This window comes from Priestia sp. TGN 0903, from assembly GCF_050846855.1.
Taxonomy (GTDB): domain Bacteria; phylum Bacillota; class Bacilli; order Bacillales; family Bacillaceae_H; genus Priestia; species Priestia zanthoxyli.
In genome coordinates, this window is the sequence record NZ_JBOZGL010000005.1 from 57,672 (window position 1) to 173,014 (window position 115,343).

At 39.0% G+C, this 115,343-nt stretch carries 116 protein-coding genes, 1 other RNA gene and 3 other annotated features (2 of these 120 cut by a window edge); of the genes, 13 read left to right on the forward strand and 104 right to left on the reverse strand.

The window, feature by feature from the left end:
- The 5 genes in view from ACRPLY_RS17790 to ACRPLY_RS17810 are tightly spaced (at most 60 nt apart) and all read right to left on the reverse strand, a layout consistent with a single transcriptional unit that may run on beyond the window.
- On the reverse strand, positions 1–194 hold the beginning of the coding sequence (locus tag ACRPLY_RS17790; RefSeq protein ID WP_025750563.1) for a nicotinate-nucleotide adenylyltransferase. The gene continues 379 nt to the left of window position 1, outside the view; the window shows 194 of its 573 coding nt (coding positions 1–194); its start codon is at positions 192–194; its stop codon lies beyond the left edge, outside the window.
- Between the two features lie 60 nt (positions 195–254).
- A complete protein-coding gene (yhbY, locus tag ACRPLY_RS17795; RefSeq protein WP_013059260.1) occupies positions 255–554 on the reverse strand; it encodes a ribosome assembly RNA-binding protein YhbY in 300 nt (99 codons plus the stop codon).
- Positions 555–572: 18 nt separating this feature from the next.
- Complete coding sequence (gene aroE / locus ACRPLY_RS17800; protein WP_028411665.1) at positions 573–1,412, reverse strand: shikimate dehydrogenase; 840 nt, start codon at positions 1,410–1,412, stop codon at positions 573–575.
- A 19-nt stretch (positions 1,413–1,431) separates the two neighbouring features.
- Positions 1,432–2,538 (reverse strand): ribosome biogenesis GTPase YqeH, encoded by a 1,107-nt coding sequence (yqeH, locus tag ACRPLY_RS17805; protein ID WP_028411666.1) that lies wholly within the window; start codon positions 2,536–2,538, stop codon positions 1,432–1,434.
- A 3-nt stretch (positions 2,539–2,541) separates the two neighbouring features.
- Positions 2,542–3,054, reverse strand: a complete 513-nt coding sequence (locus tag ACRPLY_RS17810) for a YqeG family HAD IIIA-type phosphatase (protein ID WP_013059263.1) — start codon at positions 3,052–3,054, stop codon at positions 2,542–2,544.
- Positions 3,055–3,603: 549 nt separating this feature from the next.
- On the opposite strand from ACRPLY_RS17810, the gene ACRPLY_RS17815 reads away from it, so the two are divergent.
- Positions 3,604–3,744, forward strand: coding sequence for a sporulation histidine kinase inhibitor Sda (locus ACRPLY_RS17815; protein ID WP_013059264.1), 141 nt, complete (start codon positions 3,604–3,606; stop codon positions 3,742–3,744).
- Positions 3,745–3,817: 73 nt separating this feature from the next.
- On the opposite strand, the gene ACRPLY_RS17820 is transcribed toward ACRPLY_RS17815, so the two are convergent.
- Positions 3,818–4,600, reverse strand: a complete 783-nt coding sequence (locus tag ACRPLY_RS17820; protein ID WP_028411667.1) for a phosphatidylserine decarboxylase — start codon at positions 4,598–4,600, stop codon at positions 3,818–3,820.
- Positions 4,601–4,715: 115 nt separating this feature from the next.
- Between ACRPLY_RS17820 and pssA the strand changes: the two genes are divergently transcribed.
- Positions 4,716–5,255 carry a CDP-diacylglycerol--serine O-phosphatidyltransferase gene (gene pssA, locus ACRPLY_RS17825; RefSeq protein ID WP_013059266.1) on the forward strand — a complete coding sequence of 180 codons (540 nt, stop codon included), beginning with the start codon at positions 4,716–4,718 and terminating at the stop codon, positions 5,253–5,255.
- Between the two features lie 175 nt (positions 5,256–5,430).
- On the opposite strand, the gene ACRPLY_RS17830 is transcribed toward pssA, so the two are convergent.
- Positions 5,431–5,580, reverse strand: coding sequence for a hypothetical protein (locus ACRPLY_RS17830; RefSeq protein WP_014458166.1), 150 nt, complete (start codon positions 5,578–5,580; stop codon positions 5,431–5,433).
- 216 nt (positions 5,581–5,796) lie between these two features.
- On the opposite strand from ACRPLY_RS17830, the gene sigK reads away from it, so the two are divergent.
- A complete protein-coding gene (gene sigK, locus ACRPLY_RS17835) occupies positions 5,797–6,525 on the forward strand; it encodes an RNA polymerase sporulation sigma factor SigK (protein ID WP_013059268.1) in 729 nt (242 codons plus the stop codon).
- A 170-nt stretch (positions 6,526–6,695) separates the two neighbouring features.
- Here the strand turns inward: sigK and ACRPLY_RS17840 are convergent, their stop codons facing one another.
- The 6 genes from ACRPLY_RS17840 to ACRPLY_RS17865 all read right to left on the reverse strand — a co-directional run bounded on the left by ACRPLY_RS17840 (position 6,696) and on the right by ACRPLY_RS17865 (position 11,094).
- Positions 6,696–6,836 carry a YrzI family small protein gene (locus ACRPLY_RS17840; protein WP_014458165.1) on the reverse strand — a complete coding sequence of 47 codons (141 nt, stop codon included), beginning with the start codon at positions 6,834–6,836 and terminating at the stop codon, positions 6,696–6,698.
- Between the two features lie 389 nt (positions 6,837–7,225).
- Positions 7,226–7,456 carry a YrhC family protein gene (locus ACRPLY_RS17845; protein WP_028411668.1) on the reverse strand — a complete coding sequence of 77 codons (231 nt, stop codon included), beginning with the start codon at positions 7,454–7,456 and terminating at the stop codon, positions 7,226–7,228.
- Between the two features lie 81 nt (positions 7,457–7,537).
- Positions 7,538–8,671 carry a bifunctional cystathionine gamma-lyase/homocysteine desulfhydrase gene (locus ACRPLY_RS17850; protein WP_028411669.1) on the reverse strand — a complete coding sequence of 378 codons (1,134 nt, stop codon included), beginning with the start codon at positions 8,669–8,671 and terminating at the stop codon, positions 7,538–7,540.
- A 1-nt stretch (position 8,672) separates the two neighbouring features.
- Positions 8,673–9,596 (reverse strand): PLP-dependent cysteine synthase family protein, encoded by a 924-nt coding sequence (locus ACRPLY_RS17855; RefSeq protein ID WP_028411670.1) that lies wholly within the window; start codon positions 9,594–9,596, stop codon positions 8,673–8,675.
- 143 nt (positions 9,597–9,739) lie between these two features.
- Positions 9,740–10,435 carry a 5'-methylthioadenosine/S-adenosylhomocysteine nucleosidase gene (gene mtnN, locus ACRPLY_RS17860; protein WP_028411671.1) on the reverse strand — a complete coding sequence of 232 codons (696 nt, stop codon included), beginning with the start codon at positions 10,433–10,435 and terminating at the stop codon, positions 9,740–9,742.
- A gap of 17 nt (positions 10,436–10,452) precedes the next feature.
- The gene (locus tag ACRPLY_RS17865; protein WP_013059274.1) at positions 10,453–11,094 is read right to left on the reverse strand and encodes a class I SAM-dependent methyltransferase; all 642 of its coding nucleotides are present in this window, start codon (positions 11,092–11,094) and stop codon (positions 10,453–10,455) included.
- A 138-nt stretch (positions 11,095–11,232) separates the two neighbouring features.
- On the opposite strand from ACRPLY_RS17865, the gene ACRPLY_RS17870 reads away from it, so the two are divergent.
- On the forward strand, positions 11,233–11,448 hold the full coding sequence (locus tag ACRPLY_RS17870) for a YrzA family protein (RefSeq protein WP_050688532.1): 216 nt from the start codon (positions 11,233–11,235) through the stop codon (positions 11,446–11,448).
- A 13-nt stretch (positions 11,449–11,461) separates the two neighbouring features.
- On the opposite strand, the gene ACRPLY_RS17875 is transcribed toward ACRPLY_RS17870, so the two are convergent.
- The 21 genes from ACRPLY_RS17875 to cymR all read right to left on the reverse strand — a co-directional run bounded on the left by ACRPLY_RS17875 (position 11,462) and on the right by cymR (position 32,613).
- Positions 11,462–12,109 (reverse strand): YrrS family protein, encoded by a 648-nt coding sequence (locus tag ACRPLY_RS17875; protein WP_328170663.1) that lies wholly within the window; start codon positions 12,107–12,109, stop codon positions 11,462–11,464.
- Positions 12,110–12,226: 117 nt separating this feature from the next.
- Positions 12,227–13,993 carry a peptidoglycan D,D-transpeptidase FtsI family protein gene (locus ACRPLY_RS17880; RefSeq protein ID WP_432232077.1) on the reverse strand — a complete coding sequence of 589 codons (1,767 nt, stop codon included), beginning with the start codon at positions 13,991–13,993 and terminating at the stop codon, positions 12,227–12,229.
- A 119-nt stretch (positions 13,994–14,112) separates the two neighbouring features.
- Entirely contained in the window at positions 14,113–14,673 is a 561-nt protein-coding gene (locus tag ACRPLY_RS17885) for an isochorismatase family protein (protein ID WP_372456109.1), read from the reverse strand.
- Between the two features lie 119 nt (positions 14,674–14,792).
- A complete protein-coding gene (gene greA, locus ACRPLY_RS17890) occupies positions 14,793–15,269 on the reverse strand; it encodes a transcription elongation factor GreA (protein ID WP_013059279.1) in 477 nt (158 codons plus the stop codon).
- Between the two features lie 218 nt (positions 15,270–15,487).
- Complete coding sequence (udk, locus tag ACRPLY_RS17895; protein WP_028411675.1) at positions 15,488–16,123, reverse strand: uridine kinase; 636 nt, start codon at positions 16,121–16,123, stop codon at positions 15,488–15,490.
- A 7-nt stretch (positions 16,124–16,130) separates the two neighbouring features.
- Positions 16,131–17,393 (reverse strand): peptidase U32 family protein, encoded by a 1,263-nt coding sequence (locus ACRPLY_RS17900; protein WP_028411676.1) that lies wholly within the window; start codon positions 17,391–17,393, stop codon positions 16,131–16,133.
- Positions 17,394–17,432: 39 nt separating this feature from the next.
- The gene (locus ACRPLY_RS17905) at positions 17,433–18,362 is read right to left on the reverse strand and encodes a peptidase U32 family protein (RefSeq protein ID WP_028411677.1); all 930 of its coding nucleotides are present in this window, start codon (positions 18,360–18,362) and stop codon (positions 17,433–17,435) included.
- The gene (locus ACRPLY_RS17910) at positions 18,359–19,015 is read right to left on the reverse strand and encodes an O-methyltransferase (RefSeq protein WP_048019730.1); all 657 of its coding nucleotides are present in this window, start codon (positions 19,013–19,015) and stop codon (positions 18,359–18,361) included. The genes ACRPLY_RS17905 and ACRPLY_RS17910 overlap by 4 nt, the downstream gene beginning before the upstream one ends.
- Positions 19,016–19,196: 181 nt before the next feature.
- Positions 19,197–20,300, reverse strand: a complete 1,104-nt coding sequence (gene mltG / locus ACRPLY_RS17915) for an endolytic transglycosylase MltG (protein WP_028411679.1) — start codon at positions 20,298–20,300, stop codon at positions 19,197–19,199.
- 412 nt (positions 20,301–20,712) lie between these two features.
- Positions 20,713–20,997 (reverse strand): DUF1292 domain-containing protein, encoded by a 285-nt coding sequence (locus ACRPLY_RS17920; RefSeq protein WP_013059285.1) that lies wholly within the window; start codon positions 20,995–20,997, stop codon positions 20,713–20,715.
- 154 nt (positions 20,998–21,151) lie between these two features.
- Positions 21,152–21,568 carry a Holliday junction resolvase RuvX gene (gene ruvX, locus ACRPLY_RS17925; RefSeq protein WP_182028481.1) on the reverse strand — a complete coding sequence of 139 codons (417 nt, stop codon included), beginning with the start codon at positions 21,566–21,568 and terminating at the stop codon, positions 21,152–21,154.
- Entirely contained in the window at positions 21,569–21,838 is a 270-nt protein-coding gene (locus ACRPLY_RS17930; protein ID WP_013059287.1) for an IreB family regulatory phosphoprotein, read from the reverse strand.
- A gap of 84 nt (positions 21,839–21,922) precedes the next feature.
- A complete protein-coding gene (gene alaS / locus ACRPLY_RS17935) occupies positions 21,923–24,556 on the reverse strand; it encodes an alanine--tRNA ligase (RefSeq protein ID WP_154973091.1) in 2,634 nt (877 codons plus the stop codon).
- A 388-nt stretch (positions 24,557–24,944) separates the two neighbouring features.
- A complete protein-coding gene (locus ACRPLY_RS17940) occupies positions 24,945–26,006 on the reverse strand; it encodes an AI-2E family transporter (RefSeq protein ID WP_028411681.1) in 1,062 nt (353 codons plus the stop codon).
- Between the two features lie 113 nt (positions 26,007–26,119).
- Entirely contained in the window at positions 26,120–26,254 is a 135-nt protein-coding gene (locus ACRPLY_RS17945) for a YrzQ family protein (RefSeq protein WP_013059291.1), read from the reverse strand.
- Positions 26,255–26,279: 25 nt separating this feature from the next.
- Positions 26,280–26,471 carry a hypothetical protein gene (locus ACRPLY_RS17950; RefSeq protein ID WP_013059292.1) on the reverse strand — a complete coding sequence of 64 codons (192 nt, stop codon included), beginning with the start codon at positions 26,469–26,471 and terminating at the stop codon, positions 26,280–26,282.
- 141 nt (positions 26,472–26,612) lie between these two features.
- Positions 26,613–28,970: an SF1B family DNA helicase RecD2 gene (gene recD2, locus ACRPLY_RS17955; protein WP_047749816.1), complete on the reverse strand. Its 2,358-nt coding sequence runs from the start codon at positions 28,968–28,970 to the stop codon at positions 26,613–26,615.
- A gap of 24 nt (positions 28,971–28,994) precedes the next feature.
- On the reverse strand, positions 28,995–29,654 hold the full coding sequence (locus ACRPLY_RS17960; protein ID WP_013085089.1) for a tetratricopeptide repeat protein: 660 nt from the start codon (positions 29,652–29,654) through the stop codon (positions 28,995–28,997).
- A 157-nt stretch (positions 29,655–29,811) separates the two neighbouring features.
- Complete coding sequence (gene mnmA / locus ACRPLY_RS17965; protein ID WP_432232078.1) at positions 29,812–30,924, reverse strand: tRNA 2-thiouridine(34) synthase MnmA; 1,113 nt, start codon at positions 30,922–30,924, stop codon at positions 29,812–29,814.
- Positions 30,925–31,030: 106 nt separating this feature from the next.
- Positions 31,031–32,173, reverse strand: a complete 1,143-nt coding sequence (locus ACRPLY_RS17970; protein ID WP_025750574.1) for a cysteine desulfurase family protein — start codon at positions 32,171–32,173, stop codon at positions 31,031–31,033.
- A 23-nt stretch (positions 32,174–32,196) separates the two neighbouring features.
- Positions 32,197–32,613, reverse strand: coding sequence for a cysteine metabolism transcriptional regulator CymR (cymR, locus tag ACRPLY_RS17975; RefSeq protein ID WP_013059297.1), 417 nt, complete (start codon positions 32,611–32,613; stop codon positions 32,197–32,199).
- Between the two features lie 226 nt (positions 32,614–32,839).
- Between cymR and ACRPLY_RS17980 the strand changes: the two genes are divergently transcribed.
- Complete coding sequence (locus tag ACRPLY_RS17980; protein ID WP_028411685.1) at positions 32,840–34,117, forward strand: replication-associated recombination protein A; 1,278 nt, start codon at positions 32,840–32,842, stop codon at positions 34,115–34,117.
- Between the two features lie 46 nt (positions 34,118–34,163).
- On the opposite strand, the gene pstA is transcribed toward ACRPLY_RS17980, so the two are convergent.
- The 8 genes from pstA to ACRPLY_RS18020 all read right to left on the reverse strand — a co-directional run bounded on the left by pstA (position 34,164) and on the right by ACRPLY_RS18020 (position 42,260).
- On the reverse strand, positions 34,164–35,093 hold the full coding sequence (gene pstA, locus ACRPLY_RS17985; RefSeq protein WP_025750576.1) for a phosphate ABC transporter permease PstA: 930 nt from the start codon (positions 35,091–35,093) through the stop codon (positions 34,164–34,166).
- Positions 35,090–35,977, reverse strand: coding sequence for a phosphate ABC transporter permease subunit PstC (gene pstC / locus ACRPLY_RS17990; RefSeq protein ID WP_013059300.1), 888 nt, complete (start codon positions 35,975–35,977; stop codon positions 35,090–35,092). The genes pstA and pstC overlap by 4 nt, the downstream gene beginning before the upstream one ends.
- A gap of 124 nt (positions 35,978–36,101) precedes the next feature.
- Positions 36,102–36,986, reverse strand: coding sequence for a phosphate ABC transporter substrate-binding protein PstS family protein (locus tag ACRPLY_RS17995; RefSeq protein WP_028411686.1), 885 nt, complete (start codon positions 36,984–36,986; stop codon positions 36,102–36,104).
- A 422-nt stretch (positions 36,987–37,408) separates the two neighbouring features.
- The gene (locus ACRPLY_RS18000) at positions 37,409–38,173 is read right to left on the reverse strand and encodes a tRNA threonylcarbamoyladenosine dehydratase (RefSeq protein WP_028411687.1); all 765 of its coding nucleotides are present in this window, start codon (positions 38,171–38,173) and stop codon (positions 37,409–37,411) included.
- A gap of 162 nt (positions 38,174–38,335) precedes the next feature.
- A non-coding RNA gene (ssrS, locus tag ACRPLY_RS18005) (6S RNA) lies at positions 38,336–38,517 on the reverse strand.
- Between the two features lie 118 nt (positions 38,518–38,635).
- On the reverse strand, positions 38,636–40,414 hold the full coding sequence (gene aspS, locus ACRPLY_RS18010; protein WP_165635129.1) for an aspartate--tRNA ligase: 1,779 nt from the start codon (positions 40,412–40,414) through the stop codon (positions 38,636–38,638).
- A 12-nt stretch (positions 40,415–40,426) separates the two neighbouring features.
- Positions 40,427–41,695, reverse strand: a complete 1,269-nt coding sequence (hisS, locus tag ACRPLY_RS18015) for a histidine--tRNA ligase (protein WP_028410586.1) — start codon at positions 41,693–41,695, stop codon at positions 40,427–40,429.
- 68 nt (positions 41,696–41,763) lie between these two features.
- Positions 41,764–41,996, reverse strand: a binding site (T-box leader).
- Positions 41,997–42,083: 87 nt separating this feature from the next.
- Complete coding sequence (locus ACRPLY_RS18020; RefSeq protein WP_013059305.1) at positions 42,084–42,260, reverse strand: hypothetical protein; 177 nt, start codon at positions 42,258–42,260, stop codon at positions 42,084–42,086.
- Positions 42,261–42,426: 166 nt separating this feature from the next.
- On the opposite strand from ACRPLY_RS18020, the gene ACRPLY_RS18025 reads away from it, so the two are divergent.
- Positions 42,427–43,311 carry an N-acetylmuramoyl-L-alanine amidase gene (locus ACRPLY_RS18025; protein WP_223546263.1) on the forward strand — a complete coding sequence of 295 codons (885 nt, stop codon included), beginning with the start codon at positions 42,427–42,429 and terminating at the stop codon, positions 43,309–43,311.
- Here the strand turns inward: ACRPLY_RS18025 and dtd are convergent.
- The 6 genes from dtd to ACRPLY_RS18055 all read right to left on the reverse strand — a co-directional run bounded on the left by dtd (position 43,302) and on the right by ACRPLY_RS18055 (position 51,842).
- Positions 43,302–43,763, reverse strand: coding sequence for a D-aminoacyl-tRNA deacylase (gene dtd, locus ACRPLY_RS18030; RefSeq protein WP_028411689.1), 462 nt, complete (start codon positions 43,761–43,763; stop codon positions 43,302–43,304). The two genes, ACRPLY_RS18025 and dtd, sit on opposite strands and share 10 nt — an antisense overlap.
- Positions 43,764–43,778: 15 nt before the next feature.
- Positions 43,779–45,977 carry a RelA/SpoT family protein gene (locus ACRPLY_RS18035; protein WP_013059308.1) on the reverse strand — a complete coding sequence of 733 codons (2,199 nt, stop codon included), beginning with the start codon at positions 45,975–45,977 and terminating at the stop codon, positions 43,779–43,781.
- 185 nt (positions 45,978–46,162) lie between these two features.
- Complete coding sequence (locus ACRPLY_RS18040) at positions 46,163–46,675, reverse strand: adenine phosphoribosyltransferase (RefSeq protein WP_165635128.1); 513 nt, start codon at positions 46,673–46,675, stop codon at positions 46,163–46,165.
- Positions 46,676–46,690: 15 nt separating this feature from the next.
- A complete protein-coding gene (recJ, locus tag ACRPLY_RS18045) occupies positions 46,691–49,033 on the reverse strand; it encodes a single-stranded-DNA-specific exonuclease RecJ (RefSeq protein WP_028411690.1) in 2,343 nt (780 codons plus the stop codon).
- 140 nt (positions 49,034–49,173) lie between these two features.
- Positions 49,174–51,411: a protein translocase subunit SecDF gene (secDF, locus tag ACRPLY_RS18050; protein ID WP_328170660.1), complete on the reverse strand. Its 2,238-nt coding sequence runs from the start codon at positions 51,409–51,411 to the stop codon at positions 49,174–49,176.
- A gap of 137 nt (positions 51,412–51,548) precedes the next feature.
- Positions 51,549–51,842, reverse strand: a complete 294-nt coding sequence (locus ACRPLY_RS18055; protein ID WP_028411692.1) for a post-transcriptional regulator — start codon at positions 51,840–51,842, stop codon at positions 51,549–51,551.
- Positions 51,843–51,906: 64 nt separating this feature from the next.
- On the opposite strand from ACRPLY_RS18055, the gene spoVB reads away from it, so the two are divergent.
- A complete protein-coding gene (spoVB, locus tag ACRPLY_RS18060) occupies positions 51,907–53,517 on the forward strand; it encodes a stage V sporulation protein B (protein ID WP_028411693.1) in 1,611 nt (536 codons plus the stop codon).
- Between the two features lie 20 nt (positions 53,518–53,537).
- Here the strand turns inward: spoVB and ACRPLY_RS18065 are convergent, their stop codons facing one another.
- Entirely contained in the window at positions 53,538–54,191 is a 654-nt protein-coding gene (locus tag ACRPLY_RS18065) for a DUF421 domain-containing protein (RefSeq protein WP_028411694.1), read from the reverse strand.
- A gap of 146 nt (positions 54,192–54,337) precedes the next feature.
- Between ACRPLY_RS18065 and ACRPLY_RS18070 the strand changes: the two genes are divergently transcribed.
- Positions 54,338–54,721, forward strand: a complete 384-nt coding sequence (locus ACRPLY_RS18070) for a TIGR04086 family membrane protein (RefSeq protein ID WP_034265495.1) — start codon at positions 54,338–54,340, stop codon at positions 54,719–54,721.
- Positions 54,722–54,756: 35 nt separating this feature from the next.
- On the opposite strand, the gene yajC is transcribed toward ACRPLY_RS18070, so the two are convergent.
- From yajC to ACRPLY_RS18105, 7 genes are all read right to left on the reverse strand, one after another.
- Positions 54,757–55,020 (reverse strand): preprotein translocase subunit YajC, encoded by a 264-nt coding sequence (yajC, locus tag ACRPLY_RS18075; RefSeq protein ID WP_028411695.1) that lies wholly within the window; start codon positions 55,018–55,020, stop codon positions 54,757–54,759.
- A gap of 72 nt (positions 55,021–55,092) precedes the next feature.
- The gene (tgt, locus tag ACRPLY_RS18080; RefSeq protein ID WP_013059317.1) at positions 55,093–56,232 is read right to left on the reverse strand and encodes a tRNA guanosine(34) transglycosylase Tgt; all 1,140 of its coding nucleotides are present in this window, start codon (positions 56,230–56,232) and stop codon (positions 55,093–55,095) included.
- Between the two features lie 23 nt (positions 56,233–56,255).
- Positions 56,256–57,284 (reverse strand): tRNA preQ1(34) S-adenosylmethionine ribosyltransferase-isomerase QueA, encoded by a 1,029-nt coding sequence (gene queA, locus ACRPLY_RS18085; RefSeq protein WP_028411696.1) that lies wholly within the window; start codon positions 57,282–57,284, stop codon positions 56,256–56,258.
- Between the two features lie 23 nt (positions 57,285–57,307).
- A complete protein-coding gene (locus ACRPLY_RS18090) occupies positions 57,308–57,508 on the reverse strand; it encodes a DUF2905 domain-containing protein (protein WP_028411697.1) in 201 nt (66 codons plus the stop codon).
- The gene (gene ruvB / locus ACRPLY_RS18095; RefSeq protein WP_028411698.1) at positions 57,505–58,506 is read right to left on the reverse strand and encodes a Holliday junction branch migration DNA helicase RuvB; all 1,002 of its coding nucleotides are present in this window, start codon (positions 58,504–58,506) and stop codon (positions 57,505–57,507) included. Before ruvB ends, ACRPLY_RS18090 begins: the two co-directional genes overlap by 4 nt.
- 16 nt (positions 58,507–58,522) lie before the next feature.
- Positions 58,523–59,134, reverse strand: coding sequence for a Holliday junction branch migration protein RuvA (gene ruvA / locus ACRPLY_RS18100; RefSeq protein ID WP_028411699.1), 612 nt, complete (start codon positions 59,132–59,134; stop codon positions 58,523–58,525).
- Positions 59,135–59,430: 296 nt separating this feature from the next.
- The gene (locus tag ACRPLY_RS18105) at positions 59,431–59,967 is read right to left on the reverse strand and encodes a BofC C-terminal domain-containing protein (RefSeq protein WP_028411700.1); all 537 of its coding nucleotides are present in this window, start codon (positions 59,965–59,967) and stop codon (positions 59,431–59,433) included.
- A 291-nt stretch (positions 59,968–60,258) separates the two neighbouring features.
- On the opposite strand from ACRPLY_RS18105, the gene ACRPLY_RS18110 reads away from it, so the two are divergent.
- Positions 60,259–61,338, forward strand: a complete 1,080-nt coding sequence (locus tag ACRPLY_RS18110) for a YsnF/AvaK domain-containing protein (protein WP_165635126.1) — start codon at positions 60,259–60,261, stop codon at positions 61,336–61,338.
- A 103-nt stretch (positions 61,339–61,441) separates the two neighbouring features.
- Here ACRPLY_RS18110 and ACRPLY_RS18115 read toward each other — a convergent pair whose 3' ends face one another.
- From ACRPLY_RS18115 to nadB, 6 genes are all read right to left on the reverse strand, one after another.
- Entirely contained in the window at positions 61,442–62,101 is a 660-nt protein-coding gene (locus tag ACRPLY_RS18115; protein ID WP_033579658.1) for a YhcN/YlaJ family sporulation lipoprotein, read from the reverse strand.
- 94 nt (positions 62,102–62,195) lie between these two features.
- Positions 62,196–63,161 carry a phosphotransferase gene (locus ACRPLY_RS18120; protein WP_231099271.1) on the reverse strand — a complete coding sequence of 322 codons (966 nt, stop codon included), beginning with the start codon at positions 63,159–63,161 and terminating at the stop codon, positions 62,196–62,198.
- Positions 63,151–64,431 carry a SafA/ExsA family spore coat assembly protein gene (gene safA, locus ACRPLY_RS18125; RefSeq protein WP_165635125.1) on the reverse strand — a complete coding sequence of 427 codons (1,281 nt, stop codon included), beginning with the start codon at positions 64,429–64,431 and terminating at the stop codon, positions 63,151–63,153. The genes ACRPLY_RS18120 and safA overlap by 11 nt, the downstream gene beginning before the upstream one ends.
- 214 nt (positions 64,432–64,645) lie before the next feature.
- The gene (gene nadA, locus ACRPLY_RS18130; protein WP_034265535.1) at positions 64,646–65,746 is read right to left on the reverse strand and encodes a quinolinate synthase NadA; all 1,101 of its coding nucleotides are present in this window, start codon (positions 65,744–65,746) and stop codon (positions 64,646–64,648) included.
- A complete protein-coding gene (gene nadC, locus ACRPLY_RS18135; protein ID WP_028411706.1) occupies positions 65,703–66,596 on the reverse strand; it encodes a carboxylating nicotinate-nucleotide diphosphorylase in 894 nt (297 codons plus the stop codon). Before nadC ends, nadA begins: the two co-directional genes overlap by 44 nt.
- 35 nt (positions 66,597–66,631) lie before the next feature.
- Positions 66,632–68,176 (reverse strand): L-aspartate oxidase, encoded by a 1,545-nt coding sequence (gene nadB, locus ACRPLY_RS18140; RefSeq protein WP_432232079.1) that lies wholly within the window; start codon positions 68,174–68,176, stop codon positions 66,632–66,634.
- An 89-nt stretch (positions 68,177–68,265) separates the two neighbouring features.
- Here nadB and ACRPLY_RS18145 point away from each other — a divergent pair, with 89 nt between their 5' ends.
- Positions 68,266–69,402, forward strand: coding sequence for an IscS subfamily cysteine desulfurase (locus tag ACRPLY_RS18145; RefSeq protein ID WP_165635123.1), 1,137 nt, complete (start codon positions 68,266–68,268; stop codon positions 69,400–69,402).
- 15 nt (positions 69,403–69,417) lie between these two features.
- Positions 69,418–69,963: a transcription repressor NadR gene (locus tag ACRPLY_RS18150; protein WP_028411709.1), complete on the forward strand. Its 546-nt coding sequence runs from the start codon at positions 69,418–69,420 to the stop codon at positions 69,961–69,963.
- A gap of 29 nt (positions 69,964–69,992) precedes the next feature.
- Here the strand turns inward: ACRPLY_RS18150 and pheA are convergent, their stop codons facing one another.
- The 23 genes from pheA to ACRPLY_RS18265 all read right to left on the reverse strand — a co-directional run bounded on the left by pheA (position 69,993) and on the right by ACRPLY_RS18265 (position 90,608).
- Positions 69,993–70,865 (reverse strand): prephenate dehydratase, encoded by an 873-nt coding sequence (gene pheA, locus ACRPLY_RS18155; protein WP_028411710.1) that lies wholly within the window; start codon positions 70,863–70,865, stop codon positions 69,993–69,995.
- A gap of 28 nt (positions 70,866–70,893) precedes the next feature.
- Positions 70,894–71,343: an ACT domain-containing protein gene (locus ACRPLY_RS18160; RefSeq protein WP_028411711.1), complete on the reverse strand. Its 450-nt coding sequence runs from the start codon at positions 71,341–71,343 to the stop codon at positions 70,894–70,896.
- 33 nt (positions 71,344–71,376) lie between these two features.
- A complete protein-coding gene (gene obgE, locus ACRPLY_RS18165; protein ID WP_028411712.1) occupies positions 71,377–72,663 on the reverse strand; it encodes a GTPase ObgE in 1,287 nt (428 codons plus the stop codon).
- Between the two features lie 51 nt (positions 72,664–72,714).
- Positions 72,715–73,251 (reverse strand): Spo0B C-terminal domain-containing protein, encoded by a 537-nt coding sequence (locus tag ACRPLY_RS18170; protein WP_013085118.1) that lies wholly within the window; start codon positions 73,249–73,251, stop codon positions 72,715–72,717.
- A gap of 171 nt (positions 73,252–73,422) precedes the next feature.
- On the reverse strand, positions 73,423–73,716 hold the full coding sequence (rpmA, locus tag ACRPLY_RS18175; protein ID WP_013059335.1) for a 50S ribosomal protein L27: 294 nt from the start codon (positions 73,714–73,716) through the stop codon (positions 73,423–73,425).
- A 16-nt stretch (positions 73,717–73,732) separates the two neighbouring features.
- Positions 73,733–74,065: a ribosomal-processing cysteine protease Prp gene (locus ACRPLY_RS18180; RefSeq protein ID WP_013059336.1), complete on the reverse strand. Its 333-nt coding sequence runs from the start codon at positions 74,063–74,065 to the stop codon at positions 73,733–73,735.
- A 9-nt stretch (positions 74,066–74,074) separates the two neighbouring features.
- Positions 74,075–74,383 carry a 50S ribosomal protein L21 gene (gene rplU / locus ACRPLY_RS18185; protein ID WP_013059337.1) on the reverse strand — a complete coding sequence of 103 codons (309 nt, stop codon included), beginning with the start codon at positions 74,381–74,383 and terminating at the stop codon, positions 74,075–74,077.
- Positions 74,384–74,397: 14 nt separating this feature from the next.
- Positions 74,398–74,469: a sequence feature (ribosomal protein L21 leader region), on the reverse strand.
- A 78-nt stretch (positions 74,470–74,547) separates the two neighbouring features.
- Positions 74,548–76,017 carry an Rne/Rng family ribonuclease gene (locus ACRPLY_RS18190; protein WP_099000509.1) on the reverse strand — a complete coding sequence of 490 codons (1,470 nt, stop codon included), beginning with the start codon at positions 76,015–76,017 and terminating at the stop codon, positions 74,548–74,550.
- 83 nt (positions 76,018–76,100) lie between these two features.
- A complete protein-coding gene (locus tag ACRPLY_RS18195) occupies positions 76,101–76,967 on the reverse strand; it encodes a M50 family metallopeptidase (protein WP_033579652.1) in 867 nt (288 codons plus the stop codon).
- The gene (locus ACRPLY_RS18200) at positions 76,960–77,742 is read right to left on the reverse strand and encodes a M23 family metallopeptidase (protein ID WP_028411716.1); all 783 of its coding nucleotides are present in this window, start codon (positions 77,740–77,742) and stop codon (positions 76,960–76,962) included. The genes ACRPLY_RS18195 and ACRPLY_RS18200 overlap by 8 nt, the downstream gene beginning before the upstream one ends.
- A gap of 120 nt (positions 77,743–77,862) precedes the next feature.
- Positions 77,863–78,663, reverse strand: coding sequence for a septum site-determining protein MinD (gene minD / locus ACRPLY_RS18205; protein WP_013059341.1), 801 nt, complete (start codon positions 78,661–78,663; stop codon positions 77,863–77,865).
- A gap of 2 nt (positions 78,664–78,665) precedes the next feature.
- A complete protein-coding gene (minC, locus tag ACRPLY_RS18210) occupies positions 78,666–79,349 on the reverse strand; it encodes a septum site-determining protein MinC (RefSeq protein WP_028411717.1) in 684 nt (227 codons plus the stop codon).
- Positions 79,350–79,465: 116 nt separating this feature from the next.
- A complete protein-coding gene (gene mreD / locus ACRPLY_RS18215) occupies positions 79,466–79,984 on the reverse strand; it encodes a rod shape-determining protein MreD (protein WP_014458115.1) in 519 nt (172 codons plus the stop codon).
- Complete coding sequence (gene mreC / locus ACRPLY_RS18220) at positions 79,984–80,865, reverse strand: rod shape-determining protein MreC (RefSeq protein ID WP_013059344.1); 882 nt, start codon at positions 80,863–80,865, stop codon at positions 79,984–79,986. The genes mreD and mreC overlap by 1 nt, the downstream gene beginning before the upstream one ends.
- A 19-nt stretch (positions 80,866–80,884) precedes the next feature.
- Positions 80,885–81,910 carry a rod shape-determining protein gene (locus ACRPLY_RS18225; protein WP_013059345.1) on the reverse strand — a complete coding sequence of 342 codons (1,026 nt, stop codon included), beginning with the start codon at positions 81,908–81,910 and terminating at the stop codon, positions 80,885–80,887.
- A gap of 229 nt (positions 81,911–82,139) precedes the next feature.
- Entirely contained in the window at positions 82,140–82,826 is a 687-nt protein-coding gene (gene radC / locus ACRPLY_RS18230) for a RadC family protein (RefSeq protein WP_028411718.1), read from the reverse strand.
- 15 nt (positions 82,827–82,841) lie between these two features.
- Positions 82,842–83,411 (reverse strand): Maf family protein, encoded by a 570-nt coding sequence (locus ACRPLY_RS18235; protein ID WP_033579650.1) that lies wholly within the window; start codon positions 83,409–83,411, stop codon positions 82,842–82,844.
- A 111-nt stretch (positions 83,412–83,522) separates the two neighbouring features.
- A complete protein-coding gene (locus ACRPLY_RS18240) occupies positions 83,523–84,605 on the reverse strand; it encodes an SPOR domain-containing protein (RefSeq protein WP_033579649.1) in 1,083 nt (360 codons plus the stop codon).
- A gap of 118 nt (positions 84,606–84,723) precedes the next feature.
- Positions 84,724–85,479 (reverse strand): prepilin peptidase, encoded by a 756-nt coding sequence (locus tag ACRPLY_RS18245; protein ID WP_034265545.1) that lies wholly within the window; start codon positions 85,477–85,479, stop codon positions 84,724–84,726.
- Positions 85,476–85,670, reverse strand: a complete 195-nt coding sequence (locus tag ACRPLY_RS18250) for a hypothetical protein (RefSeq protein ID WP_033579647.1) — start codon at positions 85,668–85,670, stop codon at positions 85,476–85,478. Before ACRPLY_RS18250 ends, ACRPLY_RS18245 begins: the two co-directional genes overlap by 4 nt.
- 186 nt (positions 85,671–85,856) lie before the next feature.
- The gene (locus ACRPLY_RS18255) at positions 85,857–86,414 is read right to left on the reverse strand and encodes a DUF420 domain-containing protein (protein ID WP_028411723.1); all 558 of its coding nucleotides are present in this window, start codon (positions 86,412–86,414) and stop codon (positions 85,857–85,859) included.
- 156 nt (positions 86,415–86,570) lie between these two features.
- Entirely contained in the window at positions 86,571–87,869 is a 1,299-nt protein-coding gene (locus tag ACRPLY_RS18260; protein ID WP_432232080.1) for a bifunctional folylpolyglutamate synthase/dihydrofolate synthase, read from the reverse strand.
- A 96-nt stretch (positions 87,870–87,965) separates the two neighbouring features.
- Positions 87,966–90,608, reverse strand: coding sequence for a valine--tRNA ligase (locus ACRPLY_RS18265; RefSeq protein WP_034265552.1), 2,643 nt, complete (start codon positions 90,606–90,608; stop codon positions 87,966–87,968).
- 82 nt (positions 90,609–90,690) lie between these two features.
- Positions 90,691–90,935: a binding site (T-box leader), on the reverse strand.
- 230 nt (positions 90,936–91,165) lie between these two features.
- Between ACRPLY_RS18265 and ACRPLY_RS18270 the strand changes: the two genes are divergently transcribed.
- A complete protein-coding gene (locus tag ACRPLY_RS18270) occupies positions 91,166–91,363 on the forward strand; it encodes a hypothetical protein (RefSeq protein WP_013059354.1) in 198 nt (65 codons plus the stop codon).
- Between the two features lie 11 nt (positions 91,364–91,374).
- On the opposite strand, the gene ysxE is transcribed toward ACRPLY_RS18270, so the two are convergent.
- The 8 genes from ysxE to hemA form a co-directional block, all read right to left on the reverse strand.
- Complete coding sequence (gene ysxE / locus ACRPLY_RS18275; protein ID WP_013085128.1) at positions 91,375–92,424, reverse strand: spore coat protein YsxE; 1,050 nt, start codon at positions 92,422–92,424, stop codon at positions 91,375–91,377.
- A gap of 77 nt (positions 92,425–92,501) precedes the next feature.
- Complete coding sequence (spoVID, locus tag ACRPLY_RS18280; protein ID WP_028411727.1) at positions 92,502–93,641, reverse strand: stage VI sporulation protein D; 1,140 nt, start codon at positions 93,639–93,641, stop codon at positions 92,502–92,504.
- Between the two features lie 147 nt (positions 93,642–93,788).
- A complete protein-coding gene (gene hemL / locus ACRPLY_RS18285) occupies positions 93,789–95,078 on the reverse strand; it encodes a glutamate-1-semialdehyde 2,1-aminomutase (protein ID WP_013059357.1) in 1,290 nt (429 codons plus the stop codon).
- Positions 95,079–95,094: 16 nt separating this feature from the next.
- Positions 95,095–96,075: a porphobilinogen synthase gene (hemB, locus tag ACRPLY_RS18290; protein WP_014458109.1), complete on the reverse strand. Its 981-nt coding sequence runs from the start codon at positions 96,073–96,075 to the stop codon at positions 95,095–95,097.
- A gap of 17 nt (positions 96,076–96,092) precedes the next feature.
- Complete coding sequence (locus tag ACRPLY_RS18295; RefSeq protein ID WP_257042153.1) at positions 96,093–96,866, reverse strand: uroporphyrinogen-III synthase; 774 nt, start codon at positions 96,864–96,866, stop codon at positions 96,093–96,095.
- Positions 96,866–97,798 (reverse strand): hydroxymethylbilane synthase, encoded by a 933-nt coding sequence (gene hemC / locus ACRPLY_RS18300; protein WP_367076843.1) that lies wholly within the window; start codon positions 97,796–97,798, stop codon positions 96,866–96,868. Before hemC ends, ACRPLY_RS18295 begins: the two co-directional genes overlap by 1 nt.
- Before the next feature lie 13 nt (positions 97,799–97,811).
- Positions 97,812–98,645 (reverse strand): cytochrome C assembly family protein, encoded by an 834-nt coding sequence (locus ACRPLY_RS18305; protein ID WP_013059361.1) that lies wholly within the window; start codon positions 98,643–98,645, stop codon positions 97,812–97,814.
- Between the two features lie 14 nt (positions 98,646–98,659).
- Positions 98,660–100,000: a glutamyl-tRNA reductase gene (gene hemA, locus ACRPLY_RS18310; RefSeq protein ID WP_033579644.1), complete on the reverse strand. Its 1,341-nt coding sequence runs from the start codon at positions 99,998–100,000 to the stop codon at positions 98,660–98,662.
- Positions 100,001–100,329: 329 nt separating this feature from the next.
- On the opposite strand from hemA, the gene ACRPLY_RS18315 reads away from it, so the two are divergent.
- Positions 100,330–100,815, forward strand: a complete 486-nt coding sequence (locus ACRPLY_RS18315) for a LiaF transmembrane domain-containing protein (protein ID WP_013059363.1) — start codon at positions 100,330–100,332, stop codon at positions 100,813–100,815.
- Positions 100,816–100,908: 93 nt separating this feature from the next.
- Here the strand turns inward: ACRPLY_RS18315 and yihA are convergent, their stop codons facing one another.
- The 11 genes from yihA to ilvC all read right to left on the reverse strand — a co-directional run.
- Positions 100,909–101,496 carry a ribosome biogenesis GTP-binding protein YihA/YsxC gene (gene yihA / locus ACRPLY_RS18320; RefSeq protein ID WP_013059364.1) on the reverse strand — a complete coding sequence of 196 codons (588 nt, stop codon included), beginning with the start codon at positions 101,494–101,496 and terminating at the stop codon, positions 100,909–100,911.
- Positions 101,493–103,817: an endopeptidase La gene (lon, locus tag ACRPLY_RS18325; protein ID WP_033579643.1), complete on the reverse strand. Its 2,325-nt coding sequence runs from the start codon at positions 103,815–103,817 to the stop codon at positions 101,493–101,495. Before lon ends, yihA begins: the two co-directional genes overlap by 4 nt.
- 260 nt (positions 103,818–104,077) lie before the next feature.
- Positions 104,078–105,745 (reverse strand): ATP-dependent protease LonB, encoded by a 1,668-nt coding sequence (gene lonB / locus ACRPLY_RS18330; RefSeq protein ID WP_028411731.1) that lies wholly within the window; start codon positions 105,743–105,745, stop codon positions 104,078–104,080.
- A gap of 152 nt (positions 105,746–105,897) precedes the next feature.
- Positions 105,898–107,163, reverse strand: coding sequence for an ATP-dependent protease ATP-binding subunit ClpX (gene clpX / locus ACRPLY_RS18335; RefSeq protein WP_013059367.1), 1,266 nt, complete (start codon positions 107,161–107,163; stop codon positions 105,898–105,900).
- A gap of 384 nt (positions 107,164–107,547) precedes the next feature.
- Positions 107,548–108,834, reverse strand: a complete 1,287-nt coding sequence (gene tig, locus ACRPLY_RS18340) for a trigger factor (RefSeq protein ID WP_028411732.1) — start codon at positions 108,832–108,834, stop codon at positions 107,548–107,550.
- Positions 108,835–109,055: 221 nt separating this feature from the next.
- Positions 109,056–110,057, reverse strand: a complete 1,002-nt coding sequence (locus ACRPLY_RS18345; protein ID WP_033579642.1) for a tetratricopeptide repeat protein — start codon at positions 110,055–110,057, stop codon at positions 109,056–109,058.
- Between the two features lie 101 nt (positions 110,058–110,158).
- Positions 110,159–110,749 (reverse strand): 3-isopropylmalate dehydratase small subunit, encoded by a 591-nt coding sequence (gene leuD / locus ACRPLY_RS18350; protein ID WP_048019708.1) that lies wholly within the window; start codon positions 110,747–110,749, stop codon positions 110,159–110,161.
- Between the two features lie 14 nt (positions 110,750–110,763).
- On the reverse strand, positions 110,764–112,179 hold the full coding sequence (gene leuC / locus ACRPLY_RS18355; RefSeq protein WP_028411735.1) for a 3-isopropylmalate dehydratase large subunit: 1,416 nt from the start codon (positions 112,177–112,179) through the stop codon (positions 110,764–110,766).
- Between the two features lie 58 nt (positions 112,180–112,237).
- The gene (leuB, locus tag ACRPLY_RS18360; protein ID WP_028411736.1) at positions 112,238–113,347 is read right to left on the reverse strand and encodes a 3-isopropylmalate dehydrogenase; all 1,110 of its coding nucleotides are present in this window, start codon (positions 113,345–113,347) and stop codon (positions 112,238–112,240) included.
- Positions 113,348–113,366: 19 nt separating this feature from the next.
- Positions 113,367–114,902 carry a 2-isopropylmalate synthase gene (locus tag ACRPLY_RS18365; RefSeq protein WP_025750618.1) on the reverse strand — a complete coding sequence of 512 codons (1,536 nt, stop codon included), beginning with the start codon at positions 114,900–114,902 and terminating at the stop codon, positions 113,367–113,369.
- Positions 114,889–115,343, reverse strand: partial view of a ketol-acid reductoisomerase gene (ilvC, locus tag ACRPLY_RS18370; RefSeq protein WP_028411737.1) — the end only. Its footprint extends 571 nt past the window's final position; the window shows 455 of its 1,026 coding nt (coding positions 572–1,026); its start codon lies beyond the right edge, outside the window; it ends in the stop codon at positions 114,889–114,891. Before ilvC ends, ACRPLY_RS18365 begins: the two co-directional genes overlap by 14 nt.

Genomic DNA, 115,343 nt, shown 5'->3' on the forward strand with positions numbered 1-115,343 from the left:
TCAATAGCTAGCTTTAGCATTTGTAAACGATGATATGGCTCAATAGGCTCTTTGATTGTTTTATGAGGTGGAATATATGACGGCATGAACCATATCTCATCTAATTTCAAGGCATGCAAAACCTCATTTGCCATCATTAAATGCCCCAAATGAGGCGGATTGAACGTTCCACCTAAAATTCCAATACTCTTCAACAATCCCCGACTCCTTTAATTTACTTCATTTTTAAATAGAGCGGGTTTCCCCGCTCTATTTCATTTCACTTTTGGAAGCATTAACTGCTTATTTTCACGTGATTCTTTATATAACACAATTGTATTTCCAATCACTTGTACAAGCTCTGCTTTTGTTCCTTTTGTTAATCGAGCAGCAACCGTGTCACGATCTTCATCACAGTTTTGCAGAATGCTTACTTTTAATAATTCTCTTGCTTCTAATGCATCAGCAATTTGACCAATCATATTTTCATTGACTCCACCTTTTCCTACTTGGAAAATTGGATTTAAATGATGTGCTTTTGAACGTAAAAAACGTTTTTGTTTACCTGTTAACATAAAAACCTCCGTTGTATCTTATCTCTTAGTTAGTGTTGAAAGAACAATGTGTTCCATTGCCTCTTCGTCAGGACGGACCTTCGTCCATTTTTCAAATGCAAGTGCACCTTGCAGTACAAACATACCGACACCGTTATGAGTGCCTGCCCCTTTTGCTTCAGCCTCTTTCAAAAGCTTTGTTTTTAAAGGGTTGTAAATAATATCGCTGACTACCGCTTCTTTTTGCAATAAAGTAAGTGCTAAAGGCAGCTCATCAACGTTAGGATACATCCCCACCGAAGTGGTATTAATAATAATATCGAATGTATCTAGTTGTTTTTCCGCATCAGAAATAGACATCGCCGCCGTTTTCGTCGAAAAAGGCAGCTCGTTAGCTAGTAAAGCTGCTTTTTCGACGGTACGATTGCATATCGCAATTACATCGGGAGCGTGCTGAGCTGCAATTGTATAAAAAATAGCTTTTGCAGCTCCTCCAGCTCCAATAATTAAAATTCTTTTTTGGGATAAGCCGCCTTCTACTGCTTTGAGTAAAGAAGTCACATACCCCTCTCCGTCGGTATTGTATCCAATATAACGGCCATCTTGATTAACAACTGTATTTACAGCGCCAATTGCCTTTGCTAATGAATCGACTTCATCCAAATGATTCATAATATCAACTTTATACGGAATCGTGACATTAAATCCTTGAATGTTTTTATCTTTTAGCTCTCCAATAGCTGACTCAAAATGAACAGGTTCAATTGGAAAAGCCTCATAATGCGCATCCATGTTCAGACGTTTAAAGGCATCATTTTGCATCAATGGCGATAGTGAATGCCCAAGCGGATAACCAACTAGCCCATATAATGTACTCAAGATTTTTTCCCCTTTTTGTTTAAATTAAAGAATCGCGCACAAATACGCCGACTCCTTTTGGTGCATGCGCCACAACTTTTGAACCTGACTCATTAACCGTCACCCAGCCAAGCCCTGAAAAAACAATATCCGTCTTTTCATTTTTGATTGTAAATTCATGTGCAACAAGTTCAGGAAACTCACTCATTTGCTCTGGGCGCGGCGGCTGAAGCAGTTCACCTGCTTGCTTTTCATACAACTCATCTGCTTTTTCAAGCTTTGTACGATGGATATGCAAATCATTCGATACATAACATGTTAACGACTTGCGGCCTCCCTGTACATAATCTAAGCGCGCCAGTCCTCCAAAGTATAACGTTTGCCCTTCGTTTAGCTGATAAACCTTCGGCTTTATTTCTTTTTTAGGAGAAATTAACTTTAAGTCTCGTTTATCTACATAGTGAGCCATTTGATGATGATTAATAATGCCAGGCGTATCATATAAAGACGCGCCGTTATCAAGCGGGATATCAATCATATCAAGCGTTGTGCCCGGATATTGAGACGTAGTAATAATATCTTTTTCTCCCGTTACTTCTTTAATAATGGCATTAATAAATGTCGATTTACCAACGTTTGTACATCCAACAACATATACATCTTTACCTTCGCGATAATGTTCAATGGCTTCGGCAATTTCTCGAATTCCTTGTCCTTTTTGCGCGCTCATGAGGAACACATCCACTGATTTTAGGCCAAGCTCTTTCGCTTCTCGCTTCATCCAATGAATTAGTTTATTTTTCTTTATAGACTTCGGCAGTAAATCTGCTTTATTTCCCACTAAAAGAACCTTATTATTTCCAACAAATCGATGCAAACCAGGTAACCAGCTGCCGTTAAAGTCAAAGATATCTACAACTTTTACAACCAAACCGTCCGTTTGACCAATTCCATTTAAGATTTTTAAAAAATCATCGTCTGTTAAGGAAACATCTTGTACTTCATTATAATGCTTCAAGCGAAAGCATCGCTGGCAAATAATAGCTTCTTTTTCTAATGCTGATTTTGGAGCGTAGCCAAGTTCATTCGGTCGTTCTGTTTGAATCTCCACTCCGCATCCTACGCACTGTATTTTTTCTTCACTCACGTTTTAATCCTCCCAGTTAATCATACCTTTTCGTTTCATCCAACCTAAAATTCTTCGTTCCATTTTACGGTTAAATTTCGTTACAAATCCATCTGTTTGCGCAACTGGTACAACCAAAACCGTATATACGCCTAGGCGATTTCCTCCTAATACATCCGTTAAAAGCTGGTCGCCAATGACCACAACCTCATCTTTTTGCAGCTCCATATCACGAAGAGCTCTTCTAAATGCTTTACGCATCGGTTTGCGTGCTTTATATACAAATGGAAGTCCAACTGGATCTGAAAACAGCTTGACTCGTTTCTCCACATTATTCGATACAATCGTAATTTTAATTCCACTATCTTTCATTAACTGAAACCACTCAATTAATTCCGGAGTGGCATCAGGGCGATCCCATTCCACCAACGTGTTATCTAAGTCGGTAATAATTCCTTTTATCCCGCGCTCTTTCAAATCGTCTGGCTTAATTTGAAACACGTTTTTCACATGTTCATTTGGTAAAAAAAGTTTCAACACGTATCATGCACCTCGAATATATAGTTACATACTAAAATTAACGCCGTCTATCATTATAACGACTTCTTGTTATTTTCCAACCTAAAATTTTATTCTCTTCAAAAACAGGTCTTTTCTTAGTATAAAGGATATGCCTTGTGAATGCTTTAACTTTATACAGAAAGTTATTGACAAAAGGCAGTAAACCTCCATTTGTTCGTGAGCTTACGATATATTTACCCACTGCAAACTTAAAATAAAAAATAGTGCAGAAAACGTTTATTACTTATCAAATAGGGTAAGTGGTAAACAAATTCTGTTAAAAGTTTTCGACAAAAAATGATAACCCCAACTATGTGGATAAGGTTATACACATTATCCTCTGTTATAGTTCAGCAATTAATGGTAATTATAAACAACATACCCACATTTTATCCACCGAAAGCTGTGGATAACAGAACGATTGTTCCTTTATTTGATTCATGTTAGATTATAAATAAGGAATTTATTAGCATTTAAATATAACTTTTTAGGATATTTATTTTAGTAGGAGGTGGCGGCAATCTTATGAGAAAATTATCAGATGAGCTGCTTATTGAGTCATACAGCAAAGCAACCGAACTGCAATTAAGCCCTGATTTTATAAAATTAATTGAAGAGGAAATTGAAAGAAGATCATTAAAGATTAGCATACAAATTCCTTCTTAACGAATAAAAGAGCCTTCTTAATAAAAGAAAGCTGCATCTTCATTTATCTATCTACTCTTTTATTATATAGGCTCTATTTTTTCAAATGAGCAATTGGTTCTCCACATTTTACGTAAGAACCTGAGTGGACGTTAGAATCAAAAGTGATTGAGTTCTTCTCAAATAATAAAATGACAGTCGAGCCAAACGTGAAGTAAGCCATTTCTTCCCCTTTTTCGACTACTTCTTTTTTAGAAACCGCTTCAATGCTGTTTATAAACATGGCTCCTACTTTTACCATCAGCATGTGACCATTTTCAAATGTTAACTCCGTGAGCTTCCGGAAATTTTTCACAAGCGGTTCTTTCCCATACTTGATTCCTAATGAATTTACTGGATAAGACTTTTGTCCAACGGTCCACGTATTCCCTACTTGTGCTTTAAGAGGACTGTGAATGCGATGATAGTCTTTTGGACTAAGATAGAGGATGATAAACTGTCCTTCTATATATTTTTCAAGAATGAGATCATTTGAAACCATTTCCTGTATAGAATAAGGTTTGTTTTTTACAATCATTTCTTTTTGAGGCGTAATGACTCCATATGCTTCTATCTTTGCATCTACAGGACTGACAACGCTGTCTTTCTGCTGATCGACCGGACGGGCAGAAGGCTTCAAACGACGAATAAATAGCTCGTGTAAGTTTTGATAATGATGCAGAGGCTTGTCCATTTCTTCTTTATTTACTTTAAAAACTTTTGTATAGGAGGGTATAATAAACCGACTCCATTTAGAGAAAGTGAATTTTCGAATGAGCTTCGATGATCCCTGGTGATTCGTAAGCTCAATAAACGTTCGATACAGGTGCTGCAACAATAATTTTACCTCCACATACTGAATAGTTCTTTACTAGAATAAGGTTTGCGTCTACAATGAAATTACCATTATTTTTTACCTTTAGTTCATTCCATCCTTTAAAGGAGTGAGGAAATTGTTTTTATTAGACTATCTAGATCATACAATTAAAAAGCTGAGATCCCAAGCGGCAAACTCCTTAACGATTGTTAATTTAAGTTTAGGAAGCTTTGCTATTTTATTTGTCATGAAAAATGAATTGAACTTAAGTTTATTACTAATTTTTTTAGCAGCGTTAGCAGACCGATTCGACGGCATGGTAGCCAGAAAGCTGCAAATTGAATCTGAACTTGGAAAACAACTGGACTCCATGTGCGATATTATATCATTTGGCATCGCTCCAGCTCTACTACTTTATCAAAGTATTTTATCTCACTTTGGTGCTGCAGGTTCAATTGTTACCATCTGTTACATTGCTTGCGGAGCACTTCGTCTTGCCCGCTTTAACATCACAGAAAATACTGGGTATTTTACAGGGCTCCCTATTACCGCAGCAGGTTGTTTATTAACTCTTAGCTACTTGGGCGTCCCTTATTTGCCTTCACACTTTTATATGTTTTTAATTATCGTACTCGCTTGCTTGATGATTAGTACGTTCAAGCTAAAAAAAGTATAGAGCTCCATTTACTTTTACAAAGGAATATTATCATCTTGCTTCTTTTCTTAATTATAGAATAAATCATCTTCTTTAAGAAACAAAGCGAAAATTCCTTAAGAATTCTTAAAAATGAATGGTTCTATTCGGTAGGATATGTCATCTAAAAAAACTCATGCACATGCATGAGTTTTTTTTAACACCAGCAGCTAAAAAACCAATAGAAGCTTCCGAAAATTAATAACAGAACAAATAGAACAATCAACAATCCAAGTCCCCAGCCGAACCCTCCTCCGCATGGGTAAGCTGGATAATTAGGATAACAGCAGCCTCCGTAACCGTACATGCTCTCCCTCCTTACACTATGAACTACTACTAGCGTATGTACATACTTTTTCTCTGTATAGGCTAGTAACTATCTCTAAAGAAAAATCTGTGGACTTTTTCAAACTCTCTTGTCCCTGGGGGGAATTTTAAACGTACAGGCAAAGACATCCTTCTTTTTACATATAGTGTAATGTTAGTCTCTCACAGGTTGATATCCCCTTATGGAGGTGAAGAGATGTCTGCATTATTTACCGCACTAGGCTATTTCTTTAAAGAATTGGTTTTCCTTGTTTCCTACGTAAAAAACAATGCGTTTCCTCAACCCTTGTCTGCTGCTGAAGAAAAGAGATATTTATCTTTAATGGAACAAGGAGATCAAGAAGCGCGAAACCTTCTTATTGAACACAATCTCCGACTCGTTGCGCATATTGTTAAAAAGTTTGAAAACACGGGAGAGGATGCGGAAGATTTAATTTCAATTGGGACAATCGGTTTAATTAAAGCAATCGAAAGTTATTCGCAAGGAAAAGGAACAAAATTAGCTACTTATGCCGCACGCTGTATTGAAAATGAAATATTGATGCACTTGCGAGCGCTCAAAAAAACAAAAAAAGATGTGTCGCTGCATGATCCAATTGGCCAGGATAAAGAAGGAAATGAAATCAGTTTGATTGATGTATTAAAATCAGAATCAGACGATGTAATTGATATGATTCAACTAAATATGGAATTAGAAAAAATAAAAGAATATATCGATATCCTCGATGATCGAGAAAAAGAAGTAATTGTTGGCCGCTTCGGTTTGGATTTGCAGGATGAAAAAACCCAGCGAGAAATTGCAAAGGAATTAAATATTTCAAGAAGTTATGTTTCGCGAATTGAAAAGCGAGCGCTGATGAAAATGTTTCACGAATTTTACAGAGCCGAAAAAGAGAAAAAAAAGAGCGGAAAGAAGGAGAATTAATCCTTCTTTCCGCTCTTTTTTTAAAATAATTTCCAAATGATAATCCGCAGCAAACACATCATTACTCCCCCTACTAGTCATTTAGGTGGAATCTTTCTCCACAAGCAGCCATACAACGATATATCCTTTTTGATTAATCATCATTCATCCACTCCTTTCCACTATTCAAATTAGAAATGACGATAAAATTCATACTTGCGGTCTTTTATTTCTTCTTCTAATTGTCTTACATACTGTTCATGCTTAATTTCTTCCTCTGAGTATTGACGGGACTTTATGGTAATAGTTAAAAAGAAAATATTCAGTGTCATTCCAATCACCTCCTTATACAAAAAAAACCACAGTTATGCATAAGCATCCTGTGGCTGAAAAACAATAAAAACCACAGGGCTACTATTCGCACCTGTGGTGAATTAACGTGTTTTAACGATCAAGGTAAGAAAGTTACTTGATACAGGAACACGGCCGAATAGTATACATATATAGACGATTTTTGAACATAGCCCAAACTGAATGATCCATACCTGATAAACGTCTTAACATATGACTCGACCTCCTTTTAATAAAGTATTTTCCTTACAATGGTAATTATATCCACGAACTTATAAAAAGTAAACTGTTTTTTTGAAAAATAGGGAATTTTTTTATTTTTTTAACCCTCATAAAAAAAAGACGATGGATCATCGCCTTTTTGTATCTATTATTCTTTTTCTTTCATTAATTCTTTTTTTAGTTTTTTAGTTTGATAACTAAAATAAAAAGCAAGGGCGGTAAAAAGAATAACGATCGCTTCCATTATTCCAAGCTGCATATCACTTTTTTCACCTTGGCCAATCATAACACCAATATACAAGAATGTACTTACGGCTAGAAGGACGTAAATAAAGCGGCTGTAATCTTCAATTTTTGCTTTGATGTGTTGAGCTTTCATACAATCACCTTCTCAGTAGAATGTTATAACTCTACTCTATCATAGATCTATAGGTCTATAAAAATCCTATTTTTACCACCTTTATTCCAATGCTCTTTCTAAGTCTTCAATTAAATCTTCTACATCTTCAAGACCTACAGAAATACGAATTAATCCATCTGTAATTCCTAGCTCTTTACGTCGGTCGCTCGGTATAGAAGCATGAGTCATTTTAGAAGGAATGGAAATGAGGCTTTCGATGGCTCCTAAACTTTCTGCTAATGTAAAATACTTCACTTTGCTCAGTACTTCTTCCGCTTTCTCTTCGCTTCCCACATCAAACGAAACCATTCCCCCAAAACCTCTTGCTTGCTTTTTAGCAATGAGGTGGTTTGGGTGGGTTTTTAATCCTGGATAATATACTTTTGCCACAGCAGGATGGGCAAGTAAAAATTCTACTATTTTCCCCGTGTTGAATTCGTGTTCTTCCATTCGTATTCCTAATGTTTTAATCCCTCTCATTAAAAGCCAAGAATCCTGAGGTCCTAAAATGCCTCCAGTCGCATTTTGGATAAAATGAAGGTCTTCAGCTAATTTAGGCGAATTCACCACTGCTAGCCCTGCTACAACGTCACTGTGTCCCCCTAAATACTTAGTTGCACTGTGCAGAACAATATCTGCGCCTTTTTCGATAGGATTTTGCCAATACGGCGTACTGAATGTGTTGTCAACGATGGTAAGTAAATGGTGTTGTTTAGCTACTGAAGAAGCATGCTGCAAGTCAGTAATTTTTAGAAGAGGATTCGTTGGAGTTTCAATAAAAATGGCTTTTGTGTTAGGGCGAATTTCTTTCTCGATATTTTGGATATCGCTTGTATCAATAAAAGTAGCCTCAATGCCGATACGGCTTAGTACCTTTGTGATCACTCGATACGTTCCTCCGTATACGTCATCTGTAATTAACACATGATCTCCGCTGTTAAACAGCATGAACACGGCAGTAGTAGCGGCCATACCAGATCCAAACGCAAACCCAGCATATCCTCCTTCAATTTCTTTGATAAGTTCTTCTAGGGCATGACGTGTAGGGTTACCGGTTCTCGAATACTCATATCCCGTATGTTTTCCCGCTCCCTCTTGTTTATAAGTACTCACTTGATAAATAGGAACAGAGACAGCACCCGTCTGTTCATCGCCAACAATTCCACCATGAATCAACTGTGTTTTACGTTTCATCTTATCTTCCTCCACTGTAAATATTTTTACTTAAGTACCGTTCACTGCTATCCGGAAAAATCGTGACGATATGAGCCCCTTTTTCTGCATTTTTTGCTTCGATCAGGGCTGCTTCAAAGGCTGCTCCTGAAGAGCTACCTACTAGTAACCCCTCTTTTAAAGCCAGCTCTTTCACTCTTTGAAAAGCATAAACATCTTCAACAGTATGAATAGCATTAAAATAAGATCGCTCCATATAATCAGGGATGAACTCCATTCCAATTCCTTCAGTTAAGTGAGGACCGGATTTCCCCCCGTTTAAAATTGAACCTTCTGGCTCCACGATGACTGTTTTTAGAGAAGGATTTTTTTCTTTCAAAAATTTCGCTGTACCCATAAATGTCCCCCCTGTACCTGCTCCAGCTACAAACACGTCAACTTTTCCATCAAGCTGTTCATATATTTCTGGCCCTAAGGTTTTATAATAAGTCATAGGGTTGGCCGGATTAGCAAACTGTTGAGGACAATAAGAACCAGGGATTTCACGCAGCAGCTCTTGAGCTTTGTTTATAGCACCTTTCATACCAGCTTCAGTAGGCGTTTGAACCACCGTTGCCCCCAAAGCCTTCATAAGCTGCTGTTTTTCAATACTGAATTTTTCTGGAACACATAGTATGACGTTTATTTCGTACTGAAGAGCAGCTAAAGCCAGCCCGATCCCCGTATTCCCAGCAGTAGGCTCAACCAGCGTTCCGCCTCGCTTCAGTCTTCCAGAGCCAAGAGCTTCTTGCAGCAGTTCTTTTCCTAAACGATCTTTTACACTTCCTCCTGGATTAACATATTCCAGCTTGGCAAATATCCTGATTTCCCTAGGTAAATCAAATTGTGTAATCTCAATCATAGGTGTGTTTCCAATCAATTCATGAACGTTTTTGACTACCTTCATAATCTTGAACACCTCGCTATCGAAATAATATAACTTAACCTATAAATAAAGTCGGAATTAAGATAAAAATATAGTCTACACCCCATGTTATGACAAACGATGCAGAGTGTAGACGAAAACAAACTCTATATTTTATGAACAGCTTATTTTAATTTTGTAATAAAATTCAATACTAATTTCGTTGAATTAACAGCTGCTTTTTCTAAAAATTGCTCAAAAGAAACATTTGATTCTTTGCCGGCGATGTCAGAAAGAGCACGAAGAATAACAAACGGTACGCCAAATTGATAGCATACTTGAGCAACAGCCGCTGCTTCCATTTCAGCTGCATAAAGGTCTGGAAACTTAGAGCGAACAAACTCTACGCGCACAGGATCGTTCATGAACGAATCTCCTGTAGCAATTAATCCTTTTACAATTTTCATATCCGTTACTTCAAGAGCGCTTTCTTCAGCAAGGCGAACTAGTTTTTCATCTGCTTTAAAAGCTGCAGGCAAGTTTGGCACTTGACCGTATTCATAGTTGAATACCGTTACATCTACATCATGATGACGAACTTCTGTTGAAATAACCGCGTCCCCTACGTTTAACTCTGGATGGAAACCGCCTGCTGATCCTGTGTTAATAACGTAATCAGGTTTGAACTTCTCTAGTAAGATGGCTGTAGATAACGCCGCATTTACTTTTCCAATACCTGATTTTAATAATACAACCTCCACGCCGCTGATTGTTCCTGTTGAGTATTCACATCCTGCGATTACTGTTTCTTGACGATTCTCAATTTTATCGCGTAAAATCGTCACTTCTTCTTCCATTGCTCCAATGATTGCTACTTTCATTTTAAAACCTCTTTCTACTATTGTTTCGTTGCCTCCAATACCCACACAAAGTGATTAAATTGTGTAAAGGTTATGTGAAAACCATTGCTTTCAAAGATTTGCTTTAAGACAGGGATCGTTGTATAGTATTCCCTCTCTAGATCTTCTGCTAGTTGCGTATACCCTTTTTGTTTTGCCTGAACAATGGTATCAGCAAATGAATCCGCTGTTTCAAACATTGTATCGGCAAACACTATTTTACCACCGGTTTGAAGTAACTTTCCATAGTTTATCACAGCTTCTTCTTTTTCTTTATCTGTTAAATGATGAAATGCATACGTACTAACTAAGCTCTCTGCTGGAAACAACGATGTATCAAACTGTAAAAAGTCTCCCGGTGTGACTAAAACATCTGCTCCTAATTTCTGGTGTGCCAATTGTCTCATTGGCACTGACGGCTCAATTCCTACTACCGTAAGTTCTTTTTCTAAAAGTTTTTTTGTTAAGTTTCCAGTGCCTGTTCCAAATTCTATCACATGCCCTATTGAACGGTCTGCTACATATTCTAAGATTTCATTATAATTGCGAAACACTTCTCTATACTGTTCATCTTTCCCGCTTACCGATGCATCATACTCATTCGCCCACTTTTCAAAGATATCTAAAAACTCTAGCCCCATAAAAAACGCCTCCTCATAACTAATAATTCTTATGGATATAGTATGTTTTTAGTCATCGTTTGTTCTTCATTTACAAATATTTTAAGCTTTTAACTTTCTATTTGCTATACTATAGTAATGAGGTAAGGAGGCCGTAAGATGAATTTTGAATTTGAAATGATTGAAGATAAAATAGAATTTTTTGAAGCGCCTGATGTTAAAATACTTGAAAAACAAATTGCTGAAAAAATTGATCAAAATAAGGCGATTTTACTTGAGGTACATAGCGTATCTCATCAAATGTCTGTGGACTATGAACAAGGTAAAAAACTGTACTCTGCAGTTGTTCATTTCAAAATAAAAAAGCAGCGCTAGCGCGCTGCTTTTTTTATTGAAGCTTATCCACTACTGCGGGCTTCCAGCCTTCTCCATCTACCCATTCAATTTGAACGCGGTATTTTGTTGATGAGTTGCCTTTAGGACTAACCGTAGCTACAGCTTTACCTACGCCACCGTTATTACCTAGACGCCATACGGTCATATTGCTTGGGCTAATGCCTGACCCTTCGCCTACAGCTTTTAGCATTTCGTTCCAATCCGTTGATCCTTTTTTATATGTTGCTGCAGGAGCATCTTGTGATGTACCTACTGAATCCCATGAAGGATCTACCTTGCGTTCTGCCACGCCAGGCTCTGGATTTTTCTCTACTTCAGCCTGTGAATCTGAGTCGTTTGATTCTTCATCTGTTGCTTGATCATCTTCAGAGCTTTGATCGTCCGTTGCTTGATCCTCTGTTGCTTGATCATCTTTCGAAGAATCATCGTCTTTTTTAGCCGTCTTGTCCGTTTTTTGGTCATTTGTTTGCGGATTGTTTTGAGTTGTTTCCGCCTGGTTATCCGATTTATCCTTGTTTCCAAGAATCATCGTACCACCGACAAATACAATTAAAACCGCTACGACAGCAATTAACAGATTATATAATCGGTTTACTTTTTTTTCTTTGTTTTCGTGTCTTGAAGAACGATTGTTATTCATTGCTACAATTTCCTCCAACTTTTATAATGCTTTATTCTAACATGTGTTTTCTTATACATGAAGCATCAAAATTTATTTGAAGTATATTTGTAATATTTTTTACAAATTCTTCTTGTTTTAACGTGTATTTAAGTCATACATCCCTTTAACAATATCATAAAATACGCTGTTTGTGGGAGGTATCGCACTTTTTGTATTTAAATCCACTACTACCATTGCGTATTTTGGATCATCTGCCGGAAAGTAACCCGCAAACCATTTATTGACGATATCGGCCTTCACATTGATTTCAGCAGTTCCTGACTTTCCTGCCACTTCATAAGGAAGCGTTTGAAATCTTCTTCCTGTTCCTTTTTCGCTCTGTACGACGCCTTTTAAAAGCTGCTGCATAGAAGCAGCTGTGGCTTCATTAATCGTATCTCCTTTTAGCTCATGCTCTTTAAACGTATACAGTGACGTATTGTTTTTATAGTCCAGCGCATCTACCGCTTTTACCTGCTTCTTTTCTCCTCCCCGTGCAATTGTCGCCATCATATTTGCTACTGCAAGCGGAGTCACTTTTACATCAAGCTGTCCAATTGCTGTTTGCGCTACAGCATTTGGTACTTTTTTTTCTCTATCATTTGTCCAAACTCTTCCCGATTTTTCTCCTAAAAACTGCTTAAAATGTTCAAAGTGAAACACATCACCCGTCCATCCTACAGGCTGAAGAAGCCCTAACTTATCAGCATATTGTTCAATGATATCCGGATTAGATATTATCATTTCTTTTGCTAGCTGGGCAAACGTTGCATTACAACTTTGCGCAAAGCTTTCTTCAAACGTCAGCTGCCCTTTTTGATGATCTTCTTCTACATTATTGCCATAAATACTTTTATCGCAGTTATAGGTAAAAGAAGGCTGAATTTTATTTTGTTCAAGCGCTGCAGCTGCTGTTACGGTTTTAAATATAGATCCAGGAGTTTGCGGCGTCAGCAAACGATTTTCTACGCTGTCTGAACCGTTTTGCTTTTTAAATGGATCTTTCTTATTAATTGAAGGCCTGCTGGCCATCGCAATTACTTTATTGTTTTTTATATCAATTAAGACGGCTCCTCCGTCTTTTAACTTATAATGATTCAATGTATTCTCCACTAGCTCCTGAGCAGACAAATCAAGCGTCGTACGCACACTGACTGGATAATAAGGGTTAGCTGTGCCCGTATATTTTACATCGATGCCAAACATAGGCCCACCTAGTCGATCAACATGATAAAGGAGCTTAGACTCTTGTTCAGGCAGCAAAAACTCGTCAAAAGCCCTCTGCATCCCTGAGATACCTACAGGCGTAGTTGATTTAATAGCTCCATTTTTCAATTTATCACTGTACTTCTCTTCAATTATTTGTTTGCTTTGTGCTTCTAGTCCGATTAAATGTTCAGCAAGAGGAACTGGACGCTCATCTTTTAGAGGAATTCCAAACACGCCAGGTACCTTTAATGCATTTATTTTTTCGACTTGTGCATGGGATAATTCTTTTGTAATAACAACCGGTGTTTTAGCATTCGCTAGTCTGTTCGTTAATTCCTGTGGTTGCATTCCCACAATTTCGCTTACTTGCTGAACGGGCCACTTCATTTTTTCTAAAAACGGAAATAGGACTAAGCGATTATGCGTGATAGATGTTAAAGACTGTCCATTTTTATCTTCGAATTTCCCTCGCCCGTCGTCTACCACCATTTCCTGCGTACGCTGTTTTACGCTTCCTTCAATTAAGTTAATATTTTTATCAGTAAAAGATTCCGTGCTGACAAGCTGGAGTTGAACAAGCCGTGCTCCCAGTCCACTAATTAATAATAAAATAAAAATAAGAGTAATATAAATTCGCTTGTGAATTATTTTCATGACTACACCTCACTCTTTACAAGTGTCGACGTTGCCATTACTTTTAAAACCATTATCTTAAGAAATATTCATTCTTTTTTTCATTCCATAAAAAAACTTGCTGATTCAGCAAGTTTTTATTATTCATTTTCCGTTAAAAATTGTTGAGTTGTTCGTAGCTTTCCTATTTTCGGAAAGATGTAAGAAAGAGTGGCTTCATGCTCTTCTTTTGTAAATGTCGCCATGGCATCCGTGATAAAAATTTGGTTATATCCATACTGAAATGCTTCACGAGCTGTGCTTTCCACACCAATATTTGTTGCAATTCCGCAAAGGACAATTGTATCAATTCCTCTTCGGCGAAGCTGAAGGTCTAAATCTGTCCCAAAAAAGGCTCCCCACTGACGTTTTGTCACAATGTAATCAGTCTCTTGAACATTAAGTCTTGGATCGAATTCTGCCCAGTCTGCAGGTCTTTCTTGAGGAGCAGATGGCTTTTGATCCGTTTCTGGCGTCAACGCATCTTTTCCATCTTGAAAATCTACTCGTACAAAGCTAATAAATCCATTTTGTTCGCGGAAACGATTCACAAGCTGAACAGATTTTTCTACGATTTCGTCTCCTCCAATTGGAACAATCCCTTTTTGTAAATCAATTAAAACAAGCGCTGTTTTAGTAAAATCGATATCTTTCATCTTCATCTTTCCTTTCCTACATATCTTTTCTATTCTCTCCGTTTTTTTAAATCATATAAAAAAAGCTGACGCGTGTCAGCTTTTTTACTTACGAGCATTCAGTAGAACGCTTCCAACCATATGTTTTACTTAACAGATACAATTTTCACTGACATATCTCCACCAGGAGTTTGAACAGTTACTTGATCTCCAATTTGTTTGCCCATTAGACTTTTAGCAATTGGCGAATCATTTGAAATTTTCCCTTCAAATGGATCTGCTTCTGCACTACCTACAATTGTATACGTTTCTTCGTCACCATCTGGCAACTCTACAAATGTTACAGATTTACCTAATGATACGATAGAAGAATTTTCTACATCTTCTTCAATAATTTTCGCATTGCGAATCATATTCTCAAGCGTCGTAATACGTCCTTCCACGAAAGCCTGCTCGTCTTTTGCAGAATCGTACTCAGAGTTCTCCGATAAATCTCCAAAACTGCGGGCGATCTTGATACGCTCTACAACTTCTTTACGTTTTACTGTTTTTAAATATTCTAGCTCTTGCTCTAGCTTTAGCTTTCCTTCTTCTGTCATTGGAAATACTTTTTCTTGTGCCATAATCCCTTCACTCCTTCTTGAACTCAAAATCTCTAGTGTATACAGTCGATTTCTGTATGTACAAAAAATTTTCCACTCTGTGGAAAAATCAGTTAATAGAGAAATGACAGCTTCAAAATAGAAGCTGCTCGTTTCTCTATTCTTTATAATGTTTGTGTTTAGTTAGCAGAATATGTCTGCATTGTCTTCAAAAAAATTCCTGCATCTATGCTATGTTATTATAAAATGGCATTTTGTTCAAGAATTGTTTGAATTTTAGTGACCATCAAGTCAATCGCTACGTGGTTTTGACCGCCTTCAGGAATGATAATATCTGCATAGCGTTTTGTTGGTTCAACAAACTGATTATGCATCGGGCGAACGACAGATACGTATTGATCAACAACTGACTCAAGCGTACGCTCTCGTTCTTTAATATCACGAAGCATACGACGAATGATACGAAGATCCGCATCTGTATCTACGTATAGCTTGATATCCATTAAATTACGCAAGCGCTGATCTTCTAGTACAAGAATACCTTCTAAGATAATAACATCTTTTGGTTCTTCTTTAATTACCTTCTCAGAGCGCGTATGAATTGCGTAATCATATACCGGTTTGTCAATGCTCTCATAATTTAATAAGTTTTGCAAGTGTTCAATCAGCAAATCATTATCAAATGCTAGAGGATGATCGTAATTTGTTTGCAAACGCTGTTCAAACGGTACATCGCTTTGATCTTTATAATAATAGTCTTGCTCAAGAAGCATAATAGAATGCCCTTTAAAATACTCATAAATAGCTTTGGTTACAGTTGTTTTACCAGAACCGGATCCACCAGCGATACCGATTACAACGGGCTTTTTCCCCATTTTATATTTAAATCCCCTTTCGCATCATGTTATATGAAAATAGAGGTTGGTCCACTTTAAATTTCACAATTTGCAGCGGATGACGCGCAGCATCTAGTTCATTGCCATCTTCGTCCCAAATTTTATCTATTTTTTGCGTAAAGTTTTTAATTTCCGGACCAAAAAATTCCACTTCTTCTCCCGGTTTAAAATAGTTACGCTGTTGCAATGTCACGATGCTTGTTTCTTCATCATAATTCAATACTAAACCAGCAAAATCAAATTTTGTTTTCTTGCCGTGTACGCCAAACATTTGTTCATCCACTCCAGGAACCCCTTCAAAAAAGGCGGGAGCCGTATCGCGGTTCGCACATTTGTCTAGCTCATCAAGCCATTCTTTTTGAATCACAAAATTCTCAGGATCTGCACAGTATGCGTCAATCACTTTGCGATATACGCTCACCACTGTTGCAATATAGTGGATCGACTTCATACGTCCTTCAATTTTCAAGCTATCAATACCCAGCTCAATCATTTGAGGGATAGATTGAATTAAATTTAAATCTTTTGGACTCATTGCAAACGGATCGTCTTGCTCATCAAATAAAGGCGTTTCCGTTTTACCGTCTTCTACTTTAAATAAATCATAGTCCCAACGGCATGATTGACAGCAGCCTCCACGGTTTGAATCACGCGCTGTCATGTGGTTACTTAGCACGCAGCGGCCTGAATAAGCAATACACATCGCTCCGTGAATAAAAGCTTCAATTTCAATATCCACTTTTTCTTTCATTTCGCGCATTTCTTCAGCACCCGTTTCACGAGCAAGTACAACACGTTCTAATCCTTCTTCTTTCCAGAATTGAACGGCTTTCCAGTTTGAAAGTGATTGCTGCGTACTTAAGTGTACTTCAAGCTTAGGTGCAACGCGTCGACAGGTTTCGATAATTAACGGATCAGCTACGATGATTCCAGAAACGCCAGCGCGCTCTAATCCCATTAAATAATCTTCAAGTCCGTCCATATTTTCATTGTGAGCAAAAATGTTTGTTGTAACATAAATACGTGCGCCGTATTTGTTTGCAAACTGAACACCTTCTGCCATTTCTTCAAATGTAAAGTTATCTGCATTTGAACGAAGGCCAAACTCTTTTCCTCCGATAAACACAGCATCTGCTCCATAGTGTACGGCAACTTTTAATTTTTCAAGGTTACCGGCTGGAGCTAACAACTCAGGCTTTTTCGTAATAACTCGTTTACCTTCTACTACAGTATCGATTTGAACAGCCATCGTTTGTACCTCCTTTGTTTATCTTTCTTTGCATGCTTTTTAATATACCGTTTCTTTAAAGAAAAACCCTGTGTCTAACGGGCGGTTAATTGGCTGCAAGCTTTCAATTTCTTCTAACAAATCGTCTTTAACGTTTTCGTATTCTTCACGGTCATCTACACATAAATCAATCGCTTGACGATATTTTTTTGTTACTTCTAAAATATATTGGGGTGACTTTAATACGCCGTCAATTTTAAATACATCTACTTCAGCGTCAATCATTTCGGAAAGCTCATCGATAATGCACATATCATTTGGACTCATAATGTGCGTTCCATTTTCATCTTCGAAAATTGGATACTTATTGTTTCGCTCATTATCAAGTAAAAACATATCTTTTTCTACTTTACGATTTTCAATTTCCATGACTTTTCCTTGATACTCAAAGTAGTTGCCAAGAAGTGAACGTTTCGATTGGAACATACACGTCATGCCATGCACCTGAACTTCAATTTCTACTTCGGCTTTTTCTTTGATATCAATGATGCTATCCATGCTTAGCTCACGAGCAAGAACTGCACGCTTAGCTCCTTTGCGGCCCCAGTAGTTACATGAATACCAGTTTGTTCCCGTTGTTTCAGTACTCCAGTGCATCTTCATTTCTGGAGCTGTTTCACGCACTGCCATTAATACAGCCGGATCTCCAAATACAATCGCATCCACGCTTGCTTCTTTTAAGAATAAAATATATTCATTTAATTCGGCGATTTTATCATTGTGAAATAATCCGTTCATCGCTACGTAGACTTTTGCATCATGCTGATGAGCAATATTTACAGCTTCTACGATATCTTCACGTTTGAATTCACCTGCTAAACGCAAACCGTAGCGCTGTTCACCAACCATAATAGCTGTTGCTCCAGCTTGTAGTAATGATTCGATTTCCGAAACTGCAGTTGGTGTCACTAATAGTTCTGGTTTTTTCATTCTTGGTCACCTCTTTTAATACTAATCGCGATTCCGTCTCCAATAGGAAGAATAGTTGTATAATAATCGGGATGATTCATCAGCCACGTATTGTATGCCTGAATTTTTTTAATTAAGCTACGGCGTCGACGTGTTTCTACTTCCGCCAAATCGGTCGCTACGTGACCTTTAAATAGTACGTTATCCGAAATAATCATTCCTTTAGAAGATAGCATCGGCTCATAATGTTCGAAAAAACGCTGATACTGACCTTTAGCTGCATCGATAAAGACTGCATCATAAGGACCATGACGTTCAATTTCATCTCTAAGCTCAAGTGCATCTCCAAACAACGACACAATTTTATCTTGTTTTCCCGCCCGTTCAATAAACTCTTGCGCTTTTTGGTAACGCTCTTCATTTCGTTCTACCGTAACCACTCGTGCCTCTGGAAGCGTATGGGTGATTCGAATAGACGAATATGCAATCGCTGTTCCAATTTCTAATATATGTTTTGGCTGATGAAGACGAAGAATTTGCAATAGCGTTTCAACACCAATCAATTCCATAATCGGAACGTGATGTTCTTCTGCATAAGCTTCCATTTCTTCAATAAGCTCCTGGCGCTTAGGAATAAGCTTTTCCACATACTGCTCTACGTTTTGTAAAAGCAAAACACTTCCTCCGTTCTCAGAAGTACATTTTACATTATGTTTTCATAACGTTTCATTACTGCAAAATAGTAAGACAACTAGTCTATTATAAGTTTTTTTCGTTTTTACGTAAACCCGATATATTTTAACATAAAAGATGGGGAATGCGAAGTATCGCGATTCCCCAATTTTAAATTTCCAATTATTTTTCGGTATTTTGCTTTTCTTTACCTGTAATATGCTTGGCTTTTTCTTTGTTATGTTCTTCTAACGTTTTGGTAAAAATAACTTTTCCTTCAGGTGTAGCCAAGAAGTATAAATAATCTGTATTGGCTGGATGTAACGCAGCTTTGATTGACATCAATCCAGAGCTGGCAATTGGTCCTGGAGGCAACCCCTTTACTTTATACGTATTGTAAGGAGAGTCCACTTCTAAATGCTTATAGAACACCCGGTCTTTATGCTCTCCTAAGGCATATAATACGGTTGGATCCGTTTGAAGAGGCATGTTTTTTTCAAGGCGATTATAAAAGACGCTGGCAATTTTTTCTCGGTCGACTTTCGCAGTCGCTTCCTCTTCAATTAGAGAAGACATGGTTAACAATTTATGTGCACTGAATTTTTTCTTTTCCATTTGCCCACTGTACTGACCTAATACATTATTTGTTTTCCCTACCATTTTATCCAATATTTCATCTAACGACACATTTTTATCATAAAAATCATACGTAACGGGATATAAATAACCTTCTAGCGGATGTTTAATATCTTTTTGCATCACTTCATCCGTTACTAAATCTGGATACTTTTCTTTCATTTTATTGATGAATGCCTTATCGTCTAGCTTTTTCATGACTTCGTCTTTTGTAAACTTTGTATTTTTAGCAATGATATCAGCAATTTCGACAAGCTGGCGTCCTTCTGGAATGGTGACACGAATATCAGGTTGTTTTGAAACCTCGCCTTTTTCCATTTTTTCAACCATTTCCCCTAAGCTCATGGAAGGAGAAAATAAATACGTTCCAGCTTGAAATCCAGATACATGGGTTAATTTTACGTAATAGCGAAAGGCACTTTTACTTTTAATTAAATCTTCTTTTTTCAATACCGTACCAATCGATTGAACGGAAGAACCTTGTGGAATGGTCACATTTACTTTTTTATTGCTGTTTCGATCCACGGGTGTTAAGCGGGATTGAGCATAGAAAAATGCACCGCCAACAAGTAAAAGAAGTACGATAATTGTAATAAAAATAACTCGTTTTTTCCTTGAACGATTAGGTGGTAAAAATGTTTGTTGCGACAAGCAGCTTCCTGGTTAAATCTACTTCTGTAAAAGAAGATACAACCAGTTTCACCTCTTTTCTTCTTGATTTTTTGTAAGTATGAACAGAGAGGATACATGAGATTGCGATTCATTCGTATCTCCTATAGGTGTGAGATGGTATCGCTTCCTTAAACTATCGCCTCTCCTAAATTTTTTCCATGATTTATGTTATTGTCTGCCCAAAGTCTAGTTTCATCCGTTCAAACAATGAATTCTTTTATTAAAATGCACTCTCACACGCAGGAATTATTATACTACAATTTATCTCATTTTTCGTCATTATCATACAATCTCCCCTAAGAATGCAAGGAAAAACCTTTTTATATCTAAAAAGAACGGCCGCTATGTAAAAAAAAGCTGATAACGATTGTCATCAGCTTTTTCACTATAATTATTCGCCTTCTTCGTCAAGGAATGTGTTAACCATTTCCTCAACCATGTCCCACTCTTCTTCTGTTTCAATCGGTTGAAGCTCGCCGTCTTGACCGTCTTCACTTGGTGTGAAAGCAGATGCATGAATTTCAATTTCTTCTTCATCATCTTGGTCTGCTCCGATTGGATAGTAAATTACATATGATTTGTTATATTGATCAGAATCAAATGTGAATAAAATTTCGCATAGCTGCTCATTTCCATTCTCATCGACGATTGTAATTTTATTTTCTTCTACGCTCATGTTTGCACCTCATTTTATATTGTAAGCTCTTAGCTTAACTTTTTCTTCAGCGAAAAGCAAGCTGTTCAGTTATTTCACTTCCCTTTTACGTACAAAAGAATATGTAAAAGGGAAAGTCATAACTTGCCAGCTTAAGCAAAGCCTGCTGCTTTTCTTATTGCTTGCTGTCTAAGTATCCTTGAAGAATCATAACAGCTGCCATTTTATCGATTACTTTTTTGCGTTTCTTGCGGCTTACGTCGGCAGACAGCAGTACTCGCTCTGCTGCCATCGTTGACAAGCGCTCGTCCCACATCATCGTTTCAATGTTAAGTTTTTCTTTGACGCTGTCAGCAAACTCGATGCACGCTTCGCCTCGAGGGCCAATCGTACCATTCATATTTTTAGGAAGACCCACTACGATTTTCTCTACGGAATATTCGTCAATTAACTGCTGTAAACGAGGATATGATTGCTCCATCTGCTCATCTGCAATTTTAATTGTTTCAATTCCTTGCGCTGTCCATCCCATTTCATCACTAACTGCCACACCAATTGTTTTGGTTCCTACATCTAATCCTAATACGCGCATTTATGAATCCTTTCGATGCTGTTGTAAATAAGATTTAACAAGTTCTTCAATGAGCTCGTCTCGCTCTAACTGGCGAATTGTGTTTCTCGCATCGTTATGACGAGGAATGTAAGCAGGGTCTCCTGATAACAAATACCCAACGATTTGGTTAATCGGGTTGTAGCCTTTTTCTTGCAGTGCGTCATAAACCGTAAACAATACTTCATGTACGTTTGTTTCAGCTGGCTCATCTTGAAAATTAAATTGCATGGTTTTATCAAATGAACTCACGGTCCCACCTCACTCTCTTAATTTGTGAACACATTGTGCACTATGCTAAGTCTTATTTATATTGTACACCAAGAAAGAGGAGAATTAAACGGATTTAACCCATTCTTCTACAGTGCCAAGTGCTTTTTCAATTTGGCTAGCGTCTTTTCCTCCAGCTTGCGCCATGTCAGGGCGTCCGCCTCCGCCTCCGCCGCAAATCGTTGCTACTTCTTTAACAAGTTTGCCAGCATGATGGCCTTTAGCAATTAAATCTTTTGTTACACCTGCAATAATATTTACCTTTTCACCTTGTGGAGAAGCTAATACGATCACAGCAGATTCTAATTTTTGTTTTAAATCATCAACCATTGCACGAAGGTTATTCATATCCGTTGCATTCACTTTTGCTGCTAGGACATTTACACCATTAATGTTTTGTACGCGGTCAACAAGATTGCCAGCTTCAATATTGCCAAGCTTTGTAGATAGTGAATCATTTTCACGCTGAAGATTACGAATTTCTTCTAGTAATCCTTCAACGCGCCCTACTAAATCGCGCGGGTTGGATTTTACTTTTGCCGCAGCTTCTTTTAGTAAACCTACTTGATCATTCATTAACTGATAGGCAGCTTTTCCAGTTACAGCTTCAATACGTCGAGTACCTGCACCGATTCCAGATTCTGATACAATTTTAAATAAACCGATAACAGATGTATTTGGTACGTGACATCCACCACATAATTCTAAGCTGTAGTCGCCTACTTGTACTACGCGCACGATATCTCCGTATTTCTCACCAAATAGTGCCATTGCACCCATCGCTTTTGCTTCGTCAATTGCTTTGTTTTCAATTTGTACAGAGATGCTGTCCCAAATCTTTTCATTAACGATTTGTTCAATTTTCTCAATCTCTTCTTGTGTCACTTGACCAAAGTGAGAGAAGTCAAAGCGCAAGCGATCCGCTGTTACTAAAGAACCCGCTTGATTAACATGCGTTCCTAACGTATCTTTTAATGCTTGATGCAATAAATGCGTTGCCGTATGGTTTTTCACAATCGCACTGCGGTTTTCTTCATCAAGCGTTGCCATGTATGTTTCACCTTTTACAAGCTCACCGCTTGTTACAGATACCGTTTGGACATTTTGACCATTTGGCGCTTTTTGAACGTCTTTTACTTCCGCTTTTCCTGAAGCACTTTGGATCGTACCTTGGTCCGCAATTTGACCGCCGCTTTCTGCGTAGAATGGCGTGTGGCTTAAGATGACTTGCGCTTCTGTTCCAGCTTCAGCACGGTCAACAAGCTCACCGTCTACAATAATTGCTTCAACAACTGTTTCTACTTCATTTTTATCATAGCCCACAAACTCACTTGCAACCGTTACTTCACCAAGTACGCCGCCTTGAACTTGCATAGAACTAGAATCTTGACGAGCAGCACGCGCACGCTCACGCTGTGCTTCCATTTCACGTTCAAAACCTGCATGATCGATTTTCATGTTCTCATCTTCTGCGTATTCTTCCGTTAATTCAACAGGGAAGCCATACGTATCATATAGACGGAAAACATCTTCGCCTTGTACCGTATCACTGTTTTGCGCTTTTTCTTTTTTAATAACAGTTGCCAAGATAGCTAGTCCGTCATTTAACGTTTCGTGAAAACGCTCTTCTTCATTTTTGACTACGCGCTGGATAAAATCCGTTTTTTCCTTTACTTCCGGATAGAAATCAACCATGATTTCACCTACTACCGGCACTAGGTCGTACATGAACGGACGATTAATGTTTAACTTTTTAGCATAGCGAACTGCTCGGCGTAACAAACGACGCAGCACATACCCGCGGCCTTCATTTGAAGGAAGAGCACCATCACCTACAGCAAATGTTACCGTACGAATGTGGTCAGCAATGACTTTAAATGCCGTATCTTGCTCATCATTTGTACAATATTTAGCGCCTGAAATATTTTCTGTTGCTTCAATAATTGGCATAAACAAATCTGTATCAAAGTTTGTTTGCACATCTTGAATAACAGAAACCATACGCTCTAAGCCCATTCCTGTATCAATATTTTTCTTTGGAAGCGGCGTGTACGTATTATCAGGATTATGATTAAACTGAGAAAATACAAGGTTCCAAATTTCTAAATAACGCTCATTTTCTCCACCTGGATATAATTCGGGATCAGTTAGGTCATTTCCATATGCTTCTCCGCGATCATAAAAGATCTCTGTATTTGGACCACTCGGACCTTCTCCAATATCCCAAAAGTTACCTTCTAAACGAATGATACGCTCTTTAGGCACGCCCATTTTTTCATTCCAGATCTTAAATGCTTCTTCATCTTCAGGGTGAACTGTTACAGATAGCTTATCTGCGTCGAATCCAATCCATTTATCGCTCGTTAAGAATTCCCATGCCCATTGGATTGCTTCTTCTTTGAAATAATCACCGATAGAGAAGTTACCAAGCATTTCAAAAAACGTATGATGGCGAGCCGTTTTACCTACGTTTTCGATATCGTTTGTACGAATAGATTTTTGTGCGTTACAAATACGCGGATTTTGAGGAATAACACGACCATCAAAATATTTTTTTAATGTAGCTACTCCACTGTTAATCCATAATAAAGATGGATCTTCATGCGGAACTAAAGATGCGCTTGGTTCTACATCATGGCCTTTTTCTTTAAAGAAATCTAAATACATTTGACGAACTTGTGCTGACGTCAGTTTTTTCATGATTGGTCCTCCTTTAATACTCTTCTTATTTATAGACAAAAAAATGATGACATAAAAGCATCTATTTTCCCTGTGTCCAAAAGTAATTGCTAGTTATTTGCACACAAAAAAACTCTCATCCCTGTAGCAGGGACGAGAGTTGAACTCGCGGTACCACCCTGATTATAAATGCCAAAAGCATTTATCACCTTCATAGCGTTAACGTTGCTGACACGGCAGGTTTTAGCCTGCACTCTGGACTAGCGTTCAGCTGCTCTTTGTTTAGCGCTTCTTTCAGCCAAGGAAGCCCTTCTCTAAAAACCAGTGTGCAACGTACTCGATCCATCATTGTGTTCAAAATATGTAGCGTTTTCTTATGGCGATATTATGACAAATTAACCGCTCTTTGTCAATGTTTGAGCGTATAAGAGCGAATATGCAAAATAGATATTTTAACGACTGCTAAAATTGGCACAGCCAAAATGAGACCCAATACTCCTCCAAACTCTCCTCCTAAAAGGAGCGCAAGCATGATAAACAAAGGATGAATATGAAGGCTCTTTCCTACGATAAGCGGAGACAGCACATTTCCTTCTAGAAACTGCAGCACAAAGATAATAATGACAATGGTAATAACCAACTTTATCGAGATAGTTGCTGCAATAATAGCTGCTGGAACCGCACCAATAATCGGGCCAAAATACGGAATGATATTTGTTACGCCAATAATAAAGCCTAAAAGAAGTGCATAAGGTACATGAAAGAACCAAAGTGCTGCTGTGGCAATCACACCAATAATGAGACAAACAAAAAATTGTCCTCTAATATAATTGCCAAGCGATTCATTCACATCCGATAAAAAACGTTCGCCTGGTTTGTGCCACTTTTTAGGTGTAACATAAGCTGTTGCTTTCTTAATAGAGGAAAAATCCTTCAGCATATAAAAAACAATAAATGGAATAATGATTAAAATCAAAAAAGAGGTAATCAATGATTTTAATCCTTCCGCCACTTTTGTAAGCCACACGTTGAGCGTAGCCTCTACATCATCAATGCTGCCTTCAATTTTCTCATGTACACCGTTTGGAAGTGAAGTTGTACGATCATGAATCGATTCTACCCAATGTCTATATGTATTCGTAAAATGAGGCAGCTGTTCATTTAAATCTTTTACTTGTTCCACAAAAATAGGATACGACTTATAGGCTCCGAACCCGATTCCTCCAAAAAAGATAATGTAGATCAGTAAAATAGCTAGAGGACGAGGCACGCCTTTATCATGCGTTTTTTCAATAAGCGGATGAAGTAAATATGTAATGAATGCTGCAATAAAAAAAGGCAGCAGTGCTTTTAAAAACATGTAAATAACAGGCAGCCATAAAAACTGGACTTTAAAAAAGACTAATACGCACAGCAGTGCTAATAACAGCAGTCCGAATCTATAGAACCATTTGAATGAACTATCTTTCAACGTAAACTCCTCCTCCCTTCTATTTTTTGATAAAGAAAGGAGTTTATACATGCAGTTGTATCTTCTGCCTGCAAAAAAGCACTATTGCAGCTCAGTGCAATAGTGCTTTTTTATTAGTGAATAGCTTTCATCATACGTTTACGCATTTTTTTCATATTTCTTTTTGTAAACATCTCTCGATCATCTGCCATTTTAAATGCATAAGCTCCAAGACCGAAAGCGACTACTGACGGAATAATTCTGCCCATTGCTCTTCCTCCCGGTAAAAAAGAATTAGAAATTGATTGTGCGCTCGTCATCTGAGAACAAATCATCAAGCGAGCTCAATGTTCCATCTTCTTCTACTTGGTGAGTATTAATTTGTCCTTTTGAAATAGTCATTTCAATAAAACAATTCCAGCAGTAATACTGATTTACACCAATTTTGCCAACGTCAATACTTTTACAGTTTGGACATTTAAACAAAGTCGACACCTCTTTATACGTTCTACTTATATAAACGCATTATGTCCACTTTTTTTCACGCCCATACTTTATTTTCTGACAATTAGCAAAGAAGGATGGCAACAAAGGAGTTTATTTAACTCTTTGTTAGCATGCGAAAGGTTACATGAAATCATACGGCGTAACGTTTTCCATCCCAATATTTGCATCTTTCATAAATGGAATTTCGGGATCTTCTATGTCGTTATCCAAGCTTTCTCGAAGCAGGGGCTGTAAATTCGTTTGTCGAACGCTGTCTTCATTCCGGCTGACTCCAAGCTGAAACGCTTCGTCTTCGCCGCATAAAATTAAAAACTGTTTACTTCGCGTAACGGCGGTATAAAGTAAATTGCGTCGCAGCATCCGGTAATAGCTTTTGACAATTGGAAGCACAACAATGGGAAATTCACTTCCCTGCGATTTATGAATGGAACAGCAGTATGCATGAGTTATTTGATTAAAGTCTTGCTTTGTATAAGTTACTTCGTTTCCTTCATATGAAATAACCAGCATATCCTGTTTTTCCGTATTTTCTTTGGCAAAGAAAACTGAGACGATTTCTCCCATATCTCCGTTAAATACGTTGCTATCCGGCTGATTTACAAGCTGCAGCACTTTATCTCCGACTCGGTACGTAATATCTCCGTGCTTAAGCTCTCTTCTTTGCTCAGAAGCCGGGTTAAATAATTCCTGAAGAACTTCATTCAGTTTATCAATCCCTGCAGGACCTTTATACATAGGAGCTAGAACTTGAATATCTTTAGCCGTATAGCCTTTTTTTAACGCATTCCCGCAAACTTGTTGCACGACATTCGTGATGTGCTGTCCGTGACAGCGAATAAAGGAACGATCTCCTTGCTGCCTCGATAAGTCTTCCGGAAGCTTTCCTTTTTTTATTTCATGAGCCAAATCAATAATCGATGACCCTTCCGCTTGCCGGTATACATCTGTCAGACGGACGGTAGGAACTACTTCTGAACTCAGTAAATCTTTTAACACCTGTCCCGGACCTACTGAAGGAAGCTGGTCTTCGTCTCCAACTAAAATAACCTGTAAATTAGCAGGAAGAGACTTAAACAGCTGATGAGCAAGCCACAAATCTACCATCGATACTTCATCCACAATCAATAATTTTCCGTCAATTGGATTCTCCTCATTATGGTCAAATCCTTCTTGTCCGTTCCATTTTAATAATCTGTGAATCGTAACTGCCGGAAGTCCGGTCGCTTCGCTCATTCGTTTAGCAGCGCGTCCAGTAGGTGCCACAAGTAAAACAGGAAAAGCTTCATCTTTTTTATAATCCCCTGGATTTAACGAACATCCGTGAAGTTCTGCATAGAGTTCGACTATTCCTTTAATAACCGTTGTTTTCCCTGTACCTGGTCCACCTGTTAAAAGAAGCATTGGAGACATTAAAGCAGTTTGTATGCCCTTGCGCTGAGACGGTGCATATTGCACGTCTAATCGCTCTTCTAGTTCACCTAAAGCTAGTAAAAATTCTGATTCTGGAAACTGCTCTTCGTATTGCGTTTGGGCCATAATTTTTTGAATAGCTTTAACCAGCCCTTTTTCAGCATAGAAAAGGGGAGGAAAATAAATTTTTTCGTCTTGAATGATAAGCTTTTTGTCTGCTTTTAATGCGTCCACTTCTCTTGTAAGATCCATTTCAGACAGATTCTCATGCCTGCTTTTTCGAAGAAGCTCTGCTGTTTTTCCATACAGCTGATCTGCCGTGACGTATACATGTCCCATTTGATTACATTCTTGCTCAATGACGTATAAAATACCTGCACGCAAACGATCAGGATGGTTGGTTGCCATACCAAGCCTCTTTCCAAGTTCATCGGCCCTGCTAAAACCAATACCTTGAATATCTTCTACGAGCTGATAAGGATTATTTTGAACAATTTCAAGCGCTTCTTGTTTGTACGCTTGGAAAATCTTCATCGAAAGCTGCGGTCCAAACCCGAGGTCTGTCAGCTTTACCATTACTTCTTCTAACCCTTGATGTTCACGAAGCTGCGTTACTAAAGCCTCTGCCTTGTCGGCTGAAAGCCTCGGAACCTCTTTTAGCACGGACTCATTTTGCAAAATACGAAAAATAGCGCGTTCTCCTAGGGCGTCCACAATATTTTCAGCGGTTTTTTTACCGATTCCGTGAAATAAATCGCTTGATAGGTACTGAACAACCCCTTGCCTTGATTGCGGAAGTTCTTTTTTAAACTGCTCAACATGAAATTGCAGACCAAACTTTGGATGCTCTTTGAAGTCCCCGTAAAATGTGTATACTTCATCTTCATTAAGCTTAGGAAAATAGCCTGTAACGACCGTTTCTTTATCTTCAATCTCTAAATTTGTTTTTTTGATCCGTATCCGCGTAACATTATATAAGTTTTCTTCGTTATGAAAAACCGTTACAATTGACGTGCCGCTTATATAATGACGTTCTGGCTGTGAAGGGTTCACTAGTTCTTCGTTCATGTTATCCTTCCTTTACCCGCTTTCTTAATGTTCTAATGTAGACAGAACTTGTTTAGCATTTGCTGCCATTACGTGATCTGGCTGCACGTTTAAAGCTTCATCTAACATCTCAATTGCTTTGTCCTTATCATCTTTCATGGCATACGCTACGCCCAAATTATAGAAAGCATCGGCATGTTCTGGCTCTTGATTTACTACCTTAAGAAATTCAGCAATCGCTTCATCTACCATTTCGAGCTGTGCTAAACAAAGACCGTACTGAAATTTTGCTTCTACATCATGTTCGTTTAGTTCTACCGCTCGCTGCAGATAAGGCATCGCAAAACGAATTTCTTCCATATGAAACAGCGTTAAACCAAGCATAAAGTAGGCATCGGATGAATCTAAGCCTTTTTTGATTGCTAAATCAAAGTAGTGCTTTGCCTGCTCAAGCTGCTCTGCATTAAAATAAATATTTCCTGCTCCGTAATACGCTGTTGCCGTTTCTTCATCTAATTCAATCGCACGTTCATAAAATTTCAAAGCACGATCCATCTCACTAACAGCCGCTAACAAATTGCCAAAATTCACATACACAATTGGATCTTTTGGATTATCTTCAATTGCTTCTGAAAATGTTTTAGCAGCCTCTTCAAATTTCCCTTCCTGCATATACTGAATTCCTAGCTGATTTTTATCTGTCATTTTTTCGTTCACTCCACTGTTTTAGTTATGATTTAAAAGATTTTCACATCATGAAAATCTAGAATATGTAAGTTATTAGTTTACCCAATAAGTAAAGTATATCATAGAAAAACCTCAGCTATATACAGCTGAGGTTTTTCGTTCTTGCTTATATAAATTATACGTACCAAATTTGCTCTTCTTCTTGAAATACTTTGTCAATAGTTGCTCCGCCAAGACATTCGTCATCTTTGTAAAACACAACTGCTTGACCTGGCGTAATTGCCCGCACGGGTTCAGCAAAAATAACTTTAATTGTATCATCATCGACTTTCTCAACGGTTACTGCTGAATCGGTTTGACGATAGCGGAATTTTGCTGTGCACGTCATTGGTGACGACCAGTCACGGTCGCTTACCCAGCTGACATTTGTTGCTGTAAGAGATGTAGAATAAAGCAGCTCATTGTGAAAGCCTTGATCGACGTATAAAACGTTTTTTTCTAAATCTTTTCCAACTACAAACCAAGGTTCGCCGCTGCCTCCGATACCCAAACCATGGCGTTGACCAATCGTGTAGTACATAAGGCCGTCATGCTTGCCTTTCACTTCGCCGTCAAGCGTTTGCATCACACCTGGCTGAGCAGGAAGATACTGACTTAAAAATTCCTTGAAGTTGCGTTCGCCAATAAAGCAAATACCTGTGCTGTCTTTTTTCGTTGCTGTAGCAAGGCCTGCTTCTTTTGCAATTTCACGCACTTGTGATTTCTCAATTTCTCCAATTGGGAACATTACTTTTGAAAGCTGATCTTGTCCTAATTGATTTAAGAAATACGTTTGATCTTTATTTCCATCTACGCCTCGAAGCATTTTATACTCCCCGTCACGATACGCAACGCGTGCATAATGTCCTGTCGCTAGATAGTCTGCTCCTAGCGTCATTGCATGCTCCAAAAAGGCTTTGAATTTAATTTCTTTATTACACATTACATCAGGATTCGGTGTACGACCTGCTTTATATTCATCTAAAAAGTAGGTAAATACTTTATCCCAATATTGTTTCTCAAAGTTGACTGCATAGTAGGGAATACCAATTTGATTACATACGCGAATAACATCGTTATAATCTTCAGTCGCAGTACAAACGCCGTTTTCATCCGTATCGTCCCAGTTTTTCATAAAGATTCCGATCACATCGTATCCTTGTTGTTTTAATAAAAGAGCTGCTACAGATGAATCAACGCCTCCGCTCATTCCGACTACTACACGTGTATCTTTAGGTGATTTTGTCAACTTCGCCACCTCCGTTTTCTTCATTTTAATTAAATTGTTCGCTAAAAAGCGAAAGAAACGACACAAACCATCAGTGAGGGATGAAGACCCTACTGATGGCTGCTATTTACATCGTTAGTCGCTTAACGATGTTTGCTGTTTGACGTGCGGTTTTTTCAATTTGCTCAGCAGAGTTTCCTAGGCCAAAGCTAAATCGAATAGAAGTTGTTAAACGCTCAGACCCTTTTCCAAACATAGCAACAAGCACATGAGAAGGATCGATTGCTCCCGCTGTGCAAGCTGAACCGCTCGATGCCGCAATTCCTGCTAAGTCTAAATTTACGAGCATCGATTCAACATTTGTTTTTGGAAATGATAAATTTAACACATGTGGCAGAGAATTTTCAAGATGTCCGTTAATTTCAAATGAAATACCTTCTTCTTTCAACACAGCTACCATTATTTCTTTGTATCTTCTATATTCATCTGCACGTGTTTGCAGCGTTTGTTGCGAAATTTTCACAGCTTCTTCAAACCCGACGATACTTGTCATGTTCTCAGTTCCAGCTCGTCGTTTGCGCTCTTGTTCTCCTCCAAATAGCAAAGGAGACAGTGAAACGTGAGCAGCTGCATATAAAAAGCCCATCCCTTTTGGTCCGTTAATTTTATGAGCCGAAACGGATAAAAGATCGACACCTAATTGTTGCACATTTAACGGAATTAATCCATAAGCTTGCACTGCATCCGTGTGGAAATATGCTCCATGCTCTTTTAATAGAACTCCAATTTCTCCAATTGGCTGAATAGCACCTACTTCATTATTTCCAAACATCACCGACACAAGAATTGTTTGATCCGTTAGGGCTGATTTTATTTCATCCACAGATACTTGTCCGTACTCATTAACTGGTAGGTAAGTCACTTCAAAGCCCTGTGTTTCTAAATATTCACACGTATGAAGCACAGCGTGGTGTTCAATTTGCGTGGTAATAATATGATTTCCTTTATGGCGGTTTGCAAGAGCGACTCCGATCAGTGCCATATTATCTGCTTCTGTCCCGCCACTTGTAAAAATCAGTTCATTTTCGTGTGCTCCAATACTTGCTGCAATCGTTTGGCGAGCTTCGTCTAAATAGCGTCGACTTTCCCGCCCGTAGTGATGAATACTAGACGGATTTCCAAAGTACTCATGCATAAAAGTCGTCATTTTCTCAACGACTGCTGGATGTATTGGAGACGTTGCTGCATGATCAACATAAATACGTTCCAAAATAAACGCCTCCTAGCTCATTATTAAATATAAAACATATAAGACGCTTGATCATCATCAGAATGATTTGCTAAATCTTCAAGCGTTGTACTATCTAGCACTTCTTTAACTGCATCTCGAATACGAATCCACAGCTCGCGTTTTGCAGGCTCTTCATCTTCAATTCCTTCTACAGGACTAATAGGACCTTCTAAAACGGAAATAATATCGCCAGAAGTAATGTTAGCAGGTTCATGTGCCAAGATGTAACCTCCATAAGCTCCGCGCACGCTTTTTACAAGCCCAGCGTTACGCAGCGGTGAAATAAGTTGTTCTAAATAATGTTCAGATAAATCATGCGTTTGAGCAATAGTTTTAAGCGAGATAGGACCTTCTCCAAAGCGCTTCGCAAGCTCAATCATAATCGTTAAACCGTAGCGTCCTTTTGTTGAAATTTTCATACGATACACTCCTTCAATACACTTTTTTTATTTATGAAAAAAATAAGACCCTCACGTTGTCACTGAATGCTGTGATGAGTCGTTTTTTACTAAGCTATATGAACTTCTCTATACGCGTTTCTTGCAAATGTAACTGTTGATATTATAACATACTATGCCTATAAGATAAATTTCCACCACCTATTCACCTCTTGTGATACAGTGAAAGAAAAGAAAGGAGAAAAACATGTCTACAAAACCTCTCGCATTTCGAATGCGTCCAACTCATTTAGATGACGTTATCGGGCAGCAGCATTTAGTTGGCAAAGATAAAATGATTTATCGAATGGTAAAAGCAAATCACTTAAGCTCGATGATTTTATATGGGCCTCCAGGCGTCGGGAAAACAACAATTGCGACAGCTATCGCAAAAACAACCAACACGGCGTTTCGTCAGTTAAATGCCGTTGTAAACAATAAAAAAGATATGGAAATTGTCGCCGAAGAGGCCAAAATGTCAGGCAAAGTAATTCTTCTGCTAGATGAAGTTCATCGCCTTGACAAAGCCAAGCAAGACTTTTTGCTTCCTTATTTAGAAAACGGCATGATCATTCTAATCGGAGCGACAACAAGCAATCCTTATCACGCGATTAATCCTGCTATTCGAAGCAGATGCCAAATCTTCGAATTAAAATCTCTTACGCCAGATGATATCAAAATGGCGCTAACAAGAGCACTCAACGACTCATCCAACGGATTTGGGGATAGAAAAATTGCCGTAGAAGATGACGCCATGAACCACTTTGCCAACAGCTGTAACGGTGACGTGCGCTCGGCTTTGAATGCTCTGGAACTAGCTGTTTTATCAACAAGTGAAAGCGATGGTAAAATCGTTATTACCTTACAAACGGCAGAAGAATGTCTGCAGCAAAAGTATTTTTCACATGATAAAAATGGTGACGCTCACTATGATGTATTATCGGCTTTTCAAAAATCGATTCGCGGCAGCGACGTAAATGCCGCTCTTCATTATTTGGGACGGCTAATTGAAGCAGGAGACTTGATCAGCATCAATCGTCGCCTTTTAGTCATTGCCTATGAAGACATTGGACTAGCTGATCCGGATGCCGGCATGAGGACACTAGCAGCTATTCAAGCAACTGAGCGATTAGGACTTCCAGAAGCACGCATCCCGCTTGCAAACGCCGTTATTGAGCTTTGCCTATCACCGAAGTCCAACGCTGCTTACAAAGCATTAGATGAAGCGATAAGTGATATTAAAAAAGGGTTGTCCGGCGACGTTCCCATTCATTTGAAGGATGCTCATTACAAAGGAGCAGAGAACCTTGGACGAGGCGTTGAATATCAATACCCGCATGATTTTGATAACGGATGGGTCCTTCAACAGTATTTACCGGATCGCATCAAAAACAAACAATATTTTCATCCTAAACAAAATGGACAAGAAAAATACTTTTCAAAAGTTTTCAATCGTTTAGAGACATTAAAAAAAGAAAATGGCTGAAACTGTTGCTCAGTTTCAAAGCCATTTTCTTTTTTGTCTTTATCTATTAAGCTGCACTTTTAACGTCTTTTCGTTTTTTCGTTTTTGTTGAACCTTTAAAGTAGCTGTCTAAAAGTTTTGCTACTAAACGAGCGATGATATTAAACAACAGAACCATAATGATTAGAATAGCAGCTGACTTTGTTGCAATCAATCTCGCATCAGGTACAATTCCTTCAGAGTTTAATTTCCAAATGTGGACGGCAAGCGTCTCCGCTGGTCGAAAAATATTAAACGGGTTTACAGGACTCGTTAAGTCGGCATTTGAATTTAACATCGGCGTCGTTAAGCCAGCTGTATAAATCAGCGCAGCTGCCTCTCCAAAGATTCGTCCCGCTGTTAAAATAACGCCCGTGATAATTTGTTGAATCGCTGATGGAATCACTACTTTAACAATTGTTTGCCATTTAGTCGCACCCAAGCCTAAACTCGCTTCTTTTACACTCGCAGGAACAGATGCAATCGCACTTTCACATACGCGCGTTAAACCTGGTAAATTTAAAATTGTAATCACAAGTGCTCCGCCGATAAGCGTATAGCCCCAGCCTGAAAATGTGACGAAAATTAATAATCCAAATAAACCAACTACAATGGACGGTAATGACGCCATTGTCTCAATACATAAGCGGACGAAATTTAGGAAACGACCTTGCTTCGCGTACTCCGCTAAGTAAATTCCGGCTCCTAAACCAAGAGGAATAGAAATGATCAGCGTTAAAACAAGCATGTAAAACGAGTTAAACAGCTGCGGTCCAATACCACCACCTGCCATCGTATTGCTTGGCTTTCCAAATAAAAAGTTCGGATCCCAAAATCCCCAGCCCTTGGCGATAATTTCAACAACTAAATACACTAATAGCGCCACAACTAGAGCGGCAATGCCATAAAAAATACCTGTCCATATATTATTTACTGTGCGTGCATTTTTGTTTCTCATTGATGAGCACCTCGTTTCCCAATTGCTCGGATAATTAAAATGAACACGAAAGAAATAAGCAGTAAAATCATGGCTAACGTCCACAATGCGTTATTCCATGCCGTTCCGTTTAACGTATTAGACATATCCATTGTTAAAATACCTGTTAATGTTGCCGTTGGGCTGTATAAGCTTTCAGGAAGCTTAACCGTATTTCCGATAACCATTTGCACAGCTAGCGCTTCTCCGAATGCACGGGCAAGCCCTAACACGATACCTGTTAAAATACCTGTTTTAGCAGATGGAATAATAACTCGGCTAATTGCCTGCCATCTTGTTGAACCTAGTCCATAAGAAGCTTCTAAATATTCAGGTGCTACGCTTCGAATTGCATCGTCAGCAATACTTGCAATTGTCGGAAGAATCATGACGCTTAAGACAATAATTCCGGCAATCAAACTAAAGCCCACTCCGCCGAAGTTATCGCGAAGAAGCGGCACTAAAATGGTAACCCCTAAAAGACCGTATACCACTGAAGGAACTCCGACTAAAAGTTCTAAAACCGGTCGTAAAACCGTTGAACCAAATTTAGGCGAAATATAGTTGTTAAAAATGGCAATAGCAATTCCAATTGGAGCACTTATAATAACGGCTCCGATTGATACAAGCATGGAACCTAGTATAAATACAAGTGCCCCGTATTCTTTATTGTTTGGGCTCCATTTTGTTGAAGTCAACATTTCACCGATTGATATATTGCTTTGTAAAAATGACTGTATGCCTTTTTCACAAATAAACACGATAATAGCTAACGTAACAAGTACAATTAAAATACCGCAAAATGTAGAAAGCGTACGGCCAATGTATTCGCTTTTTACATAATTAATGGATTTTTTCCCCTTCATCGCTCTGTCTCCTTACATATTCAGTATATATTCGCTTTTCTTTTTATTTGCTATATACTTTATTAACATTCAAATAGAATAAGACTGACTGTGTTAGTCAGCCCTATTCTTTTTAAAAACACTTTTATTTTTTGAATTCAGTCATTGGGATATAGCCCATATCTTCTACTTGCTTAGCAAAGTCTTTACCAGATACATAATCAATGTACTCTTTTGCACCATCTTTTGGCTCACCGTTTGTAATCATGTACTCATAAGCCCAGAACGGATATTTTTCAGAAACAATATTTTCTGTTGTTGGCTCTACACCATCAATATTAAGCATTTTTAAACTTTCTTTTTTATCGCCAATTAAATACGACATAGCAAGGTAACTCACTGCTCCTGGCGTTGAGTTTACTGATTGCTCAACCGCTCCGTTTGAATCTTGAGCTGTACCAACGCTGTCATTTACTTTCGCGTCACCCATTAATGTTTTCTCGAATGTAGCACGTGTACCAGAAGATGCTGGACGGTTGATTACGTTGATTTTTTCGTCGTTTCCGCCAACTTCTTTCCAGTTTTTAATTTCGCCAGAGAAAATCTTTTGAATTTGCTCTTTTGTTAACGATTCTACTTTTACATCTTTATTTACAACAAGTGCGAACCCGATGCCCGCTACTTTCGTATCGACAAGTTTATCTGCTTTTGATTTATCTTCGATTTTATCGGCTGCTGGAACGTCAGAGTTTCCAATGTCAACTGCTCCTGATGCTACTTGGTTAACACCAGTTCCACTACCTCCACCTTGTACCGTTACTGAAAGGTTTGGATATTTTTCCGTAATTCCATTCGCTGCTTCTTCTGCAAGTGGTTGTAAAGCTGTAGATCCCGCCGCTGTTAACGTACCTGACACTTCTTCTTTGCTGCCCGAACCACTGTCGTTGCTTGCTCCGTCTTTACCACATGCTGCTAGTGCTCCTACCATTAAAAAAGCTGCTAATGTTACTTTAAAACCCTTTGTTTTCATTACATTACCCTCCAATAAATATATGTGTAATTAGTACTAGTCCTTTGTACTCGAACAACAGGTACAAGACACATTATACGAGTAGATTGTTGTCTTTATATGAAGTGAATTTTAAGTTACTGTAAACTTACTTATTTGGGGTTTATTTTTTCTTATTTCTATCCAAACCCTTGATATATAAGACTTTCTGAATATTACTGTAGAAGATACAACAGAAAGAAAGCCAAAACGTAAATTTTATGTAAATAAAGCGTTAAATAAATTTACATAAATCTCTTTTTTTACTACAGTGTAAATTCACCATCAAGCCATATTTTTCAATTTATTAGTACTTTTTATACATATCAAACAGAAGATTCCATCCAAAGCATAAATAGAACAGATATTTCCATAAAAAAAAGAAGGCTGCGATAGCCTTCTTTTTATTGATCACCTACGCGGCGAATCTTAATATTACTTAATAATTCATTGATAACATGACCGCCCATAATTAATCCCGCTACAGATGGAACAAAAGCATTAGAAGATGGGGGCATTTTCGCTTTTCGAATTTGCGCTTGATCGTTTCCTACTTCTTTGCGAACTTCTTCGCGAATAACGATTGGACGTTCATCAGAAAAAACGACGTTAATTCCTTTGCGAATTCCTTCTTTACGCAGACGAGTACGAACCACTTTTGCAATCGGATCTGTATGCGTCTTTGAAATGTCTGCAATTTTAAAACGTGTTGGATCCATTTTATTCGCAGCACCCATACTTGAAATAATCGGAATATCACGTTTTAAACATTCTTTCATTAAATGAATTTTATACGAAATCGTATCGGATGCATCCACTACAAAGTCCGGTTTGTAACTAAAGAACTCTTCATACGTTTCTTCCGTATAAAACATTTGAAGAGAAACGACGTCACAGTCTGGGTTAATATCCAAAATACGCTGTTTCATTAATTCTGTCTTGGGCTGACCTACCGTCGAAAGCAGCGCATGAATTTGACGATTTACGTTTGTAATATCAACATCGTCTTTATCTACAAGAATTAAACGACCTACTCCTGATCGAGCCAAAGCCTCAGCAGAAAACGACCCTACTCCTCCTATCCCTAAAATAGCAACCGTGCTGCCTTTTAAAGTAGCTAACCCTTCTTTTCCTATCGCCAGTTCATTACGCGAAAACTGATGCAACATGTTAAAACACTCCTCTATTAAATACACCAACGTGTATGATTAATTCAAATAAACAACGAAATTGACTATACCATATTTTTAGCAAAACGAACATGAGCATTCGATATTTCTCCATAAAAAAACTCTATGCAAATCATTACATAGAGGATTTCTTATATGTATGCTAGTCCCGATCGTGCCGTCTCGAGTGCCTTCGTTTTGAACCCGCTCTCGGCAGGTGGGTGCTCTGCTTTAACCATTGTAAGTCCTCGAGATGAGGCATGTACGCTCGTTAAAAACTCCGAGCTCCCAAGCAAAAAATTGTTCGGTCAAAACTGGATTAAGGACGAACACATCAGGACTATTTAGTTCTTGAAAGTATCTTATCACAGAAAAAATCACTTTGCAATTAATAAGTAAAACAAAAAAATCGAGCCTGTCGTGCTCCAGTGACAGGCTCGATTTAACAGATGGTTTAATCGATTACGCTTCTGTTTTTTGCCTTTTTACCTGCAAATGCAGCTCATCTAATTGCGCTTCACTTACTTCACCAGGTGCGTTTGTTAATAGACAGCTTGCACTTGCTGTTTTAGGGAAGGCAATTGTATCGCGCAAGTTTGTGCGTCCTGCTAAAAGCATAACCAAACGGTCAAGACCTAACGCAATTCCGCCGTGAGGAGGAGTACCGTATTCAAATGCTTCAAGTAAGAAACCGAACTGCTCATATGCTTCTTCTAATGTAAATCCAAGCGTTTTAAACATTTTTTCTTGAATATCACGCTCATAAATACGTAAAGATCCTCCGCCAAGTTCGTAACCATTCAACACTAAGTCATATGCTTGTGCACGGACTTGTCCAGGATCGCTTTCTAACATTGGTAAATCTTCACGAACTGGCATTGTGAATGGATGATGAGCCGCGTAGTAACGGTTGTCTTCTTCGTCATGCTCAAGAAGAGGCCAATCTGTTACCCATAGGAAGTTAAATTTCGTTTCATCAATAATCCCTTGTTCTTTTGCAAGCTTTAGACGAAGAGCGCCAAGTGCATCTGCTACAACTGACTTTTTATCAGCTACAAATAAAAGTAAATCTCCTTCTTCCGTTTGAAGAGCTTCAGCAAATTGCTTTTGCTCATCTTCGTTGAAGAATTTTGCAATCGGTCCTTTTAAGCCGTCTGCTTCAACTTTCAGCCATGCTAACCCTTTAGCACCGTAAATTTTCACGAACTCTGTTAAAGCATCGATATCTTTACGTGAATAGCTAGAAGCGGCACCTTTTACGTTAATCGCTTTTACTTCTCCGCCGTTTTCAACTGCTGCGCTAAATACTTTAAACCCGCAGTCTTTCACAAGCTCTGATAAGTTGACTAGCTCCATTTCAAAACGTGTATCCGGCTTATCTGAACCGTAGCGGCTCATCGCTTCATCATATGACATGCGCGGGAAAGGCGTCGTTACATCTAAATCTTTTACGTGCTTCATTACTTTAGACATCATTTCTTCCGTCATTGTCATGATGTCCTCTTGAGATAAAAATGATGTTTCAATATCGATTTGAGTAAATTCAGGCTGACGATCTGCACGCAAGTCCTCATCGCGGAAGCAGCGAGCAATTTGATAATAACGCTCAACTCCGCTTACCATTAACAGCTGCTTAAAGATTTGCGGTGATTGAGGAAGAGCATAAAACTCACCTTCGTGTACGCGGCTCGGCACAAGATAATCACGTGCACCTTCTGGCGTGCTTTTTGTTAAAATAGGTGTTTCAACATCTAAAAAGTCATTTTGATCTAAGAAGTCGCGAATTGTTTTTGTAATGTCATTGCGCATTTTAAGCGTGTTAAACATTTCAGAACGTCGAAGATCTAAATAACGATATTTTAATCGAACATCTTCTGATACTTCGGTTTGATCCGCAATGGCAAAAGGAGGTGTTTTGGCTTTATTCAACACCGTAATTTGCTCAGCGTGAACTTCAATTTTACCTGTTTTTAAGTTCGGGTTAACAGTTCCCTCTTCACGAGCTACAACAGTTCCCTGCACTTCCAGTACGAATTCATTACGTACATCTTCAGCAATTTTTAGCGCTTCAGCAGATTTTTCAGGATTAAATACAACTTGCACAACTCCGCCGCGGTCGCGTAAATCAATAAAAATTAATCCGCCTAAATCACGGCGCTTTTGAACCCATCCTTTTAATAGAACTGTTTCGCCAGTTGCTTGTTCTGTTACATCTCCACAGTAGTATGAACGTTTTGTCATCATGGTTCCCCCTTATACTTGTTCCTGCAAATAGCTAACCAATTGATCAATTGATACTTCTTGCTGTTCGCCAGATTCCATATTCTTTACGTTTACAACTTGTTTTGCTAGCTCATCTTCACCTAGAACAACAACAAATTTTGCTTGTACACGATCAGCTGCTTTGAACTGAGCTTTCATTTTTTTATCTTGATAATCTTTATCTGCTACAAAACCTGCACGTCGAAGCGTATTTACAATTGAAACAGATTTTTCTTTCGCCTCATCGCCCATTGTCACTACATAGCAATCTACGCCAGTTTCTACCGGAAGCTCAATTCCTTCTGCTTCCAATGCAGATAATAAGCGTTCAATGCTTAAAGCGAATCCGATACCTGGTGTTTCAGGTCCGCCGATTTCTTGAATCAGCCCATTATAACGGCCTCCGCCGCAAAGAGTTGTAATGGCGCCAAATCCTTCTGCTTCACTCATTAGTTCAAATGCTGTGTGATTATAATAATCTAACCCGCGTACTAGCGTCGGATCTACAACATAGTCAATGTCTAAATCGGTTAAGTACTGCTGTACTTTTTCAAAATATTCTTTTGAATAGTCGTTTAAATAATCAAGAATAGACGGCGCTGTAGCCATCAGTTCGTGGTCACGATCTTTTTTACAATCTAAAATACGAAGAGGATTTTTCTCCAATCGGCTTTGACAGTCGCTGCAAAACTCTCCGATGCGAGGTGCAAAGTGATCGATAAGTGCTTGACGGTGAGCTTGACGACTTTCTGTATCTCCTAAACTGTTAACAACCAGCTTTAATTTTTTTAATCCAAGCGATTGGTAAAAGCTCATTAACAGGGCAAGAACTTCAGCGTCGATAGCTGGATCATTTACCCCTAATGCTTCTACGCCAAACTGAACGAATTGACGGAAACGTCCCGCTTGAGGTCGTTCATAACGAAACATAGGACCGATATAAAACAGCTTTGTTGGCTGCGTTGGATTTCCAAACATTTTATTTGAAACAAATGATCGTCCAACTGCAGCTGTTCCTTCTGGACGAAGTGTTAAGCTGCGGTCGCCTCGATCCTTAAATGTGTACATTTCTTTTTGCACGATATCCGTTGTTTCTCCCACTCCGCGCAAAAATAATTCAGTGTGTTCAAACATTGGTGTACGAATTTCTTGGTAGTTGAACGCACGGCAGATTTCTCTTGCTCGCTGTTCAACAAACTGCCAATACTCTACTTTGCCCGGTAAAATATCTTGTGTGCCTCTAGGTATTTGAACTGACATAACGTGATATGCCTCCTATATTTAAAATTTACAATACAAAAAAACTCTCGCCTCTACTATTTTTCCATAGTAGGGACGAGAGTTAATCTCACGTGGTACCACCCTAATTGAAACATATGACATGTTTCCACTCATTTCGTTAACGCACGAACACGTTCATCTCCTACTAAGTTTCCCTTTTCAGAGTGAAGCCTCCTGAGTGTTCTTTCATAAAGTCATCATGTAGAAATGCTTTCAGCCTAAGACATTTCCTCTCTAGCCATGTGTCATCTTTACTACTTTTCTCGATCTTTGGCTTATCAATATAAAAATGTTATACATTCATTTTAATTTAGCAATTGCTTTCTATATTACGAATGAAATGAGCAGTTGTCAAGCACCTTTCATGTTAAGAGCGGTCTAATTGTTTTCTTAGTTTCTGAATATCTCGAAGCGTTAAACCAAATTCAGAAGCCAATTCAAGGGATGAAGCTTCACTTTCTCTATCAATAAAATCATGAAAATGAATGCCAAATACCGGATTTACCTGCTGAAATGATTGTTCACCTTTTTCACTAAACTTCATCGTTTCTTCCTCCCTGCCTACACTTACTTATCCTTTTATTAGCATTGCCCAAAAAAGATGTTTTTACATAAGAGAAAGGATTTTTTTTCTTTTCATCGAATACTCTATTTTGTTATAAAAAGGAGGTCTATCTATTCGCCATCTTAACATGAAGTCTGTATCTGTTTTGGCTGCAAGTATCCTTTTGTTACTGTGCTCTTCCTCATTTGAGCGCCCAAATGTACCGGTGCATCAACCCATTGTTGTAACAGCTGACTCTCTTCATGTACGCAGCGGTCCAGGACGTTCATTTTCAATTACAAATAAATTGACGAAGAATACAAGACTATCCGTTTCAGACCGTCAAGGAGATTGGTATTATGTAGAAAGCTCGGGTATTCAAGGCTGGGTGTTTAAAAAATTCACGAAAACCGTAGCGCTCCGTAGCGTTCAGCCCAGCATGCAGGTAGCGCAGCGCCAGCCTGTTTATACGCTGAGTAAAAGCTTGCAGCACCTAAAGGGCAAAACCATTATTATTGATGCAGGCCATGGAGGAAAAGACAAAGGAGCCATCGGCACACAGGGCACATATGAAAAAGATCTCACTCTCCGAACAGCGCTGATTTTACAAAACAAACTTCAAAAAGAAGGCGCACACGTCATTTTAACCCGCACCCGTGATGAGTACGTTCTACTTTCACAGCGCACGCTGCAATCGACTAAAGCAGATGCTTTTATAAGCGTTCACTACAACAGTACGAACAGCTCACAGCTAACTGGCCTTATGACGTATTATTATCATCAGCATCAGGACAGTCCACTCACACATTCTATTCATCAGTCACTCATTGAACATGCAAAATTGAAAGACAAAGGAGAACGATTTGGAAACTATTATGTTCTTCGCGAAAATACACGTCCGAGTACATTAATTGAACTGGGCTTTTTAAGCAACGAACGGGAAGAAACGTATATTAATTCCATCAGTTATCAGCAAATGATTACATCCGCTATCGCTGAAGGATTAAATCACTACTTTCAAAACAAAGAAAAAACGCAGACTCATCTGTGAGCCTGCGTTTTTTCTTTGCTTTCTACAATAAGTGTGACCGGTCCGTCATTCGTAAATGATACGTCCATCATTTCGCCAAATGCGCCGGTTTCTACTCGAATATTTTTCCCTGATAATACTTTATTAAAATAGTTGTAAATCGTTACAGCATGATCTGGCCTAGCAGCTTCCATAAAGTTTGGTCTTCTGCCTTTTCGGCAATCTCCGTAAAGCGTAAATTGAGATACCGATAAAATTTCTCCTTCTACATCTAGAAGCGACAAATTCATTTTGCCAGACTCATCTTCAAACACTCGCAAATTTACAATTTTGTCTGCTACATACTCTGCATCGGCTTCAGTATCCTCGTGGGTAATACCGACTAAAAGCATATATCCGTGCTCAATCTCGCCGACCGTCTCGCCTGCAACAGTTACTTTTGCATTCTTTGCTCTTTGTACGACTACTCTCATGTATAACGACCTTTCTTAATGCATAATTCGGCGAACTGAATAAATGTCTCGAAGCTGCTTAATGCGCTCGACCACTTTATGAAGATGACTGATGTTATGAATAGAAATTGACATATGAATCGTAGCCATTTTGTTTCGGTCCGATTTTCCTGAAACGGCTGAAATATTCGTTTTAGTCTCGTTTACAACCTGCAGAACTTCATTTAGTAAGCCTCGACGGTCGTAGCCCGAAATTTCAATTTCCACATTAAACTCTTTGCCCTCTTTAATATGTGTTTCCCACTCTACAGGAATAAGACGGCTTTCAGCATCATCTGTGTGAACGTTTAAACAATCTGCTCTATGAACAGATACTCCCCGCCCCTTTGTAATAAAACCAACAATCTCATCTCCGGGAACTGGATTACAGCATTTAGACAAGCGAATCAGCATGTTCTCTACACCCGGTACGATAACACCGGAATCTTTTCGTTTATGCTGGCGAACACGTTTAGCCGCAGTGTCGCGTGCAATGTCATCAATTTGGATCTCTTGTTCTTGATCGCGCTGCTTTCTCCACTTCTCGGTTAAACGATTAGCTACTTGAGCCGCAGTTAATCCGTTATATCCAATAGCTGCATACATATCATCTTCATTTGAGAAATTAAACTTCTCCGCTACTCGTTTGATATTATCAGCTGTTAATACTTCTTTTAAGTCAAACTCCATTTGACGAATTTCTTTTTCAACCAGCTCTTTGCCTTTTTCAATATTTTCATCGCGGCTTTGCTTTTTAAAGAATTGGCGAATTTTATTTTTGGCTTGAGACGTTTGAGCAAGCTTTAACCAGTCCTTGCTTGGACCATATGAATGCTTAGACGTCAAAATTTCGATAATGTCCCCCGTTTTCAAACGGTAATCAAGCGTAACCATCTTGCCGTTGACTTTTGCTCCAATGGTTTTATTTCCGATTTCAGAATGAATACGATAGGAAAAATCAATTGGAACAGAACCCGAAGGAAGCTCAATGACGTCGCCTTTTGGCGTAAAAATATAAACCATGTCAGAAAACAAATCAACTTTTAGAGATTCCATAAACTCTTCTGCATCGTTTGCATCATTTTGAAATTCTAAAATTTCTCTAAACCACGTTAACTTTTCTTCAAATGAAGCATGCTCAGCTGTTTTTCCCTCTTTGTAAGCCCAGTGAGCAGCAATTCCATACTCAGCAATTTGGTGCATGTCAAATGTTCGAATTTGAACTTCTAACGGATCACCTTTTGGTCCGATAACCGTCGTATGAAGAGACTGGTACATATTTTGTTTTGGCATCGCAATATAATCTTTGAAACGTCCTGGCATTGGTTTCCAGCACGTGTGAATAATCCCTAACACCGCATAGCAGTCTTTAATGCTATTTACAATAATGCGCACAGCTAGTAAATCGTAAATTTCATTAAACTGCTTGTTTTGCAGTGCCATTTTACGATAAATGGAATAAATATGTTTTGGACGTCCTGAAATTTCAACTTTAATCGACACTTCATCTACTTGCTCACGAACTTCATCAATAACTTCAGCCAAATATTGCTCGCGTTCCGCACGCTTTTTCTTCATCAAATTGACAATGCGATAATATTGCTGAGGATTTAAGTAACGTAAAGCTGTATCTTCAAGCTCCCACTTAATTTTTGAAATACCAAGACGATGAGCAAGAGGAGCAAAAATTTCAAGCGTTTCATTTGAAATGCGTCGCTGCTTTTCCTGCGGTAAATGCTTCAGCGTACGCATGTTATGAAGACGATCCGCAAGTTTGATCAGTATGACTCGAATATCTTGAGCCATTGCCACAAACATCTTGCGGTGATTTTCAGCCTGCTGCTCTTCTTTAGACTTATATTTAATTTTTCCAAGTTTCGTTACGCCGTCTACTAGCATTGCTACTTCTTCGTTAAAAGCTTTTTCTAAATCCTTTAGTGTTATCTCTGTATCTTCGACCACATCATGTAGAAATCCAGCTGCAATTGTTGCTGGATCCATATCTAGATCAACTAAAATTCCTGCGACTTGAATCGGGTGGATAATATATGGTTCACCCGACTTGCGATATTGTTCTTTGTGAGCTTCTTTTGCAAAATCATATGCTTTTTGTACAAAAGCCACGTCTTCTTCATTTAAATATCGCTTCGTATTGTCAATGACCTGTTCCGCTGTTAGGACTTGCTCATTTGCCATGAAATCACCTTTTATCAACTAGCATTTTTAATTCATATTGTAACTATTATCTTGAAAAAATCCAAGGATGTAAAGCCTTTGCGTCTAATTTATGAAATTTACATCATTTCCATTTTACGTATTCACGTTTTTTAACGAAAAAAGAGCACCTGTATCAGGTACTCTTTTTTATGTGATCGTTCTTCTTAATACGTCATTAATGTGAATACATCGTAACCTTCTAGTTTGTCACGGCCGTCAAGGTAAGAAAGTTCAATTAAGAACGCAGCTCCAACAACAATTCCGCCTAATTCTTCAACAAGCTTAATTGTCGCTTCAATTGTACCGCCTGTTGCTAATAAATCATCTGTAATCAACACGCGCTGACCTGGCTTAATTGCATCTTTGTGAATCGTTAATACGTCTTTACCGTATTCTAAACCGTAATCTACTTTAATTACTTCACGCGGTAATTTTCCTTCTTTACGAACAGGTGCAAAGCCGATACCTAACGCATATGCTACCGGACAACCAACGATAAATCCGCGAGCTTCCGGTCCTACGATAATATCAACTTGTTTATCATTGGCATATTTTACAATCTCATCCGTTGCGGCACGGTATGCGTCACCGTTATCCATTAATGTTGAGATATCTTTAAATGTAATACCTGGTTTTGGCCAGTCAGGTACAATTGTAATATAATCTTTAAAATTCATTCTAATGTTGCCTCCTCATTCAATCGAACGCTTAAAAATATCTTGAAATTGATTTTTAAGCTGTACATATGACGTATAAATAAAGTTTTTTTCTATTTCAATCTGCTGCTGCTTTTGGCGATAAGTCGCAGATTCTATTAAATCACGTTTCGTAGAATTTTTCACTAACGAAATTAAGCCATTGTTTATTGTAACAAATTCTAACTCAAAAAACACCTTTGCCATAAAATCAATCGTTTCTTTCGACCAGCCCTTATGAATTGCTAAATCTTCTTTGTAGCGTTTTAAATCAAAAGGACCCTTTTTCGCTAAAAAGCCGTAGAACCACTTAAAGTGATCGCGAGTTGGGATTGTATCAAAATAATGGTCTTCTTCCGTTAAGAAAATAGCGTATATCCTAGAAGGAATACCTTGGACAAACAAAGCTTCAAGCCACTTCTGTGACGGAGGCAAATCTAATAAAACGATCTGTTCTCCTGCAAACATGCATGCTTTTGCCTGTTCTTCATTTTGAATAAGAACAACATGTTCCATCGGCAGCATCGACTTGTATTTATCAATTGTTGAATCGTGAAAAGCAACAACTTTCATTTGATCTGTGAATACCTGTTCAAAGAAACGTTTGACATCAACCGCGCTGCGATAATCAAACATCTGCCACTCATCTACAGAGATATCTTCTACCATCAGCTGCGGTTTGCGCATATTGTTCCACTCATTAATGGATAGTTCACCTACTAATGATACCTTAGCTATAGGAGATACTTCATCTAATATATAGCCTAACCCAAATCCTACTGCATCAACCGATACACCGCTGTCTTCAAATACGAGTTTTAAATGATTTTTATTCGCACCAATTTTCCGCATAGATGTTGTATGAACATCTTTAATGAGAACTTTTGGCTTCGGATTATGCATACCAAATGGAGCAAGCGCACTCATTTGTTCAATGTTTTCCAGCGTAATTTCCTCTGTTTTGCATACTGTATCAACTGATGTAATTGGAATAAAGTCCTGTTGAGTTAACACGTTGCTTGCTTGTTCATTAAGGCGTCTGCGCAGTTCTTCTACATCCTCGCTGTTTAACGTCATGCCGGCTGCCATTGGATGCCCTCCAAAATGCGGCAAAATGTCACGGCATTTAGATAAGTTCGCGAATAAGTCAAAGCCTTGGATACTTCTTGCTGAACCTTTAGCAATACGGTTTTCAGAGTCAACACTTAATACAATTGTTGGTCTGTAGAACTTTTCTACGAGCCTAGAAGCAACAATTCCAACAACGCCTGCATTCCATCCTTCTCCCTCTACAATAAGAACGCTATTTTCATCCGGAGGATACATACTTTCAACAAATTCAACGGCTTCTTCCGTAATATCGTTTACGATTTGCTGCCTTTCCTTGTTTAACGCATCAATTTCTTTAGCTAAACCTTTTGCTTCTTCAGCATTTGTTGTCATAAGCAAATGAACAGCTGGATCAGCATCTTGAAGACGTCCTACTGCATTAATGCGAGGAGCCATGGCAAATCCAATTGTATCCTCAGTAATTTCTTCGCGTTTTACTCCACATACGCTCAGCAGCGCTTCAATTCCAGTACGCTTCGTGAGCTTGAGATAGTCAAGACCTTTGCGAGCAATTAAGCGGTTTTCGTCGACTAAAGGAACTAAGTCAGCAATCGTCCCAATCACTGCTAGTTCTAACAAATGTTCCGGAAGCTCCCCTAACAGCGCATGAGCAAGTTTAAAAGCAACTCCTACACCTGCCAGTTCTTTAAATGGATATGTACTGCCCGGCAGCTTTGGATGAATAATTGCATAGGCATCGGGTAAAACCGGACCCGGCTCGTGGTGATCAGTAATAATTAAATCAAAATCTAATTCACGTGCATACGCCGTTTCTTCGACTGCCGAAATACCTGTGTCTACCGTAATCACCAGCTGATAGCCGCCTGCGTTTATTTTATCAAATGCTGCCTTATTCGGCCCATAACCTTCTGTAAAGCGATTAGGAATATAAAAATCAGTATCAGCGCCGAGCTGCTGTAAAGCAGATAACATAACTGAAGTACTGCTGACGCCGTCCGCATCGTAATCTCCATAGATCATAATTTTTTCATTATGATCAATTGCTTGCTGAATACGAGCTACTGCTTTGTCCATATCGTGCAATAAAAACGGATCGTGGAACGTTTGTGCATCAACGTGTAAAAACTCACGTGCCGCTTCTACTGTTGTCATGCCTCTATTAAGTAATAACGAAGCTACTAGAGGTGTAATATTGAGGTTTTCTACAAATTCATTAACAAGTTGTTCATCACATTCTTGAACATTCCAACGTTTTTTTGACTGTAACATGTCTCTTCACCCCTTAACCCACATTATTATACTAGAGTGGATGAAATGGAGCAACGAAAGAAAATAAGCATATTTTTCTGACAGTGCGCCTTAAATTTTCACGTACAAAAAAACGTGCGAACACTTCGCACGTTTTTGAATTACTTGCTTTCTACTTCTTTTTGTTCCTCACGCTTCAACTGTTTACCTTTCCACACAAGCCATAGCTGCGCAGCAATAAACACAGATGAATATGCACCAAGAATTAAACCTACTAACAGGGCAATTGAGAAGTTTTGAATGGACTCACTTCCGAATACAAGAAGTGCTACAACTGCAATCACAACTGTTAACACGGTATTCATCGAACGAGTAAACGTTTCGCGTAAACTTAGATTTACGATAAATGCTAAATCGTCAAACGTTTTGGATTTAAATTTCTGCATATTTTCACGAATGCGGTCAAACGTAACGATTGTATCGTTAATTGAGTAACCAACAATCGTCAAGACAGCGGCGATAAACGTTAAATCTACTTCTAACTTTGTTAAGCTAAAGACCGTAACGATAAAGAACGCATCATGCAGCAGAGCAAGCACGGCTGCAAGCGCCATGTAAAACTCGAATCGAATCGTTACATAGATGATAATTCCAATTGAAGCAATCACGATCGCCATCATTGCATTTTTCGCCAGTTCTTTTCCAACTGTCGGCGAAACGGTGCTTACGTTTGGTTCAGAACCGTATTTGTCTTTAAAGTGGTCTTTTAAATTAGCAATTTCTTTTTTATTCAAGACCCCAACTACACGTACGACACCCGTATCATTACTTTTTCCTGTAATAACTATGTCATCCGTTTTGATATCAAGAGACTTCATTTCACGCTGTATCTCAGCCTGCGTAACGGTATGATTTGCGGGAATCTCTATGCGAGTTCCGCTCGTAAAGTCAATACCGAGGTTCAGCCTAAACACAGCAACCGAGATAATACCGATAATCACGAGCACGCTTGAGAATGTGAAGAACGCTTTACGGTATTTAACAAAGTCAATTTTATCCCACGCTGTAGGTAAAACGGTTGTGCCGTCATCTTTGCTTAAATCGTGAATTTGCTCTTTCTTCACGCCAAAGTAGCCTGGTTTTTTATCAAACCAGCGGCTGTTTACTAAAAGGCTCATTAATAAACGCGTACCGTATACGGCCGTAATAAAACTTAGCACAATCCCAATCATTAATGTTGTTGCAAATCCCTTTACTGAACTTTGACCATAAAAGAACAGTACAAGAGCCGCTAACATTGTTGTAATATTGGCATCAAAAATGGTCGCAAGTGAGCGACGATTTCCTGCCCGGTAAGCCGATATAACAGACCTTCCTGTTTTCAGTTCATCTTTAATCCGCTCGTAGGTAATAATATTCGCATCTACTGCCATACCTACGCCGAGAATAAGAGCCGCAATCCCTGGAAGCGTCATAACCACGTGCATCCAGTCAAATACAACTAAGTTTAAGTAGATATAAAAACTGAGTGTAATAATGGCAACAAGCCCCGGTAAACGGTAGAAAAACAGCATGTAAAGGAAGATAATTCCGATGCCGATAATACCCGCTAATATAGTCGTATGAAGAGCTTCTTCTCCAAACTGAGCTCCAACGGATGTAGAGTATAGCTCATCTAATTTAACTGGCAGCGACCCGGCATTTAACAATTCCGCCAGCTGCGTTGCACTTTTCACTGTGAAGTTTCCACCTGAAATTTCAACATCTGGCTGTGTTAACACGCTGCTAACAGAAGCTGCAGACAGGTACTTCGGATTTTGTTTTGCTGATTCTTTTTGGTACGAGTCTTTTCCTTCTTCATAATCCAGCCAAATGACAATTAAATTGTTAGGTGCTGGTTTTTGAGAAAGCTCTCGCGTAATCTTTTCAAATTTTTTCGCATTTTTTAACTTTAGTGAGACGCTAGGCTGATTGCTTTGGTCAAACGATTGCTTTGCTCCGCCTTGCGCTAAGTCTGTACCATCCATCAGCACCTTATCGTTCACGTCACGGAACGTTAAGTTTGCTTGAGTTGATAACAGATCCCTGGCTTGCTTTTGATTCGTGACACCAGCTAGCTGAACACGGATGCGGTCGTTTCCTTCAATTTGAATGCTGGGCTCACTAACTCCCAGTACATCGACACGTTGACGCAGCGCTTCAACCGTGCTGTTAAGTGCCTTTTTGTCAATGACATCGCCTTTTTTAGCTGGACTGACTTTATATAAAATTTCAAATCCACCTTGAAGGTCGAGGCCAAGTTTAATATCTTTTGTAATTCCAGTCATCGTTGTTCCGATTGTACTAAACACAAGCAGTACTAAGAGGAAAAAGGCAACGATACGTCCTCTTTTAACCATCGACAGAAAATCCTCCTTCTTATGTAAAAAACATGAAATGATAACAATAGATAAATGACCAATCTAATTATCATTCATAACCTAATGTCTGTCAAATAAAGACCTTATCAAATTTTAATACATGTATTTTACAAACTCTACTTTAATAATTCTTTCCAGTCTTCTCCATTATTAACACTTGAGAACATATCAGATTTATAAGATTCAATGGTTACATAGCTCATCACCTGCGTGATCTTAACAGATAAAATATCATTTACAACTTGATGGAGAGATAGCTCCTTTTCTTTTTTCCATTTTTTCATTTCCAAATAACTCAATAAATCGTTCTCCGTTACTTCTTCATATCCGAGCATATGAAATTCTTCCATTTTGCTGGATACGACAGGCTGTATAAGTTCTTTCGAAGCTGAAATAAATGGATGTGTCATATTGATCCTCCTTTCCGTTTGACATTTTGCGTAAAATTTCTTTCTCGTATGAGGAATACTTGTCATGCTTGGACACCGACGGCGCATATATTCACTGTATAAACCTCAAGAAAGCAGTGAGTATATGTCTAAATTTTTACAGGGAACTATTATTTTAATAATTGCTGGCTTAATTACACGTGTACTCGGGTTTGTCAATCGAATTGTGGTGGCTCGAATGATTGGAGACGAAGGTGTGGGACTTTATATGATGGCGGTCCCCACGCTGGTATTAGTAATCACCTTAACACAGCTTGGGCTACCGGTTGCCATTTCAAAGTTAGTGGCAGAAGCAGAAGCTTTAGGTGACAGGCATAAAATAAAAAAAATACTTGTCGTCTCTTTAAGTATTACGTGTACGCTGAGCGTTTTATTTACGCTCGGACTAATATTATTCGCTCCCGTTGTAGCAAAAACCTTCTTTACAGATTCACGTACGATCTATCCGCTGCTTGCGATTATTCCTGTTATTCCGATCATCGCCGTGTCGTCTGTCATTCGCGGATATTTTCAAGGAAAGCAGCAAATGAAGCCCGCTGCTTATTCTCAAATTATTGAACAAGTGGTGCGAATTACGTTAATTGCTGTCTGTACAAAAGCATTTTTACCTTATGGAATTGAGTACGCCGCGGCTGGCGCTATGCTCTCTTCGGTATTTGGAGAGCTCGCTTCCCTGTTTTACATGGTGTTTATGTTCAAGCGAAAGAAGAAAATAACGGTAAGACGAAAATTTTTTGCTTCTTTACATGCGGGCAAAGATACGTTCCTTGACTTAATGCGAATCGCTCTTCCCACGACAGGAAGCCGCATGATTGGGTCAATTTCTTGGTTTTTAGAACCTATTGTAGTAGCTCAAAGTTTAGCAATTGCAGGAGTAGCGACAGCGGTAGCAACGAAGCAGTACGGAGAATTAACAGGCTTTGCACTCCCTCTCCTGATGCTGCCTTCTTTTGTAACGGTGTCTCTATCCACTTCTTTGGTTCCCGCAATCAGTGAATCTCTTGCACAGAATCAAATGAAACAAATCGAATATCGGCTTCATCAAGCTCTCCGCTTGTCGTTTGTAACAGGCGGACTGGCCGTTGTTGTTCTTTATGTATTTGCTAATCCGGTAATGGAATTGATGTATGGTTCTGACAAAGCTGCTATTTTTGTCAAAGTCATGGCGCCTTTTTTTATCTTTTATTACTTTCAAGGGCCGCTTCAAGCTGTTCTGCAGGCGCTAGACCTTGCAAAAGCCGCCATGATTAACAGTTTTATAGGAGCAGCGGTCAAAACGTCTCTTATCTTCTTACTCGCAACTCAGCCCAATCTAGGCATTATGGGAGCTGGCCTTGCAATTGTTGTGGGAATGATGCTTGTCACTCTTTTACATCTGTCTACGGTCATGAAAAAAATCACGTATAAGCTTCATGTGTTTGAGTATCTTCGCAGCTTTGCTGTAATGGGCATATCAGGCTTTATTGGACACTTTGCTTATATGAACCTTTTCACTTCCATCCCGTTAAGCTTACGAACCATTTTATCAATTGCACTGACAAGCTTTGTATATGTACTGTTTTTGCTGCTTTTTAGACTGATAACAAAAGAAGAATTAAATCGCTTTTCTGTTTTACGTTATTTTAAACGAAAATAAAACGCGGAGCACTCCGCGTTTTATTGTTTCACATCTATTAAATCTATAAAAAATTTTCCGTTGTCGTAGCTGCAATATGAAATCTTGTCTAAGTTTGAATGCCCCAGTTTCTCTAACTCCTGCCTTAACCATTCCGTTGTTTTATGTTCATGCAACAGATGCTCTTCTTGAATAACGCCGTCAATGATAAAAGGCAAATTCAAATTGCCTTTTTTACCTGATTGCTGATCTTTTTCAAACACGGATAGCCTTCCTGAAGATTCTAAAATAGCAAATTCAACATCAGCTACATTTTTTATATTTTTATCTCGTAGCTGCACAAGCAAATCATTGAAGTTATATCGCTGCCTTTTCATTTCATGTTCATTTATTTTTCCATTTTCAATGATAATACTAGGTTTACCATCAATAAAATTTCGCATTCGATTGCTTTTAAGAGACCATATAGCTAAACCAATTTGAATAATAAGAAGCGTTAACATCGGAAGAATTGAATACAGCAAAGGATCTTTTGGGTTTTCAATAGCCATTACTGCCATTTCAGCAATCATAATAAAGACAACTAAATCCAAAATGCTCAGCTCTCCTATTTCCCTTTTGCCCATAACGCGAAAAATAATTAAAACTACTACATACAAAAGCACGGTTCGCGCAACCATGATTAATAGTTCCACTGCAAAGACCTCCTTTATGTATTCCCTTGTAGTTTGTACCATTTATTTTAAAATAGCCTTACTTTTATGCGTCTATTTTGAAGTCATCCCGAATATGCTCGTACTAAGGGTTCACCTATCTTTTTATTTCATGAGGGGGAAACAAGTTGGGTGCAAAACGAATGAGCAACGCTGTATTTGCAGGGGTAGCAACAATCTTAGTGATGGCTTTAGCGATTAGCATTATCTTTTCGCTTATTTTAAAATTCACATCGCTTGAAGAACAGTCCGTACGTTTATTTTTACTTATTCTCTCATTTATTACACTGTTTATCGGAGGATTTATCGCGGGAGGACGAAACGGTTCAAAGGGACTGCTTGTTGGAGGAGCCACTGGTATTTCTTATTCTTTTTTAATGTTTTTGCTGCAATTCCTCGGCTATAGTCACCTGTTTTCTGCACAGCAGCTTTTATTTCACGCTGGGTTTATTGGAGTCGCTATTCTCGGGGGAATTGTTGGCGTAAACATTTCCGGTTCACGAGAAGCATAAAAAAACGTCACGTACATGTACGTGACGTTTTTTTATTAATCTACGCTTCTTACTTCACGAATAGCATTGCGGTCAAATGTTAATTTTGAACCGTCAGTGCTGCGAACCACAACTTGTGACTCATCGATTGCTTCTACCAAACCGTGCATACCGCCAATTGTAACAATCTTATCACCTTTTTTAAGTGCTGATTGCATTTGCTGTACGTTTTTTTGACGTTTTTGCTGTGGACGGATTAACAAGAAATAGAAAATGACAAACATTAAAAGTAATGGCCAAATATTTTGTAAAACACCCATGAAAACTCCTCCTTTTATTTATATTATCAACAGGTACTCATTCATAAATTTGATGAAAATTCCTGTAGTGACCTAGAAATTCTTTGCGTCTGGGCCGTTAAACCCATATTTTTCAAAGAACTCATCGCGGAAATCGCCAAGTCGGTCTTCGCGAATGGCTTCACGGACTTGCTCCATTAAGTTTAGCAGAAAATATAAGTTATGGTAAGATGTTAAACGAATTCCAAACGTTTCATTACAGCGAATTAAGTGGCGAATATACGCTCTTGAATAATTTTGACATGTGTAGCAGTCACAGTTTGGATCAATCGGACCGAAGTCTTCTGCATATTTGGCATTTTTAACAACAAGACGACCTTCACTTGTCATAAGCGTTCCGTTACGTGCAATACGCGTTGGTAATACGCAGTCAAACATGTCAATCCCGCGAATTGCCCCATCAATTAACGAGTCAGGTGATCCTACTCCCATTAAATAACGAGGTTTGTCAGTTGGCAAGTATGGCGTCGTAAACTCTAGCACACGATTCATCACATCTTTTGGCTCTCCAACTGACAGGCCTCCCACAGCATAACCTGGGAAGTCCATTGATACTAAATCAGCTGCACTTTGACGGCGTAAATCTTCAAACTCTCCGCCTTGAACAATTCCAAAAAGACCTTGGTCTTGAGGGCGGCTGTGAGCCTCAAGGCATCGCTCTGCCCATCGGCTAGTACGCTCTACTGAACGTTTTAAGTAGTCATACTCTGCTGGATAAGGAGGGCATTCATCAAATGCCATCATAATATCAGACCCAAGCGCATTTTGAATGTCCATCGCTTTTTCTGGAGATAGGAAAAGCTTGTCTCCATTCAAATGGTTGCGGAAATGAACGCCTTCTTCTTCAATACGGCGCAAATCGCTTAAACTAAAAACTTGGAAGCCGCCTGAATCTGTTAAGATAGGACGATCCCAGTTCATAAATTTATGCAGACCACCTGCTTTTTTAACAATTTCATGACCTGGACGAAGCCATAAATGGTACGTATTACTTAAAATAATGCCTGCCCCCATTGCTTTTAAATCTTCCGGAGACATTGTTTTTACTGTAGCTAATGTGCCTACTGGCATAAAAATAGGCGTTTCAAATGAACCATGAGGCGTGTGGACAATACCTAAACGCGCTCCTGTTTGTTTACAAGTTTTTATATGTTCGTAACGAATTGCTGTCATTGATGTATTCCTTTCATGTTAAATTACACGATTAGCATCGCGTCGCCGAAGCTGAAAAAGCGATACTTCTCTGCTACAGCTTGTTCATAGGCAGAAATGACGTTTTCTCTTCCTGCTAAGGCACTTACAAGCATAATGAGCGTAGATTTTGGAAGATGGAAGTTTGTAATCATTCCATCAATTGCTTTAAATTCATACCCTGGGAAAATAAAAATATTGGTCCAGCCTGAAGAAGCAACAAATTTTCCGTTATGCTCAGTTGCAATTGTTTCAAGAGTACGGGTAGAAGTTGTACCTACTGAAATAATGCGTCCGCCTTTTTCGCGTACGCTGTTTAGTAAAGCCGCGGTTCCTTCACTCACTTGATAAAACTCTGCGTGCATATCGTGCTCTTCTAAGTCGTCAACGCTGACTGGACGGAACGTACCTAATCCGACATGAAGCGTTAAAAATGCAATATGCACACCTTTTGTTTTTAACTGTTCAAGCATCTCTTCTGTAAAGTGAAGACCTGCTGTTGGCGCTGCTGCAGAACCTTGCTCACGGGCAAAAACCGTTTGATAGCGCTCTTGATCATCCAAACGTTCTTTAATATAAGGCGGCAGCGGCATTTCTCCTAACTGTTCAAGCACCTCATAAAAGATGCCTTCATAGTTGAATTCTAGCAAACGTCCGCCTTGATCGCTCGTTTCTTTGCATACAGCAGTCAGACGTCCGTCACCAAACGAAATAACCGTTCCTTCTTTTACTCTCTTAGCCGGTTTTACAAGCGTCTCCCACGTATCGCCTTGTGTTTGTTTTAAAAGCAATACTTCAATATTAGCACCTGTATCTTCTTTTGTGCCAAATAAACGTGCAGGAAGAACACGCGTATCGTTTAACACTAAACAATCTCCTTCTTGCACATAATCAAGAAGGTCATGAAACATATGATGTTTCACATTTCCTGTTTCTTTGTTTAATACCATGAGTCTTGATGCATCTCGCTGCTCAAGTGGTGTTTGCGCAATCAATTCTTCTGGTAAATGAAAATCAAATAAATCTACTTTCAAAATGTTCACCTGTTTCTACTTAATTATTTAAACCTGCCAATTACATAAAAAATAAGTGATAACACAACGCTTACTAGGATACATGTCACAATTGGGAAATAAAAGGTTGTATTTCCTTTTTTAATAAAAATATCGCCAGGAAGCTTGCCAACGAACTGCCATAACAGCCCAATGACTACTAAAATGCCTCCTAATGTGATCAGCATCTTAGGCATATCATTCACTGATCAGGCACCTCCAGCTGAAAATGATCATAAACCAAAGGAGTCACAATTCGTCCTCGAGGCGTTCGCTGCAAAAAGCCAATTTGTAGTAAATAAGGCTCGTATACATCTTCAATCGTGTGAGATTCTTCACCAATAGTAGCTGATATTGTATCTAAGCCTACAGGCCCGCCTCTAAATTTTTCAATAATCCCTCTTAATAATTTATGGTCAATATGGTCAAGACCTAAACGGTCCACCTGTAACATTTCTAATGCTTCAGTAGCAAGGGTTTCAGTTATAGCTCCGTCTCCTTTTACCTGGGCAAAATCTCTGACTCTTCGAAGCAAGCGGTTCGCAATACGTGGAGTTCCTCTAGCACGCCTAGCCATCTCAAACGTCGCTTTCTGATCAATCTCTACATCTAAAATAGCTGCTGTTCTTTCTACTATCGAAGCAAGATCTTCTTCTTGATAGTATTCCAAACGGCTTAAAACGCCGAAGCGATCACGTAAAGGAGAAGATAAAAGCCCTGCTCTTGTTGTTGCACCTACTAGCGTAAACGGAGGCAAATCAAGACGGACAGAACGTGCACTCGGCCCTTTTCCAATCACAATGTCCAAACAGAAGTCTTCCATTGCTGGGTACAGTACTTCTTCAACAGAACGATTTAATCGATGAATTTCATCAATAAAAAGCACATCTCCAGGCTCTAAGCTGGTTAAAACCGCGGCTAAGTCGCCTGGACGCTCAATGGCTGGCCCTGAGGTCGTTCGGATTTGCACGCCCATTTCATTAGCGATAATAGTGGCAAGGGTTGTTTTACCTAATCCTGGAGGACCATATAAGAGCACGTGATCTAACGTTTCGCTTCGCATTTTGGCAGCTTTAATAAAAATGTCAAGATGGGATTTTACTTTATGCTGACCAATATACTGCTGTAAGGTTTGCGGCCGCAAACTTTGCTCGATGATTTCTTCTTCACCAAGAACATCTCCCGTTACAATACGATCGTCCATTTTACTCCTCCCTTACTTATTGTTTCAATAATCGTTTTAGCGCTTCTTTAATATACTGATCTGTTGTCATCGTTTCCTTCATTAAAGCTGGAACAATTTTTTTGATTTCTCTTTCTGCGTAACCTAATACTTTAAGTGCTTCAATCGCTTCATCGAGTGCTTCTGAACTTTGAGATTTGACTTCTTGTGCGTCCAAATCTGCAAATAAAGAAGGAACGGCATCTGGTACAATATCATGCAGCTTTCCTTTTAAATCTAGAATCATCTGTCGAGCTGTTTTTTTACCTACTCCTGGAAACTTAACTAAAAACTTCTCGTCTTCCTCCTCCACAGCTTGGACAACCTGCGCTGGATTACCTGACGCTAAAATAGCTAAACCGCCTTTTGGGCCGATTCCTGACACGCTAATTAACTTCATAAATAAATCCTTTTGTTCTCGCGAAGCAAACCCGTAAAGTGCAATTACGTCTTCTCTTACATATTGATAGGTGTAAACCGTTTTTGGTTGTTCATCAATTGAAAACACGTATGGATTCGGCGTAAAGACCTGATAGCCTATTCCGTTGTTTTCAATTACTATATACTCAGGATTTATATATGTAACCGTGCCTTTGATATAATCAAACAATAAGCTCTCTCCTTACTCACGTACGCGCGGGCAGTGACCTTCCATCTTACCTATGAAGAGTCCTGCCCGCATCGTTCTCTATTTTCCTTTACAGTTCCTTTTAAAAAGACGTTCAAGAGAACGTTCGCCTCTTTTCATCTTTCTCAACCCACTTTCACAATAGCTGTAAAAAATAGAACCGCCCACTTTTATTGATGAATGACCTTTTAAGTTATATACAATACTAGACTGCTGAATACCATTTTAACATATCGCCAAAAGCAAATAGAAGCAATTTAGAATGTTGAATTCAATAATTATTTTACCATACTAAAAAACGGCTGCTTGATCGAAAGCGGCCGCTGCTGGAGCTGATAGATTTTATAGAAATTAATGAGGGAAAGATATTCATCTTTTGATTGAACGCGAATACCTTTCTTTAATTGTTCATGCTGATAGCTTTCAAGCCTTTTGATGTCAATTTGAAAAAACGACTGTATAATGTGCTGCGACGAAGCTGGCTTGCCTTCAAATGCTGAGAGAATACCGTTAACAGAAAGCCCTACGTAGCCGTTGTCTTTTAAAATAGGTGAAATATCGTCTATGCTTGTTCTAAAAACTAGCTCTCGATCGGTTTCTTTAAGCAGTCGCCAATTTTTATATTTTTTCATTAATTGTTTTTTTGTCATAGAAGGGCTTTTAATCATCTCTTGACTTACGACTCCATCCACATACACGCGCTCAAGAAATAATGTCATCGGCTCCTTTTCATTCGCATCTGCACGGTATGGCATTATACAAAGCACAATACTTACTAGCATTAAAAAAGCTGCTTGATGAATGACTTTCTTCACTCACCTTCACCTCACACGTTAATCATACTCTTTTTAGTATTATCTAAAAAGGTTTTGTGAAAATCTACACTAATAGTTTGACCTACTTATTTTCTTTTATCCTCTTATTTTATGAAACGAATCCTTTTCACGATATTATGTTAAGAAAACATGGAGTATTTGTTACATTTGCACACTATTTGTAAAATTTTCTCTTAAACGTTTTAATTAAATTTTCGCAGGGTATGTACATAGTGGAAGTAATTGTAAGGACTTCTATTATCTATTTTCATAAAAAAGGGAGCTGAAGTAATGAGAATGAATAAACGTGTAGTCGGAACTTTTTTTTCAGAAAAAGAAGCTTTAGATGTTATCCATAATTTAAAACGTCAAGGTTATCGAGAAACAGACATCATGGTCATTTCTAATAGTAAAAGCAATACATTTCAAATAGGTCATGATACAAATGTAATTATTGAAGCTGGTTCGCCTGCCGTAAGTTCATTAGCTGGCGTCATGATGGATAACTTTTTTACCATGATGACAGGCGGCATGGGGCTCAAACAAGGAAGCGGCTTGAAATCAAAATTAATCCGCATGGGCATCCCAGACATCTCAGCCGTGCAGTGCGAGACAGATGTAGCTGCTGGTAAAATTCTAATTTTGATAGATGCCGTAAGCTCTGAACAAACTCCAGCGTACGGAACCTATACGGAACACAACGAGCATAGAGCTGTCCAACTGCGTGAAGAAAAATTAGATGTCTTAAAAGAACGCGTTCAAGTAGGTGAAGTAAAACTCCACAAAAAAGTAATAGAGGAAGAAAGAACTGTACACGTTCCTGTTACAAGAGAAGAGTTTTATATTGAACGCCGCCCTGTAATTGACGGAGACTATAACGCTGGCCCACTTACAGAAGATGAAATTATTCGTGTTCCAATCATGGAAGAACGAGTAGAAATAACCAAAAGACCAGTTATTGTTGAAGAAGTAATTATAGGAAAAAAACTTATTCAAGAAACAAAAGAATGGACTGAAACGATTAAGAAAGAAGAAGCAAGCGTAGAACCTGATGGACTCGCGAGCGCTGAAGTATACGAAAATATGATGAACTATACAGACCATACTTACGCTCAAGTTTCTGCAGCTCTAGCAAGCGACGTGGAAGCTGAATACGAAAATAGTCAGACAACTAACAACGAGAAGCCAAACACACAAGCTAATAAGACAAGCTCTTCTGCAAAAAATGTTAAAAATACAAAAAGTGTCGCTACGGCACCAGCAGATACGAAAAAAAGAGAAGGTCGCCTCAAACAAAACGAAACTAACGCTCAAAATGAAGAAGCGGAATCTAAAACAACAAACAAATCTGCTTCTAACAAGAAAAATTAATAGTTACATGTTCGAGGAATAGCTGCCTGGCTTCAATGGCAGCTTTTTTATATGTATTCTCATCAAAAAAACAGCCGCCCTTCACAGACAGCTGCTTCTTCATTTAACGATGTTTATGATTGACATTCTCATCGACTGATTCAAATAGACCATTGAAATTAGTTTGAATCGTATTTCGGTCTTTTCCATTTCGAATATCGTCATCAAGAGAACGAGCATTCATAAATACATCGTGATCTACTTTTACTTGAACATTGTAGTCCTTCGCAATAGGCTTTACTTTATCGAGCACATTTTGTCTTAAACGGCCGTTATTTATGTCTTTGGCAGGATCCACAGCAACTAATAGCTGATCTCCACGGACAACGGCGCGACTATTTTCTACACCTTTAACGCTTGCAGCTCGATCAGCCACTTTTTCCGTAAAGTCTCTTGGATAATCTTCACCATAATACATATTAGCAACGCCATTTGTACGATCATTTGTATTATTGATGTTTCCATAAGGGTTTGTCGGATTGTCAAAACGTCCATCACTTACGTTTAACGGATAATTAGGTGTTCCATTCCCATCTAAAACTTCGGTCATTGGACCTTTCGGATTATCTACGCGATGTTCATTCGCTTTTTCATTTGTATGATACCCAACAGGCTGTGTCGTATCTGTATAGCGTTGTTCCATACCTTGGTCTTTGTTATTGCAAGCGCCAAGTCCCATCATACATGCAAAAGCTAAAGAAGTTGCTACATACCTATTCAACATAATCGCCCCCTAATTTAAGCTCTATTTACTCTGAGCTTACTATTAGGATTAAAAGACAAGCCGTTTCTTATTCGATGAAGTGTTTATAAACTCTTTACATGTCATGTAGGTTTTGTAAGTGCTGGTAAATCACTCGATAAAACCGCGTACGCTGTGACCATTCTTCAACTGATTGCTGCATTAACCTTTGACGGTTTGCCCATGATAAAGCAGAGGGGTTTATATTCCAGTTTCTCATCAGCATCGATGGAAATAGCAAAGAAGCAAGAAAAAAACGCTGCTTGCTTAATTCTTTTATTTTCGAGTGTTGAAGTAGTTCTTTCATCGACCACTGGACGTAAGGCAAAAAGCGCTGGGCCAGCTGAACATAGTCATAAAGAGCAGGAGCTTTAGCCGCTAAGTCAAAATCAATCATAACAATACCCAAGTGGTTTGTTTTCAAGAAATTATGTGAAGCAACATCACCATGAATAATAGAATAGTTCAACCCTCTATCTTTGAAGCGCTCCATTAAGACTAAAGCTTTTTCTCCCCAAGTCACAATATCTTTATATACATGAAATTGATTAAATTCTCTAAATATGTGTGATGCTTCTCGAAAAGAGGAAAGCCGCTTTTTCCATTTTAAAATAAGATCATACTCAGAAAGCTTTGTATACGCGGCTATTTTCTTTTTATGAACTTCTCCATGATAGCGGCTCAATGCTTGTAATACTTCTTCTCGATCCTGAAAACTTTCATACGTTACCTCTTTTACTTGCTTAACAAAGGGCATCATCGCCCAATACAAATGACGGTCCTTTATATAAAGTTCACCTTGTGGGTAAGCTTCGAAATTAACAGCGTACCCTTGTTGAATCTGAGATAAAAAATGATAAACATGTTCAATTTTACCTTTATCTCTGTAAGCTTTTATTACTTTTTTTCCTTTATTCGTATCCGCTATGATGACATGAGGCTTTTTCATACGGTAGGTCTCAACTTGAATATCTCTTTTTTTCAAATAGAGAAAGAGACGATTTAAATTAAAATCGTCTCGTGTATAATAATCAATCCTCATCTTCGTCGTACTCATCATATTCTGGAATACTAAATGCATTTGGGTCAAACGCAGGATACGGAGGTACACCAATCATGCCATATGGGGCTGGATAGGGTGCCCTTGGGTCCTGAAAGCCATAAGGTACCTGCTGCTGGTACTGTGGATAAGGCTGCTGTGGTGCATAGTCTTCAGGTCGTGGTTCACCGCAGCCGCAGTCTCCTTGCTGCTGTGGCGCATAGTGCTGCCCATAATGGTAAGGCGCGTTTCCAAAACCTTCGGAAGAACTTTCATAATGGCCACCTGTCATAGCTCCTTGCACTTGTGGATACATCGGTGCTTGATGATAGGCCGGATAAACGGGCTGCTGATATCCCCATGGAGGCGGACAAGGAGAACATTGTACTGGTCCATAGCAGCTGTGTGGCATCATTGGATACATTGGCATCGGTGCCATGTGAGCGCCCATTGCATGTTCTTCAAACGATTCGTTTTCATAACCGTGATGATACATTGGAGCCTGTTGATACATTGGCATTGGATATGGCTGCGGTGCATACATTGGCGGATGACACGGCATATAATTAAATCCGCAGCCTGGCATCACAGGCGATATTGGCATGATTGGGTAACATGGCATTTGAGGAGGCATTTCTATACTCTCCATCTCAGGACTTTCTGGCGATTCATGCTTGGGTAGTTCTTTTGGTGCTTCTTTTTTTGGAGCCTGCATCGCCATATTAACTGTGTAATAATTGTTAATATCAATCTCAGGTGCAATTGGCTTTAATTTAGGAAGCTTTGGCGCAACTGGCATTTCTTTTTTAGGCTGAACAATTGGTGCTTCTTTTTTAGGCTGGGCGACCGGCGCTTCTTTCTTTGGCTGCGCAATCGGCGCTTCCTTTTTCGGTTGAGCAATCGGTGCTTCTTTTTTAGGCTGGGCAATTGGTGCTTCTTTTATCGGTTGCATAAACGGTGTCTGAGCAGGCTGATTAGCTGACTTTTTCTCATCTGGACTTTCATCAATTTCCGTTACTGGATAAGCTTTTGTGGATTGGTCACTATAAGGGTGTTGAACTTTAGGCATTTCTTTTATCCCAGGTGAAGGAGCTCCTTCTTTTTGAACAGGCACTCCGCTTGTCGGCACTTTAATTTTCATTCCAGGCATGATCATATCTGGATTGCTTAATTGAGAATTCGCTTTTTTTAACTCTTCAAAATTAACCCCATACTTTTCAGCGATTTTCCAAAGGGTATCCCCTTTTTGAACGATATGGATTTTCAACGTCATTCCCCTCCCGAGTAGAGTCTCTGCCATCTATATGTGCAAAATCAAAGTAAGTTCTGTTTGTTCATCACAAGATATGCCTTGAACCATTTTTTTATTCATTTTGCCCACAGTTTGGTTCAAGTTTTTATGATAAAGAAAAAAAGACTTATCAACACAAACAATATGTCAATAAGTCTTCTTTTAGACCTTCTTTGTTTAATTGTCTTAAAAATCTTTATGCTCGTTCTAACATATTCGTTAGGGCTTTGATAGCACCTTCTGCTGTATGTTTATCCACCTTGATTTGATTTACTTCTTTTCCTTCTTCGATGCTTTCTAAAGCCCACAGCAAGTGAGGCAAATCAATTCGGTTCATCGTCAAACAAGGACACATATAGGGATTAAGTGAAACAATTTCTTTATCCGGATGACTATTGATAATCCGTTTCACTAAGTTCATTTCCGTGCCAATGGCCCATTTAGAGCCTGAAGGAGCTTGTTCAATTGTATCAATAATATATTTTGTAGAACCTGCATAATCTGATTTTTGCACCACTTCATGGGAACACTCTGGATGAACAATAATATTCATCCTAGGCTGCTTCTCGCGTAAATAATCAATATTTTTAACCGTGAAATTTTCGTGCACAGAACAGTGACCTTTCCATAGAATCACCTTGATGTTGTTTATATCGCCTTCATATTCAAGCATTTCTTCAATAGGATTCCAAATGGCCATTTCATCTAGTCCAACACCTAAATCATAAGCTGTGTTTCTGCCCAAATGCTGATCTGGTAAAAAGAGAATGCGCTCTTTTTTAGAAAATGCCCACTCCACCATATTTTTTGCATTTGAAGATGTTACTGTTGCACCATCATGTTCGCCTACAAAAGATTTAATTGCAGCTGTAGAATTTACATACGTAAGCGGAATAATCGTATCTCCGAAAAGATCCTGCAAGACAGGCCATGCCTTTTCTGTTTGCTGAATAGTAGCCATATCAGCCATTGAACAGCCAGCTCGCATATCGGGTAAAATGACTTTTTGGTTTTCATCTGTTAAAATATCAGCTGTTTCTGCCATGAAGTGAACGCCGCAAAACACAATATGCTCAGCTTCTCTATTTTCAGCCGCTATTTGAGCCAGCTGTAAGGAGTCTCCTACCGCATCTGCAAACTCGTACACTTCGTCTTTTTGATAATGGTGGCCGAGCAGAAACAATTTGCTTCCCAGTTTTTTCTTGATTTCTAATACTCTTCTTTTCATTTCATTTTCTGTGAGCTCCGTATATTTAGCGGGCAGCGTTTGCTGCTGAAGCGTTTGTAATAAACTCATCATTTTCTGTTCCCCTTTCTGTTAATAAGTCCAAGCTGATATCGATAGACCCTGCTGAATGCGTTAAAGCTCCAAGTGAAATATAGTCCACTCCGCTGTCTCTAAAAGAATGGAGCGTGCCAAGCGTAATTCCACCGGATGCTTCTGTGACAATATGAGCGGGAACCAGCGGTATCCAATCTTTAATGACTTCTGGAGAACAGTTATCGAACATAATGACATCTGCTCCTGCCTCTATTGCTTCTAGCAATTGACTTTTATTTTCAATTTCTACTTCCACCTTAACCATATGTCCAAGCTGCTCTCTTACTCTCACAACAGCGTCTAGAATAGATCCTGCATGTGCAATATGGTTATCTTTTAACATGACGCCATCGTACAAGCCAAAACGATGATTATAACCTCCTCCAGCACGAACGGCATACTTCTCTAACATTCGCAGACCAGGCGTTGTTTTTCGCGTGTCACATATGCGGGTATGTGAGCTGCCAAGCATCGCTACGGCTTTGTGCGTCATCGTGGCAATGCCGCTCATTCTTTGAAGTAAGTTTAAAATTACCCGTTCACCGGTCAAAATAGATCGCACGGATCCTGAAACGGCAGCTATTTTATCTCCAGGCTTAAGAACATCTCCATCTTTTTTTTCGAAATCCACTTTCACATTAGGGTCTATTAAATGAAATCCTTCTTTAATCAATTCCACTCCTGCGATAATACCTGATTGCTTTGCCGTAAACACAGCCTTCCCTTGGTCAGACGGAGAAAAAATAGCTTCACAAGTTATATCTCCATCTCCAATGTCTTCTATAAAAAAAGAATGCAACAGTGTTTGTAATTTCAACGTGTTCATTATGCTACCTCACCTTTCTTTTTAGATTTCCTTGCTTATAAAATCAATGATTGTTTTGTTGAAGCAGCAGACTGCTTAATAATTCGCTTATGCTCCCACTCTTGCTTTTCATGCGGAAAGTCACTTCGGTAATGACCTCCTCTACTTTCTTTTCTTGCAAGAGAGGACTCGGCAATAAGCAGACCTGCAGTTAGCATATTGCAGATGGTTGCAGCTTCCCTCGAATATATAACTTCTTGATCAAGAGGTATTCCATCCAAATAATTTGTGAATTCATGCACAATGGTAGCCAATTCGTTTTCATGACGAATGATTCCTACACAATCCATCATTTTATGCTGAATTTGTCTTGTGGCAGGCAGTATTTTAGGCATGCCTTTATAGACGTAACGAACGGGAGTATAACGAGATACCGTTCTCGCTTTATGTAAAATATGACGCCCTGCCCGTTTTCCGAATACAAGACACTCTAACAATGAATTGCTTGCTAGACGATTTGCTCCATGAACGCCTGTAGAAGAAACTTCCCCCACGGCATACAATCCTTCAACACTTGTTTGTCCGTAAGCATCTACTTCAATTCCACCCATTAAAAAATGTGCGCCCGGAGTAACAGGTATTCGTTTTTTATCCAATTGAATTTTATACTTTCGACACAGTGCCGTAATCGTAGGAAATTTTTGTTCAAAATGAGCCACTTTTTCAATGTCTAAAAATACGGATCTTCCTTTTTTCATTTCATTAAAAATCGTCCTTGCTACAACATCTCGCGGTGCTAAATCCTTAAAGAGATGAACGCCTTCCATTATGCGTTCATTCCATTCATTTACCAGTACACCACCTTCACCTCGAACCGCTTCGGATACTAGACCTTTCGCTTCCTTTTGATACAAAAGGGTCGGATGAAACTGAACAAATTCTAAGTCCGCTAATTTTGCTCCAGCCCTGTACGCAAGCGCTAGCCCATCTCCTGTCGCAAGCGACTGGTTAGATGTATGCTTGTACAAAGCGCCGATTCCTCCGGTAGCAATAATGGTTTGGCGAGCATAATATATAGTAATTTTGTTGTTTTCACCTTGTCCGATAGCACCTCTACACGTTCCATCTACAGTTACTAAATGCTGAATCATTTCGTTTTCAATCACTGTAATATATGGCAGTACTTCTTTTTTCAAAAAAGCGAACAGCGCTTGTCCTGTTGCATCCCCACCTGCATGCAGAATACGATTGACACGATGGGCTCCTTCTTTTCCAAAATGCAGCGTACCATCTGGATTTTTATCAAACTTCATTCCTTTATGAATCAATTCATTTACTACAGCCGCACCTTCTTCCACTAAAGTGCGTACCGCTTGTTCATTGCAATGCTTATTGCCCGCAATCAACGTATCATAGAGATGTTCACTCCAGTGATCGCTGCTTCCAATAGCAGCTGCTACTCCGCCTTGAGCAAGAACTGAGTTATTGCGGTCAATTTTCCCTTTCGTTACCATTACAACTCTGTTATGACGACACAGTTCATAAGCTGCAGAAAACGCTGCTAATCCGCTTCCAATAATTAAAACATCCGTCTCTAACATTTTACACCTCTTTATTTACATGTGTCTTGACACCTATATTTACATATTATTAAATGAAAGACAAGAAGTTTTTTTATCGGGGGGAGAAAATGATTTATCTGGACTATGCAGCAACAACGCCAATGAGACAAGAAGCAATTGAGGTATATACTGAAGCGGCAACGAGCTATTATGGAAATTCCAGCAGTCTTCACACACTTGGAACACAAGCAGAGAATCTGCTTACACTATGCAGAAAAAAATTAAGTCTGTTAATAAATTGCCGAGAGGATGATCTTTTTTTTACAAGCGGGGGAACAGAAGCTAATTACTTAGCTATTCACTCTCTTTTAAAAGGAAACACTAGCAAACGAAAACATTTGGTTACAACGAAGCTTGAACATTCTTCAGTTCTTCATACGTTGCAGCAGCTTGAAAAAGAAGGCTTTTCCTTATCTTACGTACCTGTAGATCAAAACGGCGTTGTGTCTGTAGACGACTTAAAGAAGACGATTCGACCTGACACTGTGCTAGTAGCCATTCAGCATATCAATCATGAGCTCGGTACAATTCAGCCAATTGAGGATATTGGCCATTTTTTATCTCAAAAAGAAATTCTCTTTCACTGTGATTGTGTTCAATCTTTCGGTAAGCTTCCTATTGATGTTAAAAAGCTGAAAGCTGATAGCATCTCAGTTTCTAGTCATAAAATTTACGGACCAAAAGGTGTAGGAATGGTATACATGAATTCAAGTTCTTCTTGGAAGCCTATTTATCATAAAGCAACTCATGAAAAAGGCTTTCGCCCTGGGACTGTAAATACCACAGGCATTGCTGCCTTTACTGCAGCAGCTGAATGCGCATATGCAGAAATGAAGACCGCCAGAAGCCATTATGAGCGCTTAAAATCGTACTTACTGGAAAAACTAGAATCTCTTGCTCCTTTTATAGAGGTAGAAGGCCTTGGGAACTCTCATTTTCCTGGAATTATTGGACTGACATTTTCAAACATACAGGGTCAATATGTTATGTTACAATGTAATCGTCACGGAATTGCTATATCTACGGGAAGTGCCTGCCATGTAAATCAGCAGGAACCATTAGCTTCTTTACTTGCAATTGGCAAATCGACTGCGAATGCTAAGAACTTTGTACGTCTTTCATTTAGTCAACATTCAACGTTTAAGCATATTGATCGACTCATATCCGTTTTTCATTTATTACAGCAAGAATTTATGACAGTGTAAAAGGAGGGATTAAAGGTGCCAGGAACTCAAAAGAAAATTCTTGGAGAAGAAAGAAGAGAACTTATTCTACAATGGTTACAAACAGAGAATAAACCAATGACGGGCAGTGAGCTTTCGAAAAGAACAAACGTTAGCCGCCAAGTCATTGTACAAGATATTTCGCTGCTTAAAGCTAAAAATGAGCCCATTATCGCAACAAGCCAAGGATATATTTATATTCAAAATCCATCTCAAACTACCGTGCATCAGCGAATTATTGCCTGTCAGCATACGCCAGAAGATGCTGAAAAGGAGCTTCTCCTGCTTGTTGACCACGGCGTTCTCGTAAAAAATGTAACCGTTGAACACCCTGTGTATGGTGAATTAACGGCTTCCGTTATGATTCAAACCCGAAAAGAAGTAGAAACGTTCATAAAAAAAATTCAAGAAACAAACGCAACTTATTTATCTCAGTTAACAGAGGGGATTCACCTTCATACGATTGAAGCAGATACAATTGAAAAACTGAATGCTGCCTGCTTAGCTCTTGAAGCGGAAGGTTATTTAGTTTCGAATGAGTAAAAAGGTGTTATAACAAAAAAAATCCCGCTTTAAAGCGGGATTTCTGTTTCAAGTAGTGTATGAGGATAGCTTCCTAACAGCTCTACGCTACAGCCTAGTGCCTCAAGTTCAGCCATAGCCCCAGGGATTAATACTTCATCCATTTTTTGTTCAATATCAACGATAAAGAAATAGTTTCCAAGCCCTGTTTTCATGGGACGGGATTCAATTTTAGACAGATTTAGCTTACGCCAAGAGAAAGCTGAAAGCACTTGATGAAGCGCTCCTGCCTGATCAGATGGAAGTGTAATCATTAACGTTGTCTTGCACCCGTTTCCAGCTAAAAATGGCACCTCTTGCCCTCCATCTTTATGCAAAATAACAAATCTTGTTGTATTATGATCATAATCATGAATGTTCGGGCAAGCAATATGTAATCCATATTCACGGGCTGCTAATCCATTCGCAATAGCTCCAATATTAAGCTCAGGGTGTTCGCTTACATATTTAGCAGCAAACGCCGTTGATGTCATCTCTTCTACTGCAGTTGACGTACATTCTCCGTGTAAAAATTTATGACACTGCGCAATTGCATGAGGATGAGAATAAATCGTTTCAATGTTTTTCCACTGTTCTGCATGAGATGGATGAACCATTAAATGCTGACGAATTGGAAGCACAATTTCTCCAACAATCGGCAGACGACGTTCGTGAATAAGATAATCAAGTGTTAAATTTACAGATCCTTCAAGTGCATTTTCTAACGGTACAATTCCATACTCAATTTCTCCTTTATCCACTGCGTCAATGCATGCTGGAATTGTTTTGTATGGAATATGGTCGTGCTGTTTAAATACGCCTTGGACGGCCACATGTGTAAATGTTGCCTTTGGTCCTAAATATCCTACTTTCCCCACAATCATGCCTCTCCTTATCTATATCTGTTTACCATTATGCCCCTGAACCAAGCACGTCCACTTTATCTACAAACTCTAAGCTTTTCAGTCTTCGCAGCATTTCATTTAACTCAACACTCATACTTGCTGTATCTAATGAAAGAGTTACGTTGGCACGCCCTTGTAAAGGGATGGTTTGGTGAATTGTTAACACATTGCATCCTGATGATGCAACGGTGCTCAATAAATGTGATAAAGTTCCTGATCGATCTTCAATATGAAAAAATAGTGAAATAATGCGCTGTTTGACAACCGTCTGAAACGGAAAGACCGTGTCGCGGTACTTATAAAAAGCACTGCGACTCAAGTCTACGGCTTGTACAGCATCTGCTACCGACTCAGCTTTTCCCCGTTCAATTAACAGCTTCGCATCCAATGTTTTTTTCATCGCTTCTGGTAATACATCTTCGCGAACTAAATAAAACTGCTTATCGCTCTTATGCAAGTAAAGCCCCTCCCCTTATCCTATGAACAACAATTAGTCGATAAATTCAAATTCATATTCAAACAGCTTTACAATGTCGCCATCTTTTGCTCCTCGTTCACGAAGGGCTTCATCGACGCCCATGCCTCGAAGCTGGCGCGCGAATCGACGAACTGATTCTTCACGTGAGAAGTCAGTCATCTTGAATAATTTTTCGATTTTTTCACCGCTTAATACGTATGAGCCATCGCTATCACGCGTAATAACAAATTCCACTTCTTTCTTTTCATGCTTGTACAGTACGCGGTGCATAGATAGATCTTCCTCTTCTTGCATTGGGAATTCCGGCGTCGTTTCTACAAGATCAGCTACTGTAAATAACAGTTCGCGTATTCCATCACGCGTTGCCGCAGAAATTGGAAAGATTTTCACTTCGTCCCCTACTTTTTCTTTGAATGCAGCTAAATTCTCTTCGGCTTGCGGGATATCCATTTTATTTGCTACCACTACTTGCGGACGTTCCGTTAAACGCATATTATACTGACGCAGCTCTTCATTAATAGTTAAGTAATCTTCATATGGATCACGGCCTTCTAAACCTGACATATCGATTACATGGACAATCACGCGGGTACGTTCAATGTGACGTAAAAACTGATGACCTAATCCTACACCTTCATGTGCACCTTCGATTAGCCCTGGTAAATCTGCCATCACAAAACTGCGATTATCTTCTGTTTCAACTACTCCCAAATTCGGATTAATTGTTGTAAAATGATATTCAGCAATTTTTGGCTTTGCAGCAGACGTTACGGATAATAACGTTGACTTTCCAACACTTGGGAAACCAACTAATCCTACATCGGCTAATACTTTTAATTCAAGAATGACATTTCTCTCTTTACCTGGCTCTCCATTTTCTGAAAGCTCCGGTGCTGGATTTGCAGGTGTAGCAAAACGCGTATTCCCACGCCCTCCGCGTCCACCTTTAGCAATCACTGCGCGCTGGCCGTGCTCAACTAAATCAGCAATCGTTTCGTTCGTATCTTCATCCAACACAACGGTACCTGGTGGAACTTTTACAATCATCGGCTCAGCGTTACGTCCGTGCTGTCCTTTTGACATTCCATGTTCACCACGGCTTGCTTTAAAGTGACGCTTATAGCGGAAATCCATCAGCGTACGTAATCCTTCTTCTACTTCAAAAATGACATCTGCACCGTGACCACCGTCACCACCTGCAGGACCTCCTTTTGGTACGTACTTTTCGCGACGGAAGGCAACCATTCCATTTCCTCCGTCGCCACCTTTTACATATACCTTGACCTGATCTACAAACATTTCTTTTTCACTCCGTTCTATATCTTAGCTCTTGCCATAGCAAAAGCGCTTTTAACTTATTGTGAGCATAAGGCTAAATTCATCTTCAGACATATGCTGTTCAACCAATGCAACTCCTTGAGCGCACTCATAACATTGTAGCTTGTTTTGTAGCTTCTGTATATCTGTTAGTATTCCACTAAAGTCAAAAAAGAAACGAATTCCCTGTTCTTCAATGCATACTGAAATACTCAAATAGTTTTCTGCATGATAATCAACATATTTTTCGAGTGCTTCTGTCAAATAGCAACACCAGTTGTATACGAACTCATCGTATTGTGATAAATCCTTCAATTCTCCAAGCACTTCCACATCTAAGCGAACAGCATGGTTATTCCAATGATAGGTCATAACAAAGCCCGCAAACAGTCGCATATTGATGTTTGTTAACTTGGATTCATGTTTGGATTCATTTACAATTTCTTCAATGATTTCATTCGCTCGATCAAGCCGATTCAACGCTAGATTGCCTTTGATTAATTGCAGCTTATTTAACCAATCATGCCGCGCGTATCTTAATACCTCTACGACATCCCATTCTTTTTCCATCTTAGCACTCCTAACTTTGACTCGAGCATAAGTATTTCACAACGCTGACAAACATCTCGTATCAATCTTCTTAGATATGTTCGATTATAACAAATTCCAATGGGTAATAGGTGAAATATTCTACAAAAAGAAAACTCTAACCTACTTGGGTTAGAGTTTTCTTTTTGTATCTTATGCTTCTTGAGCAACAGGGTATACAGATACTTTTTTACGGTCACGACCGAAACGTTCAAATTTAACGATACCGTCGATTTGAGCGAATAAAGTATCATCTCCACCACGACCTACGTTTGCACCTGGGTAAATTTTAGTACCGCGTTGACGGTATAAAATTGAACCACCAGATACGAATTGGCCATCAGCACGTTTAGCACCAAGACGTTTCGAGATTGAATCACGACCGTTTTTAGTACTACCTACTCCTTTTTTAGAAGCGAAGAATTGAAGGTCTAATCTTACTAACATGACATCCACCTCCTGTTTAGTTGTCGTTAATTTTTATATAATTACTGTAATCTAATTCGATCGTTTTCAGTGAAACAACCATACCTTCTAATAGCAATTGAATCTGTTCCAATGTGAACGAATCCACATCTTTCGGAATCTCACAACGGAGATAGCCACCATCTCCACCTTGCTCTAAGTGCGGTTCAACCCCACTTATTGAAAAGATAGCATTAATTGTTCCAAATGAAACTGCAGATGCTCCCGCACAAACAAGATCTTTTCCGTGTTCGGAAAAGTCAGCATGTCCACTCATCGTGAACCCGTCAACTTTCTTATTTGCATCACGAGAAATCGTCACCTTAATCATTTGTTATAATTACGCGTTGATAGCGTCGATTACAACTTTTGTGTAAGGTTGACGGTGACCTTGCTTACGACGATAGTTTTTCTTTGCTTTGTATTTAAATACAGTGATCTTTTTAGCGCGACCTTGTTTTTCAACTTTAGCCGTAACTGTTGCACCTTCTACGAAAGGAACACCAACTTTCACGCTGTCGCCACCTACAAATAATACTTTGTCAAAAGTAACTGTTTCGCCTTGTTCACCAGCAAGTTTTTCAACGTAGATTGCTTGACCAGCCTCTACTTTAATTTGCTTACCACCAGTTTCAATAATTGCGTACATTCTCTGCACCTCCTCTAAAAACTAAGACTCGCCATCACAGGTGTTCAAGTGAACTTAAAACCTGTTCTGAGCGGTTGTAGCACGGGTGCTACAAACCAACATATTAAATCTTACTACAAATCAAAGGTTAGTGTCAATTGGAATTCATGTTTTCTTCTAAAAATTTATATAGAAGCAGAGACCCTTTTTTGAATCTGCTCTTTCGACCCCAATTGACGCAAAACAAATGCGTTTGTATAATCATCGCTTGGCGTAAGATATACGGTTTTTTTAACCATTTTCTCTAGAGCTTTGAGAAACCCTTGAGCTTTCATTTCATTTATAACATCACTTCGCGTCTCAATCCAAATAGCCTCTTCTTCCGCGCCGCGATGTTCCCAAATTACACGTTCAATTTGAAAAGCAACCGTTTTGGAATCAATCATTTTACCGGTTCCTTCACATACTTCACAAGGCATAGTTAATGTTGACCCAATGCTATTGCGCACTTTCTTCCGCGTTAATTGCAATATGCCGAGCTCTGTAAAGCCAACTACATTCGTCCGCACTTCATCTTGTTCACATAGCTTTTTCATGTACCTTTCTACTTCTGTCCGATCTTCTTTATGAGACATATTTATAAAATCAATTAAGATCATGCCGCCTAAGTGACGTAATTGCATCTGTTTGGACAGTTCATACGCAGCTTCCATATTTGTTTGAAACATCGTCTTTCGAATATTATCTTTTCCTGAAAACTTCCCCGTGTTCACGTCTACGACCGTCATCGCTTCCGTTTCGTCAATAACGATATAACCTCCACTTTTGAGCCACACGATTCGCTTTAAAAGCTTCTCTATTTGCCGTTCCACATCATAAAAGGAGAAAATATTTTCATTTCCTTTATAGTACTCTATTGACGAGTTAGGGTAGGCAGCTTGAAGATGCTGATATAGGTCAAAGTCATCTACTACTATCCCGTCAATTCCTTGTTGAAGTGCAGCTTGCACTCTTGTTTCGAGAAAATCTTGTCCTTTGCTGACTAGGGCAGGAGCTTTCATTCCCTGTGTCTGTCGTTCAAGGCGCTCATATTTCTTCTGTAGCTCTTTTATTTTGTGTTGGACCGCAGCTTCTGATTTTTCCTCAATCGCTGTTCGAAATAAAAAGCCTTCCATCCCCTGTTTTAACCGCTCGCCAAGCTGTTTCCACTGTTGGCGTTTTGGCTCATCTATTTTTTTGGATACAGCGACATAGTTTCCGTGCGGTAAATATACAAGCTCATCAGAAGAAAATTCAATAATACCCGTCAGCTTCGGCCCTTTTGTTCCAATGCCTTCTTTTACAACTTGAACCAATACTTTTTCTCCTTCACGAATAAAAGCAGACATCGGCTGCTGATCCTTGTGAGGATTATCTGACTGCTGATAGGATACAAGTTCATTTCGATGAATAAATCCGTTCATTGATAAACCAATATCGATAAAGGCTGCTTGCATATGCGGCAGGACTTTTACGACTTTACCCCAATATATATCACCAATAATTTGATTCTCGCTTTGTTCTTCTAAATATATTTTTTCTAGTGTTTTATCGTTTATCACGGCTATACGTTTGGAAGAAGTAGCCGCGTTAATGATACATGCCTTCACATACATTGCCTCACTTTAATCTAAATTCATAGGAAAAAGTTCGGTCAGTGCAACCGAACTTTTTTCATTCTATTCTATGTTACTAGAAATCAGTAAACTGTTACAAGTTCATCTAGTGGGCTATTTGTTCTTTTTTCTACAAAGTAAGCGTGTAAAAGTTCATTTTCATCAATTTGTACATGCTCGCCTGTTTGAGATGTAGCAATAATCATATGCTTACAACCTCTTTGGAATTTTTGCAGGACTTGATGGAGCGTCTCACTGGTTGATACACTTAGCGTTTTTAAAGCTCCAATTGGATGCTCTTTTCCATGATACCTCTCCAACAAAAAGCGCATGTAGACAAATTGCCTGCTCTTCCATTCCAAATATCCGGATATAATTAAAAATGAAATAACAATCCATAAGTGCAGCTGAAAAGGATGCATAATGACGGCGTAGATAATACCGATAGCTAAAAAAAACGTTGATAACCGGAGTGCAAGCTTATGCGCTTCTAAAAATGGTAAAGAACGACTGCACATTAAAAAAAGCAGCTTCCCTCCGTCCAATGGCCAAATGGGCAAAAGGTTAAATAGTAAAATTACTGTGCATTGAAACATAAATTGCTCATACGTTTCCAAAGACAACACATTTATTTTCATTAATAAGAAAGCAGCTCCAAACATCCAAAGATGCTGAAGAGGTCCACTTATTGTCACAATAAACTCTTCTCGAAATGGACGATTACCATGTTCATCTACTTCTGCTACTCCTCCAAAAGGTAAGAGCATAATTCTACGAATTCGCCAAGAAAAACACTGAGCCGCTACGGCGTGGCCCAGTTCATGAATAATTACAATAATAAATAACAAAAAAAGCTGCTTTACCGTAGCCGTTAAGATACCAATTACGAAAATCCCCCAAAACAATGGATGAATGTGAATTTTCATCAATAACGAAAAAGCACTATTCAAATTGAATCACCTGACTAGGATCCACAAACTTATCGCCTTTTTTAATAGCAAAATAGAACGTTCCAGCATCGCCTTTTTTACTGTTTTCCACAATTCCTACTTCTTTGCCTTTATTCACAAAATCATACATGCTAACATTGATTTTTTTGAGCTGTCCATACCAAGTTTCAGTTCCATCGGCATGTTGAATAATAACGGTATTCCCAGTATCATCACGTTTTCCTACATACCTTACAATACCTTCACTCATTGCTTCTACAACAGAATCCACTCCTGTTTGAACCGTCACCCCTTGCTTACTTTGAGCAAATGTTTCCGTTACTTTCCCTGAAGCTGGAGTAGCGTATTCTCCGCTTACACTTTGCTCCGTTTTGCTAGACTCCTTATTCGGCAGGAGCGTTAACGGCTTCCCAAACTTATCTTCATACCAAGAGGAAACAGCTGCAAACTGAAATTCTTTATCCATTGTTTGTTGAACCACCACTCTGGCCTGTTCAAAAGCAGGAGAAGCGTTCTTGAACATAATCCCTACAATTAACACTAAGCAGGCCGAAGCTAAAATTTTAAATAAAAAGCGTTCTTTTCGAAATAACGGGTGATATTCCTTTGCTGATGGTGTGTATTCAACCGCAGAATAATCCATCGATCCATATTTTTCTTCTTCACTCATTAAGGACGTATGAAGAGGTTCTTGAGGAAGACGCTTCGTTGTATTTAATTGTTTTCGCTTGCGCTCAGCAATTCGTTTACGGATTTCATCAGCACGTCGATTCATGATTCATCATTCTCCTTGTTCTTATCGTATAATCAACTATATGACTTGTCCGTGGAGCTTATGACAGCTTGACTCTACAAAATCACACAAATAAAAAAAGCTTCCTCTATCGGAAGCTTTTTAAGAACGAACACCAAAGAATCGTTTAATACGTGCAAACATTCCCTTATCTTCTTCATCTAACGATTGAAGAGGAACCGTTTCACCTAGAATACGTCTTGCAATATTACGATATGCAATTGATGCTTTGCTTGATGGATCCATGACAATTGGTTCACCGTTGTTAGAAGCACGAATAACATTTTCATCGTCAGCAACGATTCCAATTAAATCAACAGCCAGAAGCTGAGAAATTTCTTCCACGTCCAGCATGTCTCCATTTTTCATCATATGACTACGGATTCGGTTAATAACCAGTTTTGGAGATTCGATATCCTCTTGCTCCAATAATCCAATAATACGGTCAGCATCACGAACAGCTGAAACTTCCGGTGTTGTCACAACGAGTGCCTTATCAGCGCCAGCTACGGCATTCTTATAGCCTTGTTCAATACCAGCTGGGCAATCAATAACCACATAGTCATAGTCTTGCTTTAACTGAAGAACTAACTCTCGCATTTGTTCTGGTTGAACAGCTGTTTTGTCACTCGTTTGAGCAGCAGGAAGTAAGTACAAACATTCAAAACGCTTGTCCTTAATCAAGGCTTTTTGCGGTTGGCATCGACCTTCTACCACGTCTACAAGATCATAAATAATACGATTTTCAAGCCCCATTACAACATCCAAGTTGCGTAAGCCGATATCAGTGTCTACTAGACACACGCGCTTTCCAGCTAATGCTAGAGCAGTACCTAAATTGGCTGATGTCGTTGTTTTTCCAACTCCACCTTTACCAGACGTAACAACAATAGCCTCTCCCACTGTCAAATTCTCCTTTCTACCCTGGTCAAATTCGGTCTTAGATGCGGTAAAGCTTGCACGCGATCTATCACCATTTGATCATTATCATCTAAGTATGCACATTCCATTATATTCTCTTCCTTCTCACTGCGCTCTTCTTCTGATCGGGTAATGATATCAGCAATGCGCAGCTGTGAAGGTTTCATTAACGATGCAGCAATAACGGCGTTTTTATTGCCGCGATATCCTGCATGAGCAATCCCTTTTAAAGCACCTAATACAAATAAATTTCCTCCAGCTACAACGGTTCCTCCGGGATTTACGTCTCCGACTAGAAGCAAATCGCCTTCTACATGGAGAACCTGTCCTGAACGAACTACCTTTGTAACAGATACTAATTCACTTTCTTCTCTTACTCGGACTGCATCTTGCTTTAAAATAACGTTACTATCAATTTGTTTAACTACTAAATACTGATTTTCTTCTATGAGCGCCTTCAATTCGGTTTCCTGCTCTGTAGTTAAATAACGATTTCCGATTTTGACATACACTGTGACGATTTGATCGGCATCGCCATGCTTATTTGTCAAAAGCTTCGTCTTAAGTTCCGTCAAAAGCTCTGCAAATGAACATGTATCATTGAGATGCAACGTTAATCCATCTTTTGTTCCTTTAATTGTCACATTTTGTTGCTTTTGTTTATTCAAGACGCTCACCTCAACGAATATATAATTTCGACAGAGACTTACTCAATTCCTTTTTTTCGTTTCTTCAATCAGCATTTTTATCACATCACGAACGAGAAGCGTAATATATTTTCGGATCAGCGTTCATCGATAAATTTAGCGAAATATTGAAAACATCTTTGAAGCGGAAATGCAAAAATGAGTGCAAATATGGCATTTAAAATGATGGTTGCGTAAAATCGCTCTTGCAAGAAGCGACCAATGGTCATATCGGATATATTAATAATGCTATTAATTCCATATACATAAAACTCAATAATGGCTACAGCTAATAGCGACATGCAGATTACGATAAGCGTATTTTGCTGAAAAATCTTCATTAGTTTTGATACGATATAGCATACGGCCGGCAATCCAAGCGCGTATACTCCTAAGACATCCGTAAAGGCAATATCGTACATGAATCCAAGGATTACCCCATATAGCATCGCTTGCTTTGGGTGATAATACACTGCCATAAAAGCCAGTACCACTACAACAAAGTGAGGCGATAGAATCCAGTCTCGCCATGGTGATGCCATGGCGACAAAATTAACAAAGATACTTTCAAACATAAAAACGACAAGCACGAGAATAGGAAGGACAAACCGCTTCATCAGTTAGCCTCCTCCGCCCCTAAATCGTCTTCAGCAGCGGGCGCACTTCTTTTAGCTACAACTACGTTATCTAAGTCATACAAGTCAGCAGCAGGTTTGATATAAGCTTTTTTCGTTAATCCATATTCATCAGGCTCAATTTTTGTGATAACGCCAATTGGAAGATTGCTAGGAAAAATGCCGTCTTCTTGTCCTAGACCGGACGTTACTACTTTTTGCTTTTCTTTAATATCAGCATCAAAAGGAATACGACGCATAACAAGCGCCTGTTCTTTATCATCATAGCCTTCAATTAAACCAAACACTTCTTTTTTAGCCTGAATTTTAGCAGATACACGGTTTGTACGATCTGATGAACTAATTAACTGCACAGTAGATGTGAACTTAGATGCATGCTTCACTTTACCAATCAGCCCTTCAGGAGTCATAACAGCCATATTTTCCTGTACATTATGAACCGTCCCTTTATCAATGGCAATTACCTCATGCCAACGGTCTGGATTACGAGCAATAACTGTTGCTTCGATTGGATTGTATTGACTTAAATCCGTTTTTTTGTCGAGCTGTGCTCTTAATTTTTTATTTTCTTGCTGCAAAGCGTTGGCTTTCGTTTCTAATTGCATGCGTTCGTCTAAACGGGCTTTTAATACCTCGTTTTCTTCGTATGTACGCTTTAAGTCACCTACATTCTGAAAGAAACCCGCTACAAATTGTGCGGGTTCATTAAAGGTAGCCTGAACAAGACCAACCGTATCTTTGACAAACTGTTCAGGCCACGTTACATTTTTACGACCATTTAACGAAAAACCAATCAATGCCACTAATACAATAATACTGACCAATAAAATAACTAAACGTTTATTTAAGAAAAATTGTGGCACGATCTACACCTCTTAATATTTAGCGATATGAATCGCTTGTACGATTTTTAAATAAATCAATGTGTTCTAACGCTTTCCCAGTTCCAATTGCAACACAGTCAAGCGGATCTTCTGCGATGACAACCGGCATATTTGTTTCTTCACTAATAACTTTATCTAAATTACGTAGCAATGCGCCACCGCCTGTTAATACAATACCGCGATCCATAATATCTGCCGCAAGTTCAGGTGGTGTTTTTTCTAATGTACTTTTTACTGAATCGACAATAGAAGCCACTGTATCTTTTAGCGCTTCTGCAATTTCTTCTGCTGAAATTTCGATTGTTTTCGGTAGACCTGTTAGTAAGTCACGTCCGCGAATTTCCATGTTTTCAATACCTTCTGGAATTCCGGCAGAACCGACTTCTACTTTTAATGCTTCTGACGTACGCTCACCGATCATTAAATTGTAATTCTTGCGAATATATTGAATAATCGCTTCATCCATCTCGTCCCCAGCGATACGGATTGACTGACATGTTACGATTCCGCCTAAAGAAATAATCGCAACTTCTGTTGTTCCTCCACCAATATCTACTACCATACTTCCCGTTGGCTCCCAAACCGGTAGATTGGCGCCGATTGCTGCAGCAAACGGTTCTTCAATTGTATACGCATCACGCGCGCCAGCCTGACGAGTCGCATCAATAACGGCACGCTTCTCAACAGCTGTAATGCCAGAAGGTACACAAACCATTACATACGGCTTACCCGCAAACAAACTTTTTGTTTTTTGAGCTTGATTGATGTAATATTTCATCATCGTCGCAGTTGTTTCGTAATCTGCAATAACTCCATCTTTCATTGGACGAAGGGCTACTACGTTCCCAGGTGTACGACCAATCATATTTTTTGCATCGTTACCTACCGCAACGATTTGTTTTGTATCAGTTTGCAAAGCCACAACAGACGGCTCACGCACAACAATTCCTTTTCCTTTTACATAAACGAGCGTATTTGCAGTACCCAAATCTATTCCAAGGTCTCTAGTACCGATTCCAAACATGTGTCTCTTCCTTTCTCTTACCAAAATGCAAAGGTAAAAATTCCATAATTCAATTTCTTCATTTCATAAGTAACATTTTTTATTTTCTATACTTTTTTCATAGATGTCAACGCCAAATATTGTATGATAAAAAGTCATACTTTGTCTATTAATAACGAATGATTGTAAAGAACTTGTCATTTAAAATCATGACTACTATTATAACCCAAGGATTTTAAAAAGCATAGCCTTACATGTATCCTTTTTCTTTTAAACTAATATATTTTCGATCTCCGATAATTAAATGATCTAACAATTCAATTCCTATGATAAATCCGCACTCTTTTAAGCGCTTCGTTACCTCTATATCTTCTCTGCTGGGAGTAGGGTCGCCGGAGGGATGATTATGAATACAAATAAGAGATGCAGCTGAACGGCGAAAGGCTTCTTTAAATACTTCTCTTGGATGGACAATAGATGAATTGAGGCTTCCGATAAAAATGGTTTGCTTGTGGAGAACTTGATTTTTCGTGTTGAGGTATAAACAGACGAAATGCTCTTGGGACAGCACGCGCATTTCTTCCATCACATAATTAGCTCCGTCTTCAGGGCCATGAATGGTATATCGCTCACTAGATTTCCGCTGTACAATCCTCTTACCTATTTCAATAGCCGCTATAATTTGAATCGCTTTTGCAGGTCCGATACCTTTAATATTCATCATTTCATCAAGCGATGCATGCTGTAAAAGTTGAAGACCTTCAAAATGCGTTAATATGCGATTGGACAGCTGAAGAACAGATTCATCTTTGGTTCCGGTGCGCAGCAAAATAGCAATAAGCTCGTGGTTAGAAAGACTAGAAGCACCCATTGCCACAAGGCGCTCTCGAGGTCTTTCATCTTGAGGAAAATCTTTAATTAGCAATGATTGATCCAATTTCGTCACTCCTTTTTAGTAGACGAAACCGTATTGTTTTAGCTCACGTATTGTTCGGGAGAGCGGCAAGCCCACCACGGAGAAATAGTCTCCTTCAATTTTTTTAACTAGCGCAGCACCGAGACCTTGAATTCCATAAGAACCAGCCTTATCCATAGGCTCTCCTGACTCTACGTACTGTACGATTTCATCTTGTTCAATCGGCCAAAACTCTACATCAGTTTGTTCATAAAACGTATGAACTTTTGCATTTGATACGAACGCTACTCCAGTTAACACCTGATGTTTTTGACCTGACAGCATCGTAAGTGTTTCAATCGCTTCTTGTTTCGTTTTTGGCTTTCCTAAAATACGATTGCCATATACGACAACTGTATCGGCGCCTAGGACCATATCCTCTTTATAATGCGAAGCGACGTCCACTGCTTTTTGCCTAGCTAAATCCATTACTACCTCGGACGGAGTGTATGATGGATTGACGATTTCTTCAATTGTACTAACGTGAACGGTAAAGGGAATGTGAAGCTGCTGAAGTAATTCTTTTCGACGAGGAGAGCCTGAGGCTAAAATTAATGTTTGTTTCATACATCTCACCTTTGCATTTTGATTTAAAAAAAGAAGGACACACCGTTATTTTAGCAATTTCATCTCTAAATGACAATAAACAAGTGAGGCAGCATTACACTACCTCACCTGTTAAGACGTTACAAGGCTTTCATACTGCTGAAGAGCTTTTAACACGTATCCCTGAGCAAGCCAAGCGTCTTTACTGCTTTTATTGTCTTCATATGAAGAAAGAGAAGCCGCAGCCTTTTGAAGGGTTCTCACCATGGTTTTAATGTCTTCATTTGACGCTTCTTTCTGAACTTTTGTCAGCTCTTTTTTCAAAGATTTGATATCGGCTACCCGCTCTCCCTCAATCGCTTTAACAGATTGATCTAAGAGATTAGCCATAAACGGCTGCGCTGTTGTTATAACCGTTTGATCTTTTTTCCCTAATTCGCTGGTGGGCTTAATTTCATAAGACTTTACATATACATCTTTACCTTGTTGTTTATACGTTTTACTAAGTGCCTTTGCTTTTTCTTCTCCAGTGGCAGCACCAACGACAAGAGAATAGGTTTTAGGTGAAAAAATCTCGCCTGCTTCGTTCTCTTCTTTCCATTTATCCATTGCTTTATTTGCAGCAGTTTTTGATGAAAAAGCACCTGCTTGCACAATGTAAAAGGAAAAAGGGTCTAAAGTAGAAGCAGCAGCTGACGTATCCTTCGATTCCTGTTCGCTTTTCTTTTCAGCTTTACCAACACTTTCAGTGGCAGACGCTGTTTGAGCAGCTTTTTCTTCTTTCGCTCGCTCACTTGTTTGTGCTTTTCCTACAGGCTGTTCGCTTCCTGTCATCATTTTCACACCAACCATACCGATGCCGCTGCCTATTCCGACTGCTAGTAATACAATCACAGCCGTTCGTTTGATCACACCGCCGTTTACTGTTTTAATCGAAACATTTTTAGGGTGTAATCGCGGCTTTTTCTTCTTTTCATTTCTTACATCTTCAATAAACACCACTTTATTTTCTTCCACATGAGAATCTTTGGATGCCGGTTCCGGAAGAACCCACGTAAATTCGTCTTTTTCCGGCGCTTGTTCTTCCTTCTCATCCTTAGATTGACCATTGATTTTAATTGAAATTTTTCGTTCCTGCTTGTCCACTGCCCCACCGCCTTTAGTTAACGTAGTCTTAGTACCGGTTGTAAGCTGAGGTAAACCGACATAAAACATACACTTTTTTCCATGCTATCATAGAAGAAAAAAAAAATAACAAGACATTTGTCGTCTTGTTACAAAAGGTTTTCGCTATTTAGTTACAGAAATTTTAACTTTGTCGAAGACTTGAAGCTCAATAAAAATAGTTGCTAACATACCAATCTATCAATTCGTTTCCATGAAAATAAGCAGCGATTGTCCCTATAAAAATAAAAGGAACGAAAGGAATTGGTACACCTACCTTTGCCTTTTTCATTAATAATGCTCCTATACTAACGGTTCCGCCTATTAATATAGCTAAAAAAAGTGATAGCAAAACAAGCTTTACTCCAAGCACAATACCAATCAAACCATACAATTTAATATCTCCTTCTCCAAGGCCTCCTCTGCTGAGAAATGCGATTAGAAAGAGGAGAAAAAATGCGATTCCTCCTCCCATTAAAGAATCACTCCACGAAGTTAATGGAATGAAAAGACGCTCAAGAAGAAAGATAGGCAAAAAGAAAAGCAGCACCTTATTTGGGACAATCATATAGGCTATATCTGAGACAACGATAATTGTTAAAAAAGAAACAAAAGTTAATATGACAATCAGTTCTAACGTCATATTCAATTTTAAAAAAGCATATACAAATAAACTTCCTGTCGAAAATTCTACGAACGGGTAGATGAAGGAGATTTTTTTGCGACACATACTACATTTTCCTGCATTTTTAATGTAGGAGACTACGGGGATTAACTGTTGTGGAGAAAGAACGTATAAACAGTGTGGACAATGAGATCTTGGAGATAAAATAGATTTTCCCTGAGGAATTCTAAGGCCTGCTACGTTGTAAAATGAACCTAGAGTGATACCTGAAACGAATAGATAAAGGTAAATTATACTCATACGACTCCTTCCATTTCAGGGGTATAGAATACTAACTGTAGATTTTCTTTTGAATGGGGCAATGTATCTTTTCCTTTTAAATAGCTGCCAATAAACGGTATGAGAAAAGCTGCTAGAAGACCTATTACGATAACCAGTATGATCACTTGCGTGAGAGAAAGTCCTTTATTCTCTTTTGACAGTTTATCCATTTCCACACCTCTCTTTTATTGATTAGTATCAAACAGCTCCTTCATTAATAAACTGAATCTTAATACCCATAAAAGTCATATTCTGTATGCCTCCTTCCTTAAAACACACCTTTTATAGGTAATAAGGATTATACCACTAAAAAACAAAAACAGCATAAAAAAAACGTCTGCAAAAGCAGACGTTTTTTAATAGTAAGGAGCCATAAATAAGTAGACAATTACACCTGTAAGGCTTACATAAAGCCAGATTGGCATTGTCCATCGCACAATTTTTTTATGTTTTTCAACTTGCATTGTCCAGCCCCACACAAGTGCAAACAGTGCCAGCGGAACGATAATCGCTGCTAAGAAACTGTGTGTGATCAAAATAAAGAAGTAAATGGGACGAACAATTCCTTCTCCACCAAACGTAGCTGTTTCGGTTGAGATATAGTGGAACGTTAAATATGAAACTAAAAAGAGCAGTGTAGAAGTGAATGCCGCTAAGATAAACCCTCTATGAGCATTGATGTTTTTTCTAAAGATTGAAATCAACGCTGCAACTAAAAAAATAAACGTAAAACTATTCAAAATAGCATTTAACCGTGGAAAGATAGTCAAATCAAAACTTACTTTTCCTTGATAGCCAATATTCGAAAAGAATAGCAGTAAGATAATAACATTCGCTATCACTGAAAAGGTAAGAATAATACCGGTAAAGTTTTTATTACTTTTCGGTACAATTTTTTCATTATTCTTACTCATGTTAACAATCTCCTTATTTAGTGATGTACATGTTTATTATATATCACTTACCTAGGGGGTGAAAGTGACAATACTTTGAACTTAGTGCTTCCTTATTATTTGTATCCCTTTCTTACATTATGTTAAAAGCAGCAAGATTTCACTTGCTGCTTCTGCTCATTTGAGAAGAAAGGCCCGCACTTCTGATATAAAATACAGAGACCCTGTAATCACGACCATGTCTTGTTCACCTGTCGCCTTTTCCTTTACGTAAGCAATTGCTTTTTTCCACTCCTCGTCCATATGCTTATTACGATGAGTACTCATCTCATAAAGCTCCCCAGCTGCGCGAGCACGAGGAAAGTCAAACGACGTAAATGTAATACTTGCAGCGATTGTTTCAAGTTCTTGGACCATTCGATTAGCGCTTTTATCATTTAAGCAGCTGAAGATTAAATGAATGTTTCGATCTTCATAATGAAGGCGTAAAGTAGATAACAAGCTATCAATGCCTTCTGCATTATGAGCCCCGTCAATAATCGTTAAAGGATGCTCATTTACTATCTCAAAGCGGCCGTTCCATTTTGTATGCTGAATCCCTTTTATCATTTGCTCATTGGAGATAGAAAGCTTTTTCTTTTCTTTTAAATAACAAACGGCCATCACAGCCAAAGCTGCATTTTCAACTTGATGATAGCCAAGCATATTTAATTGCAAGTGTCCAAATGTGCCATACGGCGTTTTTAACGTAAAGCCTTCTCCATTTGCTAAGGGCTCATAGTTTTCAATTTTAAATTCTTTTCCTAACACAAATAACGAAGCCTGCTTCAAATTTGCCTCTTCTGTAATGACGTCAAGCGCCTTTACTTGCTCTGCACCAGTAATAATAGGGACTTCTTTTTTAATAATCCCCGCTTTTTCTGCTGCAATTTCTTCTACCGTATCACCTAATATCGCCATGTGATCAAATCCAATGTTTGTAATAATACTCACCATAGGATTCACAACGTTTGTTGAATCATATCGTCCCCCAAGACCTGTTTCAAACACAACATAGTCAACTGAATCATGATAGCCGAAATAAAGAAAAGCCATGATTGTAATCACTTCAAATTCCGTTGCTGACCCTAAGTCCGTATGTTCTAGTCGCTCCACTACAGGCTTTACTTCCTGAACAAGAGCGGTCATTGCTTCATTTGAAATAGGCTGTCCATTCACGCTAATCCGCTCATTAAATGTTTCGATATAAGGGGAAGTAAACGTTCCAACTTTATACCCTGCTTCTTCTAACATATTTCGCAAATACGAAACAGTAGAACCTTTACCATTCGTTCCAGCAACGTGAATAGCATTTATATTTTGCTGCGGAAAATCAAGCTGCTCTAGCATCCATTCCATTCGTTCTAACCCCGGCTTGATTCCAAAGCGAAGTCTGTTATGAATCCAATCAAGCGCTTCTTCATATGTCGTTATCATCTTTTATTCACCTTTCTTTTCCATCGCTATTATTATGTAAAGAAAAAGCGTCGCTATACAAGCCACGCTTTTTCTGTTAGTTTATTAACCCATTGATTATCCGCGTAATTCAGCAATACGAGACTGAACAGCTTCACGTTTTTCAACGTAATCTTGCTCTTTTGCACGCTCTTCTTCTACTACTTTAGCAGGCGCTTTTGCAATAAAGCCTTGGTTGTTTAATTTCTTTTGTACACGTTCTACTTCTTTGTTTAACTTATCGTATTCTTTTTCTAAACGGGCGATTTCTTCTTCGATATTAATTAAACCTTCAAGAGGTAAAATTAATTCTGCGCCTGTTACAACAGCAGTCATCGCTTTTTCATCTAATGAAACATCGGTTGAAATCACAAGCTCACTTGGATTACAGAAACGTTCTACATACGCACGATTCTTTTCAAGCTGACTTTGAATATTTTCATCTTTAGCTTTAATAAATAATTTTACTTGTTTGCTCATCGGCGTGTTCACTTCAGCACGAATGTTACGAACAGCACGGATAATATCTACAAGTAAACGCATATCGTTAGCAGCTTCTTTATCCGAAAGCTCAGCGCGTACTTCCGGCCATTTAGCTACTGTAATTGATTCACCTTCATGCGGCAAGCTTTGCCAAATTTCTTCAGTAATAAACGGCATGAATGGATGTAAAAGTCGCATTGTGTTATCAAGTACATAAGCTAAAATTGAGCGAGTGGTCTTTTTAGCTGCTTCATCTTCTCCGTAAAGAGGAAGTTTAGCCATTTCAATGTACCAATCGCAGAAGTCATCCCAAATAAAGTTATAAAGAATGCGTCCAACTTCACCAAATTCATATTTGTCAGCTAATTTTGTTACGTGCTCAATCGTTTCATTTAAGCGCGTTAAAATCCATTTATCCGCAACTGACTTTTCGCCTGATAAATCAAGCTCTTCAAATGTGATGCCGTCCATGTTCATTAATGCAAAACGAGAAGCATTCCAAATTTTATTTGCAAAGTTCCACGTCGCTTCGACTTTTTCAAAGCTGAAGCGTAAATCTTGTCCCGGTGAGCTTCCTGTAGATAAGAAATAGCGAAGAGAATCTGCACCGTATTTCTCAATTACTTCCATTGGATCTACGCCGTTACCAAGTGATTTACTCATCTTACGACCTTCAGCATCTCGTACAAGACCGTGAATAAGTACATCGTCAAACGGACGTTTACCCGTAAATTCAAGACCTTGGAAAATCATACGAGATACCCAGAAGAAAATAATGTCGTAGCCCGTTACAAGCACATTTGTTGGGTAGTAGCGTTTGAAATCAGCTGCATCCACATCCGGCCAGCCCATTGTTGAGAACGGCCATAGCGCTGAACTGAACCATGTGTCTAATACATCTGAATCCTGTTCCCAGTTTTCGATATCTGCTGGAGCCTCATGATCTACGTATACTTCTCCAGTTTCTTTATGATACCAAGCTGGAATGCGATGTCCCCACCAAAGCTGACGCGAAATACACCAGTCGCGAATATTTTCCATCCAGTGTAAGTAGGTCTTTTCAAAACGATCAGGCACAAAGTTTACTTTTTCTTCTTGTTTTTGAAGATCTACTGCTTTATCTGCTAACGGCTGCATTTTTACAAACCACTGAGTTGATAAATAAGGTTCAACAACGGCACCGCTTCGTTCACTGTGACCTACTGAATGCATGTGGTCTTCAATGTTGAACAATACGCCGTCTTCTTGAAGGTCTTTAACAATTTGCTTACGGCAAGCAAAACGATCCATTCCTTCATATTTACCTGCTTTGTCATTCATCGTGCCGTCTTGATTCATCACTAAAATACGCTCTAAATTATGACGGTTTCCAATTTCAAAATCGTTCGGGTCATGAGCAGGCGTAATTTTTACCGCACCAGAACCGAATTCCATATCTACATAATCATCGCCTACGATTGGAATTTCACGACCTACAATCGGAAGGACAACCTTTTTGCCGATTAAGTGCTTATAGCGATCATCTTCAGGGTGAACAGCTACAGCCGTATCTCCTAGCATTGTTTCAGGACGAGTTGTTGCGATTTCAATATGTCCAGAACCATCTGCCAACGGATAGCGCATATGATAAAACGCACCTTGTACATCTTTGTAAATAACCTCGATGTCTGAAAGAGCTGTTTTTGTAGCTGGATCCCAGTTGATAATATATTCTCCGCGATAGATTAACCCTTTTTTGTAAAGCGTTACGAATACTTCGCGCACTGCTTTAGAAAGGCCTTCATCAAGCGTGAAGCGCTCGCGTGAATAGTCTAAGCCAAGTCCTAGCTTCGACCACTGCTGGCGAATAAAGCTTGCATATTCTTCTTTCCATTTCCACGTTTCGGCTACAAAATTTTCGCGGCCTAGATCGTAGCGGCTTTTCCCTTCGCTGCGAAGCTTTTCTTCTACTTTTGCCTGCGTTGCAATCCCCGCATGGTCCATGCCGGGAAGCCATAAAACGTCATAGCCTTGCATGCGCTTCATACGCGTTAAGATGTCTTGTAACGTTGTATCCCAAGCGTGGCCTAAATGCAGCTTGCCCGTTACGTTTGGGGGTGGAATTACAATTGTATATGGCTCTTTTTCAGGGTCATTTGTTGCTTCAAAAAACTTCCCGTCTAACCAATACTGATAACGATTTTCTTCAACGGCTTTTGGATCATACTTCGTTGGAAGAGTCACTTCTTTTTCAGACATAATGTATACCTCCATAATATAAAGTTTCAGTCTTTAGAAACTGTGTAAAGCTTTTATAAACATAAAAAAACTCCTTTCCTAATAAAAGGACGAAAGGAGTTGATTTCGCGGTACCACCTTTTTTTATAGACGTATCCCGTTTGATAAGCCTATACACTTCATTTCATAACGGTTGATTAACCGGCTTTTTCTACTGAGCTATGCAGCTGTTCAAAAAAGCTACTCATAGGCGACATTCCGAGTGCACATTCTTAAGAAATCTCACAGCAGCTGATTTCTCTCTCTGAAAGACGAACATCCCGTACTCTTCCTATTCACTGTATTTATGTATGAATTTCTCTTAATTATACTATATGAAAAAATGTTGAATCGTCAATAATCTTCTCCATTTTTTTATGATTATATTCATAATTTTTTTGTTCTGCTCTTTATTTTTTCATTCACTCGCTAATTTTGGAAATAAAATGAAAAGTCCGCTCAAAAAAATGGCACCATTTCTTTCTTTTTTCATATACTTACTTTAACCTGGGCACGTGGATTGAAAGGGGCATGTACAAATGAAGAAACGAATAAATGTAAATTCGTATCAGCTGCAGCGGTGGCTCAAAACAGCAGGAGCGGCTTGTGGACAGTTTATTGTTCCTTTAACAATTTTTCAAGGTATACGTACACTATTCTTCCCCACAACCTTTGATGTACTGTTGTTGGCACTTCTTGCCATACTAGCGGTTGCTTTATATTCGGACTGGATTTAAAAACCCAAGCGCTATTCGTTCGCTTGGGCTTGTGCAGCTGCTTCCGCTGCCATTTTTTTTTGCTGATCTACTTCAAATATTTTAATATTGAGCTGTTCAATGTTTTTCGTCAGCCAGTATGCTCGAATAAATGACTGCATATGTTCAAGCTCCGTTTTACTTTCTTTATGCTGCCTATATTGAACGATACACTGATACAAGGGTTCTGGAAACGCTAAATAACTGTGCAAAAGCAGTCTTTCCTCTTCTCTGAGAGCAAAATGTTTTTCATACGTACTAAACCACTCATAGCTGTCATAGGTAGTTACTGGGTACGTGCGAAGAGTACGGAAATAAAATGAGACCAAATCATAAATCGGTGAAGCATCTTTTGCATGTTCAAAGTTAATAAAAAAACCATTTCCCCGTTCGTCATAGATAAAATGTTTAGCCGATAGCTTTCCATGAGACGTAACCAGCCGGATCTTTTCCTTTTCTTCCATTTCATCGTTCCACTGATCGAGCTTTCCAAAACCAAACTCAAGAGCTCTTGTCATTTCATAATAAAATGTACAGTAATGCAATTCAAACGGGGACATATACACTTTCTTCTCGCATTCTACTACGTACTGCTTCAGCTCTTCCTGACGTTTTTCCCACGTTTCTTTCATCGATGTATAATGATTTTCTATATCTTCTTTTTTTACTTCTACTTCCTGCGCCGAAGCGCCGTGAAGCTTAGCAAGCTCTTGAAATAATTTATGATATCGAATATCACGCTCTTCGGTTGGGTTATTTGGGAGCCACGGCATTAAGTAATACGAGCCGCTTTCATCTGAAACAATGGGCTGAGAACGCTTCGTTTGATAAATAGGGACAAAGCCCATCCACCCTTTTTGATACACGTTCTGCAACTTTTGAATGAAGTTCTGATTTCGCTCTTGATGATTCGCCATTTCTTTAAGCGCAAATACGCCAGTTTTTGTATAGACTTTTTTTACTTTTCCGTAGTCTTCGATAAAGTCAACATCTAAGTCATATTCTTTTAACAATACTTTGTAGTCTGCTACTGTCCGCTGCATCTATATTCTCCTTCCTCGTAAAAAATAAAGAAAACAGTTAAGACATTATATGCGTCAAAACTGTTTTCTTTCCGACTTTAACGAACGGGAATATTTAAGATGCTTCCTTCTTCCAGCTCATATTCATCTCCTAAATTATTCACTCGTAAAATGTTTTGTACATTCGTATTATAGCGGTTTGCTATCGTATCAAGCGAATCTCCGTCTTGAACAATACAAAGCTTCCACGTTGAAAAAGCTTCTTCTTCCCGCGAAAAGAGCTTTGTTAAATAAAGGGCGTTTTCATTTCGGCCGCTTTCATTTTCTTCTTTCCGAAATTCAACAATAATCTTTTCCTTTTCTTGCTCAGCCTCTTGTTGAACGTCAGCATACGTATTTAATTCACTAGCTTGCGATTCTTCGAAGCTTTCTTGCTCTTGACGAAGCTGAAAGAGCTCAATCACGTTGTCTTCTCTTTCTTCCTCGATTGGTGCCTCTTTTTTCACTTCGACTTCAAATGGTTCATATGCTTCCTCTTCATATTCCACGACCGGCTCAGCACGAGATTCTTTTTTAAATACAGATGAAAAATAACTAGGAGGCTTTTCTGAATGATCTTCTTCAATAGCCTCTGCCTCTAAAAGTGCGGGAGCTTCACGATAGCTTACGTCAAACTCTTGCTCCTCTTGTTTCTCTTCTTCTTGAGCAAAGTTTTCAGTATATACCTCTTCAGCATCGTCTGCTTCTTCATAGGAGACGATGTGCTGTTCTTCCGCAAACTCTTCCTCTTCTTCTCGTTCTTGTTCTTCATGCTGTTCCCCGTACAATCCTGTGATGGACAAGTCAGCCATTAGCTGCAGCTGATTTGTGCCTGGTAATTCATAATCAAATAAATCAATAGATACATATACATCTTCAATACTTTGAATACGATTTTTAGGAATGGTAATATCAACAGGAAATTGATGTGATAATTCAGCCGTTCCGTCTTCACGGACAGAGATAGATTGCACTTGATTCTCATTTGTATATTCGCGTAACGAGTGCTCTCCCTCGTACGTTTCGTATTCACCTGTTAATTGTAATGCTCCTCGAATAGACACATATTGGTCATATTCTTGAATAGATACTTGAGGCTCTAAGGAGATAGACAAAAGTTGTGAGACTTCCTGTCCTTTTTGAAACCATACTGATTCTTCTACGGAAAAACGCAGACATGATAAATTATCCTGCGACAAATTGTTCTCCCCCTTCCAACACCCGCCAGGTAATAGCGCGGTCATTAAAGATGTATGAACAAATAAATTAAAATATGTCTTGAAAACTAAAAAAGCTTACGGAATCCTCCGTAAGCTTCTTTATAAAAGTTATTTCTATTTAGCTGTTTATCCACGCAACTTTGAAAAAGCTTTTTCAGCTGCTGCAATTGTATGTTCAATGTCTGCATCTGTATGAGAAGTTGATAAAAACATTCCTTCGAATTGAGAAGGAGGTAAAAACACGCCTTCATTAGCCATTTCACGATAGTAAGCTGCAAAATAATCTAAATTCGATGTTTTCGCTGTTTCGTAATTTATGACCTGTTCGTTTGTGAAGAAGAAACCGATCATTGAACCAGCTCTGTTTACGGTAAACGGCACATCATATTTTTCAGCTGCTGCCATCAATCCTTCTTCTAAGCGATCTGCTTTACGAATGAACTCATCGTAGGATTGAGGTGTCAGCTGTGTTAATGTCTCGTATCCAGCTGTCATCGCAAGCGGATTACCTGATAATGTACCTGCTTGATAAATCGGGCCGCTTGGTGCAACTCGCTCCATAATTTCAGCTTTACCACCGTAAGCACCTACTGGTAAACCACCACCGATTACTTTTCCTAAGCAAGTTAAGTCAGGCGTAATGTTGTAGTAGCCCTGTGCACAGTTGTACGCTACGCGGAACCCTGTCATTACTTCATCAAAAATGAGCAGTGAGCCATATTCTGATGTGATATCACGAAGCCCTTGTAAGAAACCGGGCTGAGGTGGTACCACACCCATATTTCCTGCTACCGGTTCAACGATTACTCCGGCAATGTCATCTCCGAATTCTTTAAAAGCATATTGTACGCTTTCTAAATCATTGTACGGCACTGTAATCGTGTTTTTAGCGATTCCTTCAGGCACGCCCGGGCTATCTGGTAGGCCTAACGTTGCAACGCCTGAGCCAGCTTTAATGAGAAGAGAGTCACCGTGTCCATGGTAACAGCCTTCAAATTTTAAAATTTTGTTGCGGCCCGTATAGCCACGCGCTAAACGCAGTGCGCTCATCGTTGCTTCCGTACCTGAACTCACCATACGGACGATTTCGATTGAAGGAACGCGCTCAATCACAACTTTAGCGAGCTCATTTTCAATTAATGTTGGTGCACCAAAGCTTGTACCAGATTCCGTTACTTTTTTTACTGCTTCAACTACTTGATCGTTGGAATGTCCGTGAATTAAAGGTCCCCATGATAAGACGTAGTCAATATATTTGTTGCCGTCAATATCGTAAATCGTAGCGCCTTTTCCTCGTTCCATAAAAATAGGATCCATATCTACTGATTTAAATGCACGAACAGGACTGTTTACTCCACCCGGCATTAGTTGCTGCGCTTCTAAAAAAGCTGCTTTTGACTTTTCATAACTTCTCATGTGTAAGCCTCCTTAATTACTTGTCAGATAACCAGCGTGCTGCGTCTTTAGCATGATACGTTACAATTAAATCCGCTCCTGCACGCTTCATGCTAATTAATTTTTCAAGAACAATCTCTTTTTCATTTACCCAGCCGTTTTGAGCTGCCGCTTTAATCATTGAATATTCACCGCTCACATTATAAGCCACTACAGGTAAATTAAACGTATTTTTCACATCGCGCATAATATCTAAATATGATAGAGCTGGTTTTACAATTAAGAAATCTGCTCCTTCTTCGACATCAGATTCCGCTTCTCGAAGTGCCTCTAAGCGATTAGCTGGGTCCATTTGATATGTTTTACGGTCTCCAAATTGAGGAGAAGAATGCGCTGCATCACGGAATGGTCCGTAAAAAGCAGATGCATATTTAACAGCATAAGACATCACCGGCACATCTTCAAATCCAGCTTCGTCTAGACCGTGGCGAATAGCTGCCACGAAACCGTCCATCATGTTTGAAGGCGCAATAATATCCGCTCCTGCTTTAGCTTGACTAACCGCTGTACGCGCTAATAAGTCAAGGCTAGGATCGTTTAAGATTTTTCCGTCTTCAATTACACCACAGTGGCCATGATCTGTGTATTGACACAAGCATGTATCTGCGATAACAACAAAATCTGGAAAATTTTCTTTAATTTGACGAATACCTTTTTGGACAATTCCGTGGTCATGGTATGCCTGTGAGCCGACCGCATCTTTTTCAGCGGGAACACCAAATACCATAGCTGACTTGATTCCTAAATCGACTAACTCTTGGATTTCATCATTCAAGTAGTCTAAAGAAATTTGATCCACACCTGGCATTGATTTTACAGCATTTCTTTTTTGTTCACCTTCTACAATAAAAATAGGATATATAAAGTCTTCCGGATGTAAATGTGTTTCACGTACAAGCGCACGCATATTTACAGAATTACGAAGACGACGATGACGTGTAAATTGTAAATCTTTCATGTTAAAATCCTCCTTTATTATTCAAAACAACTAACCAACATATCTATCATACCATTTATTGTGTATGTGTTAGGAACAAGATGCTTAATTCCATATTCGCTCGCTGTCTGACTCGTAATAGGACCTATGCAAACAACTTTGGTTTCATTTATAAGCTCAAGCCAATTCGGAATATCTTTAACTGACTCGACAAAAAATCTCACTGTAGAAGAACTTGTAAAAGTAATGGCATCAATTCCTGTTTCTAAATGTTGCTTAACCAAGCGTTCAGAGCCTTGATTTCGAATGGTCTGATATACAACTAAATCCGTTACCTCACACTCTTTTAACCCATCTTTTAAAACAGAGCGGGCTAATTGTCCTCGTACAAGGAGAACTCGCTCGTGATGTAACACATTTGCTTTTAACGACTCAAGAAGTGATTCGGCAACGTATTCTTTTGGAACAAGTTGCACGTTAACATCGTATTTTTCCAGCAATTTTGCGGTTTTTTCTCCAACCGCAGCCACTTTTAATCTTTTTAAAGCACTCCGACTGATATTTAACTCTTTTAGCCATTCAAAGAAAAAAGAAATGCCGTTTTGACTTGTAAAAACAATCCAATCAAAACAGTCAATCGACAGCAGGACATCTTCCACTTCTTCTTCATTGTTAGAACGTGCAAACGTGAGGACTGGTAAGCTTAAAGGTATGCCTCCAAGCTTTTTAATCTGTGCTGCAAATGAATGAGCCTGCTTCGCTTCTCTTGTAATCAAAACTTTTTTCAAAAAAAGAGGAGCCTCATGACTCATTATTTGTCCAGCTCCTCTTTTACGCGGTCAATTAAAAGCTTAGCTCCTTGAGATGTTAAGCGACTAGCAGCTTCTGAACCGATAGCAACGGGGTCTTTTCCCGTAATGTGCTCTTTATAAATCGTTTTGCCATCAGGAGATGCGACTAGCGACGTTAGCTCAATATTTCCACCGTCTACTATACGCCCATATCCCGCAATCGGCACTTGGCATCCGCCTTCCATCTGTTTTAAAAATACGCGTTCAGCTCTAACAGCACGAGCCGTTTCATCATGATTTAAAGTTTGAAGAAGCGATAATAATTCATCGTCATTTTCTCGGCATTCGATAGCTAAAGCTCCTTGTCCTACAGCAGGAACACTTATTTCCGGCTCTAGGTACTGAGTGACCGTATCTCTCGACCAGCCCATACGAGATAGTCCTGCAGCGGCCAAGATAATCGCATCGTAATCTTCATTTTTTAATTTCTCTAGGCGTGTATCGATATTTCCTCGAATCCATTTAATTTCGATATCTGAACGCATAGATAGAAGCTGTGCCCCTCGACGCAAGCTGCTTGTCCCAATCACAGCACCGCTTGGCAGCTCCTCAAATCGCTCACCATTTTTTGAAATAAGCGCATCACGGTGATCTTCTCGTAAAGGAATACATCCAATCGTTAATCCTTCTGGCAAAACAGCCGGCATATCTTTCATACTATGAACGGCCATATCAATTTCTTTATCTAACATGGCTTGTTCAATTTCTTTTACAAAAAGACCTTTACCGCCTACTTTGGACAGCGTTACATTTAAAATTTTGTCCCCTTTTGTCACCATTTCTTTAATTTCAAACTCAAAAGGAAGACCTTGTTTTTTTAACTGTTCAATGACCCACTTGGTCTGTGTTAACGCAAGTTTGCTTCGACGAGAGCCGACAATAATTTTTCGCATGTTGTCCTCCTAATTACGAACCCCAAAAGTGAAAATTCGATAAACTGCCAAATAAAAAGAAATTAATAAGTAAGACTAAGAACAATCCAATATTCCACATCGCGATTGCCTTTCCTTGAATACCTCTACGCAGTCTAGCATACAAGTAAGCGCTGTATGCAACAAACATTAAAAATGAACCTAACACTTTTGTATCGTACCAATGAAAATCTACGTATTTAATATAAGCCCATATGATTCCTAAGATTAACGAAAGCAATAACAGCGGTACACCAATTAAAATTAATACATAGGACATGTAATCTAGCTTTGTTAAATCTTCAATTCTTAGCAAGCGCTTGCCCCATTTCTTCTTTTTCAATAAATTATACTGAACAAGATACAGAGCAGAAAAAACAAAAGAAACTGAAAAAGCGCCGTAAGATAAAATAGCCATGGTAATATGGATGATTAATAATTCTGACACAAGGCGCTCCGACTGGACAGCCGTGTATGTTTCAAGTGGAGCAAACGTATGAATAGCCATAATTAAGAAACCAATCACATTTGTAAAAAACACCATAAAATCAACGCGGAACAGGCGATTAATCACAAGTGAAAGAGTAATTAACACCCACGCGTAAAAATACAGCCCTTCAGAAACAGTAAGAATAGGAAACCTTCCCGTCTCAAACATTCGTAAAATTAAAAAGGCTGTTTGCAAAACCCATACAATAGAAAGTAACCAGAAGGCTATCGAGTTTGCCTTCCGGTTATTTTGTACAAAATCAATAAAATATAATAAAACGCTCACCGCGTATAAAATCACAATCAATTCATAGATTCTGGTTAATTCCATATCAACCATTATTCAATCCTCACTTAAGACTGATAAGCTACTGAATGAGACGTAATCGATGTATGAAGCTGCTCTTCTTTTTCTTTTTGCAAAGCAACTTCCTGTTCAATATTAAAAATCTTCATGAACAGCTCTAAAGACTCTTCAGCATGTTTCTCTCCAGCCAATTCTTTCGCGTGTAAAATTGGATCGCGAAGAAGTTGATTAATTATACTTTTTGTATGTTTATTTAACACTTTGCGCTCACGCTCAGATAAATCTGGGAGCTTACGATCAATGCTTTTCATCGTTTCAGCTTGAATGGTAAGTGCTTTTTGACGAAGTGCAGAAATAACAGGTACAACGCCTAATGTACCAAGCCAAGACTTGAAAGCAACAATTTCAGCTTCAAGCATAATTTCAATTTCATCCGCAGCTTTTTGACGCTCTTGCAAATTAGATTCTACAATCCCGTTTAAATCGTCGATATCGTATAAAAAGACCGTCTCTAGCTCATCTAGTTCTGGATCTAAGTCACGCGGAACGGCGATGTCTACCATAAACAATGGACGACCTTTACGCGTACGCTCTGCTTCACTCATCATTCGTTTCGTTACTACATAGTCATTAGCTCCTGTTGAACTAATTAAAATATCTGCTTCGCTTAAAGCATGTTGAAGATCAGCAAATGGTTTGGCTTCTCCAGAAAAACGGTTTGCTAGCTCCTGTGCCTTTTCAAATGTTCGATTCACTACCGTTACTTTTTTAGCTCCGCTGCCATATAAATTCTGCACGGCCAGCTGACCCATTTTTCCCGCACCAAGAATCAACACATGTTTGGATGATAAGTCTCCAAAAATCTTTTTAGCAAGCTCTACGGCTGCGTAGCTGACAGAAACTGCATTCGCACCAATTTCTGTTTCATGATGAGCTTTTTTGGCTAATGTCACAGCTTGTTTAAACAGCTGATTAAAAACCGTTCCAATTGTTTCTTCTTCTTGAGCAAGCAAAAAGCTTGAACGCACTTGTCCAAGAATTTGTGTTTCACCAATCACCATTGAATCTAATCCACATGCTACTCGGTATAAGTGTTCGATGGCTCCATCATTTTCATAGATGGTTAAATAAGGCGAAAACTCTTCTTTATCTATTCCGAACCATTCAGCTAAAAATGCTTTTACATAATAACGGCCCGTGTGTAATTGATCAACAACAGCATAAATTTCCGTACGATTGCATGTTGAAACAATGATGTTCTCCAAAATGCTTTTTTGGCCGCTTAACGTTTTCATGGCAGATGCTAGTTCTTGCTCATTAAAACTAAGCTTTTCTCTTATTTCAACAGGGGCTGTTCGAAAGTTTAAGCCGACTGCTATAATATGCATTTGTACATACCCCCTATAATTGAAATGTGCTTATTTATCCGAATTTGACGGGCAGTAACCCCTAAATTTCCAAAGAGCTACAGTGAGATAACTGCCCGTAAAATCCGGCGTTCTTCATTCTACTATTCGTAAAAACCGGCGGACATTACACAGATGTAATCTTCGCCTTATCTCTAACTATTATAACATGTTCTATAAGTCATTCGAAAAAAAAATGTGAACAGTCTTTGAAAACATGTGTTAAGATATTAACTGTTATTCCGTAATAAATTGTATCAAAAAAGCAGCGTTTTATCACGTTTTCTGTTTTGAAACACCTGGAGGTTACTATGAAAAAGCAATCAATGTTTTTTGGTGTCTTACTAGTTGGATTTGGAATCTTTTTCTTACTGAATGAACTACATATGAGCATTGCAGCAAAGGTATACACGTGGCCTGTACTGTTAATTTTAATAGGAGCGGCACTGTTAACTGAGTCTGCTTTATCTCAAGATCATTCAAACTTGCTTGCAAGTTACATATTAATCACTTTAGGTATTCATTTCTATGTAAGTGAACAAATTCCCTTTTGGCCTACGAATATTAGCATGGTCGTTTTTATGGTGGCCATTAGCTTTTTACTCAGTGCTAGAAAAGCCAAATCGGGCTTTTTCCAAGGCGGCACCCTTTTAATTATTGCCATTTTAATGATGTTTTCAGACCGTCTTAAACTATTTTTGCCAAAAGTTGAAGACGGCGTAAATTATTTAACAACCTTCTGGCCTATTTTATTGTTACTAGTTGGGCTATATTTATTATTTTTCAAACGAAAGTAATCTATGTAAACAAGTTAAAAAAATGGAACGTTTGACTCACTTCCTGGTAGAGTGATGATAAACGTTCCATTTTTTTAGCTTCTATTCCTTTGTTTAGTGAGTCATGCGATACTGCAAAGATTTCCACGCTTTATCTTTTCCTTCACCTGTTTCAGATGAGAAATGAATTAATTCATCATTTGGATCTAAATCCAGCGTTTCTCTCACTACTTTTAAGTGCTTCTGCCATTTTCCTTTAGGAATTTTATCGGCTTTCGTCGCAATAACCATAACGGGAAGGTCATGGTGCTTCAAAAACTCATACATCATAACGTCATCCTTTGAAGGAGCATGGCGTAGATCAACAATCATTAACACAGCTTTAAGCTGCTCACGATTTGTTAAATACGTTTCAATCATTTTCCCCCATGCTTCACGCTCTTTTTTAGACACTTTTGCAAATCCGTAGCCAGGTACGTCTACAAAGTGAAGGATTTCATTAATTAAAAAGAAGTTAAGCGTTTGAGTTTTTCCAGGCTTAGACGACGTACGCGCTAAGCTTTTGCGATTGAGCATCTTATTAATAAAAGATGATTTTCCTACATTTGAACGGCCTGCTAACGCAAATTCTGGCAGGTTTTCTTTAGGATATTGTTCAGGGCGTACGGCACTGATAACAATATCGGCTTGAGTTACTTTCATTTTACCTCTCCTACTAGCGCATGTTCCAATACTTGGTCCACATGTGACACAAGAACGATGTCTAATTCCTCTTGTACACTGTCAGGGATATCTTCAATATCACGTTCATTATCGTGAGGGATTAATATTTTAGTTAATCCGGCACGGTGTGCACTAAGTGACTTTTCTTTTAAACCACCGATTGGTAATACGCGACCTCTTAGTGTAATTTCTCCTGTCATTCCTACTTCTCTACGCACTGGTTTACCCGTTAGTGCTGATACTAGAGCAGTGGCAATGGTAATTCCTGCAGAAGGTCCATCCTTTGGTACAGCTCCTTCTGGAACATGGATATGAATATCATGTTTTTCATAAAACTTCTCATCAATTCCTAGTTTCTCTGCATTTGAACGCACGTAGCTAAATGCCGCCTGAGCTGATTCTTTCATCACGTCTCCAAGCTTTCCGGTTAGCACTAGTCTTCCTTTACCAGGGGATAAGCTTACTTCAATGGCCAGCGTGTCTCCTCCTACAGTTGTGTAAGCAAGACCTGTAGCAACGCCAACTTGATCTTCCGTCTCAGCCTGTCCGTAGCGGAACCTAGGCTTACCAAGGAATTCTTCAAGCGTTTTGGCCGTCACCACCACGCGCTTTTTCTCACCAGAGACTACGATACGAGCTGCTTTTCGACAAATGGAAGCAATTTCGCGTTCAAGGTTACGAACACCAGCTTCTCTCGTATATAAACGTATGATTGCTGTTAAGGCGTCATCGCGAATCTGCAAATTGCCCTTTTGCAATCCGTGATTTTCTAGCTGGCGCAGCAATAGGTGACGCTTCGCGATTTCAAGCTTTTCCAGCTCCGTGTAACCAGCAATTTGAATAATTTCCATTCGATCGCGCAGCGGCCCCGGAATCGTAGCTAAGTTATTAGCTGTAGCCACGAACATCACTTTTGATAAATCATACGTTTCTTCTATATAGTGATCGCTGAAATTATGATTTTGTTCAGGATCCAATACTTCTAACAAAGCAGAAGACGGGTCTCCTCGGAAATCATTTGACATTTTATCGATTTCATCAAGCAGAAATACAGGGTTAATCGTTCCTGCTTTTTTCATTCCTTGAATAATGCGTCCAGGCATAGCTCCCACGTACGTGCGACGATGACCGCGGATTTCTGACTCATCTCTCACACCGCCTAGAGATACTCGTACAAAATGACGATCTAGAGACGTAGCAATTGAGCGGGCTAGGGATGTTTTCCCTACGCCAGGAGGTCCTGCTAAACATAAAATAGGGCCTTTAAGAGATTTTGTCAACTGCTGCACGGCTAGATATTCTAATACGCGTTCCTTCACTTTTTCAAGGCCATAGTGCTCATCGTTCAGCACTTGTTCAGCATTATGAATATTGAGCGTATCTTCCGTTTCGTTTGTCCAAGGTAGCGCAATCAACCACTCGATATAATTTCGAATGACTGAGCTTTCAGCGGAGGTAGCAGGAATTTTTTCATAGCGATCCAATTCTTTAAACGCCACTTGTTTGACATGGTCCGTCATCCCACTTGCTTCAATTTTTTCGCGAAGCGTTGCTACTTCTCCTGTCTTTCCTTCTTTGTCTCCAAGCTCTTTTTGAATCGCCTTCATTTGCTCACGAAGATAATACTCTTTCTGAGTGCGTTCCATTGATTTCTTTACACGCTGTCCAATTTTTTTCTCCAGCTGCAAAACTTCTTGCTCATCTTGAATATGAGAAATGATCGTATTTAATCTTTCTTTCACATCAGTTGTTTCTAAAATTTCTTGTTTAAGCTGAATTTTTATTGGTAAATGAGAGGCTACAATATCTGCTAATCTTCCTGGTTCTTCAATGTCACTTACGGTTGAAAGAGTTTCAACGGACACCTTTTTGGAAAGTTTTATGTATTGTTCGAAATAGTCTAAAAGCGTGCGCATCAGCGCTTTATCTTCTACATCAACCTGATGTTCTTCACTTTGCTTTTCCACGTGTACAACAAAATATTCTTCGCTGTCTTCAAATTCTGTAACGGTTACGCGATTTAGTCCTTCTACTAAGACGCGCATCGTTCCATTCGGCAGCTTTAGCATTTGTTTAATTTTTGCCAACGTACCGGTTCTATATAAATCCTCTTTTGTTGGTTCATCGATACCCATATCTTTTTGTGATACTAAACAAACTAAGTGATCATCCATCATTGCTTTTTCTAATGCTTGCACAGATTTGTCTCGCCCAACATCTAAATGAAGCACCATTGTCGGATAGACGATCAAACCTCGTAAAGGCAGTAGCGGCATTGTCAATTTTTCTTTTTCTGCCATGCAATGAACACCTCCAATGCTCGTCAATTAAAGTATGTAAAGTGTGAATTCTTTTAACAATTTTATCTCATTTGTATACACATTGTCTAACAATAGTAATTACTAATTGTATCATGAGAAAGAATTAAAAGGCAAAATATATCTTTTTAAGCTCTTTTCATAAAAAAACGCCTTTTTCGTTGGCTGTGTATAAAGGTTTTATACGCGAAAAAGGCGATGAATATTCATCTGACCATTAATTTTTAATTATCATGATAGAATTAGCTAGATTCTCTATTTGGAATAGCTGGATCTACCGACAAATGTGCAACATGCTCATGTACAGACAATAGTGCTTGTTCAAACACCTCTGTTAAATGATGGACAGGAATAATATCGATACCTTTTACCTTTTCTACCATTGCATTCATATTTTCTTTTGGCACAATCACCGTCTGAACGCCTGCTTGTTTTGCTGCCTTGATTTTTGGAATTACGCCGCCAATTGGCTTTACGTTGCCGTGCAGACCAATTTCTCCTGTCATTGCTACCGTGTGTTTGATTGGGACTTCATAAATTGCTGAGTAGATCCCTGTTGCCATAGCAATACCAGCAGAAGGTCCATCGATTGGCACACCTCCCGGAAAATTCACGTGGATATCATACTCATCGGCTGGCACATCCATTGAGCGAAGAACCGTTATGACATTTTCAATTGAGCTTTTAGCCATACTTTTACGACGAATAGACTTCCCTTGAGTCCCTATACTTTCCTCTTCAACGATACCCGTAATAATAATGTTCCCTTTCTCTTTTGCAGGAATCGCTTTGACCTCAATTTCTAAAAGTGCTCCAGAGTTGGGCCCGTACACGGCTAATCCATTAATAAGCCCCACTTTTTCCTCATCTGCAATTTTCGGATCGTGTCTTGGAGATAGTTGACTAGAATGAACAATCCATTCAATATCTTCATTTTTAATGTCCGTTCGTTCCTCTGATATCGCTAGTCCAGCCGCAATTTGCATCATATTAACCGTTTCACGTCCATTGCGTGCATATGTAGAAAACAGAGATAAACCTTCTTCTGATATATCCATTCTGACTTTATTTGCTGCTTTTTTTGCAACTGTAATAATTTCGTCGCGATCAAGCTCACGGAAAAATACCTCTACGCATCTGGAACGAATGGCAGGCGGAATTTCATTAGGCGTTCTAGTCGTCGCACCAATCAAGCGAAAGTCGGCTGGTAAACCATTTTGAAAAATATCATGAATATGTGTTGGAATTTGTGTATTTTCTTCGCTGTAATAGGCGCTTTCCATAAACACTTTTCGATCTTCTAGAACCTTTAACAGCTTATTCATCTGAATAGGATGGAGTTCTCCAATTTCATCAATAAATAAAATTCCCCCGTGTGCATCTGTAACTGCTCCTTGTTTTGGCTGCGGAATTCCAGCTTGGCCCATAGCGCCTGCGCCTTGGTAAATGGGGTCATGCACTGATCCAATTAAAGGATCTGCAATGCCTCGCTCATCAAAACGCGCCGTAGTTGCATCTAACTCTACAAATACAGCTGCTTGTTTAAAAGGTGATTTTTTATTTTTCTTTGCTTCTTCTAACACTAAACGTGCTGCTGCTGTTTTTCCTACTCCAGGCGGCCCGTATACAATAACGTGCTGTGGATTAGGACCGCAAAGGGCAGCCTTTAGTGACCGAATTCCATCTTCTTGTCCGACAATATCGGAGAAGCTAGACGGCCTCACACGTTCGGCAAGCGGCTCAGTTAAAGAGATGGCTCTCATCTTCTGCAGTTGCTCCATTTCTTTCTTTGAATCCCGGTCAATTGAGACTTTTTGCGTACGCTGATTGCGTAATAAATTCCAAAAATATAAGCCAATGATGATACCAAAAAAGAGTTGGACCATTAAGGCAATATTCGTCCAGTTCATAGATAAACCTCCTGCGCAGTTTAGTAAGATAATTATCAGTTATTATCTCCCTGCAGCAGTAGGAATAAACAAGATTCTAGTAAAAAGTAAAATTTAGTTGTCCTTCATCAACAGAAAAAAGCCGGGTACTCAAATTGAGTACCCGGCTTTTTTTATGCTGATGTTTTGCTGCCTTCTTGAATAGTAGATCCGTCTTCTAATACGAACTTAGGAGCCGCTTGATCACGAACTGTTTCACCTGTGATAATACATTTTGTAATATCATCACGTGAAGGAAGATCAAACATTACATCTAACATAATACCTTCAATGATTGAACGTAGACCACGAGCACCTGTTTTACGCTCGATTGCTTTTTTAGAAATTTCTACTAAAGCCTCGTCTTCGAACTCAAGTTCAACGTCATCAAGTTCAAGCATTTTTTGATATTGTTTCACTAGTGCATTTTTCGGTTTTGTTAAAATCTCAACTAGCGCTTCTTCATCAAGAGGCACTAAGCTAGCAGTAACCGGTAAACGACCAATAAACTCTGGAATTAAACCAAATTTCAATAAATCTTCCGGTAATACTTTTGCTAGTAACTCTTTTTCTGTAAAGTCTTGTTGTTTTGTTTCTGAACCGAAACCAATTACTTTTTTACCTAGACGGCGCTTAATAATAGGTTCGATTCCGTCAAACGCACCACCGCAAATAAATAAGATATTTGTTGTATCAATTTGAATAAATTCTTGATGAGGGTGTTTGCGTCCACCTTGAGGAGGAACACTTGCTACAGTACCTTCTAAGATTTTAAGAAGAGCCTGCTGCACACCTTCACCTGATACATCACGTGTAATAGATGGGTTTTCAGACTTACGCGCTACTTTATCAATTTCATCGATGTAGATGATACCTTTTTCAGCTTTCTCCACATCGTAATCAGCTGATTGAATTAATTTTAATAAGATGTTTTCAACATCTTCTCCTACATAACCCGCTTCTGTTAGAGATGTTGCATCTGCAATCGCAAACGGTACGTTTAAAATACGAGCCAATGTTTGAGCTAGTAAAGTTTTACCGCTTCCTGTAGGTCCAATTAATGCAATATTACTTTTTGATAACTCAACGTCATCAATTTTACTGTTTGAATTGATTCGTTTGTAATGGTTGTATACTGCAACAGATAACGATTTTTTGGCATCCTCTTGACCAATTACATACTCATCTAAAATGTCACGAATTTCTTTTGGTTTTGGTACATCTTTAAATTCTACTTCTTCTTCTGTACCTAACTCTTCTTCTACGATTTCCGTGCAAAGTTCAATACATTCATCGCATATGTAAACACCTGGACCCGCAACTAACTTGCGTACTTGTTCTTGTGTTTTACCACAAAATGAGCATTTTAACTGCCCTTTTTCATCGTTAAATTTAAACATAATTTTCACCCCTTGTAGTATTTACTAAAGTGCTCGAAGCTGATTTCTATCCGCGCTATAGCCCAACAACATGAACAACTCATCTATTTGTAGGTAAATGCCCCTCTTTATCACATAGTAAAAGCGCTATGAAAAGATTTGTATTGCATTTTACCATACATTTTCTTGAATAGATACTAAAACGTTTTATGTATATGTTGTTGATGAGCATAACAGAATGAAGATCTGCTATTATATAGTGTCCTCTTATTGGGCCTATTTCATAACCACGGATTTCAAACAATGGGTTAAAGCTGCTTCTACGGTGTTGGTTATGATATAAAAAAACTATTGAAGTTTATAAAACAAGGCACGATCAAGTCGCGCCTTGTTTCTTACTTACTATTATGCAACAGCTTTGCTGTTTTCTACAAGAAATTCAACTGCTTTACGTACTTTCATGTCTTCTTTAATGCTATCAAGACTGCCAAGCACTTTCTTAATTTCTTCGACAGGCATGTTGTACATTCCTGCCATGTTTTCTAATTCTTTTTCTACTTCTTCTTCGCTTACTTCAAGATTTTCAGCTTTTGAAATAGCTTCTAGCGTTAAGTTGATTTTCACACGCTTTTCAGCATCCGGACGCATTTGGTCGCGAAGAGCTTTTTCATCTTGACCTGAGAATTGGAAGTAAAGTTCAAGGTTAAGACCTTGCATTTGTAAACGTTGTTCAAACTCTTGCATCATACGATCCATTTCAGTGTTGAACATTGCTTCTGGAATTTCTACTTCAGCATTTTCAGCAGCTTTTTCTACTAAAGTGTCGCGAAGAGCTGATTCTGCTTGGTTTTCTTTATCGCTTTGTAATTTTTCTTTTGTTTTTGCTTTTAACGCTTCTAAAGTTTCTACTTCTTCATCTACGTCTTTTGCAAACTCATCGTCTAAAGCTGGAAGCTCTTTAGATTTGATTTCGTGTAATTTCACTTGGAATTTAGCAGCTTTACCAGCTAGCTCTTCAGCGTGATACTCTTCAGGGAATGTTACTTCCACTTCTTTTTCAGCGCCTACTTCAAGACCAACTAGTTGCTCTTCAAAGCCAGGGATGAATGTGTTAGAACCGATTTCTAAAGAATAGTTTTCGCCTTTTCCGCCTTCAAATGCTTCGCCATCAACGAAACCTTCAAAGTCGATTACAGCTGTATCGCCTTCAGCTACTGTTCCTTCTTCTTTAACAACTAGTTCAGCGTGACGCTCTTGAAGTGTTTTTAATTCAGCTTCAACGTCTTCGTCTGTTACAGTTGTATCTACTTTTTCTACTTCTAAGTTTTTGTATTCGCCTAATTTAACTTCAGGCTTAACAGTTACTTTAGCAGTGAAAACTAGAGGTTGTCCTTTTTCGATTGTTTCAACATCGATTTCTGGACGATCAACCGGCTCGATACCAGCTTCAACAATTGCATTGCTGTAAGCTTCAGGTAATAAGATGTCTAGTGCATCTTGGTATAAAGATTCTACGCCAAAACGTTTTTCGAAAAGTGGACGAGGCATTTTACCTTTACGGAACCCTGGTACGTTTACTTGTTTTACAACTTTTGTGAATGCTTTATCTAAGGCTTTATCAAACTCAGCAGCTTCAACTTCTACTGTTAAAACGCCTTGATTTCCTTCTTGTTTTTCCCATTTTGCAGACATGAATGTTTCCCTCCAAAATCATTTTAAGTAGTGATTTCTAAATTAGATAATGCAGATAGCCTATCAGTTCAAACCTCAATCATTATCTATTTAACTCCCTACTACTTTAAAGTAAGTAGGAATGTAATGTAAAGATGAAATTCTACTATACGTATTTAAGTGCATTTTACAACCATTATATTATAACATACAACAATGACGTTTCAACTAAACACCACATTTTATATAAAAGAAATTTCTTCAATTTCTTTTAGCTCTTTAATTGCCTTTCGTAATTCAGCTGCAGAGAAACTTCCGTCTTCCTCTGCTACAGCTGCATCTGACTCTTCTCCTTGCATCATCAGACTAACAGCATACACCGCTTCTGTCCAAAGTTTTACATTATCACCCGGTAAAAACGGAAATGTTATAAATAAATGACGCTGCCATATTTCAACGGCAACCTGCAGCAATGTAGGATTTTCATGCTCCAGCTTTTCCGTCAGCTGCGCTTCTACTTGCTCGGCAAACAAATACGGTGTTGTTCGTTGAAGCTGAAGCGCATTTACTTTTTTCGTCTCTCCAAACTTACTAATCATAAAATCAATGTCTACTTCTTCTTCCATGACTGTTTTTAAAGCGACTGTTTTTACGATAGGGTGAATAGCTTCAGATGAAAATAGCTGTTCCAGAAAGAAGCGCTGCTTTTCAATTCTCTTTGTTTTTAATGAATGAACCCATTCAAGCTGATCTTGAATATTGTCTAGAGCTGTGAATGATTTAAACTGCTCTATCTGTTCTTCTTCTGTTTGTTCTTCTATGACTTGTTCTTGATTCATTCTATTTTTGCAGAACTCCAATAGCTGATAAAGCTGTTCAGCATGTTCAGAAGGGAGTTTGTGTTCTTGAATAACTGCTTGTAGAGTGACATATCCTTCATGATAATGACCAAGCTGAATTAACACCATGAGGTACATTTGCAAATTATGATAATAATCGCCAATATCTTCTTTCAGCATTTGCTCACATAATTCCTTAGCTATGCCTGCATCACCGAGCTCCACGTGACAAATAACAAGGCCAAGCAAAATTTCATGATGCTTATTATCAAGTTCGTAGGCCTGCTCAAATAAAGGAAGTGCTTCTTGAAATTGCTTGTGCTGCATATGTTCTGTAGCTTTTTCAACCAACCGTTCTTTTAATAGAGGAAAAGCTACAATTTTGTTTTGTTGTTCATTCGACATGTTTTCTCCCCACTTCGCGGTCCATTTGCTTTACAGTTTAGCAATTGAATTAACGGAACGCAAAAAAATCGAGCAAAATCATCATTTTGCTCGATTTTTGGTTAATATCTTACTGTTTTTGCTTCATAAGCAGAAATGTCGTCTTCAAAAGAAAGCGTATAGCCAATTTCATCATATCCGTTAACAAGCATATATTTCCAATGGCCATTGATCTCAAACGTACGTTCAAAACCTGCTTCATCGGTAATTTTTTGCTGATGAAGATCGATTGTACAGGCGTAAGAAGCACTTTGAGACTCTTTCATTAAATAGGAAACATCTTCTTTTGGTAAAATAATAGGTAAAATACCATTTTTCAGACAGTTTTGTTTAAAAATATCCGCAAATGACGGTGCGATAATGGCACGGAACCCATAGTCTAAAAGCGCCCATGGAGCGTGTTCACGTGACGAACCACACCCGAAGTTCTCGTCAGCTACAAGAATTGTTGCTCCTTGATTTTGAGGCTGATTTAGTTCAAACGTTTCATTTAACGTTTCATCTTCATTATATCGCCAATCAAAAAAGAGAAATTGGCCAAAGCCAGTACGCTCAATTCTTTTCAAAAATTGCTTTGGGATAATTTGATCAGTATCTACGTTTGCTCGGTCGAGACCTGCTACTTTTCCTGTATGGATTGTAAAAGCATTCATCTGTGTTCTCCTCCTTATCGCACCGCTTGTTCTTGTAGTTTGCGTACATCAACAAAATGTCCATATACCGCTGCCGCTGCTGCCATTACCGGGCTTACTAAATGCGTTCTGGCACCTTTTCCTTGACGTCCTTCAAAGTTTCGATTAGAAGTGGACGCACAGTGTTCGCCTTGTGGAACTAAGTCAGAGTTCATGCCTAGACACATGCTGCAGCCCGAGTCTCTCCATTCAAAGCCTGCTTCAATAAAAATAGCAGATAACCCTTCTTCTTCAGCCACTCGCTTTACTTTTTGAGAACCTGGTACAATCATCGCTCGCACATCTGGTGACACTTTCTTTCCTTTAATAAAGGCTGCCACGTCACGAAGATCAGACAAACGAGCATTTGTACATGAACCGATAAATACATGCTGAACTGGGATCTCTTCTATTGCCATGCCGGGCTGTAAGCCCATATACTCAAGTGCTCGTGACAAAGACTTTTTCTCAGCTTCTGTTGTACACTCTTCTAATGTAGGAACTTGCTTGCTAACATAAGAACTCATCGCCGGGTTTGTTCCCCATGTTACAACAGGCTCAATTGTATCTGCATCAATTTCTAGCGTTTCATCGTATGTTGCACCTTCATCTGTTGCTAAAGCTGCCCAAGCTTCCACTGCTTTTTCAAACTGTTCTCCTTTAGGAGCATACTGACGCCCTTTAATATAAGAGAAAGTAACATCATCTGGACTGATTAAACCAGCTTTTGCACCGGCTTCAATAGACATATTACAAATAGTCATGCGCTCTTCCATTGAAAGGTCGCGAATACATTCGCCCGTAAATTCTACGATTGAACCCGTTCCAAAATTCACGCCGAATTTTTGAATAATTGCTAACACAATGTCCTTAGCATAAACACCAGGCTGTTTTTTGCCATTTACTTTCACTTGTAGCGTTTTTGGTTTCGCTTGCCATAGCGTTTGCGTTGCTAAAACATGTTCTACCTCACTCGTTCCTATACCAAAAGCAAGCGCTCCAAATGCACCGTGAGTAGATGTATGGCTATCTCCGCACACAATGGTTTTTCCAGGCTGCGTCAATCCTAATTCCGGTCCAATGATATGCACAATTCCTTGCTCTTCGCTTGTTAAATCTAAAAGCTTCACACCAAACTCATGACAGTTTTCAGATAGTTTGTCTACTTGTTTCTTTGCAATCGGATCTTTAATATTAAAACGGTCAACCGTTGGAATATTGTGATCCATTGTAGCAAACGTTAAGTCCGGACGCTTCACTTGACGATTTGCCACGCGAAGACCTTCGAATGCTTGAGGAGACGTTACTTCATGAATAAGATGAAGATCGATATATAATAAGTCCGGCTTCCCCTCTTCTCGACGTACAACATGTTGTTCCCAAAGCTTATCAATAATTGTTTTTGGTTTCATACTGCTCCTCCTTTCTGATTATGAAAAACGTTTCTCACAAAACGTGAGAAACGCATGATTAACTGTAAGCTGTCATAATGCTTGAAATGGCAGAATCGTTGGCAATAACCGCAGTTATTGCATCCACCATTTTATCGGTACCTAAATAATGATTACCGTCTGCTAAGTCAGCTGTTCGATGACCTGCATGTAATACACTTTCAACCGCTTGTTCAATCACCGCTGCTTCTGTTTCTAATCCAAATGAATGTCTAAGCAACATTGCTGCAGATAAAATAGCAGCAATCGGATTAGCTTTGTTTTGTCCAGCAATGTCTGGTGCAGAACCGTGAACCGGTTCGTATAAAGATGGACCATCAACCGTTAAACTCGCAGATGGAAGCATCCCTAACGATCCTGTCAGCATAGAAGCCTCATCACTCAAAATATCACCAAACATATTTTCAGTTACCACTACATCAAAATATTTCGGATTACGAATTAACTGCATAGCAGCTGAATCTACAAGCATATGCTCAAGCTCTACATCCGGGTAGTCTTTTGCTACTTCTTCAGCTACTTCACGCCACACTCGACTAGACTCAAGCACATTCGCTTTATCAACCGACGTTACCTTTTTACGTCGATTTACAGCCGTTTCAAACGCTTGGCGAATAATCCTTTCTATTTCTGTACGCTTATAAAATAACGTGTCGACAACTGTCTCTTCATTTCCTTCTGTTCGACGCTCGCTAGGCTGACCAAAATATAAGCCCCCTGTTAGCTCACGAACGATAATGAAGTCAACACCTTCAATGTATTCTTTTTTCAAAGGAGAGGCATCTGCTAAGCTATCATAAAACGTCACTGGACGAAGGTTAGCATATAAATCCAATTCTTTTCGAATAGCTAGCAAACCTTTTTCTGGTCGCAAATGTGAAGGATTACGATCCCATTTTGGCCCTCCAACGGATCCAAGTAAGACGGCATCCGCCTGCTTACAAATCTCAATTGTACTTTCTGGAAGAGGTGTGCCAGCCTCATCAATTGCAGCTCCGCCAATTAATCCATACGTAAACTCGAATTGATGATCAAAGCGCTCTCCAATTGCTTTTAAAACGGCAACAGCGCCTTTGGTTACTTCTGTTCCTACGCCGTCACCTGGTAATACAGCGACTTTTTTTGTCATGGTGGTCTCTCCCTTCAGTTCACATTACTTCTTGCTTTGTACGATGCTGCTGAATAGCGATTAATCGATTAATGGCATTTAAATAGGCTTTCGCTGACGATTCTAATACGTCAAATGCTACTCCGCGTCCGCTTGCTTCAGTTCCTTCGCTTTCAACCTTCACAAATACTTCAGCCAGTGCATCCGGACCGCCGTTAATAGACTGAATACGATAGTCTAATAGTTTGACATCTTGCTCAACACAGCGCTGCAGCGTATTATAGATAGCTTCCACGCTTCCAGATCCCGTAGCTGCTTCTTGAATCTCTTCGCCGTTTTCTTTGCGAAGCGTAATCGTAGCCGTAGGAATATTGTTCGTACCATACTGAACTTGCAGACTTTCAAGCTTATATTCACTGTCTTTGCTAACTTGCTTTTGAATGACTAATGCCAATAAATCATCGTCGGTAATGTCTTTTTTCTTATCTGCTAAGTCTTTAAACTTCTCAAAAAGCACGTTTGCTTCTGTATCTTCCAATGTGAACCCAAGCTCTACTAAGCGTGTACGGAACGCATGACGGCCTGAGTGTTTACCCAGCACAATCGGATTTTGTTTAACACCCACAAGTTCTGGGGAAATAATCTCATATGTTAACGGATTTTTTAAGACGCCATCTTGGTGAATACCTGATTCATGAGCAAAAGCATTTTTTCCGACAATTGCTTTATTTGGCGCAATATTCATTCCGGTAAGCTTACTGATAATGTCACTCGTACGCTTGATTTCGGGCAAGATCAAACCTGTGCTCGCTTGATAGAAGTCTTGACGGACATGAAGCGCAAGTGCTACTTCTTCAAGAGCAGCGTTACCGGCACGTTCTCCGATTCCGTTAATCGTTCCTTCAATTTGAGTAGCTCCTGCTTCAATAGCAGCCATTGAATTAGCAACAGCTAGCCCTAAGTCATCGTGGCAGTGAGCTGACAAATCGACCTTATGAATATTTGATACATGTTCTTTTAAGTAATTAAATACGGATTGATAGTCACCAGGCGTGATAAATCCTACCGTATCTGGAATATTAACGACTTTTGCACCAGCATCGATAACAGCTTCTACAATTCTAGCTAAAAACGGTAAATCTGTGCGACATGCATCTTCAGCAGACCATTGAACAACCGGGAATTTTTTACTTGCGTATTTCACCATTTCCACTGCTGTTTCAAGTACTTCATCAGGTGTTTTTTTCAATTTATGCTGCATATGAATTTCGGAAGTAGCGATAAAAACATGCAGTCTTGGTTCTGCACTTTCTTTTAACGCTTCCCATGCAATGTCAATATCTTTTGTAACAGACCTTGCAAGGCCTGTTACAGAAGAATTTTTGACAATAGACGCAATTTCTTTTACGGATTGAAAATCACCTTTTGAAGAAGCTGGAAATCCGGCTTCAATAATGTCGATACCTAATCGCTCTAACTGCTTAGCAATTTCAAGCTTTTCTTGTAGGTTCAAATTGACTCCAGGTGACTGTTCACCATCGCGTAGCGTCGTGTCAAATAGTTTAATTTTTTGCACTAGCGATCACCGCTTCTTTCTTTTGTTTTTTAACAAATGGCATCATTTCACGTAATTGAGCGCCAACTTTTTCAATTAAATGTTCGTTTTCACGGTTATTGATAGCTGTAAATTCTGGACGATTTGCTTGGTTTTCTAGGATCCAGCCTTTTGCAAATTTACCTGTTTGGATATCTTCAAGCACTTTTTTCATTTGTTCTTTTGAACGCTCATCTACAACGCGTGGTCCTGAAACGAAGTCACCCCATTGAGCTGTATCAGAGATTGAATAACGCATGCCTTCCATTCCGCCTTCATACATAAGGTCAACAATTAATTTTAATTCGTGTAAACACTCAAAATATGCAACTTCCGGTTGGTAGCCAGCTTCTACAAGCGTTTCAAAACCAGCTTTAACTAATGAAGTTAAACCGCCGCAAAGTACTGCTTGCTCACCGAAAA

Coding starts and splice junctions, on each gene's coding strand:
- yhbY (WP_013059260.1), bottom strand. CDS start 554: ATGTTAACAGGTAAACAAAAACGTTTTTTACGTTCAAAAGCACATCAT.
- ACRPLY_RS17815 (WP_013059264.1), top strand. CDS start 3,604: ATGAGAAAATTATCAGATGAGCTGCTTATTGAGTCATACAGCAAAGCA.
- ACRPLY_RS17830 (WP_014458166.1), bottom strand. CDS start 5,580: ATGTACGGTTACGGAGGCTGCTGTTATCCTAATTATCCAGCTTACCCA.
- sigK (WP_013059268.1), top strand. CDS start 5,797: ATGTCTGCATTATTTACCGCACTAGGCTATTTCTTTAAAGAATTGGTT.
- ACRPLY_RS17840 (WP_014458165.1), bottom strand. CDS start 6,836: ATGACACTGAATATTTTCTTTTTAACTATTACCATAAAGTCCCGTCAA.
- ACRPLY_RS17845 (WP_028411668.1), bottom strand. CDS start 7,456: ATGAAAGCTCAACACATCAAAGCAAAAATTGAAGATTACAGCCGCTTT.
- ACRPLY_RS17850 (WP_028411669.1), bottom strand. CDS start 8,671: ATGAAACGTAAAACACAGTTGATTCATGGTGGAATTGTTGGCGATGAA.
- ACRPLY_RS17855 (WP_028411670.1), bottom strand. CDS start 9,596: ATGAAGGTAGTCAAAAACGTTCATGAATTGATTGGAAACACACCTATG.
- mtnN (WP_028411671.1), bottom strand. CDS start 10,435: ATGAAAGTAGCAATCATTGGAGCAATGGAAGAAGAAGTGACGATTTTA.
- ACRPLY_RS17865 (WP_013059274.1), bottom strand. CDS start 11,094: ATGGGGCTAGAGTTTTTAGATATCTTTGAAAAGTGGGCGAATGAGTAT.
- ACRPLY_RS17870 (WP_050688532.1), top strand. CDS start 11,233: ATGAATTTTGAATTTGAAATGATTGAAGATAAAATAGAATTTTTTGAA.
- ACRPLY_RS17875 (WP_328170663.1), bottom strand. CDS start 12,109: ATGAATAACAATCGTTCTTCAAGACACGAAAACAAAGAAAAAAAAGTA.
- ACRPLY_RS17880 (WP_432232077.1), bottom strand. CDS start 13,993: ATGAAAATAATTCACAAGCGAATTTATATTACTCTTATTTTTATTTTA.
- ACRPLY_RS17885 (WP_372456109.1), bottom strand. CDS start 14,673: ATGAAGATGAAAGATATCGATTTTACTAAAACAGCGCTTGTTTTAATT.
- greA (WP_013059279.1), bottom strand. CDS start 15,269: ATGGCACAAGAAAAAGTATTTCCAATGACAGAAGAAGGAAAGCTAAAG.
- udk (WP_028411675.1), bottom strand. CDS start 16,123: ATGGGGAAAAAGCCCGTTGTAATCGGTATCGCTGGTGGATCCGGTTCT.
- ACRPLY_RS17900 (WP_028411676.1), bottom strand. CDS start 17,393: ATGGCTGTTCAAATCGATACTGTAGTAGAAGGTAAACGAGTTATTACG.
- ACRPLY_RS17905 (WP_028411677.1), bottom strand. CDS start 18,362: ATGAAAAAACCAGAACTATTAGTGACACCAACTGCAGTTTCGGAAATC.
- ACRPLY_RS17920 (WP_013059285.1), bottom strand. CDS start 20,997: ATGAGCGTAGAAGAAAATAAAATTACAATCGTCGATGAGAATGGAAAT.
- ruvX (WP_182028481.1), bottom strand. CDS start 21,568: ATGCGCGTATTAGGATTAGATGTAGGAACCAAAACAATTGGTGTGGCA.
- alaS (WP_154973091.1), bottom strand. CDS start 24,556: ATGAAAAAACTGACGTCAGCACAAGTTCGTCAAATGTATTTAGATTTC.
- ACRPLY_RS17945 (WP_013059291.1), bottom strand. CDS start 26,254: ATGGGCAGAATTATTCCGTCAGTAGTCGCTTTCGGTCTTGGAGCTTAT.
- recD2 (WP_047749816.1), bottom strand. CDS start 28,970: ATGAACGAAGAACTAGTGAACCCTTCACAGCCAGAACGTCATTATATA.
- ACRPLY_RS17960 (WP_013085089.1), bottom strand. CDS start 29,654: ATGACAGATAAAAATCAGCTAGGAATTCAGTATATGCAGGAAGGGAAA.
- cymR (WP_013059297.1), bottom strand. CDS start 32,613: ATGAAAATTTCAACAAAAGGACGCTACGGTTTAACGATTATGATTGAG.
- ACRPLY_RS17980 (WP_028411685.1), top strand. CDS start 32,840: ATGTCTACAAAACCTCTCGCATTTCGAATGCGTCCAACTCATTTAGAT.
- pstA (WP_025750576.1), bottom strand. CDS start 35,093: ATGAGAAACAAAAATGCACGCACAGTAAATAATATATGGACAGGTATT.
- pstC (WP_013059300.1), bottom strand. CDS start 35,977: ATGAAGGGGAAAAAATCCATTAATTATGTAAAAAGCGAATACATTGGC.
- ACRPLY_RS17995 (WP_028411686.1), bottom strand. CDS start 36,986: ATGAAAACAAAGGGTTTTAAAGTAACATTAGCAGCTTTTTTAATGGTA.
- ACRPLY_RS18000 (WP_028411687.1), bottom strand. CDS start 38,173: ATGTTGCATCAGTTTTCGCGTAATGAACTGGCGATAGGAAAAGAAGGG.
- aspS (WP_165635129.1), bottom strand. CDS start 40,414: ATGACAAAACGTTCATACTACTGTGGAGATGTAACAGAACAAGCAACT.
- hisS (WP_028410586.1), bottom strand. CDS start 41,695: ATGTCAGTTCAAATACCTAGAGGCACACAAGATATTTTACCGGGCAAA.
- ACRPLY_RS18020 (WP_013059305.1), bottom strand. CDS start 42,260: ATGAAGTTTAGTGAAAAAGGTGAACAATCATTTCAGCAGGTAAATCCG.
- dtd (WP_028411689.1), bottom strand. CDS start 43,763: ATGAGAGTAGTCGTACAAAGAGCAAAGAATGCAAAAGTAACTGTTGCA.
- ACRPLY_RS18035 (WP_013059308.1), bottom strand. CDS start 45,977: ATGGCAAATGAGCAAGTCCTAACAGCGGAACAGGTCATTGACAATACG.
- ACRPLY_RS18040 (WP_165635128.1), bottom strand. CDS start 46,675: ATGAATTTTAAAGATTATATTACAATTGTACCTGACTGGCCAAAACCA.
- recJ (WP_028411690.1), bottom strand. CDS start 49,033: ATGTTACAGTCAAAAAAACGTTGGAATGTTCAAGAATGTGATGAACAA.
- secDF (WP_328170660.1), bottom strand. CDS start 51,411: ATGGTTAAAAGAGGACGTATCGTTGCCTTTTTCCTCTTAGTACTGCTT.
- ACRPLY_RS18055 (WP_028411692.1), bottom strand. CDS start 51,842: ATGACACATCCATTTATTTCAGCTTCGAAAGAACTTATACAGCCTGTC.
- spoVB (WP_028411693.1), top strand. CDS start 51,907: ATGCTTGGACACCGACGGCGCATATATTCACTGTATAAACCTCAAGAA.
- yajC (WP_028411695.1), bottom strand. CDS start 55,020: ATGGGTGTTTTACAAAATATTTGGCCATTACTTTTAATGTTTGTCATT.
- tgt (WP_013059317.1), bottom strand. CDS start 56,232: ATGACAGCAATTCGTTACGAACATATAAAAACTTGTAAACAAACAGGA.
- ruvB (WP_028411698.1), bottom strand. CDS start 58,506: ATGGACGATCGTATTGTAACGGGAGATGTTCTTGGTGAAGAAGAAATC.
- ACRPLY_RS18110 (WP_165635126.1), top strand. CDS start 60,259: ATGAGAATGAATAAACGTGTAGTCGGAACTTTTTTTTCAGAAAAAGAA.
- ACRPLY_RS18115 (WP_033579658.1), bottom strand. CDS start 62,101: ATGTTGAATAGGTATGTAGCAACTTCTTTAGCTTTTGCATGTATGATG.
- ACRPLY_RS18120 (WP_231099271.1), bottom strand. CDS start 63,161: ATGAGGATTGATTATTATACACGAGACGATTTTAATTTAAATCGTCTC.
- safA (WP_165635125.1), bottom strand. CDS start 64,431: ATGACGTTGAAAATCCATATCGTTCAAAAAGGGGATACCCTTTGGAAA.
- nadA (WP_034265535.1), bottom strand. CDS start 65,746: ATGAGTTTATTACAAACGCTTCAGCAGCAAACGCTGCCCGCTAAATAT.
- nadC (WP_028411706.1), bottom strand. CDS start 66,596: ATGAACACGTTGAAATTACAAACACTGTTGCATTCTTTTTTTATAGAA.
- nadB (WP_432232079.1), bottom strand. CDS start 68,176: ATGTTAGAGACGGATGTTTTAATTATTGGAAGCGGATTAGCAGCGTTT.
- ACRPLY_RS18145 (WP_165635123.1), top strand. CDS start 68,266: ATGATTTATCTGGACTATGCAGCAACAACGCCAATGAGACAAGAAGCA.
- pheA (WP_028411710.1), bottom strand. CDS start 70,865: ATGATTGTGGGGAAAGTAGGATATTTAGGACCAAAGGCAACATTTACA.
- obgE (WP_028411712.1), bottom strand. CDS start 72,663: ATGTTTGTAGATCAGGTCAAGGTATATGTAAAAGGTGGCGACGGAGGA.
- ACRPLY_RS18170 (WP_013085118.1), bottom strand. CDS start 73,251: ATGGAAAAAGAATGGGATGTCGTAGAGGTATTAAGATACGCGCGGCAT.
- rpmA (WP_013059335.1), bottom strand. CDS start 73,716: ATGTTAGTAAGATTAGACCTTCAATTCTTCGCTTCTAAAAAAGGAGTA.
- ACRPLY_RS18180 (WP_013059336.1), bottom strand. CDS start 74,065: ATGATTAAGGTGACGATTTCTCGTGATGCAAATAAGAAAGTTGACGGG.
- rplU (WP_013059337.1), bottom strand. CDS start 74,383: ATGTACGCAATTATTGAAACTGGTGGTAAGCAAATTAAAGTAGAGGCT.
- ACRPLY_RS18190 (WP_099000509.1), bottom strand. CDS start 76,017: ATGTATGTGAAGGCATGTATCATTAACGCGGCTACTTCTTCCAAACGT.
- ACRPLY_RS18200 (WP_028411716.1), bottom strand. CDS start 77,742: ATGAATCGACGTGCTGATGAAATCCGTAAACGAATTGCTGAGCGCAAG.
- mreD (WP_014458115.1), bottom strand. CDS start 79,984: ATGAAGCGGTTTGTCCTTCCTATTCTCGTGCTTGTCGTTTTTATGTTT.
- ACRPLY_RS18225 (WP_013059345.1), bottom strand. CDS start 81,910: ATGTTTGGAATCGGTACTAGAGACCTTGGAATAGATTTGGGTACTGCA.
- ACRPLY_RS18235 (WP_033579650.1), bottom strand. CDS start 83,411: ATGAAACAAACATTAATTTTAGCCTCAGGCTCTCCTCGTCGAAAAGAA.
- ACRPLY_RS18240 (WP_033579649.1), bottom strand. CDS start 84,605: ATGTTTTATGTCGGTTTACCTCAGCTTACAACCGGTACTAAGACTACG.
- ACRPLY_RS18245 (WP_034265545.1), bottom strand. CDS start 85,479: ATGAGTATAATTTACCTTTATCTATTCGTTTCAGGTATCACTCTAGGT.
- ACRPLY_RS18250 (WP_033579647.1), bottom strand. CDS start 85,670: ATGGATAAACTGTCAAAAGAGAATAAAGGACTTTCTCTCACGCAAGTG.
- ACRPLY_RS18255 (WP_028411723.1), bottom strand. CDS start 86,414: ATGAGTAAGAATAATGAAAAAATTGTACCGAAAAGTAATAAAAACTTT.
- ACRPLY_RS18260 (WP_432232080.1), bottom strand. CDS start 87,869: ATGATAACGACATATGAAGAAGCGCTTGATTGGATTCATAACAGACTT.
- ACRPLY_RS18265 (WP_034265552.1), bottom strand. CDS start 90,608: ATGTCTGAAAAAGAAGTGACTCTTCCAACGAAGTATGATCCAAAAGCC.
- ACRPLY_RS18270 (WP_013059354.1), top strand. CDS start 91,166: ATGAAGAAACGAATAAATGTAAATTCGTATCAGCTGCAGCGGTGGCTC.
- ysxE (WP_013085128.1), bottom strand. CDS start 92,424: ATGCAGCGGACAGTAGCAGACTACAAAGTATTGTTAAAAGAATATGAC.
- hemL (WP_013059357.1), bottom strand. CDS start 95,078: ATGAGAAGTTATGAAAAGTCAAAAGCAGCTTTTTTAGAAGCGCAGCAA.
- hemB (WP_014458109.1), bottom strand. CDS start 96,075: ATGAAAGATTTACAATTTACACGTCATCGTCGTCTTCGTAATTCTGTA.
- ACRPLY_RS18295 (WP_257042153.1), bottom strand. CDS start 96,866: ATGAGTCATGAGGCTCCTCTTTTTTTGAAAAAAGTTTTGATTACAAGA.
- hemC (WP_367076843.1), bottom strand. CDS start 97,798: ATGCGAAAAATTATTGTCGGCTCTCGTCGAAGCAAACTTGCGTTAACA.
- ACRPLY_RS18305 (WP_013059361.1), bottom strand. CDS start 98,645: ATGGTTGATATGGAATTAACCAGAATCTATGAATTGATTGTGATTTTA.
- hemA (WP_033579644.1), bottom strand. CDS start 100,000: ATGCATATTATAGCAGTCGGCTTAAACTTTCGAACAGCCCCTGTTGAA.
- ACRPLY_RS18315 (WP_013059363.1), top strand. CDS start 100,330: ATGAAAAAGCAATCAATGTTTTTTGGTGTCTTACTAGTTGGATTTGGA.
- yihA (WP_013059364.1), bottom strand. CDS start 101,496: ATGAAAGTAACTCAAGCCGATATTGTTATCAGTGCCGTACGCCCTGAA.
- lon (WP_033579643.1), bottom strand. CDS start 103,817: ATGGCAGAAAAAGAAAAATTGACAATGCCGCTACTGCCTTTACGAGGT.
- lonB (WP_028411731.1), bottom strand. CDS start 105,745: ATGAACTGGACGAATATTGCCTTAATGGTCCAACTCTTTTTTGGTATC.
- clpX (WP_013059367.1), bottom strand. CDS start 107,163: ATGTTTAAATTTAACGATGAAAAAGGGCAGTTAAAATGCTCATTTTGT.
- tig (WP_028411732.1), bottom strand. CDS start 108,834: ATGTCTGCAAAATGGGAAAAACAAGAAGGAAATCAAGGCGTTTTAACA.
- ACRPLY_RS18345 (WP_033579642.1), bottom strand. CDS start 110,057: ATGTCGAATGAACAACAAAACAAAATTGTAGCTTTTCCTCTATTAAAA.
- leuD (WP_048019708.1), bottom strand. CDS start 110,749: ATGAATGCTTTTACAATCCATACAGGAAAAGTAGCAGGTCTCGACCGA.
- leuC (WP_028411735.1), bottom strand. CDS start 112,179: ATGAAACCAAAAACAATTATTGATAAGCTTTGGGAACAACATGTTGTA.
- leuB (WP_028411736.1), bottom strand. CDS start 113,347: ATGACAAAAAAAGTCGCTGTATTACCAGGTGACGGCGTAGGAACAGAA.